The following is a 111799-nucleotide window of genomic DNA, read 5'->3' on the forward strand; positions in this document are numbered from 1 at the left end:
GCTCGCCCAGGGCTGGGGCCCCGACTCCGACGGGCACCCCGCCTGGTGGTGGGGGCACCTGCTGTTCTGGGTGGTCCCGCTCAGCGACCCGCCGTACGGGGCCGGCCTGCCCGGCATCCACCACCTCCTGGGCGAGAACTGGGGCGCCAACCTGGCCGAGCCGCTCTGGTACCTGCGCGCCTACCTGTGGTTCGTGCTGCTCTCGCCGCTGTTCCGGGTGCTCCTGCGGCGCCTGCCGTGGCTGACGATCCTCGCCCCGGTCGCGATCGCCGCGCTGATGGACGCCATGGACCTCGGGCTGCCCACCCGCGTCGACTCCGCGCTCACCGACTTCGCCACCTTCGGCGCCTGCTGGATCCTCGGCATGGCCCACCAGGCGGGCGTGCTGCGGAAGTTGCCCAACTACCTGGTGCCCTCGCTCGCCCCCATCGTGATGGCCCTCGGCTACTGGTGGGCGGTGCGCGGCGGCTACTCGATCACGGGCAGCACCGAGCTCGACTCGATCCCGCTCGCGCAGACCCTGTGGTCGCTCGGCGCCGTCCTCCTGCTGCTGCACATCAGTCCCTCGTGGCAGGTCTGGCCGGCCCCGCTGCGCCGCTGGGACCGGCTGATCACCCTGCTCAACTCGCGGGCCGTGACGGTCTACCTGTGGCACAACCTGTGCATCCTGGCCGCCGCCACGGTCTGGGACGACCTGTGGAGCATCGACGCGCTGGCCGGCGCGGGCAAGTTCCTCAACAGCTCCTGGCCGGTCCTCGCCGTGACCTGGGTGCTGATCGGCCTGTGCGTGGTGTGCTTCGGCTGGGTCGAGGACGTGGCGGCCAAACGCCGGCCCCGGATCTGGCCCGCCTGAGGCGTCCGGGCGGCGGACTCACCGCCGCCGCCCGGGTCCCGTGAAGACAAGGTTGCACCCCGGTCATCCGGCGGCACGCGGCCGAAACCCGCCCTCCCTACGGTCGCTGGCACGACAAGCGACGCGACCGTGGAGGCGACATGGCTGGCCGTTGGATCGAGCGGTGGGAGCCGGAGGACGACACCTTCTGGCGCGAGACGGGCAGGCGCGTCGCCCGCCGCAACCTCTTCCTGTCCGTGTTCTGCGAACACGTCGGCTTCTCCGTCTGGAGCCTGTGGTCGGTGATGGTGCTCTTCATGGGCCCGGCCTACGGAGTGGACCCGGCGGGCAAGTTCTTCCTGATCTCGGTGGCCACCCTCGTCGGCGCCCTGGTCCGCGTCCCGTACACCTTCGCCGTCGCCCGCTTCGGCGGCCGCAACTGGAGCGTCGTCAGCTCGCTGCTCCTGCTGGTCCCGGCGGCGGCCGCCTGGTTCGCCATGGAGCCGGGCACCTCGTACACCACGTTCCTCCTGGTCGCGGCCGTCGCCGGGGTCGGCGGGGGCAACTTCGCCTCCTCGATGACCAACATCAACGCCTTCTTCCCGCTCCGCGAGAAGGGCTGGGCGCTCGGGCTCAACGCGGGCGGCGGCAACATCGGGGTGCCGGTGGTGCAGCTCGTCGGGCTGCTCGTGATCGCGACCGCGGGCGCGGGCCATCCGCGCGTCCTGCTCGCCGTCTACCTGCCGCTCGTCGCCCTCGCCGGGCTGTGCGCGGCCCTGGGCATGGACAACCTGGCGCCCGTACGCAACGACACGGGCGCGGTCCGCGAGGCGCTGCGCGAGGGGCACACCTGGATCATGGCCCTCCTGTACGTCGGCACCTTCGGCTCCTTCATCGGCTACAGCTTCGCCTTCGGGCTCGTCCTGCAGACCCAGTTCGGGCGGACCCCGCTCCAGGCCGCCTCGCTCACCTTCATCGGCCCGCTGCTCGGCTCCCTGGTCCGGCCGGTCGGCGGCCGCCTCGCCGACCGCTTCGGCGGCGCCCGCATCACGCTGGGCACCTTCGCCGCGATGGCGGCGGCGACCGGTGTCGTCCTGTACGCCTCGGTGCACGAGTCGCTGCCCGTCTTCCTCACCGGGTTCATCGCCCTGTTCGTGCTCAGCGGGCTCGGCAACGGCTCCACGTACAAGATGATCCCCGCGATCTTCCAGGCCAGGGCGCTCGCCCGCGGGCTGCGGGGCGAGGACGCGGCGGCCTGCGGGCGGCGCCTCTCCGGGGCCGCCATGGGCCTGGTCGGGGCGGTCGGCGCGCTCGGCGGGCTCGCCATCAACCTCGCCTTCCGGCAGTCCTTCCGCACCGCGGGCAGCGGCACCGCCGCCTTCGTCGCCTTCCTGGCCTGTTACGCGGTGTGCTCCGCGGTGACCTGGGCGGTATACGTGCGCCGACCCGCGAAGGCGGCCGCCGCCACCGCGCCCGAGCCCGCCTGGGCGAAGGTGTGATCCTGACCGGCGGGCGGGACGTAACACCCGGGAAACCACGGTGAACCCCGCGCGTCACGCCCCGTTGGCAGGCTCGGACGTCACCGCACCACCTGGAGAGTCATGTCCGCAGAACCAGAGGCGGCCGCCCCGCACGGACCCCTCAGCGGGTTCACCGTCGGGGTCACCGCAGCCCGCCGGGCCGACGAGCTCGCGGCGCTGCTCACCCGCCGCGGTGCCGCGGTGCTGCACGCGCCCGCGCTGCGGATCGTCCCGCTCGCCGACGACAGCGAACTCCTCGCCGCCACGCAGGAGTTGATCTCCAAGACCCCCGACACGGTGGTGGCCACCACCGCCATCGGGTTCCGCGGCTGGGTCGAGGCCGCCGACGGCTGGGGGATAGGGGACGCCCTTCTCGCCACCCTCAAGGGCGTCGAGCTCCTCGCCCGCGGCCCCAAGGTCAAGGGCGCGGTCCGGGCCGCCGGGCTCACCGAGCGGTGGTCGCCCTCGTCCGAGTCGATGGCCGAGGTCCTGGAGCGGCTCCTCGCCGAGGGCGTGGCGGGCCGCCGCATCGCGATCCAGCTGCACGGCGAACCGCTGCCCGGCTTCGTCGAGGCGCTGCGCGCGGGCGGCGCGGAGGTCGTCGGCGTGCCCGTCTACCGCTGGCTGCCGCCGCAGGATCCGGCCCCGCTCGACCGGCTCCTGGACGCCACCGTCTCGCACGGCCTGGACGCGCTCACCTTCACCAGCGCCCCGGCCGCCGCCTCCCTGCTCGGCCGGGCCGAGGAGCGCGGCATGCTCGCCGAGCTGCTGCTCGCCCTCCACCACGACGTGCTGCCCGTCTGCGTCGGACCGGTCACCGCGCTGCCGCTCCAGGCCCGCGGGGTGACCACCCTCGCCCCCGAGCGCTTCCGCCTCGGCCCGCTCGTCCAGCTCCTGTGCACCGAACTCCCGTCCCGGGCGCGGTCGTTGCCGCTGGCCGGCCGGCGCGTGGAGATCCGCGGCCACGCCGTGCTCGTGGACGGCGAACTGCGCCCCGTGCCGCCCGCGGGCATGGCCCTGCTGCGCACCCTCGCACGGCGCCCCGGCTGGGTGGTGCCGCGCGCGGAACTGCTGCGGGCGCTGCCCGGCTCGGGCACCGACGAACACGCCGTGGAGACGGCGATGACCCGCCTGCGCACGGCACTCGGCGCACCCCGGATCATCCAGACGGTGGTCAAGCGCGGCTACCGCCTCGCGCTCGATCCGGCGGCCGACGCGAAGTACGCGGACGGCCGGTAGGAGGGGTTCCGGGGGCGGCCGCGGGCGGGCACTCTGGGGGGAGGCACTCACCGGTAACCCCTAGGCGGTGACAGGCGCATGGTGCGGTTCGACTCCGGGCGGATCTGTCTGGATCTGGTGGCGACCGGGGCGTACGAGAGCGAACAGCTCGACACAGCCGCACAGTTGGGCCAGTGGCTGCTTGGCACGGGCCTGGTCCCGCGCGGCACCCCGCTCGCCGGACTCGACGGAGACTGGCCCCCTCGTTTCGTCGAACTGCGCTGCTGCATAGGCCAGTTGATCGAAGCCGAGCTCGGTGGAGCGCCCGGCGGGGCGCCCGCCGCCCTCGACCGGGTCAACGCGCTCGCGGCCGCCCCGCCCCCGGCGGTACGGGCGATCCGGGGCGCCGACGGCGGACTCGTGCGCACCCTGAGCCGCGCCCCCGAATGCGGCGCGCTGCTCGCCGCCGTCGCCCGGGACGCCGTCGACCTGCTCACCGACCCCGAGGCCCGGGCCCGCCTGCGCCGGTGCGAGGGGGACAATTGCCGGCTGCTCTATCTCGACACCTCGCGCGGGCGACGGCGCCGCTGGTGCTCCAGCGAGGTGTGCGGCAACCGCGAGCGGGTAGCCCGGCACCGGCGCCGCGTCGCCGCCCTGTGACCCCCGGGGCCCCTGGGGCGACCGCCGCGCGAAGAAAGTCGCCGCGCGTTTGAATGGATCCCGACAACCGCCCGTATGGAGAGATGAACCGGCTCGCAGCCGCGCGCCGGGATGGTCTCGACCTGGAGGTGCCGGTTGCGCAAGGATGCCGCCGTGGCCGATGACCGTCCGCGCGGGGCCCGACACCGCTCCGTGCCCGACGAGGAGCTGATGCGGGCGCTGTACCGCGAGCACGCGGGGCCGCTGCTCGGGTACGTCATGCGCCTCGTCGCCGGCGACCGCCAGCGGGCCGAGGACGTGGTGCAGGAGACGCTCATCCGTGCCTGGAAGAACGCCGGTCAGCTCAACAGGGCCACCGGTTCGGTCCGCCCCTGGCTGGTGACGGTCGCGCGTCGCATCGTCATCGACGGCCACCGCAGCCGGCAGGCCCGGCCGCAGGAGGTCGATCCGTCGCCGCTGGAGGTCATGCCCGCGGAGGACGAGATCGACAAGGCGTTGTGGCTGATGACCCTCTCCGATGCGCTCGACGACCTCACCCCGGCCCACCGGGAGGCGCTCATCGAGACGTACTTCAAGGGACGTACGGTCAACGAGGCGGCCCAGGCGCTCGGTGTACCCAGCGGGACCGTACGGTCCCGGGTGTTCTACGCCCTGCGGTCCATGAAACTCGCACTGGAGGAACGGGGGGTGACGACATGACGACCGGCGACCACGCGGAAGGCTCGCCGCACGAGGCTGTCGGCGCGTACGCGCTCGGCGTCCTGGACGACGCCGAGGCCACCGCCTTCGAAGAGCACCTCGCGGGCTGCGAACTGTGCGCCGCCGAACTCGACGACCTGGCGGGCATGGCGCCGATGCTGGCCACCCTCAAGGAGTTCCCCGGCCCCGCCGCCCAGCCGCTGCGGCCGGCCCCGCCCGGCATGACCACGACCCTGATCAACGAGGTCGCGGCCCAGCGCGCCCGGCGCCGACGGCGCACCACGTACCTGGTGGCGGCCGCGGCCGCGCTGATCATCGGCGGTCCGGCGATCGCGGTGGTGGCGACCTCCGCCGACACCGGCACCCACCAGAGCGCCGAGGCGCACCCGACCAGCCCGGCCGAGGACGCCTTCTTCAACCACATGACCCAGAAGGTGTCGGCCACCGACCCCAAGACCCAGGTCACCGCGACCGTCGGCACCGAGGCCAAGGCCTGGGGCACCCACACCGTCCTGGAGCTGAAGAACGTCAAGGGCCCGCTGAAGTGCAGCCTGATCGCGGTCGGCAAGGACGGCGAGCGGGAGACGGTGACCAGCTGGGCGGTGCCGAACTGGGGCTACGGCCTGCCCGACAGCCCGCACGAGACCGCCCGCTACCCGCTGTACGTGCACGGCGGCACGGGCCTCGACCGCGCCCAGATCGACCACTTCGAGGTGCGGACCTCCGACGGGAAGGCGCTCGTGGACGTCCCGGCGTGAGCCGTGGGACGCGACGACCGTCCCGACATGCGGTTCGGCACCGAATTGTGGCCTGACATCGGGTCCCCCTTCGCGTACGGTTGACGGCTGCCCAATGCACGTCAGAAGGGGGCCTCGGTGGCCGCGCAGGATGCCGCTGTCGATTCCGCTGCCGGTACCTCCGAATCCGCTGTGGATTCGGTCCGGGAACGCGAAATCGCTGGGGAACAGGTACATCTCGACCAGGTGTACCGCCGCCTGGAGGAGAAGATCCACGAGGCGGAGTTCCTGATGAACGACGCCGCCAAGCGCGGTCAGGTCGGCACGCCCGGCGCCCTCGCCGAACGCGACGCCCAGGTCTTCCGGGCGGGGGTCCACCTGAACCGGCTCAACAACGAGTTCGAGGACTTCCTCTTCGGCCGGATCGACCTGCTGCTCGGCAAGGACGGCAAGAAGGGCCCGGACGGGGCGTACACCTCGGTCGAACCGGCCGAGGACGCCGTGCGCCCCGACCAGACGGCCGACATCGCCGAGACCCTGCACATCGGCCGCATCGGCGTCCTGGATGCCGACTACTCGCCGCTGGTCATCGACTGGCGGGCGCCCGCCGCGGCGCCCTTCTACCGCTCGACGCCGGTCGACCCGGGCCGGGTCGTACGCCGCCGGGTGATCCGCTCCAAGGGGCGCAAGGTGCTCGGCGTCGAGGACGACCTGATGCGTCCGGAGCTCAAGGCGACCCTGGACGGCGCCGAGCTGCCCGTCATCGGCGACGGCGCCCTGATGGCCGCGCTCGGCCAGGCCCGCAGCCACACCATGCGGGACATCGTGGCGTCCATCCAGGCCGAGCAGGACCTGGTCATCAGGGCCCCCGCCGCCTCGGTGACGTACGTCGAGGGCGGCCCCGGCACCGGCAAGACGGCGGTCGCGCTGCACCGCGCGGCCTACCTCCTCTACCAGGACCGCCGCCGTTACGCGGGCGGCATCCTGATCGTCTCGCCGACCCCGCTGCTCGTCGCGTACACCGAGGGCGTGCTGCCATCGCTCGGCGAGGAGGGCCAGGTCGCCATCCGCGCGGTCGGCAACCTCGTGGACGGCGCCGAGGCCACCGAGTACGACGACCCGGCGGTCGCCCGCGTCAAGGGCTCCTCGCGGATGCTGCACGTGCTGCGCCGGGCCGCCAGGGGTGCCCTCGAAGGGCCGGGGGAGCAGCCCAGACGCTCCCGGCGGCGCGGCGGGGAGCAGCTCGCCCTCGGCGAGGAGGCGCCCGCCCAGCAGCCCGCCCAGCGGCTCCGCGTCGTCGCCTTCGGCGCGCGGATCGAGCTGGAGGGCGAGGAGCTGAGGCGCATCCGCCAGACCGTGCTCGGCGGCACCGCCCCGGTCAACCTGCTGCGCCCGCGCGCCCGCAGGCTGCTCCTGGACGCGCTGTGGGTGAAGTCGGGCGCGAACGGCCGTCACACCGACCCCGAGCTCGCCGCCGAACTGCGCTCCTCCTTCGACGACGACATTGCCTCCGAGGACGCCTTCGTCGACTTCCTCGACGCCTGGTGGCCGGAGCTCACCCCGCGTGGTGTGCTCGCTGCGATGGCCGACGAGAAGCGCCTGTCGCGCTGGGCCCGGCGGGTCCTGAACCAGGGCGAGGTGCGCCGCCTGGCCCGCTCGCTGTCGCGCGCCGCCGACGGCGCCTTCTCGGTGCACGACGTGGCCCTGCTCGACGAGCTGGAGACGCTGCTCGGCGCCCCGGCCCGGCCGAAGAAGAAGCGCGAGTACGACCCGCTGGACGCGCTGACCGGCCTGGAGGAGCTGATGCCGCACCGGGAGGAGACCCAGCGCGAGCGCGCGGAGCGGCTCGCCCAGGAGCGCACCGAGTACGCGCACGTCATCGTCGACGAGGCGCAGGACCTCACGCCCATGCAGTGGCGGATGGTCGGCCGGCGCGGGCGCACCGCCACCTGGACGGTCGTGGGCGACCCCGCCCAGTCCTCCTGGTCCGACCCGGACGAGGCCGCCGAGGCCCGCGACGAGGCGCTGGGCAGCCGCCCGCGCCGCCGTTTCGAACTGACCGTCAACTACCGCAACCCGGCCGAGATCGCCGAACTGGCCGCCAAGGTGCTGGCGTTGGCGATGCCGGGCATGAAGTCGCCGGCCGCGGTCCGCTCGACGGGGGTGCGGCCGCGGTTCGCGGTGGTACGCGACGGCGACCTCGCCCGGTGCGTACGGGAGGAGGCGGCGCGGCTGCTCGACCAGGTCGACGGAACGGTCGGCGTGGTCGTCGCGATGCGGCGCCGCGAACAGGCCGCGCGCTGGCTCGCGGGGCTCGGCGACCGGGTGGTGGCGCTGGGCAGCCTGGAGGCCAAGGGCCTGGAGTACGACGCCACCGTGGTGGTGTCCCCGGCCGAGATCGCCGACGAGTCCCCGGCCGGACTGCGGGTGCTGTACGTGGCGTTGACCCGTGCGACGCAGCAGCTCACGGTCGTTTCGGGGGAGCGGGACGAGCCCGACGCGGACGGGGTGGCGGACCTGCTCCGCGATTAAATTCGGGGTCAACTCGCGATGCGGGGATCACTTGGCGGAGTGGTTTGTTAGCCTGGTTGTGGCACCGGCTCGATCCAAGCCCCCGGGCCCAACCTTAGTCGCTCAGAGCGACCACTTGCCGCGAGGCGAGCATGGCGGGTCGGTGTCATTAACGTGAGCGACAGGCCCACGTCATCTTCGGATGGCGTGGGCCTGTTGTCGTTGGTGCTCCGCCGCGGCTCCAGCGGCGGGTTGTAGCTTTCGGGGCTTCCGCCGGACCGGCAACTTCTCGTATGGTGGAAACCACTTTCCGAAAAGGGTTGCCCATTATCGGCTACCAGCCAGTAGGTGCGACCATCGGATGGCACCGCCGCGCCACAGCCGGGGCGGTGCTAGCAACGAAGCTAGGGAAAGCAGAGGAACACGGTCATGGCAACGGCGCCCAGCGTCTCGTACTCGATGACGGTCCGCCTTGAGGTGCCCGCCAGCGGCACGGCGGTCTCGCAGCTCACCACGGCCGTGGAGTCCTCCGGCGGGTCGGTGACCGGCCTCGACGTGACCGCCTCCGGCCACGAGAAGCTGCGGATCGACGTCACCATCGCGGCCACGTCCACTTCGCACGCCGACGAGATCGTCGAGAAGCTGCGCGGCATCGAGGGCGTCACCCTCGGCAAGGTCTCCGACCGTACGTTCCTGATGCACCTCGGCGGCAAGATCGAGATGGCGTCCAAGCACCCCATCCGCAACCGTGACGACCTCTCCATGGTCTACACCCCGGGCGTGGCCCGGGTGTGCATGGCGATCGCCGAGAACCCCGAGGACGCCCGGCGCCTCACCATCAAGCGCAACTCCGTCGCAGTTGTGACGGACGGCTCCGCGGTGCTCGGCCTCGGCAACATCGGCCCGATGGCCGCGCTGCCCGTCATGGAGGGCAAGGCGGCGCTCTTCAAGCGCTTCGCGGGCATCGACGCCTGGCCGATCTGCCTGGACACCCAGGACTCCGACGCGATCGTCGAGATCGTCAAGGCGATCGCCCCGGGCTTCGCGGGCATCAACCTGGAGGACATCTCCGCGCCGCGCTGCTTCGAGATCGAGGCCCGCCTGCGCGAGGCCCTCGACATCCCCGTCTTCCACGACGACCAGCACGGCACCGCGATCGTGGTGCTGGCCTCGCTGACCAACGCACTGCGCGTGGTGGGCAAGGGAATTGGCGACGTACGCGTCGTCATGTCCGGCGCCGGCGCGGCCGGTACCGCCATCCTCAAGCTGCTGCTCGCGGCCGGCGTCAAGAACGCGGTCGTCGCCGACATCCACGGCGTGGTCCACTCGGGCCGCGAGGACCTGGTCGACGCGAGCCCCGAGTCCGCGCTGCGCTGGATCGCCGACAACACCAACCCCGAGGGCCTGACCGGCACGCTCAAGGAGGCCGTGGTCGGCGCCGACGTCTTCATCGGCGTCTCCGCCCCCAACGTCCTGAACGGCGACGACGTGGCCGCGATGGCCGAAGGCGCGATCGTGTTCGCGCTCGCGAACCCCGACCCCGAGGTGGACCCCGCAATCGCCCGCCAGACCGCGGCAGTTGTGGCCACCGGGCGCTCGGACTTCCCGAACCAGATCAACAACGTGCTGGTCTTCCCCGGCGTCTTCCGTGGCCTGCTCGACGCGCAGTCCCGCACCGTCAACACAGAGATGATGCTGGCCGCGGCCGGCGCGCTCGCGGACGTCGTCGCCGAGGACGAGCTCAACGCGAACTACATCATCCCGTCGGTCTTCAACGACAAGGTGGCCGGAGCGGTCGCCGGAGCCGTCCGCAACGCCGCCAAGGCCGCCGGCGGCGCTGTGACGGCGCCCACGTCGGCCTGAGCTACGGCGCGTCGCGGGATGCGGGCCCAGTAACGCCCCCTTAGGGTGGCGGACCATGACCCGCTTGCACCGGCCCCGGCCCGGGAGTCCCCACCGTGTCGACGGAGCGTCACCTAGATGAGGCAGTGGCGCTTTTCGTGTGACTCGGTGTGACTCGGGAGGGTGCCGGATTGGCTTTCCCGCCGTAGGTGGGGGCAGGATGCTCCCCCAAGGACTTCGTCCAGGGGGAACCCCAGGACGCGAGGTCGTGCAAGCGGACCCGGGTCCGGGGACTGTCCGAGGGCCCTGGCAGCATCGGCTTCGCTGTACTCAACATGCGGCTTCCGCCGCGTGGCACGCCTCACAGGCAAGAAGAACACGGGAGTAAGAACATGAACCGCAGTGAGCTGGTGGCCGCGCTGGCCGACCGCGCCGAGGTGACCCGCAAGGACGCCGACGCCGTGCTGGCCGCTCTCGCCGAGACCGTCGGCGAGATCGTCGCCAAGGGCGACGAGAAGGTCACCATCCCCGGCTTCCTGACCTTCGAGCGCACCCACCGTGCCGCTCGTACCGCTCGTAACCCGCAGACCGGCGACCCGATCAACATCCCGGCCGGCTACAGCGTGAAGGTCTCCGCGGGCTCGAAGCTCAAGGAAGCCGCCAAGGGCAAGTAAGCGTCCCTGGCTTTGCAAGGCGCTTAGCAGCAACAAGAAGGGGGCCACCCACCAAGGGTGGCCCCCTTCCGCATCCCCTGGACTCCACCCCGGGCCCCCACTTCCCTTGGGCTCCGCCCTGGGACCCCCGCTTTGCTTGGGCTCCGCCCCGGCCTCCTTAACCAACCCTCAGGCTCCGCCCCGGCCCCGCCTTCGCTGGGCTTCGGCCCGCTCTCGCTCAGCAAGCACCAGAGCCTGCCCGGGACCGACTGCTCCCGCTGGGCTCCGCCTCGGGTCCCTTCCGCAACCCTCACGGTCCGCCCTGGGCTCCGTCCGCATCCCCGGGCTTCGCCCCGGGTCTTCCCGCATCTCCAGGCTCCGCCCCGGTTTCGCTGGGCTCCGTCCCGGCTCCGACGTGCATCCCTGCGCGGCTGCGGCGTCGTCTCAGCACAGCTCGGGGTTTCCCCGACGTTTTCCCGGCGTGCCCTTACCGGCCGCCCTGCGCGGCCCTCAGCGGTCCTCCTGAGCAGCACTCCTGGGGCTCCGCCCCAGACCCCGCTCCTCAAACGCCGGAGGGGCTGAGTTTGCGCCTCCCCCTGCAAGAGGCGGAGGCGGGATCGCGCGTACCGCGTTCCTGGACCGCCGGGGGGTTGGATGTCCCGTTCCGTCGCCCTCAATGACCGGGAGGGGGCGGATGCTGCCTCCCGTCCCCTCGATGGCCGGAGGGGTGGGGGATGGCGCCTTTCCCACCCCTCAAGCGATGTCGTGCTCTCCGCCCCTCCAACTGCCAGAGGGGCGGCTCTCTCCCCGCGGTCTTCAACTGCCGGAGGGCGGGCTTTGCCGTCCGCGTCTCTCAACTGCCGGAGGGCGGGCTTCGTGGTCCACTTCTCGCAACTGCCGGGCGGGCTGTTCGGTGTGGGTGCCGGGCTGTTGGCTGCCGGAGGGGCTGGGGCCGTGTCCGCGTCAGCTGCAACTGCCGGGCGGGGGCGGCGTTCCCTCCTCTGCCTGAACGGGTTCGTCAGGGCGTCAAAAAGCCGGGCGGGCTGGGGGATCCAGCCCGTCCGGCGTTTGAGGACGAGCGGCCGGAGGCCGTGGAGCACCCGGCCGGAGGCCGGGGCCGGTGACGGCCGGGGCCGTGCGGGGTGGCGGCGGAGGCCGCCGAGGGGGCCTGGGGCTTGGCCCCAGGGGGGTTACACCAGGGAACCGTTGGGGAGTTCCACCTTCGCTCCGAGGCTCTCCAGCTTCTCCATGAAGTTCTCGTAGCCCCGGTTGATCAGGTCGATGCCGTGCACCCGGGACGTGCCCTGGGCCGCCAGCGCCGCGATGAGGTACGAGAAGCCGCCCCGGAGGTCCGGGATGACCAGGTCGGCGCCCTGGAGCTTCGTGGGGCCGCTCACGACCGCGGAGTGCAGGAAGTTGCGCTGCCCGAAGCGGCAGTCCGAGCCGCCCAGGCACTCGCGGTAGAGCTGGATGTGCGCGCCCATCTGGTTCAGCGCCGAGGTGAAGCCGAGCCGGGACTCGTACACCGTCTCGTGGACGATGGACAGGCCGGTGGCCTGGGTCAGGGCGACGACGAGCGGCTGCTGCCAGTCCGTCTGGAAGCCGGGGTGCACGTCCGTTTCGAGGGCGATGGACTTGAGCGAGCCGCCGGGGTGCCAGAAGCGGATGCCCTCGTCGTCGATCTCGAAGGCGCCGCCGACCTTCCGGTAGGTGTTCAGGAACGTCATCATCGAGCGCTGCTGGGCGCCGCGGACGTAGATGTTGCCCTCGGTCGCCAGCGCGGCGGACGCCCAGGAGGCGGCCTCCAGACGGTCCGAGAGGGCCCGGTGGGTGTAGCCGCCGAGCTTGTCGACACCGGTGACCCGGATGGTCCGGTCGGTGTCCATCGCGATGATCGCGCCCATCTTCTGCAGCACGCAGATGAGGTCCTCGATCTCCGGCTCGACCGCGGCGTTGGAGAGCTCGGTCACGCCCTCCGCGAGCACCGCGGTCAGCAGGACCTGCTCGGTGGCGCCGACGGACGGGTAGGGCAGCCGGATCTTGCAGCCCCGAAGGCGCTGCGGTGCCTCCAGGTACTGGCCGTCCGCGCGCTTCTCGATGGTCGCGCCGAACTGCCGCAGCACCTCGAAGTGGAAGTCGATGGGACGGCCGCCGATGTCGCAGCCGCCGAGGCCCGGGATGAAGGCGTGGCCCAGGCGGTGCAGCAGCGGGCCGCAGAGCAGGATCGGGATCCGCGAGGAACCCGCGTGCGCGTCGATGTCGGCGACGTTCGCGGACTCGACGTGGGACGGGTCGAGGATCAGCTCACCGGGCTCGTCGCCGGGGCGGACGGTGACACCGTGCAGCTGCAGCAGGCCCCGTACGACGCGTACGTCGCGGATGTCGGGCACATTGCGCAGTCTGCTCGGGCCGCTGCCGAGGAGGGCGGCGACCATCGCCTTCGGCACGAGGTTCTTCGCGCCGCGGACGCGGATCTCGCCCTCGAGCGGGGTTCCGCCGTGGACAAGCAGTACATCGTCTGTGCCGGTCATGAATCTCGCGTTCCGGAGTGGTCGGGCAAGGGGCAGGGATAAAGGGTAAGGGGCTTTCACCCCTGCCCCATAAGGCCGAGGAGGGTTCAGAGACGTAATGAATTCGCTACAGCACGCTCCGCGCAGGAAGTCCTGCACAGCGTCACGGCCCCCGGGCGCCGCTTGCGGACACGCCCGGCGGGCCGGTGGAGCGGCGTGCGCCCCACTGCTGCCGTGCGCCCTCCCGTCACCCGACCGCCGCCCCCCGGCGTCGCTCTTCGCGCGGCGTCTTTCTTCCCGCGCCGCCCCGTTGTGCGGGATCATGTCGGCATGACCGAGGTGTCCTCGCTCACAGGGCGGCTGCTCGTGGCGACCCCCGCGCTCGCGGATCCGAACTTCGACCGCGCGGTGGTGCTGCTCCTCGACCACGACGAGGAGGGCACGCTCGGCGTGGTCCTGAACCGGCCGACACCGGTCGGCGTCGGCGACATCCTGGAGTCCTGGGCGGGACTCGCGGGCGATCCCGGCGTGGTCTTCCAGGGCGGCCCGGTCTCCCTCGACTCGGCCCTCGGGGTCGCCGTCATCCCCGGCGACGAGGGGCCGCTGGGCTGGCGGCGGGTGTACGGGGCGATCGGCCTGGTCGACCTGGAGACGCCGCCGGAACTGCTGGCCGCGGCCCTGGGCTCGCTGCGGATCTTCGCCGGGTACGCGGGCTGGGGGCCGGGCCAGCTGGAGGACGAGCTGAGCGACGGCGCCTGGTACGTGGTCGAGTCGGAGCCCGGTGACGTCTCGTCCCCCGAGCCCGAGAGCCTGTGGCGGGCGGTGCTGCGCCGCCAGCGCAGCGAGCTGGCGATGGTCGCCACCTATCCGGACGACCCCTCGCTCAATTGACGGTGTGGCGACGCCCTTCCGCTCCATCCGGTCGCCTTCAGTACCCTTGGTGGTTATGAGCACTCTTGAGCCCGAGCGCGGGGCAGGTACGGGGACCCTCGTAGAGCCGACACCCCAGGTGTCGAACGGCGACGGCGACCACGAGCGCTTCGCCCACTACGTCCAGAAGGACAAGATCATGGCGAGCGCGCTCGACGGTACGCCCGTCGTGGCGCTCTGCGGCAAGGTCTGGGTACCGGGGCGCGACCCGAAGAAGTACCCGGTCTGCCCGATGTGCAAGGAGATCTACGAGTCCATGGGCGCCGGTGGCGACAAGGACAAGGGCGGCAAGGACAAGAAGTAGCCCGCAGGGCGGTCCTTCCACCGAGGCGGCCCCCGGGGTGTGCGTGACGCACACCCCGGGGGCCGTTCTGTGTTTCCGGGTTGTCCAGACCTCTTGCCGACGGCTTTGCCTCCGCCATAACCTCCTCCCTGTTGTGCAGTATGCGAAACGCTCGTTGCGTATGTTGCAACACGATGGAGGGGATCCACGCCGTGAAGCTCTCTGCCCGAACTGCCCTGCCGCTGGCGGCACTTGCCCTCGCCGGCCTGACCGCCTGTGCCCCGCAGACCTCCGACAACAGCGCGAAGAGCGACGACAGGAGCGGCACGCTCCGGGTCTGGCTCTTCCAGGAGGTGAGCAACGGGCCCAAACAGCAGGTGGTGGACAAGGCGGTGGCCGCCTTCAAACAGGCCCACAAGGGGGCCGAGGTGCAGGTCGACTACATCCCCGTCGAGACCCGCGCCCAGAAGATCAAGGCCGCCTTCAACGACCCGGCGTCCGCCCCCGACCTGATCGAGTACGGCAACACCGACACGGCCGGCTACGTCAAGGACGGCGGGCTCGCCGACGTGAGCGCCGAGTTCGCGGCCTGGCCCGAGGCGAAGGACACCGATCCGACGGCGAAGCAGTCCGTCACCGTGGGCGGGAAGGTGTACGGGGCGCCGCTGTTCGTCGGCGTCCGCGCGCTGTACTACCGCACCGACGTCCTCAGGGACCTGAACGTCGCCGTGCCGAAGAGCCAGGACGAGCTGATCGCGGCGGCGAAGAAGATCCACCGGGCCAGGCCCGAGCTGTACGGGCTCGCCGTGGGCGGCGCCTACACCTACGGGGCGCTGCCGTTCCTCTGGGCCAATGGTGGCGAACTGGCCACCGAGAACGGCGGAAAATACACCTCGGCGATCGACAGCGCGGCCGCCCGCAAGGGCATCGAGGCCTACACCTCGCTCTTCGGCGACGACAACTGTCCTGCCGCCAAGTGCGCGCAGATGGGCGGCAACGCGACCGTCACCGCCTTCGCGAACGGCAAGGCGGCCATGGCGATCGGCGGCGACTTCAACCACGCCGCCGTCGAGGCGGGCACCGTCAAGGGCGAGTACGCGGTCGTGCCGCTGCCGGGCCCGACGCCGGGCTCGGTCGCCCCTGCCTTCGCGGGCGGCAACAACATCGGCGTACTGAAGAGCAGTTCGCACCGCACGCTCGCCGTCGGCCTCATGGAGCAGCTGGCCGGCAAGTCCACCCAGCGCGCGTTCTTCGACGCGATGGGCTTCCTGCCCACCTACACCGACGTGCGGGCGGACGTCGCGAAGAAGCAGCCGTTCGTCGAGCCGTTCGTCCGCACCCTGGCCTCCGGTGCCAAGTTCGTTCCCGCGTCGCCCGGTTGGGGCCAGATCGACTCCTCGCTCGTGCTGCCGACCATGTTCCAGGAGATCGTCAGCGGCAAGAAGGACGTCGCCAGGGCGTCGACGGACGCGGCGAAGAAGATGAACGACGTGTTCGGGGCGGCGGGTTGAGCCCCGCGACCGCCGAGCCGGTGACGGCCCCGTCGGCGGCCGTGGCGAAGCCGCCCGGGCGCCCGCGCGCCCGCTCGCACCGCCAGGCGGGCTCGACCCCCTGGCTGTATCTGGCCCCCGCCCTCGTCGTCCTCGCCGCGCTGCTCGTCTACCCGATCTACCAACTCGGCCTGATCTCCTTCCTGGAGTACACCCAGGCCCAGGTCAGCGGCGGCGAGCCGACCAGCTTCCAGGGCCTCGGGAACTACGCCACCCTGTTCTCGGACAGCCAGTTCTGGTCGGTGCTCCTTGCCACCGTCGTCTTCGCGGCGGCCTGCGTCCTGAGCACGCTCGCCGTGGGCTGCGCGCTGGCCGTGCTGCTCACACGGGTACGGGCGCTGCCCCGGCTCGCGCTGATGCTGGCGGCGCTCGGCGCGTGGGCGACACCGGCGATCACCGGCTCCACCGTGTGGATGTTCCTGTTCGACCCCGACTTCGGCCCGGTCGACCGGATCCTGGGTCTCGGCGACCACTCGTGGACGTACGGCCGCTACAGCGCGTTCGTGCTCGTCCTGCTCGAAGTGGTGTGGTGCTCGTTCCCGTTCGTGATGGTCACGGTGTACGCCGGGATCCGCGCGATCCCGGGCGAGGTCCTGGAGGCGGCCGCGCTGGACGGGGCCTCGCAGTGGCGGATCTGGCGGTCGGTGATGGTGCCGATGCTGCGCCCGATCCTGACCGTCGTCACGATCCAGTCCGTCATCTGGGACTTCAAGGTGTTCACGCAGATCTACGTCATGACCAACGGCGGCGGCATCGCGGGCCAGAACCTGGTCCTCAACGTGTACGCCTACCAGAAGGCGTTCGCGTCGTCGCAGTACAGCCTCGGCTCGGCGATCGGCGTGGTGATGCTGCTGATCCTGCTCGCGGCCACGCTGGTGTATCTGCGGCTGCTGCGCAGGCAGGGGGAGGAGCTGTGAGTTCCGTACGGATACGTCGTCCCGGGCGGCTCGCCGCCGAGGGGGTCGCGCTGGTGGTGGCGGGGGTCGTCGCCTTCCCCCTGTACTGGATGGTGCTCTCGGCCTTCAAACCGGCGGGGGAGGTGCAGTCGGCGCACCCCAGGCCCTGGACCCTCGCCCCCTCCCTCGACTCCTTCCGCCGGGTCTTCTCGCAGCAGGACTTCGGCCGCTACTTCCTCAACAGCCTGGTGGTCGCGGGGTCGGTGGTGCTGGCCTCGGCCCTCATCGCCTTCCTGGCGGCGACGGCGGTCACGCGCTTCCGGTTCCGGTTCCGCACCACGCTGCTGATCATGTTCCTGGTGGCGCAGATGGTGCCGGTCGAGGCGCTCACGATCCCGCTCTTCTTCCTGATGAGGGACCTGGGGCAGCTCAACACGCTGGGCTCGCTGATCCTGCCGCACCTCGCCTTCTCGCTGCCGTTCGCGATCTGGATGCTGCGCGGGTTCGTGAAGGGGGTGCCGGTCGCGCTGGAGGAGGCGGCGGCCCTCGACGGGGCGAGCCGCACGCGCTTCCTCTGGCAGATCCTGTTCCCCCTGGTCTTCCCGGGGCTGGTGGCGACGAGCGTCTTCTCCTTCATCTCGGCGTGGAACGACTTCCTGTTCGCGAAGTCGTTCATCATCAGCGACACGTCGCAGTCCACGCTGCCGATGGCCCTGCTGGTCTTCTTCAAGCCGGACGAGAACGACTGGGGCGGGATCATGGCGGCGTCGACGGTGATGACGCTGCCGGTCCTGGTCTTCTTCGTGCTGGTCCAGCGGCGGTTGGTGTCGGGGGTGGGGGGTGCGGTCAAGTGACCCGCGCGGCCGGGTTCCTGCGAGGGTGGGGCCCCTCGACCCCCTCCGGGGCTCGCCCCGTGGCGGGGCCGCCCACCCGCGAAGGGGGTTGTGGGTTCCGCCCCTGGGGGGTTTGCCCACCCGCCCGCCCGCGAAGGGGGTTGTGGGTTCCGCCCCTGGGGCTGCGCCCCGGCCCCCTGGGGGTTTCCCCAGGCCCCTGGGGCTCCGCCCCAGACCCCGGGGGGTTGCCCACCCGCCCACCCGTGAAGGGGGTTATGAGGACATTTCTGGGGCTGCGCCCCAGACCCCCGCGGGGGCTGCGCCCCCTGCACCCCTGCCGGGGCTGTGCCCCAGACTCAGCGGGGGCTGTGCCCCCTGCACCCCTGGGGGGGGGGCTTCGCCCCAGACCCCCGTGGGGGCTGCGCCCCAGACCCCCGTGGGGGCTGCGCCCCAGACCCCCGTGGGGGCTGCGCCCCAGACCCCCGCGCGGGCTGCGCCCCAGACTCAGCGGGGGCTTCGCTCCAGGCCCCGCGCGTGCTGTGCCCCCTGCACCCCTGCGGTCGCTCCAGGCCCCGCGCGTGCTGTGCCCCCTGCACCCCTGCGGGGGCTGTGCCCCAGACCCCTGCGGGGCTATGCCCCAGACTCAGCGGGGGTTGTGCCCCCTGCACCCCTGCGGGGGCTTCGCTCCAGGCCCCCCGCAGGGGCTGCGCCCCCTGCCCCTGCCGGGGCTGCGCCCCGAGACCCCCGCGGTGCACCCCTGGGGGGCTGCGGGGCTTCGCCCCCGTGTTTCTCACGGCGCGCACCGCTTCCACTGGCGGCCAGCCACCTTCGCCCCCCCGACCCCCCGATCCAGCCCCTCCGGCGTTTGAGGAGACGGGAGTCGGGATCGGCACTCGGCACCGGACCTTGGCCCGCTCGGTTCCCCCGGAGGGTCTCGGGAAGGGGCGGGGTGGGGAAAGAAGAAGCCGCGACCCAACTCACCACCCAGCACGAAAGGACCCCATGAACACCGACGGCAGCCACCCTCCGACCCCCGGCCCCCAGGGCACCAGCACCCCCGCCCTGATCCCCAGCCCGCACACCCTCCGCCCCACCGGCACCGACCGCCGCCCCCTGAGCCCCCGCACCACCCTCCACACCGCCCCCGGCACCGAAGCCCTCGCACCTCTCCTGCGGGGGACGGTCGGGGCCGCGACCGGGTTCGGGCTGCCCGACGGGGACGCCGGGCCGGACGCCGTCGTGCTGCGGATCAGCGCCGAAGTGGGCGAGCGGCACGGGCCGGAGGGGTACCGGCTCTCCACGGACGGCTCCGTGGAGGACGTCGCCGTACTCATCGAGGGCGGCACCGCGGCCGGCGTGTTCCGCGGCATGCAGACGCTCCGTCAGCTGCTCGGCCCCGACGCCTTCCGGCGCGCGCCGGTCGAGGCGGGGCGCACGTGGGACCTGCCGGAGGTCGTCGTCGAGGACCGGCCCCGGTTCGGCTGGCGCGGACTCATGCTCGACGTCTCACGGCACTTCATGTCGAAGGACGGCGTTCTGCGCTACCTCGATCTCATCGCCGCCCACAAGCTCAACGTCTTCCACTTCCACCTCACCGACGACCAGGGGTGGAGGATCGAGATCAAGCGGTACCCCCGCCTCACCGAGGTCGGCGCCTGGCGCGGCCGGACCAAGTGGGGACACCGCGCATCGCCCCTGTGGGACGAGAAGCCGCACGGGGGTTACTACACCCAGGACGACATCCGCGAGATCGTCGCGTACGCCGCCGAGCGGCATATCCGGGTCGTCCCCGAGATCGACATCCCGGGGCACTCGCAGGCCGCCATCGCCGCGTACCCCGAACTCGGCAACACCGACGTCATCGACACCGCCTCCCTCTCCGTCTGGGACACCTGGGGCGTCAATCCGAACGTACTCGCCCCCACCGACACCACCCTCCGCTTCTACGAGGGGGTGTTGGAGGAGGTGCTTGAGCTGTTCCCCGAGGCCACCTCGCCGTTCATCCACATCGGCGGCGACGAGTGCCCCAAGGAGCAGTGGCAGAAGTCGGACATCGCGCAGGCGCGGATCCGCGAGCTCGGGCTCGCCGGTGAGAACGAGCTCCAGTCCTGGCTCATCCGGCACTTCGACACCTGGCTCAGCGCCCGCGGCCGCCGGCTCATCGGCTGGGACGAGATCCTGGAGGGCGGCCTCGCCCCCGGCGCCGCCGTCTCGGCCTGGCGCGGCTACGGCGCCGGGGTCACCGCCGCCGAGGCCGGGCACGACGTCGTGATGTGCCCCGAGCAGTTCGTGTACCTGGACCACCGCCAGGCGGGCGGCGAGGACGAGCCCATGCCCATCGGCTACGTCCGCACCCTGGAGGACGTCTACCGCTTCGAGCCCGTCCCGCCCCGGCTCGCCCCCGAGGCCGCCGCCCATGTGCTCGGCACCCAGGCCAACGTGTGGACCGAGGTGATGGAGAACCAGTCCCGCGTCGACTACCAGGTGTTCCCCCGGCTCGCCGCCTTCGCCGAGGTCGCCTGGAGCGCCCTGCCCGCCCCCGCCGAGCGCGACTTCGCGGATTTCGAACGGCGAATGGCCGCCCATTACCGGCGCCTTGACGCGCTCGGCGTCGACTACCGGCCACCCTCGGGCCCGTTGCCGTGGCAGCAGCGCCCCGGCGTGCTCGGACGCCCGATCGAGGGGGCGCCCCCAAACAGGTGAGCCAGGGCGCAAGGTGGATGCCCGGCGGCCGTGTCCCTGGGAGCGTGACCCCAGGTCACGGCCGCCCCGGCCGCGACCGGCTGCGAGGAAGACCGCTGTGACGAACACCCGGCGTGCGGAACGAGGCGTACCGCATAAGTCGCACAAGTCGTGCAAGGCTTGCGAAACCGGAGCATTCCCCAGGTCGGGGACGGAAGCGCGCTTCGTGGACCCTGCCGTCGGCCGGTTCGGAAGATGTGCCAGAGTTGCCACGTCCGGGCTGTGAGCACGTACGGTACGGCCATCAGCAGGTGGCCACAGACGGCACAGTCGGTACGGCCGGGACACCGGGAAGGGGCAGCTGGGTTGACCACGCACGCACCGCAGGCGGCGCAGTCGGTGACGCTGCCTGCCTCACTGGACGAGGCCGTGGCGGCGCTCGCGGCCATGCCTGCCGCCGTGCCCGTCGCGGGCGGCACCGATCTGATGGCGGCGGTGAACCGGGGCCTGCTGCGCCCCGCGGGCCTCGTCGGACTCGGCCGGATCAACGAGATCCGCGGCTGGCAGTACCAGGACGGCCACGCCCTGCTCGGTGCCGGTCTGACGCACGCCCGCATGGGGCGCCCGGACTTCGCGGCGCTCATTCCGGCGCTCGCGGCGGCCGCGCGCGCCGCCGGGCCCCCGCAGATCCGCAACGCGGGCACCCTGGGCGGCAACATCGCCTCCGCCGCCCCGACCGGCGACGCGCTGCCCGTGCTCGCGGCCCTCGAAGCCACCCTGGTCATCGCGGGCCCCGACGGCGCCCGGCGGGAGATCCCGGTGTCGCACCTGCTGGCCGGCCGCGACATGCTCGCCCCGGCCGAGTTGATCGGATATGTCCGGGTGCCGCTGCTGCACGCGCCCCAAGTTTTCCTCAAGGCGACCGGCCGCACCGGCCCCGGCCGCGCCACCGCGTCGGTCGCGGTCGTCCTCGACCCGGCCCGGCGCGGGGTGCGCTGCGCGGTCGGCGCCATCGCGCCGATGCCGCTGCGCCCCCTGGAGGCCGAGCGCTGGATCGCCTCGCTCATCGACTGGGACGGCGAGCGCGCGGCTCTGGCCCCGGAGGCGCTCGGCGCGTTCGGCGAGTACGTGGCCGCGGCCTGCATCCCGGACCCGGAGCCACCCGCGGACGGCTCACCGCCCCCGCCCCTCTCGCCCGCCGTACTGCATCTGCGGCGTACCGTCGCCGCGTTGGCCCGACGAGCACTGGGGAGGGCGCTGTCGTGACCGACCAGAACAACGAGTACGAGTACGACCACGAGTCCGAGCGCGCACACGAGCACGGCTACGGCCAGGTGCCCCGGCACGGCGGCTGGGAGCCGGTCCCGCACGGCGGCGAGTACGAGCCGGACGCCACGGCGTTCGTCCAGCTGCCCCCGGACATGGACATGATGGGCGCCCCGCTGGCGGCGCCGGGCCACGGCTACGTACCGCCGATGATCGTGCCGCTCACCCCGGCCGCCGCGACCGACCCGGCCGCGACCGGGGTCTGGCGCATCCCGACCGAACTGACCGGACAGACGGCGCCCGACGCCGATTCCGCGCCCGGCGCGCAGACCGTGGTGTGGCCCGAGCCCGCCGCGCCCGCGCCCCGGCCCGCGACCCCGTCGGAGCCCGCCCACGACCCGACCGCCACGGCCCAGTGGAACTTCGCCGACGAGCCCTCCCTCGCGGGCACCGGGCAGTGGACCATCCCCGTGGCCGAGGGTGAACTCCCGGAGGAATCGGGCGAGTTCACCACCTCCTCGCTGATCGAGCAGTGGGGCTCCACCCCGCCCGCCACCCTCCCCGGCGGCGCGCCCGCTCCCTGGGCGCACCACCTGCCCGACCCCGAGCCCCAGGAGCCGACCGCCCACGCGGCCGACATTCCTGCCGTACGGGACGGATCGGAGCCCGCCGCTCCGGCGGACGCCGCCGCCCCCCAGCCGCACCCGCAGCAGCCGGAAGCCCTGCCGGAGCCGGCACCGCACCCGGCACCCGAAGCCGCGTCCGTCTCCGGGCCGCTGCCCCAGGACTCCACCCCCGAAGAGCCCGCCGCCGAACCCGCACCGGAAGCGCACGCCACGGCCGCAACGCCCGAAGCGGCTGAAGCGCGTGAAGTGCCCGAAGCGCGTGAAGTGCCCGAACCGGCCCAAACGGTTGGCCCGGTCGAGCCGGGTGAACCGGTTGAAGCAGTCGACGCCGTCGCGCTCCCCGAGCCGCGAACGGAAGCCGAGCCCGGAGCCCACGGCCAGACATCGGCACAGGTCCGCCCCGAAGCCGGGCCGGAGGCCGGGGAGCCCGTCTCGCAGACGCCGCCCGCCCCCGACCTGGAACACACCCGCGCCTCCTACGTGCTGCGCGTGAACGGCGCCGACCGGCCCGTCACCGAGGCCTGGGTCGGGGAGTCGCTGCTGTACGTGCTGCGGGAGCGGCTCGGGCTCGCCGGGGCCAAGGACGGCTGCTCGCAGGGGGAGTGCGGGGCCTGCAACGTCCAGGTGGACGGGCGGCTCGTCGCCTCCTGCCTGGTGCCCGCGGCCACCACCGCCGGGAGCGAGGTCCGCACGGTCGAGGGGCTCGCCACCGACGGTGAACCCTCCGACGTCCAGCGGGCGTTGGCCGCGAGCGGCGCCGTGCAGTGCGGCTTCTGCATCCCCGGCATGGCCATGACCGTGCACGACCTGCTCGAAGGCAACCACGCCCCCACCGAGCTGGAAACCCGCCAGGCGCTCTGCGGCAACCTGTGCCGCTGCTCCGGCTACCGTGGCGTCCTCGACGCCGTGAAGGACGTCGTGGCGGGCCGCGAGGCGGCCGCAACCCCGGCCGAAGAGGCCCGCATCCCGCACCAGGCACCCCCCGGGGCCGGCAGCGCCAAGCCCCCGCACACGCACGACGGAGGCATGGCGTGAGCAACGAGGCAGCCACCGCGACGGTCGAGGGCGCCCTCCCGGCCGCGGGGCCGGAGCAGCAGCCGCCCGCGCACGGGATCGGCGCCTCGCTCGCGCCCGTCGACGCGCTGGCCAAGACCGAGGGGACCTTCCCCTACGCGGCCGACCTGTGGGCCGAGGGCCTGCTGTGGGCGGCCGTGCTGCGCGCCCCGCACGCGTACGCCCGCATCGTCTCCATCGACACCTCGGCCGCCGTCGCCATGCCGGGCGTACGCGCCGTGGTGACCCACGCCGACGTGCCGGGCGACCCCGCCTTCGGCCGCCGCATCGCCGACCGGCCCGTCTTCGCCGCCGAGTTCGTGCGCCACCACGGCGAGCCCATCGCCGCCGTGGCCGCCGACCACCCGGACACCGCGCGCCTGGCCGCCGCCGCGATCGCCGTCGAGTACGAGGTCCTGGAGCCGGTCACCGACCCGGAGAAGGCGTTCGCCGCCGAGCCGCTGCACCCCGACGGCAACCTGATCCGGCACATCCCGCTCCAGTACGGCGACCCCGAGGTCACCGGCGAGGTCGTCGTCGAGGGCCTGTACCGGATCGGCCGCCAGGACCCGGCCCCTATCGGCGCCGAGGCGGGCCTCGCCGTGCCGCGTCCGGACGGCGGAGTCGAGCTCTACACCGCGTCCACCGACCCGCACAGCGACCGCGACCTGGCCGCCGCCTGCTTCGGCCTGGAGCCGGACCGCGTCAAGGTCGTGGTCACCGGCGTGCCCGGCGCGACCGGCGACCGCGAGGACCTCGGCTTCCAACTCCCGCTCGGACTCCTGGCGTTGAAGACCGGCTGCCCGGTCAAGCTGACCGCGACCCGCGAGGAGTCCTTCCTCGGCCACGCCCATCGCCACCCCACGCTGCTCCGCTACCGCCACCACGCGGACGGCGAGGGCCGCCTGGTCAAGGTCGAGGCGCAGATCCTGCTCGACGCGGGCGCCTACGCCGAGGCCTCCTCCGAGTCCCTGGCCGCCGCCGTCGCGTTCGCCTGCGGCCCCTACGTGGTGCCGCACGCCTTCGTCGAGGGCTGGGCGGTGCGCACCAACAACCCGCCGTCCGGCCACGTCCGGGGCGAGGGCGCGATGCAGGTGTGCGCCGCGTACGAGGGCCAGATGGACAAGCTGGCCGCGAAGCTGGGCCTCGACCCGGCCGAGCTGCGGATGCGCAACGTGCTCGCGACCGGCGACCTGCTGCCCACCGGCCAGACGGTGACCTGCCCGGCCCCGGTGGCCGAACTCCTCGCCGCCGTGCGGGACTTCCCGCTGCCCACCCTGCCCAAGGACGCGCCCGAGGACGACTGGCTGCTGCCGGGCGGCCCCGAGGGCGCGGGCGAGCCGGACGCGGTACGGCGCGGCGTCGGCTACGCCCTGGGCATGGTCCACATGCTCGGCGCCGAGGGCACCGACGAGGTCTCCACGGCCACGGTCAAGGTCCAGGACGGAGTCGCCACGGTCATCTGCGCGGCCGTCGAGACCGGCCAGGGCTTCACCACGCTGGCCCGCCAGATCGTCCAGGAGACCCTGGGCATCGACGAGGTCCACGTCGCTCCCGTCGACACCGACCAGCCCCCGGCGGGCCCGGCCACCCACGGCCGCCACACCTGGGTGTCCGGCGGTGCGGTGGAGCGCGCGGCCAAGATGGTCCGCACCCAGCTGCTCCAGCCCCTGGCGCACAAGTTCGGCATGTCCACCGAGCTGCTCCAGATCGCCGACGGCAAGATCACCTCGTACGACGGCGTGCTGTCCACCACGGTGACGGAGGCCATGGACGGCAAGGAACTCTGGGCCACCGCCCAGTGCCGTCCGCACCCCACCGAACCGCTCGACGAGACGGGCCAGGGTGACGCGTTCGTGGGTCTCGCGTTCTGCGCGATCCGCGCCGTCGTGGACGTCGACATCGAGCTCGGCTCCGTCCGCGTGGTCGAACTCGCCGTGGCGCAGGACGTCGGCCGGATCCTCAACCCCCGTCGGCTCGCGGCCCGGATCGAGGCCGGGGTGACGCAGGGCGTGGGCGCGGCCCTCACCGAGAACCTGCGTACGGTACGCGGCCAGATCCGCCACCCGGACCTCACGGGCTACGCGCTGCCCACCGCGCTCGACGCCCCCGACATCCGCATCGTGAAGCTGGTGGAGGAGCGGGACGTGGTGGCCCCGTTCGGTGCGAAGGCGGCCAGTGCGGTCCCGGTCGTCACCTCCCCGGCGGCCATCGCCTCCGCGGTCCGCGCCGCGACCGGTCGCCCGGTCAACCGCCTCCCGATCCGGCCCCAGGCGGCGGTCGTCCAGCAGGCGTAGCCGCGCGTCAGCGCACCAGCGGGTCGACCACGCCCGTCGGGTCCTCCGCGCCGCCCTCGGCCGGGCGGCGGCGCATCAACGCGCAGTGCGGGCCCATGAGTTCGGAGCTGGCGCCCCGCTGCTCGGCGGTGCTCAGGAAGGTCGGCACACCGGCCACCCGCATGCCGCGACGGGAGACGGCTCCCTCGGTGCAGTCGCCGCTCTTCAGCTGCCCGGCGTTCCGGCGCACCGCCGGGGCCATGGCGACCAGCCGGTCGGCGAGCGGCGGGGCCGATGTCCTCCTGGCGGATCGGGGCGAACGCGTGCGCCGCCCCGGCGAACATCCCGCCCGCGCGAGACGGAGGCGGGCGGCGTCGTGCGCAGGGTGTCGTACGAGGAGGTGCCGCCCCGCGTCGAGTACTCGCTGACCGGGGACGGCGTCCGCCTCGACACCGCGCTCCGGCGGCCTGGGGCAGGGAGCGGAGCCCCGCCCGGGGGCCGAGCCCCGGACCGGGTGACGTGGGGGACGTGAGTACGGGCGCGCATTCACCCCTGAGGGCCCGCCGACCCCGGATCATCGCGGCCGCCCTGCCGTACGCTACGGCAAAGATTCCGTAACGCACTGGTATGGAACGGGAGTTGGGGATGGCGTCAGGGGTGGCGGCGCGGGGGCCGGGCGGCGGGGACCTCGTCGCGCACGCCGATGACCTCGGGGTGGTCGGCGCGGACGCGTACAGGCTGTACGAGGCGTTCCGGCGCGACGGGGACCACGCGCGGGTGGCCACCTTCGAGGCGGCACGCGCGCTCGGCGCGGACAACTTCACCAGCGGCGCGGCCCTGATGAAGGTCCACGACACATGGCAGAGCCAGTACACGGCCCTCCGCGACGCCTGTGCGCAGATCTCCAACCACCTCGACCGCTCCGCCGCCCAGCACGCCAAGGACGACGCCCGCGTGCGAGGTTCCCTGACTGCCGTCTCGGTCCTCAGCGGCTACTTCAACTAGCGGACGGGGAACGGTAGTTGCTGACGTACGCGGACGTCGTGAACGCGCCGGTCGACAAGCTCGGGACGGCGGTGGACGACTGGTCGGACATGGCGCTCCGGCTGAAGAAGCTCGCCGACGAGGCCCACGACGGCCTGCGGGCGCACGCCGAGACCGCCCGCTGGGCCGGGGTGAACGCCGGGGTCACCCGCGACTTCATCCGCAAGACCGTGAAGGAGTTCGCGGACGCGAAGCGGGAGGCCGAGGGGGTGCACCGGCTCCTGCTCGACGCGTACACGGAGTTCAAGAAGGCCAAGGACGGTTTGCGGTCCATCGCCGACGGAGCCGGGCGCAGCGGCATCGCGATCGACGCCCGCGGCCGGGTCCTGCCCCGCCACCCGCTCGCCGACGACACCGCGGCGCGGCACGACCCCGAGTACGCCGGGCTCGCCCGGGACGTGCGGGCCGAGCAGGCCAATGTCGCCGCCTGGCAGCGCAAGGTCGACGCGCTGGTCGCCGCGTGCGACGCGGCGGACGAGTCCCTGCGCCTCGCCCTGCTGGCGAACGTCCCCCACGCGCACGACTTCACCGCGCCGCGGTACGCCTCCCTCGACGACGAGGAGGCCGCGCGCGCGGTCGACCTGGCCAGGCGCGTCACCGGCGAGGGCGGCACCGCCCGCAACGTCGAGGAACTGGCCAGGCTGCGGACCCTGCTGGACGCCCACGCCCACGACCCCGAGTTCTCCACCGCCTTCTACCGGCGCCTGGGCGCCCAGGGCACGCTGGACTTCTACGCCCGGCTCTCCCTCGACGCGACGGCCCTCGGCCCGGCGGGCCTCGACCGGGCCGCCATGGTCCACCGCATCCAGGACGACCTGGGCCCGATGCTGGGCCTCGCCACCGACCCGCACACCCCCGGCCACCTCGGCGGCTCCTGGACGACCGACCTCATGCGGGCGGGCCGCCGGCCGATCGACGTCAGCGGCTTCGCGGGGGCGGGCGCGCAGGTGTACGGCTACCAGGCGCTGGGCGCGCTGCTGCGGCACGGGGCGTACGACAGGGAGTTCCTGCTGCCCGTCGCCCGCGACCTGGTGGGCTTCGAGCACCAGAACCCCGGGATCTTCGAGCGGGGCGTACCGCAGGTCCCCGGCACGGCGCTCAGCCTCGACCCGTCGGGCGGCCGGGGTTTCGACCCCCTCACGGGGCTCATGTCGGCCATGGCCAACAACCCCGATTCCGCGGCCCAGTTCTTCAACGAGCCGGTCCGCGCGGACAGCGACGGCAACGGGCTGGTGACGGCGGGCGACGCGGCGGTCCTGGCCCCCTCGGGCGCGCCGCTCAGCATGGTCGACCACCTCCTGGACCGGCCCGCGACGGCCGACCTCTACGACGCCCTCCCCACCGCCCACACCCCCTACCAGTCCGCCCTGGGCAACGCCCTGGAAGCCGCCGTCACCGGCCGCAACCCCGCCGACCCGTCGGCCCACCCGGTGGAGCACACGGCGGCGATGGCGAGCGTGATGGAGAAGGTCGTGGCGAAGATCGGTGCGGATCCTTCTCTGATTCTGGGGGAGGGGGATGTGCCGGGGAGGTTGGGTGGGCTTTCTGGGCACTTCGGGAACATGGCGGCGGAGTATATGGCGGATATGCAGGCGACCGCTGAAAACGGGGCGGGCCAGGCGAAGCCGTTCGGGGTACTGGCCAAGTTCGCCGATACTGGCCAGTTGGCCCGCTTTCTGGGCGCCGTGGCCCAGGACCCGGATGCTTACGGCGCGATCACGAGCGCCCAGCAGGCATATACGACCCTGCTGGTCCGTGATGTATTCGCCCACCCGGAGAACCATGGGACGGACGTGGGTGAGGCCGTACGCAATGCGGTTTATCCGGGTGGCGAGATTGCGGGGATGATGACCGAGGCCCGCGTTCAGGCGATCTACCAAAAGCATTCGGCCGAGGACGCCGACTTCAACGAAGCCCTTCAAGACAAGGCTGATTGGACGAACCGGATCATCAGCGCAGTCGGTGCGAAGTATGTGGAGATGCTGCCAGTGGGTGGCGACGCGGTGGAATGGCTTCAGGAGGACATCACCAAGTCCATCGTCGACGGGGCCCAGAGGGACTCATTGAACGAGGCTGCCCAAGAGGCGGCGACGGCTTACTCAAAGGCCGAGACAGGGGTCAAGGAGTCCGCGAGGGCGGCGGTGGGCGACGCGGGCAGGAGCGCAGGTCTTTCGGACCGGGATATTCGGGAGTACCAGGGAGCCGCCTCCACTTCGGTGGCCGACGCGCACTCGACGGGGCGAGGTGCCGCCACCGCCCCGGGATACCCGGGTACCACGAAGTGAGGTGCCCGCTGGGGAGGTTCATTGCCGTACTGATGGGGGTCGTGGTTCTGAGCGCGTGTTCGGAGCGCGCGCAGGGGGCTCCACCCACTCTGCCGGCGAGCGTCTGCTGGGGAGCGCTCGCAGGCCCCGCTGTCGAGCCCCTGCTGCCTGAGGGCGAGCGAGCGGAGATCAAGGTTCAGCAGCCCTTCGAGATATTCGTCGGACGGTCCCAGACGTATTGCGGGCTGGACGTTGACGGGGAGGCCGGTCTCGCGGCGTGGGCGGACCGGAAGAGGAGTGGCAAGGGCAGCGATTGGAATCCCTTGAGGGGAGCCAGCACTCGTATTGACGTCGGTGATGAGGGCTTCGTCTCGCGGCGCGGTGTGGCTTCCACCTTCGTGTGCGAGCGCCCCGATCTGCCTCGCAACCAGCATTTGACCGCAGCCGACAAGCATGTCCAGCTGGTCCTGCTGGCTCACAAGGCGCCGGACGGCCAGAGAACCCGGGACACGCTCACAGCGCTGATGCAGCAGTACGTAAAGTTCGCCAAGCGGCAGCTCAAATGCCGGTAGGCGAGAGGAAATTGGAGGCCGTGACCGGAATCGAACCGGCGTAACTCGCTTTGCAGGCGAGCCCCTCAACCACTCGGGCACACGGCCGTGTGCTGGTGTGTTGGGAAGACCGTAGGCGGGTCGCGCCGGGCGGGGGAAGGGGGCGCGGGGGGCTGCAACGGGACTGCCATGGTGCGTTCACGTTGGTTCATGTTCGGGCGGGGGCCTACGACCATGGGTGTAGGCGTAGTCCCGTCCCTGGACAGGGGGCAACGCCCGGTACGGCTCTTACTCTGGGCGGATGAGCGCGCAGTCCGATACCGATGTCGCCGCCCCCGTCGAGTTCCCCGTGGAGGGCGACGCGGGCGGGATCCTCGGGCGGGAGCACCGCGCGCTGAGCTTCGGGATCATCGCCGTCGTGCTGCTCATCGCCTTCGAGGCGACCGCCGTGGGCACGGCCATGCCCGTCGCGGCGCGGGAGCTCGACGGAGTCTCGCTGTACGCCTTCGCCTTCTCCGCGTACTTCACCACCAGCCTGTTCGGCATGGTCGTCGCGGGGCAGTGGGCCGACCGGCGCGGACCGCTCGGGGCGCTCGCCGTCGGGATGTCGGCGTTCGCGGCCGGGCTGCTGCTGTCCGGGACCGCCCCCAACATGTGGACGTTCATCGCGGGCCGGGCCGTACAGGGGCTCGGCGGCGGGCTGGTGATCGTGGCGCTGTACGTGGTGATCGGACGGGCCTACCCCGCGCGGCTCCAGCCCACGATCATGGCGGCGTTCGCGGCGGGCTGGGTGGTGCCCTCGGTCGTGGGGCCGCTCCTGGCGGGTACGGCCACCGAACAGCTCGGCTGGCGCTGGGTGTTCATCGGGATTCCGGTGCTCGTGGTGTTCCCGCTGGCGCTCGCGCTGCCCGCGACGCGGCGGATGGCGTCCGGGCCCGCCGACCCATCGGCGTCCGTCGAGCCCTTCGACCGGCGCCGGATCAGGCTGGCCCTGGGCATCTCGGTCGGCGCCGGGCTCCTCCAGTACGCGGGGCAGGAGCTGAGGTGGCTGTCCCTCCTGCCCCTCGCGGCGGGTGCCGTCCTGCTCGCCCCGGCGGTCACGGGGCGGCGCGGGCTGCTGCCGCCCGGCACCTGGCGGGCGGCGCGCGGGCTGCCCGCGGTGGTGCTGCTGCGCGGCGTGGCGGCGGGGTCGTTCATCGCGGCGGAGTCGTTCGTGCCGCTCATGCTCGTCACCCAGCGCGGGCTGACCCCCACGATGGCCGGGCTCTCGCTCGCCGTCGGCGGGGCGACCTGGGCGCTGGGCTCGTACGTCCAGGCCCGGCCCCGGATGGAGGCGTACCGGGAGCGGCTGATGGTGGTCGGGATGGTGCTGGTGGCCCTCGCGATCGTGGCCGCGCCGAGCGTGCTGGTTGCGGCGGTGCCGGTGTGGGTGGTCGGGGTCGCCTGGGGCGTCGGCTGTTTCGGCATGGGCATGGTGATCGCCTCGACGAGCGTGCTGCTCCTGAAGCTCTCGGCGCCGCACGAGGCGGGGGCGAACTCCGCGGCGCTCCAGATCTCGGACGGGCTGTCCAATGTGCTGCTGCTCGCTGTGGGTGGGGCGGGGTTTGCCGCGCTGGGTGGGGGTGCGGTGTCGGGGGCCTCGGCTTCGCATCCGGGGGCGTTCCTGGTGGTGTTTCTGCCGATGGGGGTGGTGGCGTTGAGCGGGGCGGTTGTTGCTGGGCGGGTGGGTGCCCCCACCCCGCCCCTTCCCTAAACCCTCCGGGGGTGGGGCTTTCGGTGCGGGTCGTGTGTGGTTTTGCGCAGTTCCCCGCGCCCCTCGGTGCGCTTTCGTCCGGCGGCCGTGCGTGGCTCTTCGCGCAGTTCCCCGCGCCCCTGGGTCGCCTTCGGGTGCGGGCCGTGTGTGGCTGTTCGCGCAGTTCCTCGCGCCCCTGGAAACCCGTCTTCGTCCGCGGGCCGTGCGTGGCTGCTCGCGCCGTTCCTCGCGCCCCTGGGGCGGCTTGGGGTGCGGGCCGTGTGCGGTGGTCGCGCCGTTCCCCGCACCCCTGGCCAGGCCCTGGCACCCGCCCCTGGCCAGGCCCCGGCAGAGCCGCCCTGGCTAGGCCCCGGCAAGGGTGGGGCTGGGGTTGTGAGGACTGTCTCAGCCGTGGGTTGGGGCGCGGCGTTCCGGCGGGGTTCGGTGGGGGGCCCCGGTAAGGTGGCCCGGTTGTCGTACGTAAGAGCACCCGCCCCGACCACGCTCGGGCGCCTGCTCAGCAGCCACCCCGCCGGGCCCCGCGGCCCGGATGACCGTGCCCCCCGTACACCGAGAGACCCGAACCGGAGACCGTGACTACTACCGCCTCCCACCACCTCTCACCCGCCTTCCCGGGCCGCGCCCCCTGGGGCACCGCCAACAAGCTGCGCGCCTGGCAGCAGGGTGCCCTGGAGAGGTACGTCCAGGAGCAGCCGCGCGACTTCCTCGCCGTCGCGACGCCCGGCGCCGGGAAGACCACGTTCGCGCTGACGCTCGCGTCATGGCTGCTGCACCACCACGTGGTGCAGCAGATCACCGTGGTCGCGCCGACCGAGCACCTCAAGAAGCAGTGGGCGGACGCGGCCGCGCGCGTCGGCATCAAGCTCGACCCGGACTACAGCGCCGGGCCGTTGAGCAGGGAGTACCACGGGGTCGCCGTCACCTACGCCGGTGTCGGGGTGCGTCCGATGCTGCACCGCAACCGGTGCGAGCAGCGCAAGACCCTGGTGATCCTCGACGAGATCCACCACGCCGGTGACTCCAAGTCGTGGGGCGAGGCCTGTCTCGAAGCCTTCGATCCGGCCACCCGGCGGCTCGCGCTCACCGGCACCCCCTTCCGGTCCGACACCAACCCGATCCCGTTCGTCACGTACGAGGAGGGCAACGACGGCATCCGGCGGTCCTCCGCCGACTACACGTACGGCTACGGCAACGCGCTCGCCGACGGCGTCGTGCGGCCCGTCATATTCATGAGCTACAGCGGCAACATGCGCTGGCGCACCAAGGCCGGTGACGAGATCGCGGCCCGGCTCGGCGAGCCCATGACCAAGGACGCCATCTCGCAGGCATGGCGCACCGCGCTCGACCCGCGCGGCGACTGGATGCCCAATGTGCTGCGCGCCGCCGACCAGCGGCTGACCGAGGTCAGGAAGGCCATCCCGGACGCCGGCGCGCTCGTCATCGCCTCCGACCAGGACTCGGCCCGCGCCTACGCCAAGCTGATCCGCGAGATCACCGGCTCCAAGGCGACCGTCGTGCTGTCCGACGACACCGGCGCGTCCAAGCGGATCGACGAGTTCAGCGAAAGCGACGACCGGTGGATGGTCGCCGTCCGCATGGTGTCGGAGGGCGTCGACGTGCCGCGCCTGGCCGTCGGCGTGTACGCCACCACCATTTCCACCCCGCTGTTCTTCGCCCAGGCCGTCGGCCGTTTCGTGCGGTCCAGGCGGCGCGGCGAGACCGCCTCGGTATTCCTGCCCACCATTCCGATGCTTCTCGGCTTCGCCAACGAGATGGAGGTCGAGCGCGACCACGTGCTCGACAAGCCGAAGAAGGACGGCGAGGAAGAAGACCCGTACGCCGAGTCCGAACAGGAAATGGACGACGCGAACAAGCAGCAGGACGAGGACACCGGGGAGCAGGACATGCTCCCCTTCGAGGCCCTCGAATCCGATGCCGTCTTCGACCGGGTCATGTACAACGGCGCCGAATTCGGCATGCAGGCGCACCCGGGAAGCGAGGAGGAGCAGGACTATCTCGGCATTCCCGGGCTCCTCGAACCGGACCAGGTGCAGATGCTGCTCCAGAAGCGGCAGGCCCGGCAGATCGCGCACAGCCGCCAGAAGCCGGCCGAGCAGGCCGATCTGCTCGAAATGCCCGCCGAGCGGCGCCCCGTCGTGTCGCACAAGGAACTGCTGGAGCTGCGCAAGTCGCTCAACACGATGGTCGGCGCGTACGTCCACCAGAGCGGCAAGCCGCACGGCGTCATCCACACCGAGCTGCGCCGGGTGTGCGGCGGGCCGCCGAGCGCGGAGGCCACCGCGGGCCAGCTCCGCGAGCGCATCAAGAAGGTCCAGGAGTGGGCCACCCGCATGAAGTAGCGGGTGCGCACGGCGAACGGGGCCCGGCGTGCGTGGCCGGGCCCCGTTCGATCCCATGGGATGGGGATGTGTACGAGGGCCGGCCCCCACGGACGCCCCTCGAACGCCTGCCACAGTAATGTCCCGGCAAATCCATGCCGATCGCCCAAGGTCCCCGGTAAGACGGACTTAGGTCCCGAAGGGGATCGAACGGGATCAAATTCCGTCTCCCATGGCCATTGTTTGTCCATCTGTTGGGTTCGTTCCGCCCATTCCATGGGGCGTGAAATTCTGCGCGCGCCCGGATTCTGGACGAGGTCTTCCGCTGAGCGGTGTCCGCTCGCTACTGTCCCCGCCATGCAAACGCCCCGTGGCAGCGTCGCCTCGGAGCGCAGCCGGTGCCTTGGCCTCGCCGGCGGGCTCTGCGCGCGATGCCGATGGGACCGGTGCCGCGAACCACGGAGAGTGCCGCCGCGACTCACCACTTAAGGAGTGGGTGTCGTGACCGCGGAGACCTCCCAGACGCTCGACCGGGGACTACGCGTCCTCAAGCTGCTCGCCGACACCGACCACGGTCTGACGGTCACCGAGCTGTCCAACAAGCTCGGCGTCAACCGCACGGTCGTCTACCGCCTGCTCGCCACCCTGGAGCAGCACGCCCTCGTCCGCCGTGACCTGGGCGGCCGCGCCCGGGTCGGGCTCGGGGTGCTGCGCCTGGGCCGCCAGGTGCACCCGCTGGTCCGCGAGGCCGCGCTGCCCGCGCTGCGCTCGCTCGCCGAGGACATAGGCGCGACCGCCCACCTCACCCTCGTCGACGGTTCGGACGCGCTCGCCGTGGCCGTGGTCGAGCCGACCTGGACCGACTACCACGTGGCCTACCGGGCCGGGTTCCGCCACGCCCTGGACAAGGGCGCCGCGGGCCGGGCGATCCTCGCGGCCCGGCAGAACGGCGGCCTGGCCGAGCCCGGCTTCACGCTCACCCACGGCGAGCTGGAGGCCGGGGCGAGCGGGGCGGCCGCGCCACTGGTCGGGGTCACCGGGATAGAGGGGAGCGTCGGTGTGGTGATGCTCGCCGACGCCGTGCCCGAGCGGGTGGGGCCGCGCGTCGTGGACGCGGCCAGGGAAGTGGCCGACGCCCTGCGATGAGGGCGGGAGCGCGGGCCCGTGCCCGGGGCGGCCGGGTGCGTACGGCTAGATTGGAGCCGTGCTCACTCGTCACCCCCGCCTCCGCAACCTCGCCATCGGCGCCGCTCCGGTCGTCGCGCTGCTCGCCGTCGCCTGCTTCGCGCCGCTGCCGTTCGCGGTGGCCCAGCCGGGGCCGACCGCGAACGTGCTCGGTGACGACGGGGGCAAGCCGGTGATCACCATCTCCGGGGCGCCCACCCGCCCCACCAGCGGGCAGCTGCGGATGACCACCATCGTGGCGACCGGGCCCAACGCGGAGGTCGGCATCTCGGACGTGGTGGACGGCTGGTTCCGCACCGACCGCGCCGTGATGCCGCGCGACTCGGTCTATCCGAGCGGCGGCAGCGAGAAGGAGATCTCCGAGCACAACCAGGCGGAGATGAAGCAGTCGCAGGACGCCGCCTCCGTCGCGGCCCTCGGCTACCTCGGGCTGAGCCCCGACAAGGTCAAGGTCGATCTGCACCTCGCCGACGTGGGCGGCCCGAGCGCGGGCCTGCTGTTCACGCTCGGCATCATCGACAAGCTGAACGGCGACGGCTCCGGTGGCGACCTCACCGGCGGCCGGAGCATCGCCGGTACCGGGACGATCACCGGCGGCGGCGACGTCGGCGCGGTCGGCGGGGTCGCCCTCAAGACGCAGGCCGCCGCCCGGGACGGGGCCACCGTCTTCCTCGTACCGAAGGCGGAGTGCTCGGACGCCCGGTCCGAACTGCCCAAGGGGCTGCGCCTGATCCCCGTGACTACGCTGAAGGGTGCGGTGTCCGCACTCCAGGCGCTCCAGAAGGGCGGCCCGGTCCCGTCCTGCTGACGGCGCCCGGGTCCATGTCCTTCCAGGCCGGGAAGACCAGCGGGCTCAGCGTCGCGAGCAGGTAGACCCCGCCGACCGTGAGCAGCGCGCCGCGCACCCCGGCGGCCTCCACCAGGAAGCCCGCCGCGAGCCCGCCCAGCGGCATCGCCAGTTCGCAGCCCGCCGTGAGCACCCCGGCGACCCGGCTGCGCAGCGCGTCCGGCACCTTCTCGTAGATCAACGTCGTCAGGATCGGGTTGAGCGCCCCGCTCGCGAGCCCCGCGACCAGCATCGTGACGGCCAGCGGCATCGTGGTGCCGGTCAGCGCGGCCACCGCGTACCGGGGCGCCCCGCACAGCAGCACGCAGACGCTGAAGACCGCACGGCGCGAGAAGCGGTGGCCGAACACGCCGTACAGGAGCGCGCCCGCCAGGCCGCCCGCCCCGAACAGGGCTGCCAGCAGGCCGAGTTGGGAGGCGCCGCCCAGGTCCTGCTCGGCGTGGACCGGCAGCAGGACGGCGGTCCAGCCCTGGTCGGTGCCGTTCATCAGCATCACGGTCGTGACCACCGCGAGCAGCAGCCGGGTGCGCGCCAAGTAGGCGTATCCCTCGCGCAGTTCGGCCTTGTAGGTGCGCAGCGACACGGGCGGTGCGTCCCGCAGGGGCCGCGCCTCGCGGACGCCGCGCAGGCCCGCCGCCACGAGCACGGCCGAGACGGCGAAGGTCGCGCCGTCGACGAGCAGGACGTTCCCGGCGCCGGTCAGCGCGATGAGCACCCCGGCCAGGGCCGCGCCGGTCATGCGGGCGCCGCGCGAGACGGCGTCGTACACGCTGGCGGCGCGCGCCAGGGTGGTGCCGGACTGCCGGGCGAGGTCCGGCAGGAGGACGTAGCGGGCGGTGACGCCCGGGGTGTGGGCGAGGCCGCCCACTGCCATCAGGGCGCAGAGCATCCAGAATTCGAGGAGCCCGGCGCGGTGCAGGAGCGGGATCGCGGCGACCGCGAGCCCGCAGACGACGTCCGAGCCGACCGAGACCCGGCGGCGGCCGGCGCGGTCGATGACCGGGCCGCCGATGAGCGCCGAGACCACGATCGGCAGCGTCGCGCAGAAGGCGACGATCCCGGCCCGGCCGGCGCTCCCGGTGGTCTGGAGCACGAACCACGGCACGCCGATCAGGGTGAGTGAACTGCCGCAGGCCGAAACGGCGTTGGCGGTCAGTACGGCCGCGAGCGGCCTTCTGTCGCGGTGTCCCCCCGGCCCGCTCATGCGAGGCGGGCCTGCCGGTGCGGCGCCTGCTGGGTCAGCCGGAGACCCAACTCGACCAGTATCCAGCCCAGTTGTGTCCGCAGGTTCCGGCTCTCGCGGGGGAGTGCTGCGCGGGCCCGGGTCTCCAGCTCGGCGGCGCGCAGGTGGTGCAGCAGGAGGTGGGTGTCGCTGTGCATGGCGGCGGTCCTTTCAGCGGGGCGGGTTGGAGCGCGGGAAGGAGTGCAGATGGAGCCGGACCTGGGCGGCGTCGCCGGTCTCGGCGGGGGCGGCGGTGCGGTACGTCTCGACGACCGCGTGCAGCTTCTCGTTGAGCTCGTACAGCTGGGCCGCGGTGAGGTTCAGCGTGAAGTCGCTCAGGTCGCCGCTGGTGGACCAGGGCTCCGGCCAGTCGTGCCGGGTGCCGAGCCAGGTCGAGAGCTCCTGGGTGTGGATGCTGGCGATCTCGTGCAGGAACAGGTCGGCGGCGCCCCGCACCTCCGGGTCGGCGCTGGTGTGCAGGTCCTCCGCGAAGGAGGTGCCGTTGTGCAGCGCCTTCCACCAGCGCTCCCGTCCCTTGCCGCGGCCCGGGTCGTCCTCGACGAAGCCGTGGGCGGCGAGCTGGCGCAGGTGGTAGCTGGTGGCGCCGCTGGACTCGCCGAGCCGCTCGGCGAGCTGGGAGGCGGTGGCCGGTCCGTCGTGGCGCAGCGACTTCAGGAGCCGGATCCGCAGGGGGTGGGCGAGGCCGCGCAGGGCGCGCGCGTCCAGGATGCGCTCCCCGGCCGCGTTCTGGGGGTGTTGGGGCTTGTTGCTCTCGGGCATGGTCCAAAGGTAGCTATGCAAAGAGCATGTTGCAACGCTTTCTTTGCATGAACTCCTTTGCATCGAGTTCTTTGCGAGCAGGGCTCCGGCGCGGGCGGCTCACCCCTTCTTGATGAACCCCTCCCGCACCAGCCAGTCGAGCGCCACGTCGTGCGGGTCCCGTCCTTCCACGTCGACCTGGGCGTTGAGCTCCCGGGCGACCTGCGTGGTGAGCTTCGCGCTGAGCGGGTCCAACAGGCCCTTGACCGCCGGGTACTTGGCGTACGTCCCGCTGTGCAGCTCGGGCGCCGCGTTGTAGTTGGGGAAGAAGTGCCGGTCGTCCTGGAGGGTGGCGAGGTTCATGGCCTTGATGCGGCCGTCGGTGGTGAACACCTCGCCGAGCAGGCAGGAGCTGGACTTGGACACCTGGGTATAGATGATCCCGGCGTCCATCTTCTGGATGTTGGAGGCCGGGATGGACATCCCGTACGCCTTCTCCATGCCGGGCAGCCCGTCCTCGCGGGAGGCGAACTCGTTCTCCACGCAGATCGTCACCGCCGAGGGGTCCTTCTTCGCCAGGGCGGCCACGTCGGACATCGTCCTGAGGTGGTACTTGGCGTTGTTGGCCTGGCTGATGCCGAGCGAATAGGTGTTGTTGAGGGTCGACTGGGGCAGCCAGGTCACCCCGTTCCCCAGGTCGGCGTCGTGCACCGCCTGCCACTGGGCCTGGGGATCGGTGATCGGCTTGCTGTTGCCCTGGTAGGTGATCCACGCCGTGCCGGTGTACTCGTACATCGCGTCCGCGTCGCCCTTGACGATCGCCTCGCGGGCGCTGATCGACCCGGGCAGGTTGGTCCGGTCGAGGACCTCGGCCCCGGCCGCCTTGAAGACCAGGCCGACCATCTGGCCCAGGATGATGTTCTCGCTGAAGTTCTTCGACGTGACCGTCAGGGAGGCCCCCTTGAGGGGCAGGCCCTTGCCGACCGAGCCCGGCACCACGTCGTCCACCATCGGCGAACCGGACTTGAGACCGCAGCCGGACACCACCGAGAGCAGCGCCAGGGCGCCCCCGGCGGCGGCCAGTGCCGTACGCAGCCGACGCATCACCCCACCTCCAGTCCGCGCGGGGTCAGCGCCACCTCGGCCAGCGAGGCCAGCCAGTCCACCACCAAGGCGAGCGCGACCGTCAGGATCGAGCCGAGCACCAGGACCGGCATGCGCTGGGTCTGGATGCCCGAGGTGATCAGGTCGCCCAGGCCGCCACCGCCGCCGAAGGTGGCGAGCGTGGCGGTGCCCACGTTCAGGACGAGCGCGGTGCGCACGCCCGCGAGGATCAGCGGCACCGCCAGCGGCAGTTCGACCTTGCCCAGGGTGCCGAGCGCCGACATGCCGATGCCCCGGGACGCCTCGATGAGCTGGGGGTCGATCGCCTTCAGACCGGCCACCGTGTTGGAGAGGACCGGGAGCACCGCGTAGATCACCATGCCGATGACCGCCGTGCCGGGCCCGATGCCGAGCCAGATCACCAGGAGCGCCAGCAGGCCGATGGCCGGGGTGGCCTGGCCGATGTTGGCGAGGGCGGTGACCGGCGGGGCCGCCCGGCTCACCCCGCGCCGGGTCAGCGCGATGCCCAGCGGGATCGCGATGATCAGCACCCAGAACGTGGAGATCGCCGTCAGCTTCACGTGCTGCCACAGCCGCAGCTGGACGTTGCCGTTGTCGAGGGAGTTCTTCGCGATCGAGTCCAGGTGGGCGTTGGTGATCCAGAAGTACGTGATCACGAGGACCACCGCGATGACGAGCGGCAGGAAGACCAGCTTCTGCCAGGTGATCCGGCGGGCCGGCCGGCCCGGGGCCGGGCCCGCCTCCTCGGGCTCGGCGAGCGCGTCGTCCAGCTCGTCGCGGAAGGCGTGGCCCTTGACCTCGTGCTCGCCCGGCGGGCGCTCGGCGGGGGCGGGTCTCCTGGGCGTCATGACTCCTTCGCACCGCCCTCCAGCTCCTGTTCGGTCTGGTGGTGGCGGAGCTCTTCGAGGTCGTGCTGGTGCTCGATGGCGGCGAGCCGGTCGGCCTCCAGGAGTTCGTGCACGGAGTTCATCAGCGTCTCCATGTCGACGACGCCGATGTACTCGCCGCGCCGCCCGGTCACCGCGACCCGGCCGCCGGAGTCGATGAGCACCGCCTCCAGGGCGTCGTGCAGCGTCGCGTCCCGGGTCACCGTGTCGTGCACCATCTGCCCGGCCCGGGCGAGCGAGCCCTTGGCGCGCATCAGGTCGCCGCGCCGCAGCCACTTGTAGGGCCGGTTCCTGCGGTCCAGCATGAGCAGCTCGTTGTGCGGGCCGCTGCGCAGTTTGTTGAAGATCGACTGGAGCGGGTCGTCGACGGTGACCGTGGGGAACTCCGCCATCTCCACGTCCCGTACGCGGGTGAGGTTGAGCCGCTTGAGGGCCGCGCCCGCGCCCACGAACCCGGAGACGAAGTCGTCGGCCGGGTTGGTGAGGATGGCCTCGGGGGTGTCGAACTGGGCGATGTGCGAGCGCTCGCGGAGCACCGCGATCCGGTCGCCCAGCTTGATCGCCTCGTCGAAGTCGTGGGTGACGAAGACGATCGTCTTGTGCAGCTCGTGCTGGAGGCGGATCAGCTCGTCCTGGAGGTGGTCGCGGGTGATCGGGTCGACCGCGCCGAACGGCTCGTCCATCAGGAGCACCGGCGGGTCGGCTGCCAACGCCCGTGCCACGCCCACCCGTTGCTGCTGGCCGCCGGAGAGCTGGCGCGGATAGCGGCCGTGGAACTCGCGCGGGTCGAGCCCGACCAGGTCGAGCATCTCCTCGACCCGGTCCTTCACCCTCGTCTTGGACCAGCCGACCATCTTCGGTACGAGCGCGATGTTCTCGGCCACCGTCATGTGCGGGAAGAGCCCGGAGGACTGGATGGCGTACCCGACCTTGCGGCGCAGCTTCACCGGGTCGATGTCGGTGACGTCCTCGTCGTTGATCCGGATGCGGCCGGACGTCGGCTCGATCAGCCGGTTGATCATCTTGAGGGTGGTGGACTTCCCGCAGCCCGAGGGGCCCACGAAGACGACGGTCTCGCCCGCCTTGATCTCCATGGTGACGCTGTCCACGGACGGGTCGGGGTTGCCCGGGTACCGCTTGGTGAGGTTCTCCAGCTGGATGGAGGCCCCCGACGTCCTGGCGCCGTCCGGCGCGGACGCGGTGCCCGCGGGCTCGGGCCGCTCGGACACGGATCGTTCAGACACGGATCCCCCTCGGGATGGTGAGACGGCCGATCAGTACGTACGCCGCGTCGAAGAGCAGGGCGAGCACCACGATGCCGAGGGTGCCCGCGAGCACCTGGTTGATCGCGTTGGCGCTGCCCAGCGAGGCGATCCCGCGGAAGATCTCGTTGCCGAGCCCCGGGCCCGAGGCGTACGCCGCGATCGCCGCGATGCCCATCAGCATCTGCGTGGAGACCCGGATGCCGGTGAGGATCGGCGGCCAGGCCAGCGGGAGTTCGACCCGCAGCAGGCGGGCGGCGCGCGACATCCCGATGCCCTTGGCCGCGTCCACCAGCGCGGGGTCGACCCCGCGCAGGCCCACGATCGAGTTCCGCACGATCGGCAGCAGCCCGTACAGGGTCAGGGTCACGACGGTCGGCGCGACGCCCAGGCCCACCAGCGGGATCAGCAGACCGATCATGGCCAGCGAGGGGATCGTGAGGACCGTCGAGGTGGACGTGACGGCCAGGCCGGCCGCCCAGCCGCTGCGGTAGGTCACCACCCCGATGACGATGCCGAGCACGGTGGCGATCACCATGCACTGGAACACCGCGCTCGCGTGCTGGAGGGCGTCGGTGAGCAGCTGCTGGTGCCGGCCGGCCAGGTAGTCCCAGAAGCCCACGCCCGCTCACCCCTGTCCGGTCTCGGGTCAGGCACCGCCGGGGACGGAGTCCTGAGCCGCCTGCTCCACCAGCGGGATGATCCGCAGCGGGACCGGGTTCTCCATGACGATCGCCGTGGAGGCCCGGACGATGCCATCAAAACCGACAACCCGGTCGATCACACGTTGGAGATCGGCGTTGGAGCGGGCCACCAGACGGCACAGCATGTCGCCGTGACCGGTGGTGGTGTGCAGTTCGAGGACCTCGGGCACACCCGCCAAGTGGGCCCGTACGTCGGCCCCCTGGCCCTGTTTGATCTCCAGCGTGGCGAAGGCGGTGACCGGGTAGCCGAGCGCCGCCGGGTCCACGTCGGGACCGAAGCCGCGGATGACTCCATTCGACTGAAGGCGGTCGAGCCGCGCCTGGACCGTTCCGCGCGCGACCCCTAGCCGCCGGGAGGCCTCCAGGACCCCGATCCGGGGCTCGCGCGCGAGCAGCACGATCAGGCGCCCGTCCAGATGATCGATCGACATGGCGGCCTCCGGATGGTCATCGTGTACAGAACGCCTCCCCATCCTGGCCGTTCGCTGTACGGATTGACCAGTGAATGCGCGAACTATTGCGCAGCTTGCCTCCTGGGGCGACCCTCCCTCTATGACTGAGACCATCGATCACACCCCCGGAACCGCGCGGCAGGCCGACCCCTTCCCGGTGAAGGGCATGGACGCGGTCGTCTTCGCCGTGGGCAACGCCAAGCAGGCCGCGCACTTCTACTCGACGGCCTTCGGCATGAAGCTGGTCGCCTACTCCGGACCGGAGAACGGCAGCCGTGAGACCGCCAGCTACGTGCTGACCAGCGGCGCCGCCCGCTTCGTGTTCACCTCCGTCATCAAGCCCGCCACCGAGCGCGGCCGCTTCCTCGCCGACCACGTGGCCGAGCACGGCGACGGCGTGGTGGACCTCGCCATCGAGGTGCCCGACGCGCGCGCCGCGTACCGGTACGCCACCGAGCACGGCGCCACCGGCCTGAAGGAGCCGCACGAGGTCAAGGACGAGCACGGCACCGTCGTCCTCGCCGCGATCGCCACGTACGGCAAGACCCGGCACACCCTGGTCGAGCGCTCCGGCTACACCGGCCCCTACCTGCCGGGCTTCGTCGCCGCCGCGCCGATGGTGGAGACGCCCAAGCGCTTCTTCCAGGCCATCGACCACTGCGTCGGCAACGTCGAGCTCGGCAAGATGAACGAGTGGGTGGCGTTCTACAACAACGTCATGGGCTTCACCAACATGAAGGAGTTCGTGGGCGACGACATCGCCACCGAGTACTCCGCGCTCATGTCGAAGGTTGTCGCCGACGGCACCCTCAAGGTGAAGTTCCCGCTCAACGAGCCGGCCATCGCCAAGAAGAAGTCGCAGATCGACGAGTACCTGGAGTTCTACGGCGGCCCCGGCGTCCAGCACATCGCGCTCGCCACCAACGACATCGTCGCCTCGGTGAAGGCCATGCGGGCGGCGGGCGTGCAGTTCCTCGACACCCCCGACTCGTACTACGACACCCTCGGCGAGTGGGCCGGCGAGACCCGGGTGCCGGTCGAGACGCTGCGCGAGCTGAAGATCCTGGTCGACCGCGACGAGGACGGCTACCTGCTCCAGATCTTCACCAAGCCGGTGCAGGACCGCCCGACCGTCTTCTTCGAGATGATCGAGCGGCACGGTTCGATGGGCTTCGGCAAGGGCAACTTCAAGGCCCTCTTCGAGGCGATCGAGCGCGAGCAGGAGAAGCGCGGCAACCTCTGACCTGCAACTGCTCACACCTGCACGGTAATTGAGTTACCGTCATCAGTCTGCGGCCCCACGGACCTGACCCGTGGGGCCGCGACTCCTTCACCCAGCCGCGCGCCTCAGCCGCGCCGCTTGGAAGGCCGGGGCTTGGCGGGGCGCCTCGATCCCGAACTCGATGACGAACCCGTCGAACCCGATGAACTCGACGAACCGGACGCCGCGGAGCCCGAGTTCGACGACGCGGACCCGGCCGCCGCCTCCGCCCGGGCCGCCGCCACATAGCCGTACATGTCGCGGGGGCCGCCGTCCGCCGGCTCGCCGAGCGCCGCCAGCGCCTCCTTCGCCCGCGGCGCGAGCAGCGGCGAGAAGTACGGGTTGGTGCGCAGCGCGTCCTGATAGTGGCGCCGGGCCGCGCCCGACTGGCCGAGCTCCCGCTCGATGGTGGCCTGGTGGTAGGAGAACAGGGCGTCGCGCATCCCGGAGTCGGTCGCCTTGCGGGCGTGGACCAGCGCCTCCTCCGGCTCGCCCGCCCGGTACATCGCCCAGGCGAGCGCGTCCTCGGCGGCCGGGCTCGGATGCGCCTTCCACTCCGCTTCGAGCCGGTCCACCGCGGTGTGCGCCGCCCCGTGGTCGGCCTCGAACCGGCCCAGCACCAAGGCGTCGTCCACACCGTTGGAGCCGTCCCGCGCGGCCAGCTCGCGCAGCTTGTCGAACCAGGTCCGCGCATCGCCGTCCAGACCCTGGGCCTCGTACAACTCGCCCAGTTCCAGGAGGTATTCGGGGCGCGGCAGCACCGCGACCGCCGCCAGGTAGTCGCGCTGGGCGTCCGCCCGGCGGCCGAGCGCCGCCTCGGCCCTGGCCCGGCCCGCGAGCGCCGCGTGCGCGCCCGGATCGGCGCGCAGGGCCGCGTCGTCATGAGCCACCGCCTTCTCCGGCTCGCCCCGCTCCCACGCCAGCTCGCCCACCGCGACCAGCGCGTCCGCCTTCTGCACCGGCGAAGCGGCGTGCCCGACCGCCTCGTCGAGGGCCGCCGAGGCGTCCTCGCGCCAGCCGTGCTGCCGGTACACCTCGGCCGCCTGCGTCAACGCGGCCGAGCCGCCGCGCAGTTCGAGAACCTGCTCCACCGCCTTCGCGGCGGCCTTCGCGTCACCGAGCCCGTTGTACGCCTCGATCAGGACGGGGTAGAGCGTCCACCGGTCCGCCCGGCGGGCGCGCACCGACTCGGCCAGGGAGCGCGCCGCGACGTAGTCGTGCCGGGCGTTGGCCAGGGCCGCGAGCCCGATCTCGGCGTCCAGGCTCTCCTTGCCGCCCTTGGGCCGCACCTGGAGCGAGTGCCGCAGCGCCTCCTCGGCGCGCGGGTAGAACGAGGAGTCGGCGCCGCGCACGCCGCGTTCCAGATAGGCCGAGCCGAGCACCGCCCACTGCGCCTCGTCCGTGGGGTGGCCGCGCAGCCAGGCGGTCCGATCGCTGATGAGCGCGTTCAGGTCGCCCACGGCCGCGGGCGCTCCCGAGGTCACCGCGGTCAGGGCCCGCGCGGCCGGACCCGGCGCGGGCGGCGGCGCCTGCGGCCCCTCGGCGTCCGGCATGAGCAGCAGGACGCCCCCGACCAGCACGCTCGCCGCAAGGGCCACCAGCGCGGCGCGCTTCAGAGCGGGCGGCGGCCCGGACCGCGGCGAGGTCCGCTGGGCCGCGGCCGAGGCCGACACCCAGGCCGCCCGCCGCGCCGCGTCCGCATCCTGTTCGGTCTTCGCGATCTCCATGGCGCTCACTGTGCGTCAATAGGAAGAGCCCACCCGGCCCAGCCCGACCGACCGGGGAAAGGGTTCACACCGATGGCCCCGGGTGCCAGGCTGAAGACATGGACGATCTTCTCGAACGGCTGCGCGAGCACCTCCCGGCGGACGCCGTCATCACCGACCCCGACATCACCGCCTCCTACGCCCACGACATGGCGAGCTTCTGCGCGGCGGGCAGTCCGGCCGTGGTCGTGCTGCCGCGCACCGTCGAAGAGGTCCAGCACGTGATGCGCACCGCGACGGCGCTGCGCGTGCCCGTCGTGCCGCAGGGCGCGCGCACCGGCCTGTCCGGCGCGGCCAACGCGAGCGACGGCTGCATCGTCCTGTCCCTGGTCAAGATGGACCGGGTCCTGGAGATCAACCCGGTCGACCGGGTCGCGGTCGTCGAACCCGGCGTCGTCAACGCCGTCCTGTCGCGCCGGGTCCACGAGCACGGGCTCTACTACCCACCGGATCCCTCCAGTTGGGAGATGTGCACCATCGGCGGGAACATCGGCACCGCGTCCGGCGGCCTGTGCTGTGTGAAGTACGGGGTGACCGCGGAGTACGTCCTCGGCCTGGAGGTCGTGCTCGCCGACGGGCGGCTCATGAGCACCGGCCGGCGCACCGCCAAGGGCGTCGCCGGATACGACCTGACCCGGCTGTTCGTCGGCTCCGAGGGCAGCCTCGGCATCGTCGTGAAGGCGGTGCTCGCCCTGCGCCCCGCGCCGCCGCCCCAGCTCGCGCTCGCCGCCGAGTTCGGCTCGGCGGCGGACGCCTGCGAGGCGGTCGTACGGATCATGGAGCGCGGCCACACCCCGTCGCTGCTCGAACTCATGGACCGTACGACCGTCCAGGCCGTCAACCGCCTGGCGAACATGGGTCTGCCCGACAGCACCGAGGCCCTGCTGCTCGCCGCCTTCGACACCCCGGACCCGGCCGCCGACCTCGCGGCCGTGGGCGAGCTGTGCACCGCCGCCGGAGCGACCCAGGTGGTCCCGGCCGAGGACGCGGCCGAGTCCGAACTCCTGCTCCAGGCGCGGCGGTTGTCGCTCACGGCGCTCGAAACGATCAAATCGGCCACGATGATCGACGACGTGTGCGTGCCGCGGTCGAAGCTCGCCGCGATGATCGAGGGAACGTCGGCGATCGCCGCCAAGTACGGTCTGACCATCGGCGTCTGCGCCCACGCGGGCGACGGCAACACCCACCCGGTGGTCTGCTTCGACGCCTCCGACGAGGACGAGTCCCGGCGCGCCCGCGAGTCGTTCGACGAGATCATGGCCCTCGGTCTGGAGCTCGGCGGCACCATCACCGGCGAACACGGCGTGGGCGTGCTCAAGAAGGAGTGGCTGGCCCGCGAGCTCGGCCCGGTGGGTATCGAGATGCAGCGCGCGGTGAAGCAGGCCTTCGACCCGCTGGGCCTGCTGAATCCGGGCAAGCTGTTCTGAACCGGGCCCCTCACGCACCCTCCTCCGGACGGGACTCGTCGGACGGCCACGGGTCGCGCAGCCACAGCTCGTCCACCCCGCGGCCGGTGGCCGGCGCGAGCAGCTCGGCGAGGCCGTCGTCGATGCCGAGCTGCTCGGTCTCGGACCCCGGCGGCACCGCCCGCAGCGTCCGCTCCAGCCACGCCGAGACCTGCGGGGCGGGCGCTTCGAGCAGCGCGTCGCCGTCCGGCGAACTGAGCGCCATCAACACCACGCTGCGGCCCTCGACCTTGGTCGGCCAGATCCGCACGTCCCCGTGGCCGCACGGCCGGAACACGCCCTCGACCAGGAGCTCGCGCGCGAACGTCCAGTTGACGGGGGTCTCGGAGCCGATGTGGAAGGTGATGTGCACGGCGTAGGGGTCGTCCGTGCGGTAGCTGAGCCGGGCCGGCACGGGGATGCTGCGCTCGGGAGACAGCACCAGTTTGAGTTCGAGTTCGCGTTCCACCACGGTGTGCATGAGGGTCTCTCTTCCCTTTCCCGGTACGGGCTCACGATCGGGCCCGCACGTGCGTACGCGGCCCAGGAGCGGGCCGTCCAGGGTGAGAGCGCGTTCCCCCGCGGCCATTACGCGACTTCGGCAAGATTTTTCCGGCGGACTTCTCCCGGCGCCGGGCCACGGCGGTGGGAACCCGTGCCGGTGGCCCTCCCCGCGCGCCTCACGGCGGCCCCGAACCGTTGATCCAGCCCGCCCCGTACACCGCCGACCCCACGGCGAGGACCGCGACCACCGGCACCGCGCGGGCCGCCCGCGTCCGCGACAGCGCGAGCGCCACCGGCGCGAGCAGCGGGAAGGCGGGCAGCAGCAGCCGGGGCTTGGAACCGAAGTAGCCCGACGAGCACAGCGCCAGGGCCAGCACGATGCCGGTGTAGACGAGCAGCGCAAGCGGCTGGCGCCCGCGCACACAGGCTCCGTACGCCCAGAGGGCCAGCGCGGTGCCCGCGATCAGGCCGATCCCGGCGAGCACCACGGGCCAGCCGCCGAGGTGGTCCACGATGAACTCCCCGTACGCCAGCCCGCCGTCGAAGCCGTTGCCCCACTCCGCCTGGACGTCCAGATAGCCGAGCGGGCCGCCCCGGCGGAGGCCGACCCACAGGACGTAGCCCGCCGCGCCGAGCGGGGCGAGCACCGCACCGGTCAGCATCCGCGCCCCGACGTGCCGGGTGCGCCGCGCCTCGACGGCGGCCCCCGCCCACAGCGCGGCGGCGACCGCGAGCCCCACCGGGCGGGTCAGCCCCGCGAGGGAGGCGAGGATCCCGGCCTCCACCCAGCGGCGCCGCAGGATCGCGTACAGCGCCCAGGCGGCCAGCGCGACGAACAGCGCCTCGCTGTACGCCATCGACTGGATGATCCCCACCGGGACCGCCGCCCACAGCGTCACCAGGAGGAGCCCCGCCCGGTGGCCCCAGAGGTGATGGCCCATCAGATACATGCCCCAGGCGGCCGCCAGGCCCGCGAGCCCGCTGATCAGCAGGCCCGCGTCACCGGCGCCGAGCGGGCTCACCGCGGCGACCGCCTGCTCCAGCCAGGGCAGCAGCGGGAAGAACGCGAGGTCGGACAGGACCCGGCCGTCGGGGGCGGTCAGCGTGAAGTCGTAGCCCGACTCGGCGACGCGTGCGTACCAGAGCGAGTCCCAGCGCGCGGACAGCAGTTCGTGGGTGTCGTTGCCACTGGCGCGCGACCACAGGTCGAGGACCAGCAGGCCGAGCGCGCGGACCGCCGCGAAGGCCGCGACGGCCGACCAGGCCCGCCGCGGCGCGGAGACCGGCTCCGGGGGGCCGACGGCCGGTTCGTCGTGACCAGTTCGGCCGGGCCCCACACGCATTGCTCACTCGCTTTCCCCGCCCGGCCCAGCCGGGTGCACCAGTTCGACGCGCCACGACTGTACGCACTGGTGGGACCCCGCCGCGCCGCCCCGCCCCCGGCCGGGGCCCGTCGCCCGTACGCGGGCTTCCTCCCCGGCTTCTTCCTACGCGCCCGGGGTTCTTCGTTACTGTCCTCCTGGGACAAGCGGAAGCGCCCGGCCGGTGCCAGGGCCGGGCGGCGTGCCGCGGCAGAGATCAAGTGTGCTGGATCGGAACGGAGTTGGAGACATGGCGACGGTTCCTCCTGACAGCGGCGGGAGCGTAGCCCGGGAAGGGTATTACCCGGACCCCTCCATTCCCGGATATGTCCGGTACTGGAACGGGGTCTCCTGGGTGCCCGGCACCAGTCGGCCCGCCCCCGCCCCGGGTGAGGCGCAGCCCGCGGTGCCGGCGGGCGCCGCCCCCGCGCCCGCCCCCGCCCTCGCCTCCGCGCCGCCCCTTCCGGTGCCGCCCGCCGAGGAGACCGGCCCGGTCTTCCTCGACGAGCCCGACCCCTCGCCCGCCTCCAGCGCGCGGGGCCAGGGCGCGCCGCAGCCCGCCTGGCACGCGGACGCCGTCCACCAGTCGGGCTTCGGCGGCGACCAGGACCGCCGCGTCTCGTGGGGCCAGCCGGTCGATCCGCGCGGCCTGCCCGAAGCGGCCGACCCGCGCCGCCTCCCCGACCCCCGCCGCCCCGACCCCGCGGCGCCCGCGCAACCGGCCGCCCCCGCGTGGCCCGGCGGCTCGGTGCCGCACCAGCAGCAGCCCGCACGGGCGGCGGGTGCGGTGCCGCCCGCCGCCGTCGAGCCGCCGCCCGCGCGCGCCCAACTGCCCGCCCCCGCCGACCCGGTCCACCCGGCGCCCGTCCACCCGGCCCCGGCCGAGCGCGCGGCCGGTCCGTACGCCACGCCCGCCCAGGCCCCCGCACCCGCGCGGCCGCAACCGCAGGCCGCTCCCGCGCAGGCCGCTCCCGTCGTGCCCGGTTCGCCGATGACGGCGGGGCCCGGGGGAGGCGCCACCTCCTGGGCCCAGCAGGTGCACCAACTCGCCCAGCCCGACCCGCAGGAATTGGTCGTGCCGTGGAAGCCCCCCGTCGCCGACCCTTTCCTCCAGGCCGCCCAGGCCCAGGCCTCGGCCAGGCCCGCCGGGCTCGGCAGGCGCCTGGTCGCGCGGCTCGTCGACAGCGCGCTGCTCGGCGCCCTCGTCGGCGGTCTCGCCGTACCCCTGGTCGTGCAGGCGGCCGACCACATCCAGCAGAAGATCGACGCGGCGAAGCTGTCGGGGCAGACCGTCACCGTCTACCTCCTCGACGGCACGACCGCGGGCTTCCTCGGCATCGTGCTCGGCGCCTTCCTCGTCCTCGGGCTGCTGTACGAGGCGCTGCCCACCGCCAAGTGGGGCCGCACGCTCGGCAAGAAGCTGTGCGGGGTGCAGGTGCGCGGCATCGAGTCGTACGAGCCGCCGACCTTCGGCCAGGCGGTCCGCCGCTGGCTGGTCTACGGGGTGCTCGGGCTGCTCGCCGTCGGCGTGGTCAACGTGGCGTGGTGCCTGTTCGACCGGCCGTGGCGCCAGTGCTGGCACGACAAGGCGGCCCGCACGTTCGTCGCGCAGGGCTAGCCGGCCAGGGGCGTCGGGGCCGTTGGCGCGATCGCGGCGGGTCGTACCCCGAACGGCGTCCGTACCGTTGCGCGCGCCTCGCGCGCGCGATGCACTACCGCCATGAGCACCGATCAGCCGCCGCCCGGTCAGCCGCCCGAGGACGACCCCTTCCACAAGAAGCCGTCAGAGCCTCCGCCGAGCGGCTCGCCCTACGGCGGTGCGCAGCCGCCCCCGGGGCCGCCGCCCGGTGACTCGCCCTACGGTTCGGGCCCGCCGCCCGGCGGCGCGGGCCCCTACGGCGCTCCGCCGCCCCCGGCCGGTGGCGGCGGCGGCCCGTACGGCGGGCCGCCTCCCCCCGGTGGAGGCTCGCCGTACGGCAGCGCCCCGCCACCGCCCTCCGACCCCTACGGGGGCCAGTACGGCGGTGTCGACCCGCTGGCCGGGATGCCGCCGCTCGCCGAGTTCGGCAAGCGGTTCCTGGCCCGCTTCATCGACTTCCTCATCATCGCGGTGCCGCTCGGCCTGATCGAGTGGGCGACCAGCAACCGCGTCGTCATCGCGACGGACAACGGCGACTCCGGCACCGAGGTGATCAGCAAGGCGTACTCCGGCAGTGGCCTGCTGTGGCTGCTGATCTCGCTCGCCGCCTACATCGGCTACGACACCCTGATGGTGTCCAAGTCCGGCCAGACGCTGGGCAAGAAGTGGCTGGGGCTGCGGGTCGCGATGCTCAACGACGGCAGCGTCCCCACCACCAACGCGGCGCTCGCGCGGGCCGCCGTGCTGTGGGCGCCGTTCGTGATCTGCTGCTACTGCCTGTGGGACATCGTCCTGATCATCACGATCGTGGCGGACAAGCCGTACCGGCAGGGCTGGCACGACAAGGCCGGCAAGACGGTGGTGGTCTCAGCCGCGCAGTGAGTGCTCGCGCGCCGGCCGCTGTTCGCGGGGGGCCGGAACGCGCAGGACGGCGGAGGTCTCGACGACGGCCGCACGGTTCACCGGTGCCGCACCAGCGGCCGGGGCCGTGCGGTCGTTCGCGTCCGCCCGCGAGCGGCGGGGCAGCGGCATGGGGACCGTCACCGCGACGAGCAGGCCGAGCAGGAGCGCGGCGAGCACGATGACCGCGACCCCGACGCCGGACTCGGTGCGGGAGAGCAGCAGCATGGCGACGGTCGAGAAGACGACGGTGGCCGAACCGTAGGAGAGCTGTGCGGCTGTGGGACGCGGCATGGCGTTATCCGTCCTCATGGTTCGGATAGGGGTGGGCCTCTCAACCGTTCTCAACCGGCAGTCGTGCCAGCCGGATCGCACTGTCAAGCGACTCTACGTCGGTCCATGCCCGAGCGGAACTGTTGGTAAGCGTGACCTAACCCACGGTGCCGGTGCACGGGGGGCGCACGGAGTCATTCGCCGAGGCGGCTCCGTCCGGATGCCGAGACGTGCGCACCGGATGTCCCGGTCTGTTAGCACAGTCTTTACGTTCGGATAGCGGAACTGGCCTTCTGCATAATGTACTTGGCACGAACAAGTCAAGATCTGTCTTTTCTTTGGTAACTCCGGTCCAATGTGGTCACTTGAGACGCGTGTCGAGCACCGGAACCAGCCCCTCACCCCCCGGTTCCTGCCGGCCGCGGGGGAGGACATCATCAAGTGACCAGCAGCAGGAAGGCGGCAAGAGCCGCCGCCGTGCTCGTGGCTCTCGCCACGGCCGGCGCCACGGGCTCGGCATACGCCACGGCCCAGGCGGACTCGAAGGCTCCGGTGGCCGTCGTCCGTCAGGACCCGTCCACGGCCAAGGGCCAGGAGCACAACCTCAAGGGCCCGTTCAGCGACCAGCAGGCGCAGCAGCGCCAGGCGGCGCTGGAAGGGGTCATCTCCGGGAAGAACAAGGTCGAGAAGCGCAACGGCTCCGACGTCGTGAAGCTCGACGACAAGAAGTACGTCGAGCTGGGCCGGCAGAAGACCGACAAGATCTTCACGATCCTGGTGGAGTTCGGCGACCAGGTCGACAACACCACGATGTACGACCCGGACGGCCCCGACGGCCCCAAGCCGCCGCAGCCCAAGTACGGGGGGACACCCGGTCCCGCGCACAACCAGATAGCCAAGCCCGACCGGGCGAAGGACAACTCCACGGCCTGGCAGGCCGATTACAACCAGAAGCACTACCAGGACCTGTACTTCGGTTCCGGTCAGGGCGCCAACTCGCTGAAGACGTACTACGAGAAGACCTCCTCGGGTCGCTACTCGGTCGACGGCCAGGTCACCGACTGGGTCAAGATCCCCTACAACGAGGCCCGCTACGGCTCCAACTACTGCGGCCAGACCAACTGCGCCAACGTGTGGGACACCGTCCGCGACGGCGTCAACGCCTGGGTCGCCGACCAGAAGGCCAAGGGCCAGACGGACGCGGAGATCAAGGCGACCCTGAGTCAGTACGACCAGTGGGACCGCAACGACTACAACAACAACGGCAACTTCAACGAGCCCGACGGCTACATCGACCACTTCCAGATCGTCCACGCGGGCGAGGACGAGTCGGCGGGCGGCGGCGCCCAGGGCACCAACGCCCTGTGGGCGCACCGCTGGTACGCGTACGGCACGGACGCCGGCAAGACCGGCCCCTCGTACAACAAGGCCGGTGGCACGCAGATCGGCGACACCGGTATGTGGGTCGGCGACTACACGATGCAGCCGGAGAACGGCGGCCTCGGCGTCTTCGCGCACGAGTACGGCCACGACCTCGGTCTGCCGGACCTCTACGACACCACCAACACCGCCGAGAACTCGGTCGGTTTCTGGTCCCTGATGTCGGCCGGCTCCTGGCTCGGCACCGGCAAGGACTCCATCGGCGACCTGCCCGGCGACATGACCGCCTGGGACAAGCTGCAGCTCGGCTGGCTCAACGCCGAGACGGTGAAGGCCGGTACGGACAAGACGGTCAAGCTGGGCGTCTCGGAGTACAACACCAACGACAAGCAGGCGCTGGTCGTGGAGTTGCCCAAGAAGGAAGTCACCACCACCGTCGTGAAGCCCGCCGAGGGCTCCAAGCAGTGGTGGAGCGGCATGGGTGACAACCTCAACAACACCCTGACCCGCTCGGTCGACCTCACCGGCAGGTCCAAGGCGTCCCTGGACCTCTCGGGCTGGTGGGACATCGAGAAGGACTACGACTTCCTGTACACCGAGGTCTCCACGGACAACGGCGCCACCTGGAACGCCATCGACGGCACCGCCGACGGCAAGGCCATCACGCGCGACTCCAGCAACAAGCCGGCCCTGACCGACGCCTCGGGCGCGTACAAGAAGCTGTCCTTCCCGCTCGACCAGTACGCGGGCCAGAAGATCCAGCTCCGCTTCCGCTACCAGACGGACGGCGGCGCGGGCGGCAAGGGCTTCACGGCCGACGCGATCACCGTGACGGCGGACGGCACGGCCCTCGTCACCGACGGCGCCGAGGGCGACGACAACGGCTGGACGGCGAAGAACTTCTCCCGCATCGGCGAGTCCTTCACCAACGACTACCCGCAGTACTACATCGCGGAGAACCGCCAGTACGTCTCGTTCGACCAGACCCTCAAGACCGGCCCGTACAACTTCGGCTTCTCCAAGACCCGGCCGGGCTGGGTCGAGCACTACCCGTACCAGAAGGGTCTGCTCATCTGGCTCTGGGACACCTCCCAGAAGGACAACAACGTCTCGGCCCACCCGGGCCAGGGCCTGATCCTGCCGATCGACGCGCACGCCAAGCCGCTCAAGTGGGCCGACGGCACGCTGCTCCGCAACAAGGTCCAGCCCTTCGACGCGCCCTTCAGCTGGTACCCGACGGACAGCTTCACGCTGCACAAGGCGGACGTCGCCACGAAGATCAACTCCCAGATGGGCGTCCCGATCTTCGACGACCACCACGGCACCTACTGGTACGCCGAGAACCCGACCGGGAGCGTCAAGGTTCCTGACACCAAGACCCGCATCTCGATCGTCAACCAGCCGCTGGACGGCTCGACGATCACCGTGAAGGTCGGCTCCTCGATCAAGTAATTCTCAAAACCGCAGGTCAAACCATGATCGGCCGTCGCCCTCTAGCGGGGCGGCGGCCGGTCGTGTTTAGGTGCGTCCTACGAGTCCTTATTGACAGCGAGTCCAACGCATCGTCTTACAGGGGGAGTGGTCCGGCATGCCCGGCGGAGGTTTCTGCAAGCTGCCAGGCGGCAGCGTGGTCGTCGCGCTCACGCTGCCGAACCCGGCCGCGCCCGGCACCGACGTGCGCGTCCTGGTGCACGCCGTCAACCGGGCCCGCGCCCTGACCAGGCTGCGGAACCTGGGGCTGCGGGCGGTGTACCTGCGCGGCCAGACCCAGCCGCCGACCCTGGACGAGATCACGGCCGTCCTGCACCATCCGGACGGCCTGCTGTGGCGCACGGCCCCGGAGGCGACGGAAGAGCTCTGGCACCCGATACGCGCCCTGCTGAAGTAGCCGGGCGGCTACACCACGGGCTTGCCCGACAGCTCGACGCCCGCCGCCCGCATCTCCTCCAGGGCCGCCGACGTGGTGTGCTCGGCCACCCCCGCCGTGAGGTCGAGCAGCACATGTGTGGCGAACCCGGCCCGCACCGCGTCGAGGGCGGTCGCCCGCACACAGTGGTCGGTCGCGATGCCCACCACGTCGACCTCGTCGACCTGCCGGGCCCGCAGCCAGTCCGCGAGCGAGACGCCGTTCTCGTCGAGCCCCTCGAAACCGCTGTAGGCGGCCGCGTACGCGCCCTTGTCGAAGACCGCGTCGATCGCGCCGCAGGCGACCGCCGGCGCGAAGTTGGGGTGGAAGCCCACGCCCTCCGTGCCGGCGACGCAGTGCACGGGCCAGGAGTGCTCGAAGTCGGGGGCGTCGGAGAAGTGCCCGCCCGGGTCGATGTGGTGGTCGCGCGTGGCCACCACGTGGCGGTAGGCGGACCCGGCCGCCTGGCCCACCAGGTCGGTGATCGCGGCGGCGACGTCCGAGCCGCCCGCGACCGCGAGGGAGCCGCCCTCACAGAAGTCGTTCTGGACGTCCACGACGATCAAGGCGCGGTGCATGTCGGCTGTCCTTCGGTCTGCGGGCCCGGGATCTGGGGCTGTTCCTTGAGCGTAGAGACTCCGATCGGCGCGCGGCAGGGGGCAAACGGGGGCGGAAACCCTGCCGCGCGGCCCGGAGGCGGGGCTCAGACGTACTCGGTCGGGATGACCGGCTCGCCGCGCGAGAGCTGGCTCGCCGACATCGGCAGCGCGGCCAGCGCCTCGATGTGCCGCGCGCGGGCGCTGTCCAGCGGCTCGCGGGCCACCACCGCGCCGCCCTTGACCAGCTCGACCAGGAGCTGGCGGTCGGCGAGCGCGGTCGGCACCGCGCCGGTCCCGATGACCTCGGCCTCCGCGATGCCGTACGCGTCCGAGCGGCGCGCGGCCCACTTGCGGCCGCCCATCGACGACTTCGCGCCGAGCGACTTCTTGGCGACGGGGTGCAGCGGGGCCTTCGGGTCGGCGGACTGGGCACGGGCGACCAGCTTGTAGACCATGGAGCAGGTCGGGTGCCCGGAGCCGGTGACCAGCTGGGTGCCGACGCCGTACGCGTCCACGGGCGCGGCGGCGAGCGAGGCGATGGCGTACTCGTCGAGGTCGGAGGTGACCACGATCTTGGTGTTGGTGGCGCCGAGCTTGTCGAGCTGCTGGCGCACCCGGTGGGCGACCAGGAGCAGGTCGCCGGAGTCGATGCGGACCGCGCCGAGCTCGGGCCCGGCGATCTCGACGGCGGTGCGCACGGCCTCGGCGACGTCGTAGGTGTCCACCAGGAGGGTCGTGCCGCGGCCCAGCGAGTCGACCTGGGCCCGGAAGGCGTCGCGTTCGCTGTCGTGGAGCAGGGTGAAGGCGTGGGCGCTGGTGCCGACGGTCGGGATGCCGTAGCGGAAGCCGGCCGCGAGGTCCGAGGTCGAGCTGAAGCCGCCCACGTAGGCGGCGCGCGAGGAGGCGACCGCGGACAGCTCGTGCGTGCGGCGCGCGCCCATCTCGATCAGCGCGCGCCCGCCGGCCGCGGCCGACATCCGGGACGCGGCCGCCGCGATGGCGGAGTCGTGGTTGAGGATCGAGAGGATCACGGTCTCGAGCAGCACGCACTCGGCGAAGGAGCCCTCGACCCGCAGGATCGGCGACCCCGGGAAGTAGACCTCGCCCTCGGGGTAGCCCCAGATGTCGCCGCTGAACCGGTAGGAGGCGAGCCAGCGCAGGGTGGGCTCGTCCACGATGCCGTGGTCGCGCAGGAAGCCGAGCACGCCCGCGTCGAAGCGGAAGTTCTCGACGGCGTCCAGGACGCGCCCGGTGCCGCCCACCACGCCGTAGCGGCGGCCCTCGGGCAGGCGGCGGGTGAAGACCTCGAAGACCGAGCGCCGCTCGGCCGTGCCCGCCTTGAGGGCGGCCTGGAGCATTGTGAACTCGTACTGGTCGGTGAAGAGCGCGGTCGACGGCACGTCCACCGGCAGCCCAAGGTCCGCGGCATTCACAGCGAGCCACCTCGCACTTTCGTCCGGGCCGAGCACGGCTCGGCCGGGGTTTTGGGGATCGCCCCGAAAGAAGGGGCATGTGGGGGATGCTACCCCGAATACTCGTCACTCTGACGATTTCTAGGGGCCCGTTTGTGCGATGAGCCGTTCCGGGTGGCAGCATGGAGGCCGTGGCTGTGATTTCCGGGGGTGCCCTCCGGGCCCCCGGCAGAAGAGACGAAGGTCGCCCAGCGCTGTGAGTGTTGCTCCCGTAGAGATCGAACGCCCGGAGTCGGCGGAGTCGAGCCGGCCCGTGGCCGAGCCCGATGTGCCGTGGGTGACGCTCGTGCACAACGACCCCGTCAACCTCATGAGTTACGTGCAGTACGTCTTCCAGACCTACTTCGGCTACTCGAAGGACAAGGCCCACAAGCTGATGCTCGACGTGCACCACAAGGGACGGGCCGTGGTCTCCAGCGGCAGCCGCGAGGAGATGGAGCGGGACGTGCAGGCGATGCACGGCTACGGGCTGTGGGCCACGCTGACCCAGGACCGCGGCTGATGGCCGGGCATTTCGAAGCCCTGCCGCGCGGTGGCGCGGCCGTCGCGCTCGACGAGGTCGAGATCGCCATCCTGCGCTCGCTCGCGGTCCAGCTGCTCGAACTCATCGGCCCGGGCGACGAACCGGCAGACGACGAGGACCCGCTCGCCGCGCTCTTCGCCGAGGGACCGAGCGAGCCGCCCGCCGACCCGGCGCTCGCCCGCCTCTTCCCGGAGGCGTACGCGAGCGAGGAGAGCGACGAACTGCGCGCCAAATCAAGCGAGTTCAGGCGCTTCACCGAGAACGACCTGCGGGCGCGCAAGCGGGGCGACGCCCTCGCCGTCGTGCACGGCCTCGACGCGCTGAGCCCCCGGGGCGACGGCGGCGCCGTCCTGAAGCTGACCGCCGAGGACTCGCGGCACTGGCTGGGCGCGCTCAACGACCTGCGCCTGACCATCGCCACCCGCCTCGACATCACCGACGAGGACGAGAGCGGCGAGCTCTACCGGCTGCCGGACGACGATCCGCGCAAACCGATGGTGATGGCCTATCTGTGGCTGGGTGTGCTCCAGGAAACACTCGTCGAGACGCTCATGCCCTGATCCGGCGACCGGGAGATGACCGTTCGCTCAGCGGACGCTCAAATCCGTATAACGATCCCATCACCGCATCGACCTGCTTTGTCATGTCGAGGGACTTTTGTCCGCTTCTTCCTGTGGGGTGCGCCACAGTGACCGGTGGGGATCACCCATAAGGCCGTGATAAATCTTCACGACCACCCGGGGACGCCACCCATGTCCCCGGGGGCGCTTTAACCGGCTGACCGCCGGTGGCACTCCATCCACATCCGGGGGGATCAGGACCTGATCCGTCGCTTCGTGACCGAGGCGGACGGGTCAGCATGGAGAAAGGCGCACCACCATGACCTCAGCGCAGGTCGACAAGCACGACGACCGTCCTGCCGGCAATGAGGCCGCGGGGACCGCCCACGGTTCTGGCGAGGGCGAGGGTTACCAGCGGGGCCTCGGCGCCCGGCAGATCCAGATGATCGCGATCGGCGGTGCCATCGGCACCGGCCTCTTCCTCGGCGCGGGCAAGGCCATCTCGAAGGCCGGCCCCAGCCTCATCCTGGCCTACGCCATCGCCGGCCTGGTCATCTTCTTCATCATGCGCGCGCTCGGCGAGCTGCTCATGTACCGCCCGGTGTCGGGCTCCTTCTCGGAGTACGCCCGTGAGTTCGTCGGCCCGTTCTGGGGCTTCGTGACCGGCTGGACGTACTGGCTCTTCTGGGTCGTCACCGGCATCACCGAAGTCACCGCGGCCGCCCAGTACATGTCCTTCTGGACCCACGGCAGCATTCCGCAGTGGGCCTACGCGCTGATCTTCACGCTCATCCTGTACGCCGTGAACCTCATCTCCGTGAAGCTCTTCGGCGAGCTGGAGTTCTGGTTCTCCATGGTCAAGGTGACCGCCATCGTCGGCATGATCCTGATCTGCGCCGGCATCCTGACCGTCGGCTTCTCGGACGCCGCGGACACCGCCACCGTCGCCAACCTCTGGAACGACGGCGGGTTCTTCCCCAAGGGCATCGGCGGCACGCTGATGACGCTCCAGATCGTCATGTTCGCCTTCCTCGCCGTCGAGCTGGTCGGTGTGACCGCGGGCGAGTCCAAGGACCCCGAGAAGACCCTGCCCAAGGCCATCAACACCGTGCCGTGGCGCATCGCCGTCTTCTACATCGGCGCCCTGATCATGATCCTCTCGGTCGTCCCGTGGCACGAGTTCCAGCCGGGCGTGAGCCCCTTCGTCGCGGCCTTCCAGAAGATGGGCCTCGGCATCGGCGCGGGCATCGTCAACTTCGTCGTGCTGACCGCCGCGCTGTCCTCCTGCAACTCGGGCATGTACTCCACCGGCCGCATGCTGCGCGACCTCGCGCTCAACGGCCAGGGCCCCAAGGTCTTCACCAAGCTGACCAGGAGCGGCACTCCGCTGGTGGGCACCTCGGTCTCCGCCGGGCTCATGCTGGTCGGCGTGTGGATCAACTACGTGGCGCCCGGCAAGGCCTTCGACTACGTGGTCTCCTTCGCCACCATCTCCGGCATGTGGGCCTGGATCATGATCCTGGTCTGCCAGATCCGCTACCGCCGCCTGGCGAACACCGGGGCCCTGCCGCAGTCGAGCTTCCGCGCCCCCGGCGCCCCGTACACCAGCTGGTTCGCGCTGCTCTTCATCTTCATGGTCATCGTGATGATGGGCATCGACAAGGACTCCCGCGTCTCGCTGTACTGCGCGCCGCTGTGGGCCCTGATCCTCGGCGTCTCCTACCTGGTCCTCAAGGCCAAGAACCCGGAGAACAAGGCGTTCGCGAAGCGCACGTGAGTCTCTGACCTGGTAGTTCTCAGCATTCGGGCCGCTTTGTATCGACACTCGATACGGGGCGGCCCGTCTGCTTATCCTTGCCGACATGCTGACCATCACCCAGGCCCTGTACGACCAGCTCGTGGCGCACGCCCGCGCCGACCACCCCGACGAGGCGTGCGGTGTGGTCGCGGGCCCGGCGGGCACTGGCCGCGCCGAGCGCTTCATCCCTATGCTGAACGCGGCCCGCTCGCCCACGTTCTACGAGTTCGACTCGCAGGACCTGCTCAAGCTGTACCGGGAGATGGACGACCGCGACGAGGAGCCGGTGATCGTCTACCACTCCCACACCGCGACCGAGGCCTACCCCTCGCGCACGGACGTGACGTACGCGAACGAGCCGGGCGCGCACTACGTCCTGGTGTCGACGGCGGACGCGGACGGCGCGGGAGAGTTCCAGTTCCGCTCGTACCGCATCGTGGACGGCGTGATCACGGAGGAAGACGTAAGGGTCGTAGAGGCGTACTGACGGATACTCGCGCATACTGTCCGTACGCAATCTCGATCATGGGGCGGCAGGACCCAGGAAGCCGGTGCGAATCCGGCACGGTCCCGCCACTGTGACCGGCGCCCCCGCGGGCGCCGGAAGCCAGGAACTGACCTGCCGCCTTCTCCCGACGACAGGGGACGTGGAAATCCCCTTGGAGGAGCTCCGTCATGCTCTGGCGCCGCGCGGCACTCGCCGCCGCCCTGCTGTTCCCGCTCGCCGCCTGCACCACCCAGGCGAAGCCCGAAGCCGCCGGGAGCGCCGCCCCCGGCTTCCCGTACACGGTCACCAACTGCGGCGTGACCACCACCTTCACCGCGCCCCCGAAGCGCGCGGTGACGATGAACCAGCACGCCACCGAGGTGATGCTGGAGCTCGGCCTCGCCAAGTCCCTCGCGGGGACGGCCTACTTGGACGACCAGGTGCTGCCGAAGTACGCGGCGGACTACCGCTCGGCTCCGGTCCTGGCCGCCGAGTACCCCTCGTACGAGAAGCTCCTCTCGGCCAACCCGGACTACGTGTACGGCGGCTACGCCTCCGCCTTCGCGGCGAACGAGGGGCGCGGGCGCGAGGCCCTGGCCAAGAGCGGCATCAAGTCCCGCCTCAACGTCGAGAACTGCCCCAAGGGCCCCACGACCACGATGGACGACGTGTACCAGGAGGTCCGCGAGGTCGGCCGGACCTTCGGGGTGGCCGACCGCGCCGAGGCCTGGGTCCGCGCGGCCGAGGCCACGAACGCGCGGACGCGGAAGGAGCGCGAGGGCGCCGCACCGGTCTCCGTCTTCGTCTACGACAGCGGCGACAAGACGGCGTTCACGGTGGGCGGCAAGGGCATCGGCAACGACATCGTCACCCGGGCCGGCGGCCGCAACATCGTGGCCGGTGACCTCAAGGACAAATCCTTCGGCGACGCGAGCTGGGAGAACGTGGTGGCCCGCGCGCCCGAGGTCATCCTGATCCTCGACTACGGCGGCACGAGCGTGGAGGCCAAGAAGAAGCGCCTGCGTGACGACCCGGCCCTCGCCTCCGTCCCCGCCGTCAAGAACGGCCGCTTCGCCGTCCTGCCCCTCTCCGACATGGTGACCGGCGTCCGGGCGCCGGACGCGGTGGCCAAGCTGGCCGCGCAGCTGCGCGCCGGGGCGGCCCGGTGAGGACGCCCGCACCCGAAGACCCGGGGCGCCGCCCCCGGAGCGGGCGCACGGCCTCGCGGTGGCGCCGCGCCACGCTCGTCGGCGTGCTCACCCTCGTGCTGCTGGCCGCCGCCGTGGCCGGGCTCGCGCTCGGGTCGGTGCGGATCCCCGCCGCCCAGGTGCTGGGGATCGTCACCGGGACCGCGGAGCCCGGCCCGTACCGGACCATCGTGCTCGACGTGCGGCTGCCCCGCGTCGTGCTCGGCGCCGTCACCGGCGCGGGCCTCGCCGTCATCGGCACCGTGCTCCAGGCCCTCGTACGCAACCCGCTCGCCGACCCCTTCCTGCTCGGCGTCTCCAGCGGGGCCTCCGCCGGGGCCGTCGCCGTGATCGTCCTCGGGGTGGGCGCGGGCGTCGCCACCACCGTCGCGCTGCCCGCCGCCGCCTTCGCCGGGGCGCTCGCCGCGCTGGTCCTCGTGTACGCACTCGCCGGACGCGGCGGCGCCATGACCGGCGGCCGCCTCGTGCTCGCCGGGGTCGCCGTCTCCTACGTCCTGTCCGCGCTCACCAGCCTGATCCTGGTCACCTCGGCGAGCGCCGAACACGTCCAGGAGGTCATGCACTGGACGCTCGGGGGGCTCGGCGGCGCCCGCTGGGACATGCTCGCCCTGCCCGCCGCCGCCCTCACCCTGGGCACCCTCGTCCTGATCGCGCTGGCCCGCCCGCTCGACCTGCTGCTCGTAGGCGAGGAGGGCGCCACCGTGCTCGGCCTGGACACCGGCCGCTTCCGCGCGGGCGTCTTCGTGCTCGCCTCGCTGCTCACCGGCGTCCTCGTCGCCCACACCGGCGCGATCGGCTTCGTCGGCCTGATGGTCCCGCACGCCGCCCGCATGGCCGTCGGCGCCGCCCACCGCACCCTGCTCCCCGTCGCGGCCCTCGGCGGCGCCGCCTTCCTCGTCCTCGCCGACCTCGCGGCCCGCACCGTCGCCGCCCCGCAGGACATCCCCGTCGGCGTGCTCACCGCGCTCACCGGCGGGCCGTTCTTCCTCTGGATGCTGCGCGGCCGCCGGGCCCGCGCGGAAGGCAGCCCCGCATGACGACCCTGCGCATCGAGTCCCTCGGCCACACCACGCCCCAGGGCCGCACCCTGCTCCACGACATCACCCTGGAGGCCGCCGACGGCGAGACCGTGGGCCTGGTCGGCCCCAACGGCAGCGGCAAGACGACCCTGCTGCGCTGCGTCCACGGCACCCTGCGCCCCACCGCCGGGCGCGTCCTGCTCGACGGCGGCGACCTGCACGCCCTGCCGGTCAAGGCGCGCGCCCGGCGCATCGCGACCGTCCCGCAGGACTTCGGCGCCGGAGCCGTCGAGCTGACCGTCCGCGAGATCGTCGCCATGGGCCGCTCCCCGCACCACCGCTTCTGGGAGGCGGACACCGCCGCCGACGACGCCCTCGTGCGCGAGGCGCTCGCCCGGGTCGGGATCGCCGGGCTCGCCGACCGCTCCTTCCCGTCCCTGTCCGGCGGCGAACGCCAGCGCGCCCTGGTCGCCCGGGCCCTCGTGCAGCAGCCGGACGTCGTCGTCCTGGACGAGCCGACCAACCACCTCGACATCCGCTACCAGCTCGAAGTCCTTTCTCTGGTAAGGGAGTTGGGCACCCTCAACCTGCTCGCCCTGCACGACCTGAACCTCGCCGCGTACTACTGCGACCGGATCTGCGTCCTGGCGGGCGGCCGCGTCGTCGCCTCGGGCCCGCCCGCCGAGGTCCTGACCCCGGACCTCCTGCGCGAGGTGTACGGGGTGAACGCCGAGGTGGGCGTCCACCCGGCCACCGGAGCGCCGACCGTCGTCTACCTGCCCCCGCCCCGGGCCGCACGGGCGCCCACGGCGGCCAAGGCCACATCCTGAGCGGTATCCGTCCAGGATGCGAGATCACATTCCGGGAAGCGGACCGGGAATCTATACGATGACCCCATGGTTTCGAACGACGTGAGCGACAAGACGCCGAGCAGCGGCCCCGCCCTGCTGCTCGTGGCGCGGCTGCACGTCGACCTGTGCCGTCTCGCCAGCGCGATCTGTACGGCCCGCGCAGCCGCCGTCTGACGCCGCGCGCGACCCGCACCAACGCACCACCGCACGCCCCGGGCGTGCGGCGCGCGGACCCGAGCCCAACCCGCGCCCACCTGCCTCTTCCTTCCGATCAGGAGCCCACGCCATGGCCATCGAGGTCCGCATCCCGACCATCCTCCGCACCTACACCGACGGCGCCAAGGCCGTCGAGGGCAGCGGCGCCACCCTCGCCGACCTCTTCAACGACCTCGACGCCCGGCACACCGGCATCCGGGAGCGCCTCGTCGACGCGGCGAACGGCGACAACCTGCGCCGCTTCGTGAACGTGTACCTCAACGACGAGGACGTCCGCTTCCTGGACGGCATCAACACCAAGCTGGCCGACGGCGACAACGTCACGATCCTGCCCGCCGTCGCAGGAGGATCCGCCGCGGCGCAGCCGCGTCCGGCCGGGTGGCGGGCCGGGGCCGTCTGACATGCGCTACGACTCCCCGCTCGCCGCGGTCGGCAACACCCCGCTGGTCCGCCTCCCGCGCCTGTCCCCCGCGGACGACGTACGGATCTGGGCCAAGCTGGAGGACCGCAACCCGACCGGTTCGATCAAGGACCGGCCGGCCCTCCACATGGTCGAACAGGCCGAGAAGGACGGCCGGTTGACGCCGGGCTGCACCATCCTGGAGCCCACCAGCGGCAACACCGGCATCTCGCTCGCGATGGCCGCGAAGCTCAAGGGCTACCGCATCGTGTGCGTGATGCCGGAGAACACCTCCCAGGAGCGCCGCGACCTGCTCGCGATGTGGGGCGCCGAGATCGTCTCCTCCCCGGCGGCGGGCGGCTCCAACACGGCCGTACGGGTCGCCAAGGAGCTGGCCGGGCAGAACCCGTCCTGGGTGATGCTCTACCAGTACGGAAACCCGGACAACGCGGGCGCCCACTACGCCACGACGGGCCCGGAGATCCTCACCGACCTGCCCTCCATCACCCACTTCGTGGCGGGCCTCGGCACCACCGGAACGCTGATGGGCGTCGGCCGCTACCTGCGCGAGAACGTCCCCGGCATCCAGATCGTCGCGGCCGAACCGCGCTACGACGACCTCGTCTACGGCCTGCGCAACCTCGACGAGGGCTTCGTGCCCGAGCTGTACGACGCCTCCGTGCTGACCACCCGCTTCTCGGTCGGCTCGGCCGACGCGGTGACCCGCACCCGCGAGCTGCTGCAACAGGAGGGCATCTTCGCGGGCGTCTCCACGGGTGCCGCCCTGCACGCGGCGATCGGGGTCGGCAGGAAGGCCGTCAAGGCGGGCACCCCCGCCGACATCGTCTTCGTCGTCGCCGACGGAGGCTGGAAGTACCTGTCGACCGGCGTCTACACCGCGCCCACCACCGAGGCCGCGATCGAGACCCTGCACGGCCAGCTCTGGGCCTGAGCGCTGCGGTGCGCCTTCCGGGAGGGGCCGGGCCGCGTCACCCCGCCAGGTGGCGGACCTGGTCCCACAGGGTCGGGTCCACCACCCCCACCCGGCGGCGGAACGCCCACGCCCCCACCTCGCGCAGCTCGTCGGTCTCCAGGAAGCTCGGCCGTCCGTGCGCGTCGGCCACCGTGCCGGGCGGCAGCGGAATGACCCCGGCCCGCTCGTCGTGGTACTTGCTGGTGATCTTCGCGACGGTCACCGCCTCGCCCCGCACCCGCAGCACCAGACACGGCCGGTCCTTGCCGCCCGGGACATCCTCGTAGGGCACCTCCGCCCACCAGATCTCCCCGGCCTTCGGCAGCCGCCCGGGCGTCCGCTCCGGCCCGGCCGGACGGCCCGGCGGACGCGCCCGCCCACCCGGCCGGCGCCGCGAACGCCCGCGCCCGTCCATCAGAGCCGCGACGGCCGCGAGGGCCACCACGGCCCCCAGCGCCAGCCACCACGACGTGTCCATATCCCAGACGTTACCGGCGCACCACCCAGCGCGCGCGCTCCATGGCAACACCATCCGAACCGGTGACAGCGCAGGTGAGTTCCCCCACAACGGCCCGCTCCAAAGGAGCGAGAGGCCTTGTGGCGCCTTACGCTCAACCCACCGCAGCCCTTCCCCGCGGCCGCCCCGCCCGCCCTCCCACCACCCCTCAACGACAGGCTTCGCCTGGCCCCTGCCTTCCGGAGGTTCGCGCTCCATGAAGCTCACCGTCGTCGGCTGCTCCGGGTCGTTCCCCTCCGCGGAATCGGCCTGCTCCAGCTACCTCGTCGAGGCAGACGGCTTCCGGCTGCTCCTCGACATGGGCAACGGGGCCCTCGGCGAGCTGCAGCGCCACATCGGCCTGTACGACCTGGACGCGATCTTCCTTTCGCACCTGCACGCCGACCACTGCATCGACATGTGCGGCTACTTCGTCGCCCGCTACTACCGCCACGAGGGCGGCCGCTGCGCGCCAATGCCGGTGTACGCGCCGGAGGGCGCCGAGCAGCGCCTGACCACGGCGTACGCCGACACCCCCTCCGCGTCCTCGATGAGCGAGGTCTTCGACTTCCACACCCTGAAGCCGGGCTCGTTCGACATCGGCCCCTTCTCGGTGCGGACGGAGCGGGTCTGCCACCCCGTCGAGGCCTACGCCCTCCGGGTCGAGCACGCCGGGCGCGTGCTCACCTACTCCGGGGACACCGGGCCCTGCGCCGCCCTCGACGAACTGGCCGAGGGCGCCGACCTGTTCCTGTGCGAGGCCTCCTTCACGTACGGCAAGGAGGACATCCCGGAGCTGCACCTCAACGGCCGCGAGGCCGGCGAGCACGCCGCCCGCGCGGGCGCCGGGCGCCTGGTCCTCACGCACATCCCGCCGTGGACGGACGGCGAGGCCAACCTCGCGGACGCCCGCGCGGTCTACTCCGGCCCGACGGACCTGGCCGCGCCGGGGGCGGTGTACGAGGTCTGAGCCCGCGCCCCCTTTGGTTTTCGCCATACGAAAGGCCCCCGGAACCTCGCGGTTCCGGGGGCCTTCGTCAAGGCGCCGAGGGCTTACGCCTTCGTGAGGTCCTCGACCTCTTCCTCGGGCTCACGGCCCGGGGTGGTGAGGTTGAACTTGGTGATCACGAAGCGGAAGACCACGTAGTAGATCACTCCGAAGACCAGGCCGACGGGGATGATGATCCAAGGCTTGGTCGCCAGGTTCCAGTTCAGCAGGTAGTCGATGGCGCCTGCCGAGAAGGTGAAGCCTGCGTGCACACCGAGCGCCCAGGTCACGACCATGGAGACGGCGGTCAGGACCGCGTGGAGCGCGTACAGCAGCGGCGCGATGAACATGAACGAGAACTCGATCGGCTCGGTCACGCCGGTGACGAACGAGGTCAGCGCCAGCGACATCATCATGCCCATCACGGCCTTGCGGCGCTCGGGGCGGGCGGAGTGCGCGATGGCGAGCGCGGCGGCCGGAAGGCCGAACATCATGATCGGGAAGAAGCCCGACATGAACTGTCCGGCGGTCGGGTCACCGGCGAAGAAGCGGGTCAGGTCACCGTGGACGATGGAGCCGTCGGGCTTGGTGAAGTCACCGATCTGGAACCACGAGACGGTGTTGACGAACTGGTGCATGCCGATGGGCAGCAGACCGCGGTTGATCAGACCGAAGACGCCGGCGCCTGCAGCGCCCAGGCCGGTGATCCACTCGCCGAAGCTGGTGATGACGTTGCCGATCGGCTCCCAGCCGATGGCCACGAGGATGCCGAGCGCCGTGCCGACGAAGGCCATGATGATCGGGACGAGACGGCGGCCGTTGAAGAAGCCGAGCCAGTCAACGAGCTTGGTGCGGTGGAACTTCTGCCACAGCACCGCGGTCAGCAGGCCGAGGATGATGCCACCCAGTACACCCGGGTTCTGGAAGGTGGCCGCGGTGACCTGGCCGTCCTTCAGGTAGGCACCGCCGAACAGGCCGGTACTGGTGAACTTGGCGCCGTCCACGGGGATCGGGAACTGGTGGATCACGGCGAAGTAGGTGAGGAAGCCGACGACCGCCGCGAGTGCGGTGGAACCGTCCGCCTTCTTGGCGAAGCCGATGGCGACACCGATGCAGAACAGCAGGGGCAGGCCGAACGAGGCGTCGAGCAGGGCGCCACCGGCACCCCCGAAGACCTTGGCGACCTTGTCCCAGCCGAGACCGTCGGCACCGAACACGTCGGGCTGGCCGAGCCGGAGCAGAATGCCCGCGGCGGGCAGGACGGCGATCGGCAGCTGCAAGCTGCGGCCGACCTTCTGCAGACCCTGGAACAGACCGGAGCCCCGCTTCTTCGCGGGCGCCGCCGTAGCGGTGGCCGTACTCATCAACATCCTCCAGTAGGCAAGGCGCCGCCCGGGGGCATGGGAAAATACGGGGGGACGGCGGCGTCTCGGGGGGAACGCGGTCAAGCCCGCGTGGTCTACACCAATGAGTGGTGTAGACCAGTTGTAGCACGGTGAGGGATAGATAAGGAACCTTCGTTTTTTGTGGTGTGGGCCATACCCGGCAATACGGGCAACACCGACACCGCGCCGTGACCTCGCCGTAGCCGCACCGAGGCGTGACGACGCGCCGAGGCCCCCGGGCCGAAAGGGGTCCGAGGGCCTCGCGGGACCGGACCGAAAGGCCCGGCGTGCAACGCGACTCCGAGGCCGAAAGGCCCGGCGCGCGACGGGGGAGGGCTACGCCTTGACGTTCTCCTTCTCCAGCTCGTCCTCGTCCGGCTCCCGCCCCGGCGTCGGCAGGTTGAACTTGGTGATCGCGAAGCGGAACACCGCGTAGTAGACGACGGCGAAGCACAACCCGACCGGGATGATCAGCCAGGGTTTGGTCGCCAGGCTCCAGTTGATGACGTAGTCGATCAGACCGGCCGAGAAACTGAAGCCGTCCTTGATGCCGAGCCCCCAACTCACCGCCATGGAAACGCCGGTGAGCACCGCGTGGATCGCGTACAGCAGCGGGGCGATGAAGACGAAGGAGTACTCGATCGGCTCGGTGATGCCCGTGACGAACGAGGTCAGGCCGACCGAGAGCATCATGCCGCCGACCTCCTTGCGGCGGTGCGGCTTGGCGCAGTGCGCGATCGCCAGGGCCGCCGCGGGCAGCGCGAACATCATGATGGGGAAGAAGCCGGTCTGGAACTGGCCCGCCGTCGGGTCGCCCGCCAGGAAGCGCGGGATGTCACCGTGCACGACCGTGCCGTCGGCCTTGGTGAAGTCGCCGAACTGGAACCAGATGAAGGTGTTCAGGAACTGGTGCATGCCGATCACCAGGAGCGCGCGGTTGGCCACGCCGAAGATGCCGGAACCGGCCGCGCCCAGGTCGACGAGCCACTTGCTGAAGCTGGTCAGCGCGTCGCCGACCGGCGGCCACACCCACAGGCACAGCACCGAGAACACGATCGCGATTCCGGCCATGATGATCGGCACGAGTCGGCGCCCGTTGAAGAAGCCGAGCCAGTCGACCAGCTTCGTACGGTGGAAGCGCTGCCAGAAGTACGCGGTCAGCAGGCCCATCACGATGCCGCCGAAGACGCCCGGGTTCTGGTAGGTGGCCAGCACCGCCGTGCCGTCCTTGGCGACGCACGCGCCCGCCGCCAGCGTGGCCCCGGCGGCGCAGTCCTTGGGGAACTGCTGGAGCACGCCGTAGTAGACGAGGAATCCGGCCACCGCGGCCAGCGCGGTCGAACCGTCCGCCTTCTTCGCCATGCCGATCGCGACGCCCACGCAGAACAGCAGGGGCAGCCCGAGCGAACCGTTGAGCAGGGCGCCGCCCGCGCCCGCGAACACCTTGGCCACGTCGTTCCAGCCGAGCCCGGTCTTGCCGAACACGTCGTCCTGGCCGAGCCGGTTGAGGATGCCCGCCGCGGGCAGCACGGCGATCGGCAACTGGAGGCTGCGGCCCATCTTCTGCAGACCCTGGAACAGCCCGTTCCACCACTTGGGCTGCGGTACTGCGGCCGCACTGCTGGCGCTCATCGGCAACCTCCTGGCTTGCGGAACAAGCCGGCTCGGACGGTCGTTGCACACTGGTGTAGACCAGTTGCGGTATCGTCCGGAGGGGCCCTCGCGAGGGCATGGCTCCGGTGATCGCCATCCTTGGCCAGGCAGAATGCGCCCGCGCGCATAGCTGGGCCAAACGTGGGTTACCGTGACAAAGCGGACCTACCGTGGGCCGACACAGCGTTCTTCACGAACCAGGAGAGACACATGGCCAGCAAGGCTGAGAAGATCGTCGCCGGCCTCGGCGGTATCGAGAACATCGAAGAGGTCGAAGGCTGCATCACGCGCCTGCGCACCGAGGTCATCGACCCGAGCAAGGTCGACGAGGCCGCCCTCAAGGCCGCCGGCGCCCACGGTGTCGTCAAGATGGGCACCGCGGTCCAGGTCGTCATCGGCACCGACGCCGACCCGATCGCCGCGGACATCGAAGACATGATGTGAGCGACCCGCTCAGCGAAAGGCCCCCTCCCCGACCAGGAGGGGGCCTTTCGCGTCTTCCGGGAACGCGGCCCCGCCCGGACCAACGACCCACCACCGAACGGGTGCCCGGGCGCGGCCCCGGAGCCCGCGCCGCCACGGGCTAGGCTCAAGGGCATGTCTCGAATCGACGGCCGCACCCCCGAACAGCTCCGCCCCGTCACCATCGAACGCGGATGGAGCAAGCACGCCGAGGGCTCCGTCCTCATCTCCTTCGGTGACACCAAGGTCTTCTGCACCGCCTCCGTCACCGAAGGCGTCCCCCGCTGGCGCAAGGGCAGCGGCGAAGGCTGGGTCACCGCCGAGTACTCGATGCTGCCCCGCTCCACCAACACCCGCGGCGACCGCGAATCCGTGCGCGGCAAGATCGGCGGCCGCACCCACGAGATCTCCCGCCTCATCGGCCGCTCCCTGCGCGCCGTCATCGACTACAAGGCGCTCGGCGAGAACACCATCGTCCTGGACTGCGACGTCCTCCAGGCCGACGGCGGCACCCGCACCGCCGCCATCACCGGCGCCTACGTCGCCCTCGCCGACGCCATCACCTGGGCCCAGGGCAAGAAGCTCGTCAAGCACGGCCGCAAGCCGCTGACCGGCACCGTCTCCGCCGTCTCCGTCGGCATCGTCGACGGCGCCCCCCTGCTCGACCTCTGCTACGAGGAGGACGTCCGCGCCGAGACCGACATGAACGTCGTCTGCACCGGCGACGGCCGCTTCGTCGAGGTCCAGGGCACCGCCGAGGCCGAGCCCTTCGACCGCAAGGAACTGAACGCCCTCCTCGACCTCGCCACCGGCGGCTGCGCCGACCTCGCCGCCCTCCAACTCCGCGCCCTGGCCGCGGTGTCGGGAGAGTAAGGAAGCAACCAAGGGGAACGCTCCCCGCGTCACCACGAGTACGGGCGCCCGGGCCGACCGCGCGCCCGTCCGTCGCTTCCGGAGCCCTTTCCGGAGCACCTGGGGGAGGACCCGACCGATGCGCCGAACCGTGCTCGCCGTCGCCACCGCGGCCCTGGCCGTCACCGTCACCGCGGGCTGCGGGGCCGTCGACAAGGCCATGGACTGCGTCAAGACCGCGGACGCCATCGGCAGCAGCGTCGACAACCTCGGCAAGGCCGTCGGCAACGCCACCGACGATCCCACCCGGGCCGACCGGGCGCTCGACGACATCGACAAAGAGCTGTCGTCCCTGAAGAACAAGACGGGCGACGCCGACCTGTCCAAGGCCGTCGACGACCTCAACAAGGCCGTCGGCAACGTCCGTACGGCCATCAGGAACGGCGACCACACCCCCGACATCAGCGGCGTCAGCGACGCGGCCAAGGAGGTCGGCAAGGTCTGCACGCCGTGAGGCCCGGGGCGGTGCGCACCCTCGCTCCCCCGATACTGGGACCATGACGCGCCTGATCCTCGCCACCCGCAACGCCGGCAAAATCACCGAACTCCACGCCATCCTGGCCGCGGCCGGGCTGCCGCACGAACTCGTGGGCGCCGACGCGTACCCCGAGGTCCCCGACGTCAAGGAGACCGGCGTCACCTTCGCCGAGAACGCCCTCCTCAAGGCGCACGCGCTGGCCCGGGCCACCGGCCTGCCCGCCGTCGCCGACGACTCCGGCCTCTGCGTGGACGTCCTCAACGGCGCCCCCGGCATCTTCTCGGCCCGCTGGTCCGGCACCCACGGCGACGACCGGGCCAACCTGGACCTCCTGCTCGCCCAGCTCTCCGACATCGCCGACGAACACCGCGCCGCCCACTTCGCCTGCGCGGCGGCCCTCGCCCTGCCCGACGGCACCGAGCGCGTGGTGGAGGGCCGCCTCCTGGGCACCCTGCGCCACGCCCCGGCCGGAGCGGGCGGCTTCGGCTACGACCCGATCCTCCAGCCGGAGGGCGAGACGCGCACGTGCGCGGAACTGACGCCGGACGAGAAGAACGCGATCAGCCACCGCGGCCAGGCCTTCCGCGCGCTGGTACCGGTGGTGCGGGAGCTGTTGGGCTGAGACGCGCGAAAGGGCGCCCCGGTGTCCGGGGCGCCCTTTCGTCGTGGTGCGGCCGATGGGATTCGAACCCACATGGGCGAAACGCCCAGAGGCACCTAAAACCTCCGCTTATACCATTCAGCAACGGCCGCCAGCCGCCTGCCATGGTACTGGCAAGCAGCCGATCCGGCGCAGGAGTTCTCGCCTCGGGCGCTCAGCCGGACCGTACTGCCGGGGCGGGTGCTCAGATGCCCAGGTCCTTGATGATCTTGGCCACGTGGCCGGTCGCCTTCACGTTGTACAGGGCGCGCTCCACCTTCCCCGCTTCGTCCACGACGACCGTGGAGCGGATGACCCCGGTGACCGTCTTGCCGTACAGCTTCTTCTCGCCGTACGCCCCGTACGCCTCCAGGACCTCCTTCGAGGGGTCGCCCACCAGCGTGACCTTGAGGGACTCCTTCTCGCGGAACTTCGCCAGCTTCTCCGGCTTGTCCGGGGAGACGCCGATGACGTCGTAACCGGCGCCCGCGAGCAGCTCCAGGTTGTCCGTGAAGTCGCACGCCTGCTTGGTGCAGCCGGGGGTCAGGGCGGCCGGGTAGAAGTAGACGATGACCTTGCGGCCCTTGTGTGCGGCGAGCGAGACCTCGTTGCCGTCGGCGTCGGGCAGGGTGAAGGCGGGGGCGGTGTCGCCGGGCTGAAGTCGCTCGCTCATGGGAATTCCTCCGGAAGGCCGAGGGTGGGGCGTACACCGACAGAGCCTAATGGGGGCCTGTGACAGTGCGGGGGCGGCAGAGCTGACAGACTGTGGATGACGGATGACCCCATACGACCACCGGAGGCGGCGCAGTGTCGGATGCCAGGACCCCTGCGCAGATCGAGGCGGACATCAGGAGCCGGCGGGACCAGCTCGCGGTGACCCTCGACGAGATCGGGGTGCGGCTGCACCCGTCCACGATCGTCGGCGATGCCAAGGCCAGGTTCGCCTCGGCCGTGGACCACACGGCGGGCCGGGCCTATGTCGCGGTGAACCGCACGGTGAGCGACGTGAAGGCGCAGTTCGTGTCCGAGGACGGGGCGCCCCGCGTGGAGCGGATCGTGCCGGTCGCGCTCGTCGCGGTCGGCCTGGTGGGGCTGCTCGCGCTGTCGGCGAGGAAACGGCGGGCCTGACCCTTCGGCGTACGTCCGGCGCCGGGCCGGGTAGGTTCGACCCGTGAGCGAGAACACCCACGACAAGCTGCCCATCCGGATGCTGCACGACCGTGTGCTGGTCCGGTCAGACACCCCCGAGGGCGAGCGGCGTTCGGGCGGCGGCATCCTCATTCCGGCCACCGCCGCCGTCGGTAAACGGCTGGCCTGGGCGGAGGTGGTCGCGGTGGGCCAGAACGTGCGCACCGTGGAGCCGGGCGACCGGGTCCTGTACGACCCCGAGGACCGGGCCGAGGTGGAGGTGCGGGGCGTCGCGTACGTGCTGATGCGCGAGCGCGACCTGCACGCCGTGGCCTCCGAGCGGGTGTCGGTGGACGCCACCGGCCTGTACCTGTAACCCCGCCGCACATAGGGCTGGTGACCACGGTCACCAGCCCTTTCGCATGCCCTTTGCTACCGTGGTGGGACCCCGACGAGACGCGTCGTACCGGGTCAGGACAAGACGACGCACCCCGTATGTGTTCGCGTCTTTCGGAGGTGCCGTCATGGCATGGGTCCTGCTCGTCGTCGCCGGTCTGCTCGAAGTGGGCTGGTCGATCGGGATGAAGTACACCGACGGTTTCACCCGGCTCGTGCCCAGTGTGCTCACGGGCGCCGGGATCGTCGCTTCGATGCTGCTGCTCTCGCAGGCCGCCAAGACGCTGCCGATCGGCACCGCGTACGGCGTGTGGGTCGGGATCGGCGCGGCCGGTGCGGCGGTGCTCGGCATGGTGGTGCTCGGCGAGCCGGCCACCGCCGCCCGGATCTTCTTCGTCTGCCTGCTCCTGGTCGCGGTCGTCGGCCTGAAGGCGACGAGCGGGCACTGAGCGGGGCGCGGGAAGCGCCGTAAGGGGAGCGCGGCGCGGAGCCGGGACTTACGGGCTTCTCGGGCCGCGGGGGCGGTCGGCGAGGCCCGTGGTGGTGCCGCCCGTTCCGGCGGTCGTGCCGGTGTTGGTGGCGCCGCCGTTGTCGGTGCCCCCGGTGTTGGTGCCTCCGTCGGTGGCGCCGCCCTGGGTCTGGCCCTGCGTCTGGCCTTGATTGAGGCCGGCGTTGGTGCTGCCGCCGTTGTCGGCGCCGCCCTGCGTCTGCCCCTGGGTGGGGCCCTGGGTCTGGCCCTGCGTCTGCCCCTGGTTGCGCCCGCCGGTCTGGCCCTGGTTCTGGCCTTGGGTCTGGCCCTGGTTGCGGCCGCCGGTCCGGCCCTGGTCCTGGCCCTGCGTCTGTCCTTGGTTCTGCCCCTGGGTCTGTCCCTGGTCGCGGCCGGGTGTCTGCGACTGGAACGGGTTCGGGGCGGGGGGCTCGACGGGGACGTTCGCGCCGTCCTGGAGTTCCAGGTCGAAGTCCTTGGCGTCGCTGCCCCGGAGGGCGCCCTTGGTGTACTGGGCCCAGATCTGCGCGGGCGGTCCGCCGCCGTTCATGCGGGGGAAGCCGAGGGCCCCGTACAGCGGCTGCTGCACCGCCGTGTCGGGGTCGGCGCCCATCAGCGCGACCACGGTGGCCAGGTCGGGGGTGTAGCCCGCGAACCAGGCGGCCTTGTCCTGTTCGGCGGTGCCGGTCTTGCCCGCGGCGGGCCGCCCCGCGGCCTGCGCGGCGGTGCCGGTGCCGCCCTCGACGACGCTCTGGAGCATGGACGTCGTGGTGTCGGCGGCCTCGCGGCTGACGGCCTGCTTGTCGTCCTGCGAGGGCAGTTCGGTCTTCTCGCCGTCCTTGGTGACCGATTCTACCATCGTGTACGTGCCGTGGCGGCCGTGGCCCGCGAGCGTCGCGTACGCCTGGGTCATGTCGAGCACGCTCGCCGTGGCCGGGCCGAGCGCGATCGAGGGGGAGGCGGTGAGGTCGGGGGTGTCGGCGGGGATGCCGAGGTCGACGGCGGTCTGCTTGACCTTGGAGGGGCCGACGTCGACGGCCATCTGCGCGTACACGGCGTTGACGGACTTGTCGGTGGCGGTGCGCACGGTGATCTGCCCGTAGGAGGCGTCGTCCTCGTTGGCGGGCGCGTAGCTGCCGCCGTCCCAGCCCTGGACGGGGCGCTTGTTGGTGCCGTCGTAGACGGTGTTGGGGGTGATGGTGCGGCCGTCCTGGGTCTTGGAGCCGTTGACGACCGCGGAGGTGAAGACGAACGGCTTGAAGGTGGAGCCCACTTGGAAGTCGCGCCGGGTGGCGTTGTTGACGTACTGCTTGGTGTAGTCGCTGCCGCCGTACATCGCGAGGACCTTGCCGGTCGCCGGGTCGATGGAAGCGCCGCCCACGCGGACGTTGCGGTCGGCCTTGCGGTCGGTGCTCAGCTTGGAGTTGACCGTGTCGTCGACGGCCTTCACGAAGGCGTCCTGCTTGTCCTTCTGGAGGGTGGTGGTGATGCGGTAGCCGCCGGTCGCGAGGGTGTTCTCCTCGATGATCTTGTTGCTGGTGAGGTAGTCCTTGACGGCCTCCACGAGATAGCCGCGCTGGCCCGCGAGACCGGCCCGCGGCTTGACCTTTCCGGGGACGGGGAAGGTGGTCGCGGCCCGCTCGGAGGGGCCGAGCCACTTCTTCTTGACCATGCCGTCGAGCACGTAGTTCCAGCGCGCGAGGGCCCTCGGCTTGTTCTCCGGGTGGGCGATCACGTCGTACGCGCTGGGGGAGTTGAGCAGGGAGGCGAGGTAGGCGCCCTCGGCGGTGGTGAGCTTCTCGACGTCCTTGCTGTAGTACGCCTGGGAGGCGGCCTGGATGCCGTAGGCGTTGCGGCCGAAGTAGCTGGTGTTCAGATATCCGGCCAGGATGTCCTCCTTGGTCTCCTCGCGATTGAGTTTGATCGCGATGAAGAACTCCTTCACCTTGCGGGTGACGGTCTGTTCCTGGCCCAGGTAGTAGTTCTTGACGTACTGCTGGGTGATGGTGGAGCCGCCCTGGGTGCCCTTGCCGGTGAGCGTGTTCCAGGCGGCGCGGACCATGGCCTTGGGGTCGACGGCGCGCTCGGAGTAGAAGTCCCGGTCCTCGGCGGCCAGTACGGCGCGCTGCACGGTGAGCGGGACCTGGGAGAGCTGGACGTTCTCGCGGTTGATCTCCCCGTCGGAGGCGAGCTGGGTGCCGTCGGCGTACAGGAAGACGTTGGACTGGGCGGTGGCCCCGGCGTTGGCGGCCGGGATCGACACGAGCGTGTAGCCGGCGATGAATCCGCCGATGAGCAGCAGGGCGCAGAGCAGGAAGAGGCCGAGCACCACGCGCCAGCGGGGCACGAAGCGGCGCCATCCGGTCCGCCGGGGCCGCTTGCCGTCGCCCGGGGGCGGCCCGCCGGGCGACGCGCCGTCCTGGCCGCCGTCCGCCGCGTCGGCGGCCCGCGGTGCGGGCCCTTCGGCGGCGGGGTCCCGGGGCGCCCACTTCTGCGGCGCCTCGTGTCCGGGTTGCGCGGGCTCCGGCTGCTCGTCGTCGCTCATGTCTCTCCGGCCGTGCTTCTCGCGTCGTGTGCGGTGGGTGATATGAGGTGATTCGTTCTGTAAGGACATCTTGCATGCCGCGCGGCGGAAATTCCGTCGCGAAGGGCCGTGGGGCTGGGCTAGGCTCCTGCGCTTTGGTGTCCATGGCGGGGAGGGGGCGTGCGTGCGGCTGTACGGAGTCGTGGCCGCGGGTGGGTTCCGGCGCTATACGACGTACCGGGTCGCCACCGCGGCAGGGGTGTTCACCAACACTGTCTTCGGTGTGATCGTGGCCTACACCTATATAGCCCTGTGGGACCAGCGCCCCAACCTCGGCGGCTACGACCAGTCCCAGGCGCTCACCTATGTGTGGATCAGCCAGGCCATGCTGATGACGGTCAACATGTTCGGCGGAGGCTTCGCGGACGAACTGATGGAACGCATCCGTACGGGTGACATCGCGATCGACCTCTACCGTCCCGCCGACCTCCAGCTGTGGTGGCTCTCGGCCGATCTGGGCCGGGCGCTGTTCCACTTCCTCGGGCGCGGGGTGGCCCCGCTCGCCTTCGGCGCCCTGCTCTTCGACCTCGCGCTGCCCACCGAGCCGCTGACCTGGCTCGCCTTCCTCCTCGCGGTCCTGCTCGGCGTGGTGGTGAGCTTCGCGCTCCGCTTCCTGGTGGCGCTCACGGCGTTCTGGCTGCTCGACGGGACCGGCGTCGCGGCCCTCGTCTCGATCGCGGGCCTGTTCTTCTCCGGGATGATGCTGCCCCTCAACGCCTTTCCCGGCCTGCTCGGCGAGGTGGCCCGGGCGCTGCCGTGGTCCTCGCTGCTCCAGATTCCGGCGGACATCCTGATGGGCCGGCACCGGGGCTGGGACCTGCTCGGCGCGTACGGCTTCCAGCTCGGCTGGGCGGCGGCGCTGCTCGGGGCGGGCCGGGTGCTCCAGTCCGCGGCGGTGCGCAGGGTGGTGGTGCAGGGTGGCTGACCCGATGACCGAACGGCGGCCCGCGCCGGGTGTGTGGGCGACGTACCGGATGATCGCCGGAATGTGGATCCGCTCCACACTCACCTACCGGGCGTCGTTCGCGATGATGCTGGTCGGGAACTTCCTGGTGACCGCGTTCGACTTCGTCGTGATCGCGCTGATGTTCTCGCAGGTCCGCTCCCTCGGCGGCTACTCCTTCGCCGAAGTGGCGTTCCTGTACGGGACGTCGACGACGGCGTTCGGCCTCGCCAACGCGGTGCTCGGCTCGATCGACAAGCTCGGCGCGCGGGTGCGCGACGGCACGCTGGACACGCTGCTCGTGCGCCCCGCGCCGGTGCTCGCCCAGGTGGCCGCCGACCGCTTCGGCCTCCAGCGCCTGGGCCGCCTGTTGCAGGGCCTCATGGTCCTGATCGGCGCGGTGATCGCCCTGGACGTGCACTGGACGGTGCTGAAGGTGCTGCTCGTGCCGGTGATGCTGCTCAGCGGCACCGCGATCTTCTGCGCGGTGTTCGTGGTGGGGGCGGCCTTCCAGTTCTGGGCGCAGGACGCGGCCGAGGTGCAGAGCGCGTTCACCTACGGCGGCCAGACGCTGCTCCAGTACCCGCCGACGGTGTTCGCCAAGGACATGGTGCGCGGCGTCACCTTCATCCTGCCGCTGGCCTTCGTGAACTGGCTGCCCGCGCTGTACGTCCTGGGCCGCCCCTACCCGCTGGCCCTGCCGCAGTGGCTCGCCTTCACGCCCCCGCTGGTCGCGGCCGCCTGCCTCGCACTGTCGGGCCTCGCCTGGCGCCGCGGCATCCGCGCCTACCGCAGCACGGGAAGTTGAACCATGCCCTCATCTCGCCCGCCAGGAAAGGGAGTTGACCCGATGAACCACACGACCCCGGACAGGGACGGCGGTACGGACATGGACCTGATCGAGCTCGACGGCGTGGAGAAGGTCTTCGACGTACGCCGCAAGGTGGGTCGGCTGCGCCGGGAGAAGCGGCAGGTCAGGGCGGTCGACGGGATCAGCTTCCGGGTGCCGCGGGGCGAGATGGTCGGCTACATCGGTCCCAACGGCGCCGGGAAGTCCACCACCATCAAGATGCTGACCGGCATCCTGACGCCGAGCGGCGGCCGCCTCAGGGTCGCGGGACTCGACCCCTCCCGCGAGCGCACCAGGCTCGCCCAGCGCATCGGCGTCGTCTTCGGCCAGCGCACCACCCTGTGGTGGGACCTGCCGCTGTACGACTCCTACCGCCTCGCCCACCGGATGTACCGCATCCCCGACGCCCGCTTCCGCGAGAACCTCGACCGCTGCGTGGAACTCCTGGACCTGGCAAGCCTGTTGGACGTCCCCGTACGCCAGCTCTCGCTCGGCCAGCGGATGCGCGGCGACATCGCGGCGGCCCTGCTCCACGACCCGGAGGTCCTCTACCTCGACGAGCCGACGATCGGGCTCGACGTCATCAGCAAGGCGAAGGTCCGGCAGTTCCTGCGCGACCTGAACGCCGAACGCGCCACCACGATCCTGCTCACCACCCACGACCTGACCGACATCGAGCAGCTCTGCAAGCGCGTGATGGTCATCGACCACGGGCGCCTGATGTACGACGGCGCTCTCGCCGGGCTGCACGAGGCGGGCGAGAGCGAGCGCACCCTGGTGGTCGACCTGGAGCGCGAACTTCCGCCGGTGGAGGCCGAGGGTGCCCGCGTGGTGAAGGTCGAGGGCCCCCGCCAGTGGCTCGCCTTCCCGGCCTCGGCGTCGGCGGCGCCGCTGGTCGCGCACATCGCGCAGGCCTACCCGCTGGTGGACCTGTCGGTCCGGGAGCCCGACATCGAATCGGTGATCGCCCGCATGCTGTCCTCGATGGAGACCGTCCCCCAGGCCCCCAATGACCGGGCCCTTCACTAGGCTTCGCGGTATGACGAGTGAACCAACGGGTGGGCTGCCGGAGATGCGTGCCTCGGACGCCGAGCGGGAGCGGGTCGCCGAGTCGCTGAGGGACGCGGTGGCCGAGGGACGCCTCGACATGGAGGAGTTCGAGCAGCGCCTGGAGGCCGCCTACAAGGCGCGTACGCACGGGGAGTTGGAGCCGCTCGTCCGTGACCTTCCGGCGCCCGGCACGGTGGCCCCGGTGGCCCCCGCCCCCCGCCGCACCGAGGACGAGACCGAGGTCCACTGGCCGTCCCGCATCGGCCACCCGCCGACCTCCAAGGGAGGCTTCGCCCTCTGGAGCGGCTTCTCCCGCAAGGGCACCTGGACGGTGGCGCGGAAGTTCACCGCGTTCGCCATGTGGGGCGGCGGCAACATCGACCTGCGCGAGGCCCGCTTCGAGGACCGCGAGACCGTACTGCGGCTCTTCACGATCATGGGCGGCATCGGCGTGACCGTACCGCCCGAACTGACCGTCCGCGTCAAGGGCTTCGGCATCATGGGCGGCGTCGATGGCACCAAGGCCAGCGGCGACGGCACCCCCGGCTCCCCGAACGTCACGATCGTGGCGTTCGCCCTGATGGGCGGCATCGGAGTGGACCGCAAGCTGCGCAAGGCGCAGAAGGAGAAGCTGCGGCTGGAGAAGCGGGAGGACAAGGGGCGCAAGGAGCTGGGGTGAGGGGGCTTTGGGGGTCTGGGCCCGGGGCGGTGGCCCGAGGTGCTGCCCGCCTTCAACTCCCCTGAGCGCCCGGCCGGTTGATGGCGAACGGCGACCTACCCGCCCAGGGCGTGCGACACGGTGTAGATCAACAGGCCCGCCAGCGCGCCGACCACCGTGCCGTTGATGCGGATGAACTGGAGGTCGCGGCCGATGTTCGCCTCGATCTTGCGCGAGGTGTCGTTCGCGTCCCACGAGGCGACCGTGTCCGTGATCAGGGACGTGATCTCGGCGCGGTACGTCGACACCACGTACGCCGCCGCGTCCTCCAGCCAGCCGTCCAGCTTGGACTGGAGGCGGGGGTCGGTGGACAGGCGGGTGCCCAGGGAGAGCAGTGACGCCCTCGCGCGCAGGCGCAGTTCGCTGTGGTCGTCCTCCGCGGCCGCGATGATCATCGACCGTACGGAGGACCACGCCGAGGCGATGATGTCCTGCACCTCGGGGCGGGCCAGTATCTCGGACTTGAAACGCTCCACCCTGGTGCGGGTCTCGGTGTCCGACTGGAGGTCGGCCGCGAAGTCGGCCAGGAAGCGGTCGAGGGCGCCGCGCGCCGGGTGGCCCGGCATGTCGCGCATCTCCGTCACGAAACGCAGCAGCTCCTTGTAGACGCGCTCGCCCACCTTGCGGTCCACGAAACGGGGGGTCCAGCCCGGAGCGCCGCCCTGCACCGCGTCCATCACCGAGTCGCCGTGCAGCACCAGCCAGTCGTGGGCCCGTACGCAGACGAGGTCAACGGCCTTGCGGTGGCTGCCGTCGGCGACGACCTTCTCCAGCGCCTTGCCGAGGCCCGGCGCGATCTCCGCGGCGTCCGCCCGGCGCGTGATGGCCTCGCCCACCACGGCCTGCACGTCGGAGTCCCGGAGCACGGTGAGCGCGCCGCGCAGGGCCGTGGCCAGCTCCGACGTGACCCGGTCCGCGTGCGCGGGCTCGGCGAGCCAGGTGCCCAGGCGGCGGCCGATGCCGAGGGCCTGGAGGCGGGCGCGGACGACGGCCGCCGACAGGAAGTTCTCGCCGACGAAGGTGCCGAGCGAGGCGCCGAACTGGTCCTTCTTGTTCTGGATGATCGCCGTGTGCGGGATGGGCAGACCCAGCGGACGGCGGAAGAGGGCCGTCACCGCGAACCAGTCGGCCAGGGCGCCCACCATGCCCGCCTCGGCCGCCGCCGCGACGTACCCCGCCCAGGCGCCCGCGCCCGAGCGGTCCGCCCAGGTGGCGAGGCCGAAGACGACCGCGACCAGGAGCAGCAGGCCGGTGGCGGTGGCCTTCATGCGGCGCACGCCCCGGCGCTTCTCCTCGTCCGCCGCCGTGTAGGCGAAGGGCGACGAGCGGAGCGGGCGCGCGGCCTGGTCCACCGCGCCGGCCGCCTCGGCGTCGGGCCCCGTTCTCGTACGTTCCATTCGCTCCACCTGTCCGCGCCTACCCACGCCCTGACCGTCCCCGTCTCCGTCCGCGTACGGCCCGGTCGTTCGCGTACCCACCCCCCGGCCGTTCACGTCCCCGTACGGACCGGGTGCTCGGGCCCACCACGACCCATTCCGTCCGGCCACTGTCCGTACGACGTCTACAGGAAGTACTCACGGGGCGCACATTCAGTTCCCGTGCATCCGTACGACCACTCGTTCGCGTGGCCCCGCGGGCCTCCGCTCCGTACATTCGGATCATGTCCATGCGGACGCTGAGGACGCACGCCGAGCGTGTGGTCCTGCTCGTGCTCCTGGTGGCGGTGTTGCTCGCCGCCGCCCTCTACGCCGTGATCGCGCCTGCCCGGGCCGGAGCTGGCGGAGGCGGAGGCGCGGGCGAGGACCGGGGTGGCGCGTGGGCGGGTACGTGGTACGCGGCGCCCGTCGGGGCCGAGCCTGCCGGGACCGCGGCGGGGGCCGCGCGCGGGGGTGGCCCGCAGTGGACCGTACGCAATGTCGTGCACACCTCGCTGGGCGGCAGCAGGGCGCGCGTCACCGTCTCCAACCTGTTCGGCAGCGCCCCGCTCGACCTGCGCCACGCCACGCTCGCCACGGTGGCCGACCCGGGCCGGACCATGCGGACGCTCACCTTCCGCGGGCTCGCGCGGACCTCCGTACCGGCCGGGGGTCAGGCGGTCAGCGACCCGCTCGCCTTCGAGGTGCCGGCGCTGGCCGACCTGTACGTCTCCGTGTACGCGGCGGGGCCCGTCACCTGGCACCCCGGCGCGCAGCAGACCTCCTCCATCGCGCCGGGCGCGACCGACCGGGCCGCCGACCCCGGCGTGTTCGCCCGGATCACCGGGGCCTGGCGGTATGTCACCGCCGTCGACGTCCAGGGGGCCGGGGCCGCGGGCGGCAGCGTCGTGGTGTTCGGCGACTCGATAACCGAAGGGGTCGGTTCCACCCCGGGGGCCGATCACCGCTGGACGGACGTCCTGGCCAACCGCCTGAGCGGCCAGCACGCCGCCCTGGCCGCCGACGCCGCACCCCGGGCCGTCCTCAACGCCGGGATCGGCGGGAACGCTCTGCTCGGCCGGCTCGCGGGACCGAGCGGGCTCGAACGCTTCCAGCGGGACGCGCTGGCGAGATCCGGGGTGCGCACGGTGGTGGTCGAGCTGGGCATCAACGACCTGCTCGGCGGCAGACAGCGGGACCCGGCCACGCTGCTCGCGGGCATGCGGGAACTGGTGCGGCTGGGCCACGCGCGCGGGGTGCGCGTCCTGGGCACGACACTGTCGCCCTGCGGCGGGCTGCGCGCCTGCACGGGGGGCGTCCACGAGGTGCGCGAGCGCGTCAACTCGGCGATCCGCGAGGGCGGGGTCTACGACGCGGTCGTCGACATAGACCGCGTACTCCGAGACCGCTACAAGCCGCTCGCCCTGTGGGGCCCGTACGACTCCGGCGACCGGCTGCATCCCGGCGACGCGGGGTATCTGGCGATGGGGAGGGGAGTGGACCTGGGGGTGCTGTGAGGCGAGGGGGAGCGAGGCGGCTTTGGGGCGTGGCCTCTCCGGCGCGCCCCGCAGTCCTCCCCGCCGGACGCGCTCCCTACGGGGTGCTCTCCCCACCGGGTGCTCTCCCCACCGGGTGCTCTCCCCGCCGGGCGCACGACCGACGGCGCCTGTCCGTCCCTGCCGTACGGTCATGCACCCGACCACCATGGGGAGTTGCCCCTATGTACGGATCGGGCGCGGAGTGTGTTCAGCGGGAGGCGAAGATTCTTCGGCGGGGTTCGATGGGCCGGTCGCCCGGCCGGGCGGGCCTCCGGGGCGGCGGCGCGGCGGGCTTGCGGCACGGAGGGGAGGGCGGCTTGCCGAGCCGGGTACGGCGGGCTCGCGGCAGTGAGGGGAGGGCGGCCTGTCGGGCCCCGCGGGCTCGCAGCATGCAGAGCCTCGATTGCCGAGCCCGACGGGTGGCGTCTTAGCGAGCCCGGCGCGTGACGGCCCAGGAGGCGACGGCGACGGCTCCGGCCACGCCGAACACGGAGGGCCAGGCGCCGACCTTCTTGGCCAGGGGGTGCGACCCGGCGAAGGCGGCGACGTAGGCGGTGGTCAGCCCGACGGCCGCCTTGGTCCCGGCCGCCTGCTGCCACTGCCGAGCCGCGAGGGCCCCGGCCCCCGCGAGCGCCACCCCACCGAGCGGCCGCTTCCTGGTCCACCGGGCCACCCCATACCCCCCGATGAGTCCGCCGGCCGCGATCGCAGTTGCGGGAACCTTCGCCATGGTCTGCCTCCTGAAGTGCGGTTTCTTTGAGGCTAACGCGGGGGGGATTTTGGGGGGTTAGGGGGGCCTGGGGTGCGGGGTGCTCCGGGCACAGGGGGGCGGGCCGGCCAGAGGCCAGGGCCTAACAGGGGGTCGCCGTGTGGCCCTTGGGTTGATCCGCTACTCGTCTACTCCTCGTCTGCAAGGGGCTCGGGCGACGTGCGAGCTGTCCTAAGACCGGCCTGTGCTGCGACGACGGCCCTTGCCGCTGTGACCGCCTGTGCAACGGCTGCCGGACTCTCGTGTTCCCAGAACCGCAATACGGTCCACCCGGCGGCCCGCAGATGCTCCGTCGTCTCCCGGTCCCGGGCCATGTTCTTTTCCAGCTTCGCCCGCCACCACTCCGCGTTCGCCTTCGGCCGGGTGGCGTGTTGGGGGCAGCCGTGCCAGAAGCAGCCGTCCATGAAGACGGCGATCTTGGCTCGGCCGAAGACGATGTCGATGGTGCGGCGGGGCATGCCGGGGACCGGGACGTTCACGCGGTAGCGCAGGCCCGCCGCGTGGAGCAGTTTGCGTACGGCCAGCTCCGGTGTGGTGTCGCGGGAGCCCTGGCGGCTCATGCGGGCCGAGACGGCAGCGGATGACGGGAGGGCATCGGACATGGCGGGCATTCTGTCAGGGGTGGTCAGAGCTCAAGCCACCCCGTGACAGTCCCCATAGTTGATCCCCGAGCCGCACCAGCAGTCCGCGCCCCGGCCGGGGGGCCAGGCTGTGGCTCGGCCTCGGGCGGCCAGGGTTGTGGCGTATTGGGGGAGGAGGTCCGCGTTGGCGGGGGAGGAGGATTCTGAGGCGGCGAAGGCTTCGTAGGAGGGGACCGTCGCTGTCACGATGCCCAGGTTGGGGGTGCCTGCCGTCGCCAGTTCGCGCAGGGACGCCTCGATGTCCAGCAAGTGGGCGGCGTGGGTGGGGTATTCGGACTGGAGCTCCGGGTACGCCGTGAGGAGTTCGTCCAGTTCCGGTTCCGGCCAGTGCAGGACCGCCACCGGGAACGGGCGGGACAGGGCCGCGCGGTAGCTGCCCAACTCGGCACGCAGACGGGCCAGTTCGGCCTGGAGCTCGGCCGGGTCCTCGGAGCCGAGGGACCACAGGCGCTTCGGGTCGTGGAGTTCGTCCAGGGAGATCGGCGCCGTGTGCAGCTCGTCGGCCAGGGTGTCCCACGTGTCGTGGGCCAGGGCGAGGAGGCGGCGTACCCGGTGGCGCGTGGTCAGGAGGGACTGGGTGCTGTAGGGGATCGCCGTCGGGTCGACGGCCGCCTCGGCAACTCCCAGGAGGGTGAGGGCGGTTGTCAGGGAGGCGTGGGCCAGGTCCAGCTCGTCGTGGGCCTCCAGCGTCTCGGCGACGATCTCCCAGGCGGCCGGGTCCAGCGGGGCCGCCGTGCGGATGCCCTCGATGATGGCGCGGGCCTCCGGCTCGTGGCCGTACTCCCACAGGTTCGCCGCCTTGAACGCCTTCACGAGGTGGGGGTGGTCCACCTTCGAGGCCAGCAGGCGGTCGTAGAGCGTGGTGGCCCGGGGGCGGTCGCCGGCGAGCTCCAGATGGGCCGCGGCCTGCAGGAGCAGGGGCTCGTGGTCCTCCGGGTACTGCGCCGCGGTGCGCAGCAGACGCTCGGCTTCGGCAGTGTGATCGGCAGGCGTGTCGGGGCGCATGAGGGACACCGTACTGCCGTACGGCGGCCCGGCGGAGGGGGCTTCCGGTCCTGGTGGGTCGAGGCGGTTCGGTTGCGGGCCTGGTGAGTTGTGGTCCCGGCACCTACCCTGCGCCCGTGCGCACAGGGATACCGGTGATGGTGCAGGGCGGGCGCGGGCGGCGGGTCTGGGCGGCCCGGGGGCTGTGGACCGGCGCCGAGCTCGCCGTGACGCTCGGGCTCCTGGTCCTGCTGCTCGTCGTGCACCAGCTGTGGTGGACCAACCGGGAGGCCCGGGCCGAGGCCGGGCACACCGTCCGGTCGCTGGAGCAGGAGTGGGGCAGAGCTCCTCGCCCCGCTCCCTCCGCCACCACGGCGCCCGACGAGCAGGTGGCCGTGGGGGACGGTCCCGCGAGTGACGGCCCCCAGCCCTCCGGGGGCAGGGCCGCCCCGGCGACGCACAGCACCCCGCGGGGTGACCAGGCGTACGCCGTGATCCGGATTCCCCGGATCGGGGTCACCGCGCCCGTCGCGCAGGGGATCAGCAAGGCAGGCGTCCTCGACAAGGGATACGTCGGGCACTACGTGCAGAGCGCGCAGCCGGGGCAGGCCGGGAACTTCGCGCTCGCCGGGCACCGGAACACCCATGGGGAGCCGTTCCGCCACATCAATGAGCTCAGGGCCGGTGACCAGGTGATCGTCGAGACCCGGGACAGCGTCTTCACGTACGTGGTCGATTCCACGCTGCCGCAGACCTCCTCCCGTGACGGCGGGACCATAGCCGCCATCCCCCGGAGCGATGTCAAGCCCGCGTACGGGTACCGCGAACCCGGGCACTACATCACGCTCACCACCTGCACCCCCGAGTTCACCTCCACCTACCGGCTGGTCGTGTGGGGCAAGTTGGTGGCGAGCCGTCCGCGCTAGCGTTCGGGGATGCGTCGTCGTCGATCTCATGTGCTCTGGCTGGGGGTGCCCTACCTCCTGTACCTCGGGGCGCTGCCCTTCGTGAACAAGGTGCGGCCCGTGGTCCTCGGGCTTCCCTTCCTCTTCTTCTGGCTGCTGATCGCGACGCTGGCCACGCCGCTCGCCATCTGGCTCACCTGGCGGGGAGACAAGCGGGGCAGGAGCGAGGGCGCCCGGGCCGGGACGCGGGGAGGCGTGCGATGAGCGGTGCCGTTGTCGCCACCACCATCTTCGGCGCCTTCATGGTGGGCACCGTCGCGCTCGGGCTCTTCGCCGTACGCGGGCGCGGGGGCGGAGGTGGCGGGCTCACGGAGTGGTCCGTGGGCGGGCGGAGCCTGGGCACGGGATTCATCTGGCTGCTGATGGCGGGCGAGAGCTACACCAGTTTCAGCTATCTGGGTGCCGCGGGCTGGGGATACAACTACGGCGCCCCCGTGCTGTATGTGGTCGCCTACCTGTCCTGCGGCTACGCGGTGGGCTATGTCGTCGGCCCCATGTTGTGGGCGTACGCGAAGAGGCACGGGCTTGTGGGGATCACCGACATGGTGGCCCACCGGTACGGGCGGCCGTGGGTCGGGGCGCTCGTTGCGCTGCTCGCGACCGTCTTCCTGCTGCCCTACATCCAGCTCCAGATCACCGGCATGGGCGTGGTCGTCTCGACGATCTCCTACGGTGCCGTCTCGCTCAACTGGGCTTATTTCATCGCCTTCGTCGTGACCACCGGGTTCGTGGTCGTCAGCGGGCTGCGCGGCAGTGCCTGGGTGTCGGTGCTCAAGGACGTCCTCGTGATCGCCACCCTGGCCTTCCTCGCGATCTATGTGCCGCTGCACTACTTCGGCGGGTACGGCGACTTCCTGGACCGGGTCGTCAGCGAGAAGAGCGACTGGCTCACGTTGCCGGGACACGGCGGAGCCTTCGGACAGGCGTGGTTCGCCACCACTTCCGTCCTCAACTCCCTCACCGTGGTCATCTTCCCGACGACCGTGGCCGGGTACCTCGGCGCGCGCAACGCCGATGCCCTGCGGCGCAACGCCATGCTGCTGCCTGCCTACAACGTGCTGCTCTTCGTGCCGATGCTGCTCGGGATGGCGGCGATCTTCGTGGTCCCCGGACTCGCCGGCGCCGACTCGAACCTCGCGCTGTTCAAGCTGGTGGTCGACTCGCTGCCCGCCTGGACCGTCGGGCTCGTCGGGGTGGCCGCGGCCCTGTCGTCCATCGTGCCGATGGCCGTGTTCATGCTGGTCATCGGCACGATGTGGGGCCGCAGCGTGCTCTCGCTCGTGCCCCGGCTGCGGGAGCGGCAGAAGGCGGCGTCGCAGGTCGTGGTGGTGGTCGCGGGGGCGCTCGCCCTGCTCATGACCTACACCGTCCCCAACACCCTCGTACGGCTCTCGCTCATCTCGTACGAGGGGATGGCCCAGCTTCTGCCGATGCTGCTGCTGGGGCTGGTGTGGCGGAGGCTGACGCTGGTGGGCGGGCTCGCGGGGCTCGCGGTGGGGGTGGGGACGGTCTGCGGCTTCGTGTTCACCGACCGCGACCCGGTGTGGGGAGTCAACGCCGGGATCGTCGCGCTCGGCCTCAACCTCCTTGTGGCGCTTGCCCTTTCGTACCTCGGGCCGAAGGGGGAACCGGTGGGTGACGAGGTGCTGGCCCGGGATCCGATCCATGAGGAGCAGGACGCGGACTTCCCGCGGGTCTGAGCACCACCCAGGATCGCGAGGGCCCGCGCCCGGCCGCGAGCGCTGCCCGCTGTCCTCAGCGGCGGGTGCGCAGGGCCGTCGTCAGGGCGGCGGCCACCGCCGCCAGGCCCGCGGACACCACGATCACCGTGTCCGGGCCCGCCGGGGCCACGGCGATCGTCAGGGCGACGCCCGCCGACGAACCGATGTAGCGGGCCGTGTTGTTGGCGCCGGAGCCCATCGCCGCGCGTTCGGCCGGGACCGACTCGACGGCGAGGCGGGGGAGTGCGGCGTTCAGCAGGCCGCTGCCGATGCCCGCGACCAGGAGGCCGGGGAGCAGGCGGGGCAGCGGGCCCGCTGCGAGGGCGCCGAGCATCGCGAGGACCCCGGCCGCGTGCAGGAGGAAGCCGATGGCGAGCTGATGCCGGGCTGCGACGCGGCCGGCCAAGCGCCGGGCCTGGAGCGCCACCACGAACGCGGTGCCCGACCACAGGACGAACAGCCAGGCCGCGTTCATCGGCGAGGTGCCGAGCGACTGGGCGAGCAGCGCGGGCAGATAGCTGAAGAAGCCGATCACCGCGAGACCGGTGAACAGGGCGCCCGCCGATGAGGCCAGGAATTCCGCGCGCCGGAAGAGCGCCAGGTCGATCATGGGGGTCGCGGCCCGGCGCTCCACGTGGACGAACGCGGCTGTCAGGACGGCGGCGGCGAGCAGCAGGGCGAGCACGCCGGGGCGCAGCCAGCCGTCGCGGCCGAGGGTCAGCGCGCCGATGAGGGAGGTGAAGGCGAGGCCGAGGGTGACGGCGGCCGCGACGTCCGGGCGGCCGCCGCGCGGGGCCCGGGACTCGGCCAGGGCGCGCACCGCGAACCCGGCGGTCGCCAGCGCGGGGACGGCCAGGACCGCGTACACCAGGCGCCAGTCGAGGGAGGCCAGGCTGCCCGCGAGGAGCGGGCCGAGGGCGATGCCGCCGCTGACGAAGGCGCCCCACACGCCGGTGGCGCGGATGCGGGCGGCTCCCGCGGGGAAGGCGGCGACCAGGAGGCCGAGGCTGCTCGCGAGGACGGCCGCCGATGCCATGCCCTGGGCGACGCGGGCGAGCGTGAAGGTCAGGGTGGTGGGGGCGAGGGCACCCAGCGCCATGGTGATGCCGAGGGCGAGGGTGCCGGCGAGGAAGACCCGGCGGCGGCCGTGGTCGTCGGCGAGGCTGCCCGCGATCAGGAGCAGCGCGGCGAGACCGAGCGGGGCGCCGTTGAGGAGCCAGGCCTGGGCGGAGAGCGCGGTGTGGAACGACGCGGTCATGCCGGGCAGCGTCAGCATCGGGGCGGTGTAGTTCATCAGCGCGACCGCGGTGGCCGCGCTGGTGACGGCGAGCGTGGCGCCGGGGCGACCGTCGGCCCCGGGGGCCCGGGCGGGCCGCTTCGTGGTGGTGCGTACTGCCTGCGTCATGGCATCCCTCATGGCTGGCCCCGGGGCGGCCCCGTGTGGGCGGGTTCCGGGCGTACGGGTCACGGAATCGGGCGGGGCTCCAGCGGGAGGCCTCCGTGCGGGACCGGCAGCCCCCGCTGAAAGCGCCCCCACTGGGAGGGCCCCATCAGGAAGGCCCCATCAGGAAGGACACCGTCAGTAGGTGTCCTCACCCGTAGACGTGGCGTTGGTGGGTTCGGTGACTGAACCTTCCCTCTGTGGCCGACCCTAGCACTGAAGGTTCGTTCAGTGAACCCACCCCGGTAGACTCGGGCGCATGGCTCTCGGCAAGGACTACGACTACGCGGCGCAGGAGTGCTCCATCGCCCGCGCGCTGGAGATCGTCGGCGAGCGCTGGACGCTGCTCGTCGTGCGCGACGCGCTCTACGGGGTGCGCCGCTACAACGACTTCCTGGTCCATCTCAAGATCCCGCGGGCCGTGCTCGCCGCACGGCTCGCCTCGCTCACCGAGGCCGGGGTGCTGGAGAAGCGCCGGTACCAGGAGTCGCCGCCGCGGGACGAGTACGTGCCGACCGAGCTCGGGCGGGCGCTGTGGCCCGCCCTGAGGGCGCTCGGGCTCTGGGGGCGGGCCTTCAATCCGGATGCTCGGCCGATGCGGACCTTCCACCACGCCGAGTGCGGGACCGAGCTCGGGGCGTACGGGGAGTGCCCGGCCTGCGGGCGGGCGGTGGCCCCCGAAGACGTCGAGATGCGGCCCGGGCCCGGACTCGGCCCGGCCGAGGACACGGTGAGCCGCGCGCTGCGCGCACCCCGGCGGCTGTTGCAGCCACTTGAGCTTCAGGCGCTGTGACGTCGGGGACTTTGCGTGCCGCGACGCTTCCGAAGCTTGGCCGCTGGCCGCTGGCCTTTGAGCGCCGGGTGCCGGGCGTCGGATGCCGGACGCTGAATGCCGGACGCCGGACGCCGGACGCTGTGACGTCACCGGACTCCGGCGGTGCCGTGGGCGTTCGCTCTGCCGGCGATCGTTGTTCGAGCATCGTGTATAACGGCTGGAGGGAAAGAGGCGGCGCCTGAGCGACGGGCGCGCGAGGACTGAGGGAGGGCGGCATGGGCGGCGTACTCACGCGGTGTACCCGGCTCGCCCGACCGTTGTTCGGTCTCTTCCTCTTCCTGCTCGCCCAGGCCGTCCTCGTCGAAGGCGGCATGCTGTCGGCCGCCGTCGCGCTCGCCGCGACCGCCGCCGCGGGCTCCGCGCTCGCCGTGTGCGCGTCGCTCGCCTCGCGGGCGGTGCCGAAGGTGGCCCGGACGCGGGTGCGGACCGCGATCCGCGACCGCGAACGGCGCACCGCCTTCCTGCCCCAGCGCGACCCCGACGCCTCCGGTCGGCCCCGCCCCCGAGCGCCCGGGGCCCTCGTCCCGACGGCCGCGTAGGGGCACTCTCGTACCACCTCCGCTCCTCGCGGCTCGTCATGCCGGTATCCGTGTGCCTTCTGCGCACGCCCGTGTCACTCCCTGACGAGACGCCCCGGAGGGCTTCCTCATGTTCACGTCCCTTTTCAGTGCTTTCGCGAGCCTCACCGAACACCTCGCCGGGCTGCTCGACCCGGTCTTCCACGGTGCTTCGACGGCTGCCGCGATCGTGCTTTTCACCGCTTTTGTACGTCTCGCTGTGCACCCACTGTCGCGGCAGGCAGCGCGGGGTCAGAAGGCGCAGGCCCGGTTGCGGCCGCAGCTGGCGGCGCTGCGCGAGAAGCACGGCAAGGACAGCAAGGCACTCCAGAAGGCGGTCATGGAGCTGCATGCCGCGGAGAAGGTGTCGCCGCTGTCGGGCTGCCTGCCCAGCCTGCTCCAGATGCCCGCGTTCTTCCTGCTCTACCACCTGTTCTCCAGCACGACGATCGGCGGGAAGGCGAACGCCCTGCTCGATCACACGCTCTTCCGGGCGCCGCTCGGCGGACGCTGGAGCGACGCGCTCGCGCACGGCGGGGTGTTCGGGGCGCAGGGGCTGGTGTACGCCGCGCTGTTCGCGGTCGTCGCGGTCGTGGCCACCTTCAACTACCGGCGGATGAAGCGGCAGATGGCGGCCACGCCCATGGTGGCGCCGGGCGGGCAGGACGCGGTGCCCGGCATGGCGGCCATGGGCAAATTCATGCCGCTGCTGTCCTTCGCCACGCTGTTCACGGTCGCCGTGGTGCCGCTCGCCGCGGCGCTGTACGTGGTGACCAGCACCACCTGGAGCGCCGTCGAGCGGGCCGTCCTCTACAAGGACATGGTGCCCGCGCCCGCCGCGCTGGCGACCGCCGCATAGCAGGCCGGACCGTGGTTACGGTCCAGTTTGTGAACGGGGTCTTGCGGAGTGGACGCCTTCCTTGGAGGATCGGACGATCCTCCGATGGCCGCTACCCATCGGCCGGGCCCGGCTCGACCAAGGGAGACTGACCATGAAGCTGCTGCGCGTAGGCAACGTCGGCGAAGAGCGCCCTGCGCTGCTCGACGCCAACGGGACCCTGCGGGACCTGTCCGGCCTGGTGACGGACATCGACGGCGAGCTGCTCGCCGACGAGTTCGCCCTGGACCGGATACGGGCCGCGGCCGACACCGGCGTGCTGCCCGCGCTCGCCGACTCCGGAGCGCGCATCGGGCCGCCGGTCGCGCGGATCGGCAAGGTCGTGTGCATAGGGCTGAACTACCACGACCACGCCGAGGAGACCGGCGCCGCGATTCCGGCCGAGCCGGTCGTCTTCTTCAAGGCGGCGGACACGGTGGTGGGGCCGAACGACACGGTGCTCGTGCCGCGTCGCTCGGTGAAGACGGACTGGGAGGTCGAGCTCGCCATCGTCATCGGGCGCACCGCGCGGTACGTGGCCGACGACGAGGACCCGCTGGCGTACGTCGCGGGGTACGCCGTCTCGCACGACGTGTCCGAGCGGGAGTTCCAGATCGAGCGCGGCGGCACGTGGGACAAGGGCAAGAACTGCGAGACGTTCAACCCGCTCGGGCCGTGGCTGGTCACCCGGGACGAGGTCCCCGACCCGCAGGCCCTCTCGCTCAGGCTCTGGGTCAACGGGGAGCTCAAGCAGGACGGGTCGACCTCGCAGCAGATCTTCCCCGTGGCGGAGGTCGTCCGGTACGTCAGCCAGTTCATGACGCTGTACCCGGGGGACGTCATCAACACCGGTACGCCCGCGGGGGTGGCCATGGGGCAGCCCGAGCCGAAGCCGTATCTGCGGGCGGGGGACGTCGTGGAGCTGGAGGTTTCCGGGCTGGGGCGGCAGAGGCAGGGGCTCAAGGACGCGTGAGCCCTCCGGGGGTGGGGGGGTGGGGGGCTTGGGCCCTGCGGCCCTCGCCCTTTCCCACCCGCCCGCCCGTTCGGCCCGCTCGCGAGGGTGAGGGACCTGTGGGTGGTCACCGCGTGGTGGCGGCCGTCCGTTGGTGGTCGTGACACCCGCCTGCGGCGGGTCTCTTTTCCCACCCGTCCGCCCGTTCGGCGGCGTGGGATGGCTGGGGGACCTGTGGGTGGTCACCGCTTCGTGGCGGCCGCCTGCCGGTGGTCGTGACACCCGCCTGCGGCGGGCCTCACGTCCAGCCGCGCCCCCCATGCTCGGCCGCGCCCCCTCGCCCGCCGCGGAGTCCCAACGGCGGCTCATCCCGGCCCCCGGTGTCCCCGCGGTCAGTGGGGCTGCGCCGGATGGGGTTCACGCTGTGCGTGTCTCAGGGCTGCCGAGTGGACGGGTTCGCATATTGCGTATATGCGAAATACGCCAGGAATGCGGAAAAGGGCGGCCACCGCCTCCGCCGTCGTCGTCGGGGCGGCCGTCGTGGTCGGGGTGCTCGCCTCGTTCGGGTTCGCCGATCCGCTGCCCGACGGACTCGGGCCCTGCAAGGGGAGCAACTGCCCGGTCGACCCGTATCCGGAGCCCCACAACGGTTCGCTCGCCGGACGCGACAACAACATCAACGTCTTCGTCGGCGGCGACTTCCTCGTGCGGCAGGCCGCCGCCGAGGCCGAGGGCAAGGTCGTCGTGCTCGGCGGCTTCGACCAGCACAAGGCGACCGGCGTCTCCCAGGTCTACAACGTGGGCGTCGCCGGTGTCGGCTCCCGCGTACCGCCGGACAACGGCACCGACTTCCTCACCGCCGGCCAGGACGTCACCGTCGCCCCCGGCCAGCGCCTCCTCGCCGAGGAGGGCTCGGTCTCCGGCGTCGTCCGCTACGGCGGCGCCCTCAGCGGCACCGTCCTGCCGAGGGCCGTCCACGACCCCGGCGCGGCCGCCCCGTACGCCCGGCTCAGGCCCAACCTCGCTGCCGCCAGCCAGTGCTACGCCTACGTCGGCGGCAAGCCCCGGACCGCCACCGGCACCGCCCGCAACAACGGCAGCGAGACGGTGTTCACCGGGGACGGGACCTCCGCGATCCAGGTGTTCAACGTCGACTTCGACCTCGCGAGCCCCAGCGGCGGGGCCCAGGGGTTCCGGTTCACCGGGATTCCCTCCGGGGCCACCGTGCTGGTCAACCTCACCGGGGACGTACGCGAGATCAACACCTACATGGGCATGCTTCCGGCCGCCCTGCGCGACCGGCTCCTGTGGAACTTCCCCGACGCCGACACCGTCCGGCTGCGGGGCAGCGGGCAGTTCTCCGGCAGCGTCCTGGTCGGCCAGACCGACAGCACGACCACCGTCACCCTGCCCGGGCTCAACGGGCGCTTCTTCACGGTCGGTTCGCTGATCCACACCTCCGTCGTGGGAGGTGGTGGCGGGCAGGAGATCCACGCCTACCCCTTCAACGGCGATCTCCCCGCCTGCGGCGGCGAGGAGCCCACGCCCTCTCCGACACCGCCCACCCCCACCCCGACCCCGGAGCCCCCGACCCCCACCCCGACACCCGAACCCCCGTCCCCGAGCCCCACGGACGACGGCGGGACCACGAACGGAGGGACCACCGGCGGGGACACGGGTGGAGACACGGGCGGAACGTCCGGAGGGACCACGGGAGGTAACACGGGCGGTACCTCCGGAGGAAACTCCGGCGGGGTCAGTGGTGGCACCTCGGGAGGCACCAGCGGTGGGCACACCAGTGGTGGGACCTCCGGTGGGCACACCACCGGCGGCACCACCGGTGGAGGTGACTCCGGCGGGTACGGGACCGACGGCGGTGGCGGGGAACTGCCCGACACCGGAACGCCCTCCGAGACGATGATCATCGTCGGCGGGCTCGCGGTGACCCTCGTCGCGGCAGGCGGCATCACGCTCGCCGTGACCCGCAAGCCCAAGGGCGTGAGCTGAGCCTCAGCCCCCGTGGTGGCCGGGGCGCCCGACGAGTCGGGTCAGCGCCTCGGCCACCAGCGCGTGGTCCTCGGCCTGCGGCAGGCCGGAGACCGTCGCGGTCCCCACGACCCCGACCCCCGCGACCGTCACGGGATACGAACCCCCGTGCGCGGCAAAGGAGTCGGGGTCCAGGCGCGAGGACTCCTCGAACGTCGTGCCCTTGGCGCGGAAGCGGGCGCCGACCAGGAACGACGGCGCCGCATAGCGTTCGGCGACCCGGCGCTTGCGGTCGATCCAGGCGTCGTTGTCGGCGCTGGACCCGGGCAGCGCGCAGCGGAACACCTGACGCGCCCCGTGCCGTACGTCGATGACGACGGGAGCCCCGCGCTCGACGGCCAGCGAGCGCAGCAGCATCCCGAGCTCCCAGGCATCCTCGTAACCGAACCGGTCGAGCACCAGCCGCCGCTGTTCGGCCTCCAGGGCGGCCACGCCGTCGACGGCCGGGCTCCCTCCCGCCGTCGCCCCCGGCGTCTCGGAATGCGTGGCCGTGTCCCGGGCCCTCACAGCGCGAGCTCCACCGTCACGCCCTCGCGGGCCGAGCGGCGGGCCGCCTCCAGGACGTCGAGCGCGGCCGCGGCCTCGTGCGCGGTGACCGGGGGCTCGCCGCCCTCGCGCAGGGCCTTGGCGACGGCCGCGTAGTACGCCGGGTAGTCGCCCGGCACCGTCTCCAGCGGGCGGCCGCCGCCGGTCAGCGGGGACTCGCCCGATCCGACCCGGCCCCACATCGACTCGGGCTCCACGCCCCAGGCTTCGCCCGTGGAAGGCCGCCTGCCGTCCCGCAGCGCCGCCTCCTGCGGGTCGAGGCCGTACTTCACATAGCCCGCGGACGACCCCAACACCCGGAAGCGCGGGCCCAGTTGAGCGGCCGTCGCGCTGACGTGGAGGTGCGAGCGGACGCCGCTCGCGTGCGTGATCGCGATGAAGGTGTCGTCGTCGGCCTGGGCGCCCGGGCGGCGCACGTCGGCCTCCGCGTAGACGCGCAGGGCCGGGCCGAACAGGACGAGCGCCTGGTCGACGACGTGGCTGCCGAGGTCGTACAGCAGGCCGCCGATCTCCGCCGGGTCGCCCGACTCGCGCCAGCCGCCCTTGGGCTGCGGGCGCCACCGCTCGAAGCGCGACTCGAAGCGCTGGACCGCGCCGAGCTCGCCGTCCGCGAGGAGCCTGCGCAGGGTCAGGAAGTCGTTGTCCCAGCGGCGGTTCTGGAAGACCGAGAGCAGCAGGCCGCGCTCCTGCGCGAGCGCGGCGAGACCGCGCGCCTCGGCGGCCGTGCCCGCCAGCGGCTTGTCCACGACGACCGGCAGACCGGCCTGGAGCGCGTCGGTGGCGATCGGGACGTGGGTCTTGTTCGGCGAGGCGATCACGACCAGGTCGAGGCCCGCGTCGAACAGCTCCCGGGGGGTCTCCACGACGCGCAGGCCGTCGCCGTACTCGGCACGGGCCTGCGCCTGGCGCTCGGGGCTGGAGGTGACGACCGTGTCGAGCACCAGGCCCTCGGTCGCGGAGATCAGCGGGGCGTGGAAGACGGAGCCCGCGAGGCCGAACCCCACGAGTCCCACGCGGAGGGCGGCGGTCTGGTCAGCGTTCAGGGGATCCTTCATGGCATCCACTTAAGCAACGCTGTTGCCAAAGTGCAAGCAAGAGGGACAATGGGTCGGTGAACAGGAGCAATACGGGTGCGAACCTGCCGGCGCTGCGCAACCACAACGCCGCGCTGGTCCTCGACCTGCTGCGGGCCGCGGGCGAGGCGGGCATCAGCCGTCTGGAGCTCGCCGAGCGCACCGGGCTCACTCCGCAGGCGGTCAGCAAGATCACCGGACGGCTGCGCGTCGAGGGCACGGCCACCGAGGCGGGCCGCCGCGCCTCCACCGGCGGCAAGCCGCGCACCGTGCTCAAGCTGGTGCCGTCCGCCGCGCACGCCATCGGCCTGCACCTGGACCGCGACGAACTGACCGCGGTCCTCGTCGACCTCGCGGGCACCCTGGTGGGCGCCAGGACCGTGCCGCTGGACCTCGGCGCGGAGCCGGCGGCCGTGGTGGAGACGGCGGCCGCCGAGGCCGAGGCGCTGACCGGCGGGCGGCGGGTGCTCGGCGTCGGCGTCGCCATGCCGGGCCCGCTCGACCACGACAGCGGGGTGCTGCACCGCGTCACCGGCTTCCCGCACTGGAACGGCTTCCCGCTGCGCGACGCGCTCGCCGACCGGCTCGGCCGGAAGGTGTTCCTGGACAAGGACACCAACGCCGCCGCCCTGGGCCTGGCCCTGCGCGGCGCCGGCCGGGCGGGCTCCTTCGCGTACCTCCACCTCGGCAGTGGTCTGGGCGCGGGGCTCGTGCTCGGTGGATCCCTGCACCGCGGCTCTCGTACGGGGGCGGGCGAGTTCGGCCACCAGACGATCCTGCTCGGCGGGCCCGTGTGCGGCTGCGGCGGGCGCGGCTGCATCGAGGCGCTCTGCCTGGCGGCCGTCGCCCGGGGGGACATCGCGGCCGCGGCCCGCTTCCTCGGGGTGGGCGCGGCCAACCTGGTGGGGCTGCTCGACATCGACGAGGTCCTGCTCGGCGGCCGCACGGTCGGCGCCGACCAGGACACCTTCGTACGGGGCGTGACCGCGGTGGTCGAGGAACGCGCCCGGCGCGGCGGCTCCCCCGAGGTGCCGGTGCGCCCGGCAGCGGGCGGCCCGCACGCGGTGGCGGAAGGCGCGGCCCAGCTCGTCCTCGTCCCCGTCTTCGGCCGGGCGGACGTGGCCTACCCGCAGCCGTAGCGCCGCGCTCCGAGGCCAGGGGTCCGTCCGGAGCGCTGATACGAAGGCCCGATATTGGGCTGATAGGGCGGTCTTCGGCGGCCGGTCCGGGCATCGCGGGCGGGGCGTGCCCGGTGGGCGGCCCGGGGCGTGGCAGGCTCGCGGGCCACGACCGGGTCCGACCGGGAGGCGCCGACTCCGGACGGGCAGCGGTCCCGAGCCCCGAACGCCGCGAGCAGCAAAGGCCCCTCATGCGACTGCGCACTGCCCTCGTCACCGCGGTGGCGGCCGCCACGATCACCGCGCTCGCGGGGGTGGCCGCGGCCGACGACGGTGGACTTCCCCCCGGCCGCCACGACCTGGCGCCGCGCAAGCCGGTGGTCGCGGTGCCCGTCGACCCGCCGCTCCAGGTGAAGCTGCCCGTCTGCGCCAACCGCACCGGCTCCGCGTTCCCGCTCGACACGAAGATCCACGGCGGGCCCGCCGAGTACGTGCCCGGCGGCGGCAGCCGGGCCTGGTCCCTGGACCTCACCAACACCTCGGGCGAGAGCTGCGACAGCATCCACCCCGTCCTCGTCCTCGTCGACCGGGACCGCACCCTTAAGAACTCCCAGCTCACGATGGAGTTCGACGACCCGGCGACCGGCCGCAGCCACCCCGTGACGTTCCTCAGGACCGACGAGGACGAGCACATCGGCGTCTTCGACGACGGCTTCCCCGGGTTCGTCATCGGCCCCGGCAAGACCGTGACCGTGCCGGTGCGGCTCGGCTTCACCGACGACACCGTGCCCGGGCAGATCACCGCCAACGCCGCGATCGTGCAGCGCCGGGGCACCAACGGCCAGTGGGTGGGGGAGTCCGGCGACTACCGCTTCGACGTGGTGGCCGAGGGCGATCTGCTGCACGCGCTGGACACCGAGCTCGCCGCGACCGGCCGGGGCAGCGCCCTCGCCCGCCTCGGCCTCACCGCGGGCGTCCTCCTCCTGGCGGGCGCCGCCCTGCTGACCGCCTCCCGCAGACTCCGCACACCCCGCCGCTGAGACCGACCGGCTCCGCACGCCGGCCGCCTGCGACTGGCTTCGCGTGTGCCGGTCCGCATGTGCCGGTCGCCTGCGACTGGCTCGGCGTGCGCCGGTCCGCCTGTACCGGTCGCCCACGACCGACTCCGCGCGCCAGTCGCCTACGACCGGCCCCGCCCGACCGGTCCCGTGCGAACCGGTCCGTCCGACCGGTCCCGTGCGAACCGGTCCGTCCGACCGGCCTCCGTGCGAACCGGTCCGTCTGACCGGCCTCCGTGCGAACCGCCCCGCCCGACCGGTCCCGTGCGAACCGCCCCGCGTGACCGGCCCCCGGAGTACCCCGGCTGTTCACGTGCCCGTGCGAGCATCGGGCCCGTGGAAAACCCGAACGACTCCCTGAGCGGCACCTCGAACAGCGCCCCGGGCGGCACCCCGTACGACTCCCTGGCCGACACCCCGTACGACTCCCTGACCGGCTACCCGGAGAACCAAGCGCCCGGCGCCCCCATCCGCTCCGGCATCCCGGAGCACGGACGCATCCCCAAGTACTACGCCGTCAAGGCCCGAGTGGCCCTGCTCATCGACGAGTTGGGGGAGGGGGACCTGCTGCCGACCGAGCGCGATCTGGCCCTGCGCTACGAGGTCGCCCGGGAGACGGTCCGCCAGGCGCTGCGGGAGCTGCTGCTCGAAGGGAGGCTGCGCCGCCAGGGGCGCGGCACCGTGGTGGCCGGGGCCAAACTGGAGCAGCCTCTCTCGCTGGCCAGCTACACCGAGGGCGTGCGCCGCCAGGGCCGTACGCCGGGACGTCACCTCATCACCCTCGAACGCTTTCCCTGCCCGCCCGCGCTCGCCGCCGAGACCGGGCTCGGGCGGGGCGAGCCCGTCTGGCACATGGAGCGGGTGCTGCTCGCCGACGACGAGCGCATGGGTCTTGAGAGCACGTACGCGGCGGTGGCCCGGATGCCCGACCTGGACAAGGAGTTCAGGCCGGACTCCTCCTTCTACGCCTACCTGCGCGACCGGCTCGGCGTCACCCTCGGGGACGTCGACGAGCGCATCGAGACGGTGCTGGCCACGCCTCGCGAGGCGCTGCTCATCGGTACGCCGCCCGCGTTGCCGATGCTGCTCATTCATCGGGTTTCGCGGGATGCGGCGGGGTTGCCGCTTGAGCGGGTGCGGACGCTCTATCGGGGGGACCGGTTCTCCTTTACCACCCACCTTGGTGGGTAGCCCCGCCTCGACCGCGGGCGCCGGGGCCGTCTGCGCAGTTCCCCGCGCCCCTTGAAACCCCCTTTCGTCCGCGGGCCGTGCCTGCTTCTCGCGCAGTTCCCCGCGCCCCTAACCCCGTTCGACGTGCGGACCGTGCGTGGTTGCTCGCGCCGTTCCCCGCGCCCCTTGAAACCCGTTTTCGTCCGCCCGCCGTGCCCGCTTCTCGCGCAGTTCCCCGCGCCCCTTAGCGGCATGGTGCTGGTCAGCATCAGCATCTTTAGCCCGTCCGGCGTTTGAGGACGAGCGCCCTTTAGGCGCGATCGGGGGTCTGGGGGCGGAGCCCCCAGGAACGCCCTTCAACCCCCGGAGGGTTTAGGGAAGGGGCGGGGTGGGGCGAGATCACGGATGCATAACGGGTCTAGGCCAAGTTTGGGCGGTCGTTCACCGGCTCGTTGCTGGGTGGACCGGTGCGGGACACCGGTGCCGAGGAGCGTGACCGGCGTGAGAGTCATCGTCGTTGGAGCCGGCGTGGTGGGAACCATGCACGCCTGGCACGCAGTGGACCGCGGCCACGAGGTCGTACACATCGAGCGAGAGAGCGAGGCGCGCGGGGCATCGCTCCGCAACTTCGGCCAGATCTGGGTCAGCGGCCGGGCCGGGGGCGAGGAGCTGGACACCGCGCTGCGGGCCCGCGAGCTGTGGGAGGGGATCGGCGCACGCGTCCCCGGTCTCGGCTTCCGCCCCAACGGTTCGCTGACCCCGCTGCGCACCGGCCTCGAACTCGCCGTGGCCGAGGCCGCGTTGGCGCGGCCGGACGCCGCCGCCCGGGGCTACAAGCTGCTGACCGCCGACGAGGCCCGCGCCCTCAACCCCGCCCTGCGCGGCGACTTCGCGGCCGCCCTGTGGTGCGAGCGGGACGCCGCCGTCGAGCCCCGTACCGCTCAACTCGCCTTGAAGCAGGCCCTGTTGGCGTCCGGGCGGTACACCTTCCTGGGCGGGCGAGAGGTCCGCGACGTCGTCGGCGCCGGAGCCGTCCGTGACGACCACGGTGACGTGCACACCGGCGACGTCGTCGTGCTGTGCACGGGGGCGTGGCTCGGCGGGCTCGTCCGCGAGCTCGTGCCCGACCTGCCCGTGCGCCGCGTACGCCTCCAGATGATGCAGACCGCGCCGCTCGGCGAGCCCCTGACCACGTCCATCGCCGACGCCGACAGCTTCCGCTACTACCCGGCGTACGCGAGCGAGGCGCTCGACGCGCTCAACGCCGGGCAGGCGCAGGACCCGACCGCCGCCGCCCACAAGATGCAGCTCCTGATGGTGCAGCGCGCCGACGGCGGGCTGACCATCGGCGACACCCACGAGTACGAGCACCCCTTCGCCTTCGACGTCCTGGAGGAGCCGTACGAACACCTCGTCCGGGTCGTCGAGTCGTTCCTCGGGCGGCCCCTGCCCAAGATCCAGCGGCGCTGGGCCGGGGTCTACGCCCAGTGCACCGACACCTCGCGCGTCGTGCACCGCCAGCGGGTGCGGGACGGGGTGTGGCTGGTGACCGGGCCGGGCGGGCGCGGCATGACCTGCTCCCCGGCCATCGCCGAGAAGACCGCGAACGAGCTGGGCTGGTGAGGGAGTTGACCACGATGAACGCGTACAACCTGGTGGTGCTCGACATGGCGGGCACCACGGTCGCCGACGGCGGGCTCGTCGAGCGGGCCTTCGCGAGCGCCGCCGGGCGGCTCGGCGTCGAGCCGGGCTCCGCCGAGCACGCCACCATGCTCGACTACGTCCGCGCCACCATGGGCGAGTCCAAGATCTCCGTCTTCCGTCACCTCTTCGGCGACGAGGCCAGGGCGCGGACCGCGAACACCGCGTTCGAGGAGGCGTACGGCACGCTCGTCGACGGCGGGCTCATCGCCCCGGTGCCGGGCGCCCGCGAGGCCGTCGAGCGGCTGAAGGCCGAGGGCCGGACCGTCGTCCTGTCCACCGGCTTCGCCCGCGTCACCCAGGACGCCATCCTCGCCGCACTGGGCTGGCAGGACCTCGTCCCGCTCACGCTGTGCCCGGCCGACGCGGGCGGCCGCGGCCGCCCCTACCCCGACATGGTGCTCAGTGCCTTCCTGCGCACGGGTGCGGTGGACTCGGTGCGCGACATCGCGGTGGCCGGTGACACCTCGTACGACATGCTCAGCGGGGTGCGGTCCGGCGCGGGCGTCGTCGCGGGCGTGCTGACCGGCGCCCACGGCAAGGAGGCACTCGCCGGGGCGGGCGCCACGCACGTCGTCGGCTCTGTCGCCGAACTCCCCGATCTGATAGCAGAGTTGGAGGGCGGGAGGTGACCGGGGCCGCCCCGCGCAGCGGCATCCGCTTCGACGGCGTCAGCGTCGCCTACCACGGCAACGTGGTCCTCGACTCGCTCGACCTCACCGTCGAGCCCGGCGAGGTCATGGCCCTGCTCGGCCCGTCGGGGTCGGGCAAGACCACCGCGCTGCGGGCCGTCGCCGGTTTCGTCCAGCCGGCCCGGGGCCGGGTGTTCATCGGCGACCGCGACGTGACCCACCTGCCGCCCCACCAGCGCGGCATCGGCATGGTCGTCCAGCAGTACGCGCTCTTCCCGCACATGCGGGTCGAGGACAACGTGGCGTTCGGCCTCAAGGCGCGGAAGGTCCCCAAGGGGCAGATCCCCGGCCGGGTCGCCGAGGCCCTCGCCATGACCGGCATGGACGCGTACGCCAAGCGCTACCCGCGCGAGCTCTCCGGCGGCCAGCAGCAGCGCGTCGCCATCGCCCGCGCGCTCGCCATCCGCCCCGACGTCCTCCTCCTCGACGAGCCGCTCTCCGCGCTCGACGCGCAGCTGCGCTCCGGCATGCTGACCGAACTCGCCCGTCTGCACCGCGAGTTGCCCGACGTCTCCCTCCTGTACGTCACCCACGATCAGGTCGAGGCGCTCACCCTGGCCGACCGCATCGCCGTCATGGACAAGGCCCGCCTCCAGGACTGCGGAACCCCGCAGGACCTCTACCGGCGGCCGCGCACGGAGTTCACGGCGTCGTTCGTCGGCAACGCGAACCTCCTGCCCGTGCGGGTCGGGGCCGGGTCCGTGCTGTTCGGGGACACCGAGCTGTCCGTCGCCACCGACGAGGCCGCCTGGGGCGCGATGGCCACGCTGTGCGTGCGGCCGCACCTGGTCGGGCTCGGGGCGGGGCCCAACGCGCTGCGCGGGAGGATCGCGGAGGTTCAGTGGCGGGGGGCCACGCACCGGCTGTACGTAGAGGTCGCCGGGCACCGTGTGAAGGCGGACGTCCGCGAGCTCCGGGTCACCCCGGCCCTGGGCGACGAGGTCACCCTGCACTTCGCCCGCGAGGACGCGGTGCTGCTGACCGCGGGGGTGTCGGATGGCTAGGCGCGGCCCGGCGGTACTGGGCAGCGCCCCCGCGCCGGGGGCGGCACCCAGCGGCCCCGCCCCGCGGAACGACACGCCGCGGCAGGGCGGAATGCGTCAACTTCCCACCTATGCATGGGCGTTGCCGCCGGTGGCCGTGCTCGCCGCCGTCTTCCTCTACCCGCTCGTCCTCGTCGTCCAGCAGTCCCTCTCCCCGGACTCGGGGGGAACCTCCCTCCAGCCGTACGCCGACGTCTTCGGCTCCGCCGCGTTCCGGGACGCGCTCGCCACCACCGTCTGGCTCGCGGTCGGCGCGACCGCCGGGTGCCTCGTGCTCGGGTTCGTGCTCGCGCTCGTCATCGCGTTCGTGCCGTTCCCCGGCGGGAAGGCCGTCGCGAAGTTCATCGACGTCTTCCTCTCCTTCCCGTCCTTCCTGATCACGCTGGCCCTGCTGTTCATCTACGGCACGGTCGGCATGGCCAACGGGCTGTGGACGGACGCGACCGGCGCGCACAGCGGGCCCTTCCAGTTCCTGACCACCCCCTGGGGCGTGCTGCTCGCGGAGATCACGTACTTCACGCCCTTCGTGATGCGCCCGCTGCTCGCCGCGTTCTCCCAACTCGACACCGCCCAGCTGGAGGTGGCGTCCTCACTCGGCGCGCGGCCCGCCAGGATCGTCCGGCGGGTGATCCTGCCCGAGGCGCTGCCCGCCCTCGCGGCCGGCGGCTCGCTCGTCCTGGTGATGTGCCTCAACGAGTTCGGCATCGTGCTGTTCACCGGCGCCAAGGGGGTCACCACGCTCCCCATGCTCGTCTACAGCAAGGCGATCCTGGAGTCGGACTACCCGGCCGCCTGTGTCGTCGCCGTCGTCAACATCGCGATTTCCGTGGGCCTCTACGGCCTCTACCGGGTGGTGAGCCGTCGTGTTGGTGCATAGCCGGGGCGGCCGCTGGGCCACCTGGACCGTCTTCTTCGTGCTGTTCCTGCCGGTCTTCGCGCTGCCGCTGCTCGTCATCGTGGCCGCGTCGTTCGCGACCAGCTGGTCGAGCGCCTTTACCTCCGGGTTCACCACCGGCCACTACGCGGCCGCCACCAGCGGCGACTCGCTCCAGGCGCTCACCACGAGCCTGGTGACGGCCCTCGCGGCGAGCGTCCTCGCGCTGACGGTGGGCTCGTGGGCCGCCCTCGCCGCGGCCGCGCTCAAGAAGGGCGGGCGACGGTTCATGGACGCCCTGTTCGTGCTGCCGGTCGCCGTGCCGTCGGTGGTCGTCGGCCTCGCGGTGCTCGTCGCGTTCTCCAAGCCGCCGGTGCTGCTCAACGGGACGCGCTGGATCGTGATCCTGGCGCACACCATCTTGGTGATGGCGTTCGCCTACCAGTCGGTCTCGGCCGCCATCGTGCGTCTCGACCCGATGTACGAACAGGCCGCCGCCAGCCTGGGCGCCCGGCCGCACGTGGTGCTGTGGCGCGTGAGGCTGCCGCTCCTGCTGCCGTCCCTGACCGCGGCCGCCGGGCTCTGCCTCGCCCTGTCCATGGGCGAGTTGAGCGCCACCATGATGCTCTACCCGCCGGACTGGACCCCGCTGCCGGTGCAGATCTTCGCGGCCACCGACCGCGGCTCCCTCTTCACCGGAGCGGCCGTCGCCGTGGTGCTGATGGGCACCACGCTGCTCGTCCTGCTCGCCGTCTCCCGCATCCGCACCAGAGCCTCCTTCCGCTGACCCGGAACGCCACCGGCCAGCAACCCCGCAGACCCAGCCGAGCCCTGCCGACCCGAGAACCTCAGGAGCCCCGAACGTCATGCCCAGAAACACCCTCACCGCACTCAAGCCGATCGCCGCCGTCACCGGCAGCCTCGCCCTCGCCGCCACCCTCTCCGGCTGCGGCGGCGACTCCTCCGCCGACTCCGGCGCGAAGACCGTCACCGTCTACAGCGCCGACGGCCTCAAGGGCGAGAAGGGCGACGGCTGGTACGACAAGGTCTTCAAGGACTTCGAGGCGAAGACCGGCATCAAGGTCAAGTACGTGGAGGGCGGCTCCGGCGAGATGGTGCAGCGCGCCGTCCGCGAGAAGTCCAACACCCAGGCGGACCTCCTCATCACCCTGCCGCCGTTCATCCAGCAGGCGCAGGGCAAGGGGCTGCTCCAGAAGTACGTGCCGGCCGGCGCCGACAAGGTCGACGGCGGCGCCAAGTCGCCCGATGGCATGTGGACTTCGGTCGTCAACAACTACTTCGGGTTCATCTACAACAAGAAGGAACTGAAGGACGCGCCCAAGAACTGGGACGACCTCCTGGAGACCAAGTACAAGAACAGGATCCAGTACTCCACGCCGGGCGTCGCGGGCGACGGCACCGCCCTGGTCATCAAGGCCATGCACGACTTCGGCGGCAAGGAAGCCGCCATGGAGTACCTGCACAGGCTCCAGGCCAACAACGTGGGGCCGTCCGCCTCCACCGGCAAGCTCGCGCCCAAGGTCGACAAGGGCGAGCTGCTCGCCGCCAACGGCGACGTGCAGATGAACTACGCCCAGGCCAAGACCATGCCCAACCTCGGCATCTGGTTCCCGGGCACCGCGAGCGGCACCAAGCCGTCCTCCTTCGGACTGCCGTACGCGGCCGGCCTGGTCAGCAAGGCCCCGCACAGCGCGAACGGCAAGAAGCTCCTCGACTACATGCTGAGCGAGGACGCCCAGAAGGAGGTCAGCGCGATCGGCGGTGGCTTCGCGGCGCGCACCGACATCAGGGCCACCGACGCCAACGCGGTCGCGCTCGGAAAGCTGATGCAGGGCGTCGACGTCTTCCAGCCCGACTGGATGGACATCGCCAAGAACCTCCCCGAGTACGTGGACGCGTGGAAGAGCGCCACCGCGAGCTGACCGGTCCCGATCGGTGATCGACCGGGCCGGGATCGACGGATCCTGACTAGGCTGGGGGCGCCGGCAACGCACAGCGCGGTGCGCCGGCGCCCCCAGCTCATCGCTCAGCAGCGCGAAGACCGCGCCGAACGCAGGAGTCCGCACCCATGGCAGAGCGCAAGCCGATCGAATCCTGGCTCACCGACATGGACGGTGTCCTCATCCACGAGGGCACCCCCATCCCCGGTGCGGACGCCTTCCTGAAGGGCCTCAAGGAGTCCGGGAAGCCGTTCCTGGTGCTCACCAACAACTCCATCTACACCCCGCGCGACCTCCAGGCTCGCCTCTCGCGCATGGGGCTGCAGGTGCCGGTCGAGAACATCTGGACCTCGGCGCTCGCCACCGCGAAGTTCCTCGACGACCAGCGCCCCGGCGGCACCGCCTACGTCATCGGCGAGGCGGGCCTGACCACCGCGCTGCACGACATCGGGTACGTCCTGACCGACCACGAGCCCGACTACGTCGTCCTGGGCGAGACCCGTACGTACAGCTTCGAGGCGCTCACCAAGGCGATCCGGCTCATCAACGGCGGGGCCCGGTTCATCTGCACCAACCCGGACGAGACCGGACCGAGCCAGGAGGGCCCGCTGCCCGCCACCGGCGCCGTCGCCGCCCTGATCACCAAGGCGACCGGCAAGAAGCCCTACTTCGCGGGCAAGCCCAACCCGCTGATGATGCGCACCGGCCTGAACGCGATCGGCGCGCACTCCGAGACCAGCGCCATGATCGGCGACCGGATGGACACGGACGTGCTCGCGGGCCTGGAGGCGGGCATGCAGACCTTCCTGGTCCTGACGGGGCTGACCCGGCCGGACGACGTGGAGCGGTACCCGTTCCGGCCGTCCAAGATCGTCGACTCGATCGCGGACCTGGTGAAGCTGATCTGACCTCCGGCCCGGGCGGGCCGTTGGTCCGTCCGGCCGAGCCGCCACGCCCTCGGGATGCGGAATGCGGCGCCACGCGTGAATCTCGGTTACAGGAGGTTCACGATGCGCATCCGTCCCATCACATTGTGTGCGGCCGTGGCGGCCGCCGCCCTGACCGTGCTGCCCGCGTCCCCCGCGGTGGCAGAGTCCGAGCCGCACGGATCGGTGCGGGTGACCCCGAGCACCACGGCCCCCGGCGGGGAGGTGGACCTGCGGGTCAGCGTGTGCAGCGGCCGCGAGGCGACCGGCACCTCCGACGCCTTCGTGTCGGAGGCCCGTTTCACGCCCGCGGCCGACGGCGGCCTCTTCGCGCAGGCCCGCATCCGCTCGGACGCGCAGGACCGCGACTACGACATCTGGGTCAACTGCAAGGACAGCTCCGGCAAGGCGAGCGGCCGGCTCACCGTGGTCCACGGCGACTCGCACCGCGACGGGGACCACGACCGCGACCACTCCCGGCCCACCCCGTTCCGGCCCGTGCACGCGGGCGGCGGAGGTGCGGCGAACCTCGCCGCGGACGGCGCCAAGGAGCAGGGCCCGGGCGTGCGGCACGAGGTGATCGGTCTCGCGCTCGCGGCCGTCGCGGCGGTGGCCGTGGCCTCGCGCAGCGTACGGCGCCGACGCGGCGGCGGCGACTGAGATGTCCTCGGCACGGGGCAGTGGGCGGCTGGTCACCGGCCTCGCCTGGGCCGTGCTGCTGCTCGGCCTGTGGCTGTGGGGCCGGGACGTCTCGGGCGGTTCGGGCAGTACGTCCGGGCCCATCACGGGCGACATCGCGGCCGTCGGCCGGCCGCTCGGCGCTCCGCTGCCGCCCGCGCACGACCCTTTGCGGGGTGCGGCGCCGCGGCGCGTGGAGATCCCCTCCATAGGCATCGCCGCGCCGGTCGTGCCGCGCGGCCTCGACGCCGAGGGCGCGGTGGACCCGCCGCCCTACGACCGGCCCGGCACCGTCGGCTGGTTCGACGGCGGGGCCCGGCCCGGCGAGGCGGGCGCGGCCCTGCTGGTCGGCCACGTCGACACCGAGAGCAAACCGGCCGTCTTCTACGGCCTGAGCGCGGCCCGCGCCGGTCAGCGGGTCAAGGTGACCGCCGCCGACGGCACGGTCGCCGAGTTCACCATCGACGACGTCCAGGTCTTTCCCCGCAGCCACTTCGACGCGGCCAAGGTGTACGGGCCCCGGCAGCGGGGCCGCGCCGAGCTGCGCCTGATCACCTGCGGCGGAACGTACGACCGCAGGACGAAGGCCTACACCGCCAACGTGGTGGTCTCGGCCTATCTGACCGACGCGAGGGAAGCGGCCCCTTCGAAGCCGCCGAAGCCCTGAACGCGCGGCGCGGGTGGCCGAAACCGGGCTCCGGACGGCCGCCGGGCACCTGGCCCGGCCGACGGCCCGCTCCCCCCGGAGCCGCCGGCCGGGCTGGTCCTCGACCGCGCGGGCACGGGCTGCGGGAGAAGCCCGGCACTACCGCGGGAGGTTCAGTGGGGTCGAGAGGTCGTGGGGCGAACGGGGCTGCGGCCGACACCCCCACTCTAGAACCGATGCGCGTCCCGGGCCTAGGTATGGATAACGCCAAGTCGCCTTGTGGCTGCGCTGTGTTGAGGGTCGGGTGCGGTGACGACCCCGGCCGGGGCGCGCCTCATCGCTCCAACCTCCGTGCTGTGTATGCCGGTTGGGCGCTGATCGCGGCCCTATCGCTGTCGGCCACGGGCTGCGGGGGCGCCGGTGAGGGGGCGACGCCCGCCGCGAGCCCGACCCCCTCCGGAGCGGTCCAACAGGCCGATGAGGCGAGCCCGTTCTGGGTGAACCCCCACACCAACGCGGCGCGCCAGCTGGCCGCGTACACGCGGGCCGGTGACGGCGCGAAGGCCGCGCTCATCAAGAAGATCGCCGAACAACCGGTGGGCGAGTGGATCGCCGGGAACGACCCCGAAGCGGCCGTGCGCGGCTTCACCGAGGCGGCGGCGAGGCAGGGCCGCACGGCGCTGCTCGTCCTCTACAACATCCCGCACCGCGACTGCGGCCAGTTCTCCAAGGGCGGCGCCCCCGACAGCGAGGCCTACCGGAACTGGGTCGACCAGGTCGCCCGGGGTATCGGACAGCGTCCCACCATGGTGGTCCTGGAGCCGGACGCCGTCCTGCACCTGGTGGACGGCTGCACCCCGGCCGCCTTCCACGAGGCGCGGTACGCCCTGCTGAAGGGCGCCGTCGAGCGGCTCAAGCGCCAGCCCACCACCAAGGTGTACGTGGACGCGGGCAACGCCGGGTGGCGCTCGCCGGGGGCCCTGGACGAGCCGCTGCGGCGGGCCGGGATCGAGAGGGCTGACGGGTTCGCGGTCAACGTGTCCAACTTCCAGACGACCGGGGCGAGCCGGGAGTTCGGCGAGCGCCTCTCGGAGAAGGTCGGCGGCAAGCACTTCGTGATCGACACCAGCCGCAACGGCAACGGCCCCTACACCGGGGGCGACCCGGGCGAGAACTGGTGCAACCCGCCGGGCCGGGCGCTGGGCGAGCGGCCGACGAGGCGGACGGGGGGCGGCGCGGTCGACGCCTATGTGTGGGCGAAGCGGCCCGGCGAGTCGGACGGCCCGTGCAAGGGCGGGCCCCCGGCGGGCGCCTGGTGGCCGGAATACGCCCTGGCGCTCGCGGCCAACTCGCGCTGAGCGATCCCGCCGGGCGGGAACGACCGAGGCCCCCTCGCGCTGGGCGAGGGGGCCTCGGTGGTGCGTGCGCCGCCAGGGACTCGAACCCCGGACCCGCTGATTAAGAGTCAGCTGCTCTAACCAACTGAGCTAGCGGCGCCTGCTGACCTGGAAAACATTACCGGACTCCAGAGGGTGGTTTTGACCAGCGCCACGCTGTCAGATGTTCGTTTTATCCCTTTCGTTCCGTCAAAATGCGACGAGTTAGGACAACCGGGGCGCCGCTCTCCGTGCGGCAGCCCGTAAAAGATCTTCGAAGTCTCCGAGAACGGAACGAACGGGAGGGGATGCGGATGAAGGCCAGTACGCCCGGGCCGGTGTTCGAGGACTACGAGCCCACGGGGGAGTGCGGCTGCCCCGGCTGCGCCGACCGCAGGCGGTCGCGGCTGCTCCCGGTGCGCGACGGCGGCCTTCCCGCGGCGAACGGCGGCGCGCGCCGGGCGCTGGTGGCGGCCACCGCGGCCTCGATGGTGCTCGGCGGCGGCACGGTGGCCGCGGCCGCGCCCGCCCCGCTGCCCGAGGGAACCGGCGCCAACACCGCCGCCGACCCCGGCCCGCCCACCGAACAGGGCGCCCGGACCGGACTGCACGGAGCACCCGGCCAGGCCGCGGTCGCGCCCACCAGGCTGCGGCCCATCACCCGGGCCGAGATCATCAACCGGGCCAAGGTCTGGGTGGCCGCGTCCGTCCCGTACAACATGGAGGCGTACTGGACGGACGGGTACCGGCAGGACTGCTCGGGCTATGTGTCCATGGCCTGGGACCTCGGCACCAACGAGTGGACGGGGAGCCTGGACCGGTTCGCGGTGCGGGTGACCCGCGACGAGCTCCAGCCCGGCGACATCCTGCTCTTCCACAACCCGACCAACCCCACCAAGGGCTCGCACGTCGTGATCTTCGGCGGCTGGACCGACTACACGCACACCTACTACACCGCCTACGAGCAGACCCCGCCCGGCACCCGCAAGCAGGCCACCCCGTACGCGTACTGGAAGAACTCGGCGAGCTACCTGCCCTACCGGTACAAGGGGCTCGCCACCGGCAGCGGGGGCGGGGAGCCGGGCACCGACAGCGAGGGGAACGAGTTCCCGGGCGCTGACAAGTTCGGGCCCGGCGCCGACAACAGCTACGTCACCCGTCTCGGCCAGATGCTGATGCGGCGCGGCGGAAGCCGCTTCTACACCGAGGGCCCGGGGCCCCGCTGGGGCTCGGCCGACCTCAACGCGACCCGCGCCTTCCAGCAGGCCCAGGGCTGGACCGGCGCGGACGCCGACGGCATCCCGGGCGCGCGCACCTGGGCGCTGCTCGTGCAGGGAACCGGCAAGGACATCGCCCCCGCCACGCCCGCGCCGCCCCCGGCCCCGGGCGGACCCGGGCCCGCGCGGCCCGCCTACCCCGGCCTGAGCCACTTCCGGCCGGGCCAGGACAACCCGTACGTCACCCAACTCGGCCGGCAGCTCGTGAAGAAGGGCTTCGGCACGTACTACACCTCGGGCCCCGGGCCGCGCTGGGGCGAGGCGGACCGGCGCAACGTCGAGGCGTTCCAGCGGGCCCAGGGCTGGTCGGGCGCGGAGGCCGACGGCTACCCGGGCCCCGAGACCTGGCGGCGGCTCTTCGCATGACGGAGGCAAGGACGAGCATGCAGACCCCCATCGAAGGCGCCGACGCGCCCCGTGACCCCGCGTTCGGCGGGGACGCCGGGCGCAGGGTGGCCGTGATCCGCAGCGAGAACACCGCCGAGATCCCGGTCCACCTGCTGTTCCGCGACGACACCGGCCCCAACCCGGTCGTCCCCGCCGTCGCCCCGGCAGCAACCCCGCGCCCCGGGCCGAGGCCGCCCCGGCAGGCCGGGACCCGCCCGGTCGTCAAGCCCCCGGCCAGACCCGCGACCCCGGTCGACCCGCACATCGCGGAACGGCCCGGCCCGGTGCTGCCAGGCCGCGCGGCCCTCGCCGCCGGGGTCCTCGCGCTCGCCGGATGCGGGGCCGTCCTGTGGTGGGCGGGCGTCCTGCCCCGGCGGGTCACCGCGCCGCTGCGGCTGCCCGCGTACCCGTACCACGGGATCGCCCTCGAACAGTGGGGGCTGCTCGCCCTCGGGCTGAGCGGGGCGGTCCTCGCCTTCGGCGGGCTCTGCCGCGGTCACGTCGGCCACGCCTGGGTGCTTTCGCTGTTCGGCGACTACCGCGGCAGCGTGCGCCGCACCGGTCTGGTGTGGATGAGCCCGCTGCTGCTGCGCCGCAGCGTCGACCTGCGCCTGCGGCACTGGCGCAGCGAACCGATGGACGCGGTCGACGCGAACGGCACCGCGCTGCGGGTCGTGGTCCTGGTGGTGTGGCGGATCCGGGACACCGCGCGGGCCACGCTCGCCGTCGCCGACCACGAGACGTATCTGCGCCAGCAGGTCGAGGCGGCGATGGCCCGGGTCCTCTCGCAGCTCCCGGCCGACGCCTTCCACGAGGACGCGCCCACCCTGCGCGACGCGGAGGCCGTCGG

105 protein-coding genes, 3 tRNA genes, 1 pseudogene and 2 riboswitches (2 of these 111 only partly in view) are annotated in these 111799 nt (G+C 72.1%); of the genes and pseudogenes, 78 read left to right on the forward strand and 31 right to left on the reverse strand.

The genetic code is table 11. The annotated features are described in order from the left end of the window. From AC07F3_RS05260 to AC07F3_RS05300, 9 genes are all read left to right on the forward strand, one after another. A protein-coding gene (locus AC07F3_RS05260; RefSeq protein ID WP_479110701.1) for an acyltransferase family protein crosses the window boundary here: on the forward strand, positions 1-853 show its 3' portion. 305 nt of this gene lie to the left of the window's left edge; the window shows 853 of its 1158 coding nt (coding positions 306-1158); its start codon lies off the left edge, out of view; the stop codon is at positions 851-853. Positions 854-993: 140 nt separating this feature from the next. Next, on the forward strand, positions 994-2331 hold the full coding sequence (locus AC07F3_RS05265; protein WP_479110703.1) for a nitrate/nitrite transporter: 1338 nt from the start codon (positions 994-996) through the stop codon (positions 2329-2331). A 102-nt stretch (positions 2332-2433) separates the two neighbouring features. After that, positions 2434-3591: a uroporphyrinogen-III synthase gene (locus AC07F3_RS05270; RefSeq protein WP_479110705.1), complete on the forward strand. Its 1158-nt coding sequence runs from the start codon at positions 2434-2436 to the stop codon at positions 3589-3591. A gap of 78 nt (positions 3592-3669) precedes the next feature. Next, positions 3670-4230, forward strand: a complete 561-nt coding sequence (locus AC07F3_RS05275) for a CGNR zinc finger domain-containing protein (protein ID WP_479110707.1) — start codon at positions 3670-3672, stop codon at positions 4228-4230. Positions 4231-4341: 111 nt separating this feature from the next. Continuing rightward, the gene (locus tag AC07F3_RS05280; protein WP_114036601.1) at positions 4342-4929 is read left to right on the forward strand and encodes a sigma-70 family RNA polymerase sigma factor; all 588 of its coding nucleotides are present in this window, start codon (positions 4342-4344) and stop codon (positions 4927-4929) included. After that, positions 4926-5687 carry an anti-sigma factor family protein gene (locus AC07F3_RS05285; protein ID WP_479110709.1) on the forward strand — a complete coding sequence of 254 codons (762 nt, stop codon included), beginning with the start codon at positions 4926-4928 and terminating at the stop codon, positions 5685-5687. Before AC07F3_RS05280 ends, AC07F3_RS05285 begins: the two co-directional genes overlap by 4 nt. Positions 5688-5804: 117 nt before the next feature. Beyond that, the gene (locus tag AC07F3_RS05290) at positions 5805-8198 is read left to right on the forward strand and encodes a HelD family protein (RefSeq protein ID WP_479110710.1); all 2394 of its coding nucleotides are present in this window, start codon (positions 5805-5807) and stop codon (positions 8196-8198) included. Positions 8199-8606: 408 nt separating this feature from the next. Continuing rightward, on the forward strand, positions 8607-10040 hold the full coding sequence (locus tag AC07F3_RS05295) for an NAD-dependent malic enzyme (RefSeq protein WP_479110712.1): 1434 nt from the start codon (positions 8607-8609) through the stop codon (positions 10038-10040). Between the two features lie 371 nt (positions 10041-10411). Beyond that, on the forward strand, positions 10412-10693 hold the full coding sequence (locus AC07F3_RS05300; RefSeq protein WP_003968811.1) for an HU family DNA-binding protein: 282 nt from the start codon (positions 10412-10414) through the stop codon (positions 10691-10693). A 1169-nt stretch (positions 10694-11862) separates the two neighbouring features. Here AC07F3_RS05300 and murA read toward each other — a convergent pair. After that, on the reverse strand, positions 11863-13203 hold the full coding sequence (gene murA / locus AC07F3_RS05305) for a UDP-N-acetylglucosamine 1-carboxyvinyltransferase (protein ID WP_114036605.1): 1341 nt from the start codon (positions 13201-13203) through the stop codon (positions 11863-11865). 309 nt (positions 13204-13512) lie between these two features. Here murA and AC07F3_RS05310 point away from each other — a divergent pair, with 309 nt between their 5' ends. The 9 genes from AC07F3_RS05310 (at position 13513) to AC07F3_RS05350 (ending at position 25598) form a co-directional block, all read left to right on the forward strand. Then, positions 13513-14073: a YqgE/AlgH family protein gene (locus AC07F3_RS05310; RefSeq protein ID WP_479110714.1), complete on the forward strand. Its 561-nt coding sequence runs from the start codon at positions 13513-13515 to the stop codon at positions 14071-14073. Between the two features lie 55 nt (positions 14074-14128). Beyond that, a complete protein-coding gene (locus AC07F3_RS05315; protein ID WP_078966510.1) occupies positions 14129-14416 on the forward strand; it encodes a DUF3039 domain-containing protein in 288 nt (95 codons plus the stop codon). Positions 14417-14607: 191 nt separating this feature from the next. Then, complete coding sequence (locus AC07F3_RS05320) at positions 14608-15906, forward strand: extracellular solute-binding protein (RefSeq protein WP_479110717.1); 1299 nt, start codon at positions 14608-14610, stop codon at positions 15904-15906. Next, positions 15903-16862: a carbohydrate ABC transporter permease gene (locus tag AC07F3_RS05325; protein WP_479110719.1), complete on the forward strand. Its 960-nt coding sequence runs from the start codon at positions 15903-15905 to the stop codon at positions 16860-16862. The genes AC07F3_RS05320 and AC07F3_RS05325 overlap by 4 nt, the downstream gene beginning before the upstream one ends. Then, complete coding sequence (locus AC07F3_RS05330; RefSeq protein WP_479110721.1) at positions 16859-17695, forward strand: carbohydrate ABC transporter permease; 837 nt, start codon at positions 16859-16861, stop codon at positions 17693-17695. Before AC07F3_RS05325 ends, AC07F3_RS05330 begins: the two co-directional genes overlap by 4 nt. A 981-nt stretch (positions 17696-18676) precedes the next feature. After that, positions 18677-20377 carry a beta-N-acetylhexosaminidase gene (locus AC07F3_RS05335; RefSeq protein ID WP_479110722.1) on the forward strand — a complete coding sequence of 567 codons (1701 nt, stop codon included), beginning with the start codon at positions 18677-18679 and terminating at the stop codon, positions 20375-20377. Between the two features lie 345 nt (positions 20378-20722). Further along, a complete protein-coding gene (locus AC07F3_RS05340) occupies positions 20723-21622 on the forward strand; it encodes an FAD binding domain-containing protein (RefSeq protein ID WP_388789390.1) in 900 nt (299 codons plus the stop codon). Continuing rightward, positions 21619-23283, forward strand: a complete 1665-nt coding sequence (locus AC07F3_RS05345; protein ID WP_479110724.1) for a (2Fe-2S)-binding protein — start codon at positions 21619-21621, stop codon at positions 23281-23283. Before AC07F3_RS05340 ends, AC07F3_RS05345 begins: the two co-directional genes overlap by 4 nt. Beyond that, positions 23280-25598 (forward strand): xanthine dehydrogenase family protein molybdopterin-binding subunit, encoded by a 2319-nt coding sequence (locus AC07F3_RS05350; RefSeq protein WP_479110726.1) that lies wholly within the window; start codon positions 23280-23282, stop codon positions 25596-25598. Before AC07F3_RS05345 ends, AC07F3_RS05350 begins: the two co-directional genes overlap by 4 nt. Before the next feature lie 7 nt (positions 25599-25605). On the opposite strand, the gene AC07F3_RS05355 is transcribed toward AC07F3_RS05350, so the two are convergent. Beyond that, a complete protein-coding gene (locus AC07F3_RS05355; RefSeq protein WP_479110728.1) occupies positions 25606-25839 on the reverse strand; it encodes a hypothetical protein in 234 nt (77 codons plus the stop codon). A 123-nt stretch (positions 25840-25962) separates the two neighbouring features. Here AC07F3_RS05355 and AC07F3_RS05360 point away from each other — a divergent pair, with 123 nt between their 5' ends. The 4 genes from AC07F3_RS05360 (at position 25963) to AC07F3_RS05375 (ending at position 29457) form a co-directional block, all read left to right on the forward strand. Continuing rightward, a complete protein-coding gene (locus AC07F3_RS05360; RefSeq protein ID WP_479111878.1) occupies positions 25963-26109 on the forward strand; it encodes a hypothetical protein in 147 nt (48 codons plus the stop codon). A gap of 113 nt (positions 26110-26222) precedes the next feature. After that, complete coding sequence (locus AC07F3_RS05365) at positions 26223-26582, forward strand: hypothetical protein (RefSeq protein WP_479110730.1); 360 nt, start codon at positions 26223-26225, stop codon at positions 26580-26582. A gap of 17 nt (positions 26583-26599) precedes the next feature. Beyond that, the gene (locus tag AC07F3_RS05370; protein WP_479110732.1) at positions 26600-28906 is read left to right on the forward strand and encodes a DUF6571 family protein; all 2307 of its coding nucleotides are present in this window, start codon (positions 26600-26602) and stop codon (positions 28904-28906) included. A 41-nt stretch (positions 28907-28947) separates the two neighbouring features. Beyond that, entirely contained in the window at positions 28948-29457 is a 510-nt protein-coding gene (locus tag AC07F3_RS05375; protein WP_479110734.1) for a hypothetical protein, read from the forward strand. Between the two features lie 12 nt (positions 29458-29469). Here the strand turns inward: AC07F3_RS05375 and AC07F3_RS05380 are convergent. After that, a tRNA-Cys gene (locus AC07F3_RS05380) sits at positions 29470-29544 on the reverse strand. Positions 29545-29737: 193 nt separating this feature from the next. On the opposite strand from AC07F3_RS05380, the gene AC07F3_RS05385 reads away from it, so the two are divergent. The 4 genes from AC07F3_RS05385 (at position 29738) to AC07F3_RS05400 (ending at position 35521) form a co-directional block, all read left to right on the forward strand. Beyond that, positions 29738-31189, forward strand: coding sequence for an MFS transporter (locus tag AC07F3_RS05385; protein ID WP_479110736.1), 1452 nt, complete (start codon positions 29738-29740; stop codon positions 31187-31189). 572 nt (positions 31190-31761) lie between these two features. Continuing rightward, the gene (locus AC07F3_RS05390; RefSeq protein ID WP_469838781.1) at positions 31762-33549 is read left to right on the forward strand and encodes a DEAD/DEAH box helicase; all 1788 of its coding nucleotides are present in this window, start codon (positions 31762-31764) and stop codon (positions 33547-33549) included. A 480-nt stretch (positions 33550-34029) separates the two neighbouring features. Then, positions 34030-34674: an IclR family transcriptional regulator gene (locus AC07F3_RS05395; RefSeq protein WP_469838780.1), complete on the forward strand. Its 645-nt coding sequence runs from the start codon at positions 34030-34032 to the stop codon at positions 34672-34674. 58 nt (positions 34675-34732) lie between these two features. Next, positions 34733-35521, forward strand: a complete 789-nt coding sequence (locus tag AC07F3_RS05400; RefSeq protein WP_479110738.1) for a S16 family serine protease — start codon at positions 34733-34735, stop codon at positions 35519-35521. Here AC07F3_RS05400 and AC07F3_RS05405 read toward each other — a convergent pair. The 8 genes from AC07F3_RS05405 to AC07F3_RS05440 form a co-directional block, all read right to left on the reverse strand. After that, positions 35454-36764, reverse strand: coding sequence for an MFS transporter (locus AC07F3_RS05405; RefSeq protein WP_479110740.1), 1311 nt, complete (start codon positions 36762-36764; stop codon positions 35454-35456). The genes AC07F3_RS05400 and AC07F3_RS05405 overlap by 68 nt on opposite strands. Further along, positions 36761-36940 (reverse strand): hypothetical protein, encoded by a 180-nt coding sequence (locus tag AC07F3_RS05410; RefSeq protein WP_479110742.1) that lies wholly within the window; start codon positions 36938-36940, stop codon positions 36761-36763. Before AC07F3_RS05410 ends, AC07F3_RS05405 begins: the two co-directional genes overlap by 4 nt. Positions 36941-36953: 13 nt before the next feature. Continuing rightward, positions 36954-37562 carry an ArsR/SmtB family transcription factor gene (locus tag AC07F3_RS05415; RefSeq protein ID WP_479110744.1) on the reverse strand — a complete coding sequence of 203 codons (609 nt, stop codon included), beginning with the start codon at positions 37560-37562 and terminating at the stop codon, positions 36954-36956. A 99-nt stretch (positions 37563-37661) separates the two neighbouring features. Continuing rightward, positions 37662-38645 carry a glycine betaine ABC transporter substrate-binding protein gene (locus AC07F3_RS05420; protein WP_479110746.1) on the reverse strand — a complete coding sequence of 328 codons (984 nt, stop codon included), beginning with the start codon at positions 38643-38645 and terminating at the stop codon, positions 37662-37664. Beyond that, on the reverse strand, positions 38645-39514 hold the full coding sequence (locus tag AC07F3_RS05425) for an ABC transporter permease (protein ID WP_479110747.1): 870 nt from the start codon (positions 39512-39514) through the stop codon (positions 38645-38647). Before AC07F3_RS05425 ends, AC07F3_RS05420 begins: the two co-directional genes overlap by 1 nt. Then, the gene (locus AC07F3_RS05430; RefSeq protein WP_479111879.1) at positions 39511-40782 is read right to left on the reverse strand and encodes an ABC transporter ATP-binding protein; all 1272 of its coding nucleotides are present in this window, start codon (positions 40780-40782) and stop codon (positions 39511-39513) included. Before AC07F3_RS05430 ends, AC07F3_RS05425 begins: the two co-directional genes overlap by 4 nt. Positions 40783-40789: 7 nt before the next feature. Beyond that, entirely contained in the window at positions 40790-41437 is a 648-nt protein-coding gene (locus tag AC07F3_RS05435; RefSeq protein WP_479110749.1) for an ABC transporter permease, read from the reverse strand. A 27-nt stretch (positions 41438-41464) separates the two neighbouring features. After that, on the reverse strand, positions 41465-41950 hold the full coding sequence (locus AC07F3_RS05440) for an Lrp/AsnC family transcriptional regulator (RefSeq protein ID WP_114036625.1): 486 nt from the start codon (positions 41948-41950) through the stop codon (positions 41465-41467). Between the two features lie 121 nt (positions 41951-42071). Here AC07F3_RS05440 and hppD point away from each other — a divergent pair, with 121 nt between their 5' ends. Continuing rightward, positions 42072-43214 (forward strand): 4-hydroxyphenylpyruvate dioxygenase, encoded by a 1143-nt coding sequence (gene hppD / locus AC07F3_RS05445; RefSeq protein ID WP_479110751.1) that lies wholly within the window; start codon positions 42072-42074, stop codon positions 43212-43214. A 104-nt stretch (positions 43215-43318) separates the two neighbouring features. Here the strand turns inward: hppD and AC07F3_RS05450 are convergent, their stop codons facing one another. Further along, positions 43319-44959 carry a tetratricopeptide repeat protein gene (locus tag AC07F3_RS05450; RefSeq protein ID WP_479110752.1) on the reverse strand — a complete coding sequence of 547 codons (1641 nt, stop codon included), beginning with the start codon at positions 44957-44959 and terminating at the stop codon, positions 43319-43321. Positions 44960-45057: 98 nt separating this feature from the next. On the opposite strand from AC07F3_RS05450, the gene AC07F3_RS05455 reads away from it, so the two are divergent. Beyond that, positions 45058-46425: an FAD-binding oxidoreductase gene (locus AC07F3_RS05455; protein WP_479110754.1), complete on the forward strand. Its 1368-nt coding sequence runs from the start codon at positions 45058-45060 to the stop codon at positions 46423-46425. A gap of 10 nt (positions 46426-46435) precedes the next feature. Here the strand turns inward: AC07F3_RS05455 and AC07F3_RS05460 are convergent, their stop codons facing one another. Both AC07F3_RS05460 and AC07F3_RS05465 read right to left on the reverse strand, forming a co-directional pair. After that, a complete protein-coding gene (locus AC07F3_RS05460) occupies positions 46436-46924 on the reverse strand; it encodes an SsgA family sporulation/cell division regulator (RefSeq protein ID WP_479110756.1) in 489 nt (162 codons plus the stop codon). A gap of 199 nt (positions 46925-47123) precedes the next feature. Further along, positions 47124-48290 carry a hypothetical protein gene (locus AC07F3_RS05465; RefSeq protein WP_479110758.1) on the reverse strand — a complete coding sequence of 389 codons (1167 nt, stop codon included), beginning with the start codon at positions 48288-48290 and terminating at the stop codon, positions 47124-47126. Between the two features lie 268 nt (positions 48291-48558). Here AC07F3_RS05465 and AC07F3_RS05470 point away from each other — a divergent pair, with 268 nt between their 5' ends. Both AC07F3_RS05470 and AC07F3_RS05475 read left to right on the forward strand, forming a co-directional pair. After that, the gene (locus AC07F3_RS05470) at positions 48559-49926 is read left to right on the forward strand and encodes an RDD family protein (protein ID WP_479110760.1); all 1368 of its coding nucleotides are present in this window, start codon (positions 48559-48561) and stop codon (positions 49924-49926) included. 102 nt (positions 49927-50028) lie between these two features. Further along, positions 50029-50829, forward strand: a complete 801-nt coding sequence (locus AC07F3_RS05475) for an RDD family protein (RefSeq protein WP_479110761.1) — start codon at positions 50029-50031, stop codon at positions 50827-50829. Here the strand turns inward: AC07F3_RS05475 and AC07F3_RS05480 are convergent. Continuing rightward, positions 50815-51141 carry a hypothetical protein gene (locus AC07F3_RS05480; protein WP_479110763.1) on the reverse strand — a complete coding sequence of 109 codons (327 nt, stop codon included), beginning with the start codon at positions 51139-51141 and terminating at the stop codon, positions 50815-50817. The two genes, AC07F3_RS05475 and AC07F3_RS05480, sit on opposite strands and share 15 nt — an antisense overlap. Positions 51142-51561: 420 nt before the next feature. Between AC07F3_RS05480 and AC07F3_RS05485 the strand changes: the two genes are divergently transcribed. Both AC07F3_RS05485 and AC07F3_RS05490 read left to right on the forward strand, forming a co-directional pair. Next, entirely contained in the window at positions 51562-53952 is a 2391-nt protein-coding gene (locus AC07F3_RS05485) for an immune inhibitor A domain-containing protein (RefSeq protein ID WP_479110765.1), read from the forward strand. Between the two features lie 136 nt (positions 53953-54088). Further along, positions 54089-54388, forward strand: coding sequence for a hypothetical protein (locus AC07F3_RS05490; protein WP_479110766.1), 300 nt, complete (start codon positions 54089-54091; stop codon positions 54386-54388). Positions 54389-54396: 8 nt separating this feature from the next. Here the strand turns inward: AC07F3_RS05490 and AC07F3_RS05495 are convergent, their stop codons facing one another. After that, entirely contained in the window at positions 54397-54984 is a 588-nt protein-coding gene (locus AC07F3_RS05495; RefSeq protein ID WP_479110767.1) for an isochorismatase family protein, read from the reverse strand. A gap of 125 nt (positions 54985-55109) precedes the next feature. Next, positions 55110-56438 (reverse strand): nicotinate phosphoribosyltransferase, encoded by a 1329-nt coding sequence (locus tag AC07F3_RS05500; protein WP_479110768.1) that lies wholly within the window; start codon positions 56436-56438, stop codon positions 55110-55112. Between the two features lie 235 nt (positions 56439-56673). Between AC07F3_RS05500 and clpS the strand changes: the two genes are divergently transcribed. From clpS to AC07F3_RS05550, 10 genes are all read left to right on the forward strand, one after another. Further along, a complete protein-coding gene (gene clpS, locus AC07F3_RS05505) occupies positions 56674-56979 on the forward strand; it encodes an ATP-dependent Clp protease adapter ClpS (protein ID WP_114036636.1) in 306 nt (101 codons plus the stop codon). After that, on the forward strand, positions 56979-57560 hold the full coding sequence (locus AC07F3_RS05510; RefSeq protein ID WP_479110769.1) for a DUF2017 domain-containing protein: 582 nt from the start codon (positions 56979-56981) through the stop codon (positions 57558-57560). Before clpS ends, AC07F3_RS05510 begins: the two co-directional genes overlap by 1 nt. A gap of 319 nt (positions 57561-57879) precedes the next feature. Continuing rightward, entirely contained in the window at positions 57880-59337 is a 1458-nt protein-coding gene (locus AC07F3_RS05515; protein ID WP_479110770.1) for an amino acid permease, read from the forward strand. An 85-nt stretch (positions 59338-59422) separates the two neighbouring features. Then, positions 59423-59845: a M67 family metallopeptidase gene (locus tag AC07F3_RS05520; RefSeq protein ID WP_479110771.1), complete on the forward strand. Its 423-nt coding sequence runs from the start codon at positions 59423-59425 to the stop codon at positions 59843-59845. 31 nt (positions 59846-59876) lie between these two features. Beyond that, positions 59877-59995: riboswitch (cobalamin riboswitch) on the forward strand. 38 nt (positions 59996-60033) lie between these two features. After that, on the forward strand, positions 60034-61014 hold the full coding sequence (locus tag AC07F3_RS05525) for an ABC transporter substrate-binding protein (protein WP_479110773.1): 981 nt from the start codon (positions 60034-60036) through the stop codon (positions 61012-61014). A gap of 83 nt (positions 61015-61097) precedes the next feature. Next, positions 61098-62090 (forward strand): FecCD family ABC transporter permease, encoded by a 993-nt coding sequence (locus AC07F3_RS05530; RefSeq protein ID WP_479110775.1) that lies wholly within the window; start codon positions 61098-61100, stop codon positions 62088-62090. Then, on the forward strand, positions 62087-62902 hold the full coding sequence (locus AC07F3_RS05535; protein WP_479110777.1) for an ABC transporter ATP-binding protein: 816 nt from the start codon (positions 62087-62089) through the stop codon (positions 62900-62902). Before AC07F3_RS05530 ends, AC07F3_RS05535 begins: the two co-directional genes overlap by 4 nt. 66 nt (positions 62903-62968) lie before the next feature. Then, positions 62969-63097, forward strand: a complete 129-nt coding sequence (locus AC07F3_RS05540; RefSeq protein ID WP_264198279.1) for a putative leader peptide — start codon at positions 62969-62971, stop codon at positions 63095-63097. A gap of 112 nt (positions 63098-63209) precedes the next feature. Further along, a complete protein-coding gene (locus tag AC07F3_RS05545) occupies positions 63210-63539 on the forward strand; it encodes a MoaD/ThiS family protein (protein ID WP_479110779.1) in 330 nt (109 codons plus the stop codon). Position 63540: 1 nt separating this feature from the next. After that, positions 63541-64491 (forward strand): PLP-dependent cysteine synthase family protein, encoded by a 951-nt coding sequence (locus AC07F3_RS05550; protein WP_479110781.1) that lies wholly within the window; start codon positions 63541-63543, stop codon positions 64489-64491. A 37-nt stretch (positions 64492-64528) separates the two neighbouring features. Here AC07F3_RS05550 and AC07F3_RS05555 read toward each other — a convergent pair whose 3' ends face one another. After that, the gene (locus AC07F3_RS05555) at positions 64529-64990 is read right to left on the reverse strand and encodes a type II toxin-antitoxin system PemK/MazF family toxin (protein ID WP_479110783.1); all 462 of its coding nucleotides are present in this window, start codon (positions 64988-64990) and stop codon (positions 64529-64531) included. Between the two features lie 235 nt (positions 64991-65225). Here AC07F3_RS05555 and AC07F3_RS05560 point away from each other — a divergent pair, with 235 nt between their 5' ends. After that, positions 65226-65978, forward strand: a complete 753-nt coding sequence (locus AC07F3_RS05560) for an MBL fold metallo-hydrolase (RefSeq protein ID WP_479110785.1) — start codon at positions 65226-65228, stop codon at positions 65976-65978. Positions 65979-66061: 83 nt separating this feature from the next. Here the strand turns inward: AC07F3_RS05560 and AC07F3_RS05565 are convergent, their stop codons facing one another. Beyond that, entirely contained in the window at positions 66062-67360 is a 1299-nt protein-coding gene (locus tag AC07F3_RS05565; RefSeq protein WP_479110787.1) for a PTS transporter subunit EIIC, read from the reverse strand. A gap of 357 nt (positions 67361-67717) precedes the next feature. After that, positions 67718-69013 (reverse strand): PTS transporter subunit EIIC, encoded by a 1296-nt coding sequence (locus tag AC07F3_RS05570; protein ID WP_479110789.1) that lies wholly within the window; start codon positions 69011-69013, stop codon positions 67718-67720. A 231-nt stretch (positions 69014-69244) separates the two neighbouring features. On the opposite strand from AC07F3_RS05570, the gene AC07F3_RS05575 reads away from it, so the two are divergent. From AC07F3_RS05575 to rdgB, 4 genes are all read left to right on the forward strand, one after another. Next, entirely contained in the window at positions 69245-69478 is a 234-nt protein-coding gene (locus AC07F3_RS05575) for a PTS sugar transporter subunit IIB (RefSeq protein ID WP_053729485.1), read from the forward strand. A 153-nt stretch (positions 69479-69631) separates the two neighbouring features. After that, positions 69632-70369, forward strand: a complete 738-nt coding sequence (rph, locus tag AC07F3_RS05580) for a ribonuclease PH (protein WP_479110792.1) — start codon at positions 69632-69634, stop codon at positions 70367-70369. 118 nt (positions 70370-70487) lie between these two features. Beyond that, on the forward strand, positions 70488-70862 hold the full coding sequence (locus tag AC07F3_RS05585) for a hypothetical protein (protein WP_479110794.1): 375 nt from the start codon (positions 70488-70490) through the stop codon (positions 70860-70862). A gap of 43 nt (positions 70863-70905) precedes the next feature. Continuing rightward, entirely contained in the window at positions 70906-71508 is a 603-nt protein-coding gene (rdgB, locus tag AC07F3_RS05590) for an RdgB/HAM1 family non-canonical purine NTP pyrophosphatase (protein WP_479110796.1), read from the forward strand. 44 nt (positions 71509-71552) lie between these two features. On the opposite strand, the gene AC07F3_RS05595 is transcribed toward rdgB, so the two are convergent. Both AC07F3_RS05595 and bcp read right to left on the reverse strand, forming a co-directional pair. Beyond that, positions 71553-71639, reverse strand: a tRNA-Leu gene (locus AC07F3_RS05595). 92 nt (positions 71640-71731) lie between these two features. Further along, entirely contained in the window at positions 71732-72199 is a 468-nt protein-coding gene (gene bcp / locus AC07F3_RS05600) for a thioredoxin-dependent thiol peroxidase (RefSeq protein ID WP_189966275.1), read from the reverse strand. 134 nt (positions 72200-72333) lie between these two features. Here bcp and AC07F3_RS05605 point away from each other — a divergent pair, with 134 nt between their 5' ends. The 3 genes from AC07F3_RS05605 to AC07F3_RS05615 all read left to right on the forward strand — a co-directional run bounded on the left by AC07F3_RS05605 (position 72334) and on the right by AC07F3_RS05615 (position 73499). Further along, complete coding sequence (locus AC07F3_RS05605; protein ID WP_114036653.1) at positions 72334-72654, forward strand: DUF3618 domain-containing protein; 321 nt, start codon at positions 72334-72336, stop codon at positions 72652-72654. 43 nt (positions 72655-72697) lie between these two features. Further along, complete coding sequence (locus AC07F3_RS05610; RefSeq protein WP_114036654.1) at positions 72698-73030, forward strand: GroES family chaperonin; 333 nt, start codon at positions 72698-72700, stop codon at positions 73028-73030. Positions 73031-73074: 44 nt separating this feature from the next. After that, a riboswitch (guanidine-III (ykkC-III) riboswitch) is annotated at positions 73075-73145 on the forward strand. A gap of 33 nt (positions 73146-73178) precedes the next feature. Next, positions 73179-73499 (forward strand): DMT family transporter, encoded by a 321-nt coding sequence (locus tag AC07F3_RS05615; protein ID WP_053729493.1) that lies wholly within the window; start codon positions 73179-73181, stop codon positions 73497-73499. Between the two features lie 48 nt (positions 73500-73547). Here the strand turns inward: AC07F3_RS05615 and AC07F3_RS05620 are convergent, their stop codons facing one another. Further along, on the reverse strand, positions 73548-76082 hold the full coding sequence (locus AC07F3_RS05620; RefSeq protein WP_479110799.1) for a transglycosylase domain-containing protein: 2535 nt from the start codon (positions 76080-76082) through the stop codon (positions 73548-73550). A 163-nt stretch (positions 76083-76245) separates the two neighbouring features. Here AC07F3_RS05620 and AC07F3_RS05625 point away from each other — a divergent pair, with 163 nt between their 5' ends. Genes AC07F3_RS05625 through AC07F3_RS05640 form a run of 4 tightly spaced genes read left to right on the forward strand, consistent with a single transcriptional unit; the run spans position 76246 to position 79643 of the window. Continuing rightward, positions 76246-77046, forward strand: coding sequence for an ABC transporter permease (locus AC07F3_RS05625; protein WP_479110801.1), 801 nt, complete (start codon positions 76246-76248; stop codon positions 77044-77046). A gap of 4 nt (positions 77047-77050) precedes the next feature. Beyond that, complete coding sequence (locus tag AC07F3_RS05630; RefSeq protein WP_479110803.1) at positions 77051-77872, forward strand: ABC transporter permease; 822 nt, start codon at positions 77051-77053, stop codon at positions 77870-77872. A gap of 42 nt (positions 77873-77914) precedes the next feature. Continuing rightward, a complete protein-coding gene (locus AC07F3_RS05635) occupies positions 77915-78943 on the forward strand; it encodes an ABC transporter ATP-binding protein (RefSeq protein ID WP_479110805.1) in 1029 nt (342 codons plus the stop codon). Between the two features lie 43 nt (positions 78944-78986). After that, on the forward strand, positions 78987-79643 hold the full coding sequence (locus AC07F3_RS05640) for a DUF1707 SHOCT-like domain-containing protein (RefSeq protein WP_479111881.1): 657 nt from the start codon (positions 78987-78989) through the stop codon (positions 79641-79643). 95 nt (positions 79644-79738) lie between these two features. On the opposite strand, the gene AC07F3_RS05645 is transcribed toward AC07F3_RS05640, so the two are convergent. Continuing rightward, on the reverse strand, positions 79739-81079 hold the full coding sequence (locus tag AC07F3_RS05645) for a DUF445 domain-containing protein (RefSeq protein ID WP_479110807.1): 1341 nt from the start codon (positions 81077-81079) through the stop codon (positions 79739-79741). A 263-nt stretch (positions 81080-81342) separates the two neighbouring features. On the opposite strand from AC07F3_RS05645, the gene AC07F3_RS05650 reads away from it, so the two are divergent. Continuing rightward, complete coding sequence (locus AC07F3_RS05650) at positions 81343-82614, forward strand: GDSL-type esterase/lipase family protein (protein ID WP_479110809.1); 1272 nt, start codon at positions 81343-81345, stop codon at positions 82612-82614. A gap of 448 nt (positions 82615-83062) precedes the next feature. On the opposite strand, the gene AC07F3_RS05655 is transcribed toward AC07F3_RS05650, so the two are convergent. The 3 genes from AC07F3_RS05655 to AC07F3_RS05665 form a co-directional block, all read right to left on the reverse strand. Then, entirely contained in the window at positions 83063-83365 is a 303-nt protein-coding gene (locus AC07F3_RS05655) for a hypothetical protein (RefSeq protein WP_479110811.1), read from the reverse strand. Positions 83366-83532: 167 nt separating this feature from the next. After that, entirely contained in the window at positions 83533-84006 is a 474-nt protein-coding gene (locus AC07F3_RS05660; RefSeq protein WP_479110813.1) for a very short patch repair endonuclease, read from the reverse strand. A 30-nt stretch (positions 84007-84036) separates the two neighbouring features. After that, entirely contained in the window at positions 84037-85050 is a 1014-nt protein-coding gene (locus tag AC07F3_RS05665; protein WP_479110815.1) for an SEC-C metal-binding domain-containing protein, read from the reverse strand. A gap of 137 nt (positions 85051-85187) precedes the next feature. On the opposite strand from AC07F3_RS05665, the gene AC07F3_RS05670 reads away from it, so the two are divergent. From AC07F3_RS05670 to AC07F3_RS05680, 3 genes are read left to right on the forward strand one after another with little or no spacing between them, the layout of a single operon-like run. After that, on the forward strand, positions 85188-85955 hold the full coding sequence (locus AC07F3_RS05670; RefSeq protein WP_479111883.1) for a class E sortase: 768 nt from the start codon (positions 85188-85190) through the stop codon (positions 85953-85955). A gap of 9 nt (positions 85956-85964) precedes the next feature. Continuing rightward, complete coding sequence (locus AC07F3_RS05675; RefSeq protein WP_479110817.1) at positions 85965-86198, forward strand: DUF3311 domain-containing protein; 234 nt, start codon at positions 85965-85967, stop codon at positions 86196-86198. After that, on the forward strand, positions 86195-87694 hold the full coding sequence (locus AC07F3_RS05680; protein WP_479110819.1) for a sodium:solute symporter family protein: 1500 nt from the start codon (positions 86195-86197) through the stop codon (positions 87692-87694). Before AC07F3_RS05675 ends, AC07F3_RS05680 begins: the two co-directional genes overlap by 4 nt. Positions 87695-87749: 55 nt before the next feature. Here AC07F3_RS05680 and AC07F3_RS05685 read toward each other — a convergent pair whose 3' ends face one another. Next, positions 87750-89120: an MFS transporter gene (locus AC07F3_RS05685; protein WP_479110821.1), complete on the reverse strand. Its 1371-nt coding sequence runs from the start codon at positions 89118-89120 to the stop codon at positions 87750-87752. Positions 89121-89415: 295 nt separating this feature from the next. Between AC07F3_RS05685 and AC07F3_RS05690 the strand changes: the two genes are divergently transcribed. The 5 genes from AC07F3_RS05690 (at position 89416) to AC07F3_RS05710 (ending at position 94384) form a co-directional block, all read left to right on the forward strand. Continuing rightward, positions 89416-89949: a winged helix-turn-helix transcriptional regulator gene (locus tag AC07F3_RS05690; RefSeq protein ID WP_479110823.1), complete on the forward strand. Its 534-nt coding sequence runs from the start codon at positions 89416-89418 to the stop codon at positions 89947-89949. Between the two features lie 257 nt (positions 89950-90206). Further along, positions 90207-90530: a DUF6412 domain-containing protein gene (locus AC07F3_RS05695; RefSeq protein WP_479110825.1), complete on the forward strand. Its 324-nt coding sequence runs from the start codon at positions 90207-90209 to the stop codon at positions 90528-90530. 109 nt (positions 90531-90639) lie between these two features. Further along, positions 90640-91407: a YidC/Oxa1 family membrane protein insertase gene (locus AC07F3_RS05700; RefSeq protein WP_479110827.1), complete on the forward strand. Its 768-nt coding sequence runs from the start codon at positions 90640-90642 to the stop codon at positions 91405-91407. 133 nt (positions 91408-91540) lie between these two features. After that, positions 91541-92398, forward strand: coding sequence for a fumarylacetoacetate hydrolase family protein (locus AC07F3_RS05705; RefSeq protein WP_479110829.1), 858 nt, complete (start codon positions 91541-91543; stop codon positions 92396-92398). A 450-nt stretch (positions 92399-92848) separates the two neighbouring features. Further along, entirely contained in the window at positions 92849-94384 is a 1536-nt protein-coding gene (locus AC07F3_RS05710) for a choice-of-anchor A family protein (RefSeq protein WP_479110831.1), read from the forward strand. A 3-nt stretch (positions 94385-94387) separates the two neighbouring features. Here the strand turns inward: AC07F3_RS05710 and AC07F3_RS05715 are convergent, their stop codons facing one another. Further along, positions 94388-94855: a heme-degrading domain-containing protein gene (locus AC07F3_RS05715; RefSeq protein WP_479111884.1), complete on the reverse strand. Its 468-nt coding sequence runs from the start codon at positions 94853-94855 to the stop codon at positions 94388-94390. 71 nt (positions 94856-94926) lie between these two features. Then, a complete protein-coding gene (locus AC07F3_RS05720) occupies positions 94927-96024 on the reverse strand; it encodes a Gfo/Idh/MocA family oxidoreductase (protein WP_479110833.1) in 1098 nt (365 codons plus the stop codon). 56 nt (positions 96025-96080) lie between these two features. Here AC07F3_RS05720 and AC07F3_RS05725 point away from each other — a divergent pair, with 56 nt between their 5' ends. From AC07F3_RS05725 to AC07F3_RS05785, 13 genes are all read left to right on the forward strand, one after another. Then, a complete protein-coding gene (locus AC07F3_RS05725) occupies positions 96081-97181 on the forward strand; it encodes an ROK family transcriptional regulator (RefSeq protein WP_479110835.1) in 1101 nt (366 codons plus the stop codon). Positions 97182-97411: 230 nt separating this feature from the next. Continuing rightward, a complete protein-coding gene (locus AC07F3_RS05730; RefSeq protein ID WP_479110837.1) occupies positions 97412-98200 on the forward strand; it encodes a hypothetical protein in 789 nt (262 codons plus the stop codon). Positions 98201-98647: 447 nt separating this feature from the next. Further along, positions 98648-99409 (forward strand): GntR family transcriptional regulator, encoded by a 762-nt coding sequence (locus AC07F3_RS05735; RefSeq protein WP_479111886.1) that lies wholly within the window; start codon positions 98648-98650, stop codon positions 99407-99409. 480 nt (positions 99410-99889) lie between these two features. Continuing rightward, the gene (locus AC07F3_RS05740) at positions 99890-101011 is read left to right on the forward strand and encodes a TIGR03364 family FAD-dependent oxidoreductase (protein WP_479111888.1); all 1122 of its coding nucleotides are present in this window, start codon (positions 99890-99892) and stop codon (positions 101009-101011) included. Between the two features lie 14 nt (positions 101012-101025). Beyond that, a complete protein-coding gene (locus AC07F3_RS05745) occupies positions 101026-101721 on the forward strand; it encodes an HAD family hydrolase (protein WP_479110839.1) in 696 nt (231 codons plus the stop codon). Continuing rightward, positions 101718-102785, forward strand: a complete 1068-nt coding sequence (locus tag AC07F3_RS05750; RefSeq protein ID WP_479110841.1) for an ABC transporter ATP-binding protein — start codon at positions 101718-101720, stop codon at positions 102783-102785. The genes AC07F3_RS05745 and AC07F3_RS05750 overlap by 4 nt, the downstream gene beginning before the upstream one ends. A 91-nt stretch (positions 102786-102876) precedes the next feature. Continuing rightward, on the forward strand, positions 102877-103701 hold the full coding sequence (locus tag AC07F3_RS05755) for a 2-aminoethylphosphonate ABC transporter permease subunit (protein ID WP_479110843.1): 825 nt from the start codon (positions 102877-102879) through the stop codon (positions 103699-103701). Continuing rightward, positions 103688-104485 carry an ABC transporter permease gene (locus tag AC07F3_RS05760; RefSeq protein WP_479110845.1) on the forward strand — a complete coding sequence of 266 codons (798 nt, stop codon included), beginning with the start codon at positions 103688-103690 and terminating at the stop codon, positions 104483-104485. Before AC07F3_RS05755 ends, AC07F3_RS05760 begins: the two co-directional genes overlap by 14 nt. Before the next feature lie 79 nt (positions 104486-104564). Further along, on the forward strand, positions 104565-105641 hold the full coding sequence (locus AC07F3_RS05765) for a 2-aminoethylphosphonate ABC transporter substrate-binding protein (RefSeq protein ID WP_479110847.1): 1077 nt from the start codon (positions 104565-104567) through the stop codon (positions 105639-105641). A gap of 146 nt (positions 105642-105787) precedes the next feature. After that, positions 105788-106567: an HAD-IIA family hydrolase gene (locus AC07F3_RS05770; protein ID WP_114036685.1), complete on the forward strand. Its 780-nt coding sequence runs from the start codon at positions 105788-105790 to the stop codon at positions 106565-106567. A 102-nt stretch (positions 106568-106669) separates the two neighbouring features. Next, a complete protein-coding gene (locus tag AC07F3_RS05775; RefSeq protein WP_479110849.1) occupies positions 106670-107245 on the forward strand; it encodes a hypothetical protein in 576 nt (191 codons plus the stop codon). A gap of 1 nt (position 107246) precedes the next feature. Next, positions 107247-107930 carry a class F sortase gene (locus AC07F3_RS05780; protein ID WP_479110850.1) on the forward strand — a complete coding sequence of 228 codons (684 nt, stop codon included), beginning with the start codon at positions 107247-107249 and terminating at the stop codon, positions 107928-107930. 236 nt (positions 107931-108166) lie between these two features. Beyond that, entirely contained in the window at positions 108167-109267 is a 1101-nt protein-coding gene (locus tag AC07F3_RS05785) for a glycoside hydrolase family 6 protein (protein WP_479110852.1), read from the forward strand. 65 nt (positions 109268-109332) lie between these two features. Here AC07F3_RS05785 and AC07F3_RS05790 read toward each other — a convergent pair. Further along, positions 109333-109406: transfer RNA gene (locus AC07F3_RS05790), tRNA-Lys, on the reverse strand. A gap of 193 nt (positions 109407-109599) precedes the next feature. Here AC07F3_RS05790 and AC07F3_RS05795 point away from each other — a divergent pair. Together AC07F3_RS05795 and AC07F3_RS05800 are read left to right on the forward strand one after the other, a co-directional pair. Beyond that, on the forward strand, positions 109600-110928 hold the full coding sequence (locus AC07F3_RS05795) for a peptidoglycan-binding protein (protein ID WP_479110855.1): 1329 nt from the start codon (positions 109600-109602) through the stop codon (positions 110926-110928). Further along, positions 110856-111799 (forward strand): annotated as a pseudogene (locus AC07F3_RS05800) (SPFH domain-containing protein) (its annotated part continues 307 nt past the right edge of the window); the annotation flags it as partial. The gene AC07F3_RS05795 and the pseudogene AC07F3_RS05800, both read left to right, overlap by 73 nt.

The organism is Streptomyces sp. NPDC045846, assembly GCF_056431605.1.

What these genes read in the sequence shown, in the direction of transcription:
- AC07F3_RS05265 (WP_479110703.1), top strand. Translation starts at nt 994, where the DNA reads ATGGCTGGCCGTTGGATCGAGCGGTGGGAGCCGGAGGACGACACCTTC.
- AC07F3_RS05270 (WP_479110705.1), top strand. Translation starts at nt 2,434, where the DNA reads ATGTCCGCAGAACCAGAGGCGGCCGCCCCGCACGGACCCCTCAGCGGG.
- AC07F3_RS05275 (WP_479110707.1), top strand. Translation starts at nt 3,670, where the DNA reads ATGGTGCGGTTCGACTCCGGGCGGATCTGTCTGGATCTGGTGGCGACC.
- AC07F3_RS05280 (WP_114036601.1), top strand. Translation starts at nt 4,342, where the DNA reads ATGGTCTCGACCTGGAGGTGCCGGTTGCGCAAGGATGCCGCCGTGGCC.
- AC07F3_RS05285 (WP_479110709.1), top strand. Translation starts at nt 4,926, where the DNA reads ATGACGACCGGCGACCACGCGGAAGGCTCGCCGCACGAGGCTGTCGGC.
- AC07F3_RS05295 (WP_479110712.1), top strand. Translation starts at nt 8,607, where the DNA reads ATGGCAACGGCGCCCAGCGTCTCGTACTCGATGACGGTCCGCCTTGAG.
- AC07F3_RS05300 (WP_003968811.1), top strand. Translation starts at nt 10,412, where the DNA reads ATGAACCGCAGTGAGCTGGTGGCCGCGCTGGCCGACCGCGCCGAGGTG.
- murA (WP_114036605.1), bottom strand. Translation starts at nt 13,203, where the DNA reads ATGACCGGCACAGACGATGTACTGCTTGTCCACGGCGGAACCCCGCTC.
- AC07F3_RS05310 (WP_479110714.1), top strand. Translation starts at nt 13,513, where the DNA reads ATGACCGAGGTGTCCTCGCTCACAGGGCGGCTGCTCGTGGCGACCCCC.
- AC07F3_RS05315 (WP_078966510.1), top strand. Translation starts at nt 14,129, where the DNA reads ATGAGCACTCTTGAGCCCGAGCGCGGGGCAGGTACGGGGACCCTCGTA.
- AC07F3_RS05335 (WP_479110722.1), top strand. Translation starts at nt 18,677, where the DNA reads ATGAACACCGACGGCAGCCACCCTCCGACCCCCGGCCCCCAGGGCACC.
- AC07F3_RS05355 (WP_479110728.1), bottom strand. Translation starts at nt 25,839, where the DNA reads ATGGCCCCGGCGGTGCGCCGGAACGCCGGGCAGCTGAAGAGCGGCGAC.
- AC07F3_RS05365 (WP_479110730.1), top strand. Translation starts at nt 26,223, where the DNA reads ATGGCGTCAGGGGTGGCGGCGCGGGGGCCGGGCGGCGGGGACCTCGTC.
- AC07F3_RS05385 (WP_479110736.1), top strand. Translation starts at nt 29,738, where the DNA reads ATGAGCGCGCAGTCCGATACCGATGTCGCCGCCCCCGTCGAGTTCCCC.
- AC07F3_RS05405 (WP_479110740.1), bottom strand. Translation starts at nt 36,764, where the DNA reads ATGAGCGGGCCGGGGGGACACCGCGACAGAAGGCCGCTCGCGGCCGTA.
- AC07F3_RS05410 (WP_479110742.1), bottom strand. Translation starts at nt 36,940, where the DNA reads ATGCACAGCGACACCCACCTCCTGCTGCACCACCTGCGCGCCGCCGAG.
- AC07F3_RS05415 (WP_479110744.1), bottom strand. Translation starts at nt 37,562, where the DNA reads ATGCCCGAGAGCAACAAGCCCCAACACCCCCAGAACGCGGCCGGGGAG.
- AC07F3_RS05420 (WP_479110746.1), bottom strand. Translation starts at nt 38,645, where the DNA reads ATGCGTCGGCTGCGTACGGCACTGGCCGCCGCCGGGGGCGCCCTGGCG.
- AC07F3_RS05425 (WP_479110747.1), bottom strand. Translation starts at nt 39,514, where the DNA reads ATGACGCCCAGGAGACCCGCCCCCGCCGAGCGCCCGCCGGGCGAGCAC.
- AC07F3_RS05440 (WP_114036625.1), bottom strand. Translation starts at nt 41,950, where the DNA reads ATGTCGATCGATCATCTGGACGGGCGCCTGATCGTGCTGCTCGCGCGC.
- hppD (WP_479110751.1), top strand. Translation starts at nt 42,072, where the DNA reads ATGACTGAGACCATCGATCACACCCCCGGAACCGCGCGGCAGGCCGAC.
- AC07F3_RS05450 (WP_479110752.1), bottom strand. Translation starts at nt 44,959, where the DNA reads ATGGAGATCGCGAAGACCGAACAGGATGCGGACGCGGCGCGGCGGGCG.
- AC07F3_RS05455 (WP_479110754.1), top strand. Translation starts at nt 45,058, where the DNA reads ATGGACGATCTTCTCGAACGGCTGCGCGAGCACCTCCCGGCGGACGCC.
- AC07F3_RS05460 (WP_479110756.1), bottom strand. Translation starts at nt 46,924, where the DNA reads ATGCACACCGTGGTGGAACGCGAACTCGAACTCAAACTGGTGCTGTCT.
- AC07F3_RS05465 (WP_479110758.1), bottom strand. Translation starts at nt 48,290, where the DNA reads ATGCGTGTGGGGCCCGGCCGAACTGGTCACGACGAACCGGCCGTCGGC.
- AC07F3_RS05470 (WP_479110760.1), top strand. Translation starts at nt 48,559, where the DNA reads ATGGCGACGGTTCCTCCTGACAGCGGCGGGAGCGTAGCCCGGGAAGGG.
- AC07F3_RS05475 (WP_479110761.1), top strand. Translation starts at nt 50,029, where the DNA reads ATGAGCACCGATCAGCCGCCGCCCGGTCAGCCGCCCGAGGACGACCCC.
- AC07F3_RS05480 (WP_479110763.1), bottom strand. Translation starts at nt 51,141, where the DNA reads ATGCCGCGTCCCACAGCCGCACAGCTCTCCTACGGTTCGGCCACCGTC.
- AC07F3_RS05490 (WP_479110766.1), top strand. Translation starts at nt 54,089, where the DNA reads ATGCCCGGCGGAGGTTTCTGCAAGCTGCCAGGCGGCAGCGTGGTCGTC.
- AC07F3_RS05495 (WP_479110767.1), bottom strand. Translation starts at nt 54,984, where the DNA reads ATGCACCGCGCCTTGATCGTCGTGGACGTCCAGAACGACTTCTGTGAG.
- AC07F3_RS05510 (WP_479110769.1), top strand. Translation starts at nt 56,979, where the DNA reads ATGGCCGGGCATTTCGAAGCCCTGCCGCGCGGTGGCGCGGCCGTCGCG.
- AC07F3_RS05515 (WP_479110770.1), top strand. Translation starts at nt 57,880, where the DNA reads ATGACCTCAGCGCAGGTCGACAAGCACGACGACCGTCCTGCCGGCAAT.
- AC07F3_RS05520 (WP_479110771.1), top strand. Translation starts at nt 59,423, where the DNA reads ATGCTGACCATCACCCAGGCCCTGTACGACCAGCTCGTGGCGCACGCC.
- AC07F3_RS05525 (WP_479110773.1), top strand. Translation starts at nt 60,034, where the DNA reads ATGCTCTGGCGCCGCGCGGCACTCGCCGCCGCCCTGCTGTTCCCGCTC.
- AC07F3_RS05535 (WP_479110777.1), top strand. Translation starts at nt 62,087, where the DNA reads ATGACGACCCTGCGCATCGAGTCCCTCGGCCACACCACGCCCCAGGGC.
- AC07F3_RS05540 (WP_264198279.1), top strand. Translation starts at nt 62,969, where the DNA reads ATGGTTTCGAACGACGTGAGCGACAAGACGCCGAGCAGCGGCCCCGCC.
- AC07F3_RS05545 (WP_479110779.1), top strand. Translation starts at nt 63,210, where the DNA reads ATGGCCATCGAGGTCCGCATCCCGACCATCCTCCGCACCTACACCGAC.
- AC07F3_RS05550 (WP_479110781.1), top strand. Translation starts at nt 63,541, where the DNA reads ATGCGCTACGACTCCCCGCTCGCCGCGGTCGGCAACACCCCGCTGGTC.
- AC07F3_RS05555 (WP_479110783.1), bottom strand. Translation starts at nt 64,990, where the DNA reads ATGGACACGTCGTGGTGGCTGGCGCTGGGGGCCGTGGTGGCCCTCGCG.
- AC07F3_RS05560 (WP_479110785.1), top strand. Translation starts at nt 65,226, where the DNA reads ATGAAGCTCACCGTCGTCGGCTGCTCCGGGTCGTTCCCCTCCGCGGAA.
- AC07F3_RS05565 (WP_479110787.1), bottom strand. Translation starts at nt 67,360, where the DNA reads ATGAGTACGGCCACCGCTACGGCGGCGCCCGCGAAGAAGCGGGGCTCC.
- AC07F3_RS05570 (WP_479110789.1), bottom strand. Translation starts at nt 69,013, where the DNA reads ATGAGCGCCAGCAGTGCGGCCGCAGTACCGCAGCCCAAGTGGTGGAAC.
- AC07F3_RS05575 (WP_053729485.1), top strand. Translation starts at nt 69,245, where the DNA reads ATGGCCAGCAAGGCTGAGAAGATCGTCGCCGGCCTCGGCGGTATCGAG.
- rph (WP_479110792.1), top strand. Translation starts at nt 69,632, where the DNA reads ATGTCTCGAATCGACGGCCGCACCCCCGAACAGCTCCGCCCCGTCACC.
- AC07F3_RS05585 (WP_479110794.1), top strand. Translation starts at nt 70,488, where the DNA reads ATGCGCCGAACCGTGCTCGCCGTCGCCACCGCGGCCCTGGCCGTCACC.
- rdgB (WP_479110796.1), top strand. Translation starts at nt 70,906, where the DNA reads ATGACGCGCCTGATCCTCGCCACCCGCAACGCCGGCAAAATCACCGAA.
- bcp (WP_189966275.1), bottom strand. Translation starts at nt 72,199, where the DNA reads ATGAGCGAGCGACTTCAGCCCGGCGACACCGCCCCCGCCTTCACCCTG.
- AC07F3_RS05615 (WP_053729493.1), top strand. Translation starts at nt 73,179, where the DNA reads ATGGCATGGGTCCTGCTCGTCGTCGCCGGTCTGCTCGAAGTGGGCTGG.
- AC07F3_RS05620 (WP_479110799.1), bottom strand. Translation starts at nt 76,082, where the DNA reads ATGAGCGACGACGAGCAGCCGGAGCCCGCGCAACCCGGACACGAGGCG.
- AC07F3_RS05630 (WP_479110803.1), top strand. Translation starts at nt 77,051, where the DNA reads ATGACCGAACGGCGGCCCGCGCCGGGTGTGTGGGCGACGTACCGGATG.
- AC07F3_RS05635 (WP_479110805.1), top strand. Translation starts at nt 77,915, where the DNA reads ATGAACCACACGACCCCGGACAGGGACGGCGGTACGGACATGGACCTG.
- AC07F3_RS05640 (WP_479111881.1), top strand. Translation starts at nt 78,987, where the DNA reads ATGCGTGCCTCGGACGCCGAGCGGGAGCGGGTCGCCGAGTCGCTGAGG.
- AC07F3_RS05645 (WP_479110807.1), bottom strand. Translation starts at nt 81,079, where the DNA reads ATGGAACGTACGAGAACGGGGCCCGACGCCGAGGCGGCCGGCGCGGTG.
- AC07F3_RS05650 (WP_479110809.1), top strand. Translation starts at nt 81,343, where the DNA reads ATGTCCATGCGGACGCTGAGGACGCACGCCGAGCGTGTGGTCCTGCTC.
- AC07F3_RS05655 (WP_479110811.1), bottom strand. Translation starts at nt 83,365, where the DNA reads ATGGCGAAGGTTCCCGCAACTGCGATCGCGGCCGGCGGACTCATCGGG.
- AC07F3_RS05660 (WP_479110813.1), bottom strand. Translation starts at nt 84,006, where the DNA reads ATGTCCGATGCCCTCCCGTCATCCGCTGCCGTCTCGGCCCGCATGAGC.
- AC07F3_RS05665 (WP_479110815.1), bottom strand. Translation starts at nt 85,050, where the DNA reads ATGCGCCCCGACACGCCTGCCGATCACACTGCCGAAGCCGAGCGTCTG.
- AC07F3_RS05670 (WP_479111883.1), top strand. Translation starts at nt 85,188, where the DNA reads ATGGTGCAGGGCGGGCGCGGGCGGCGGGTCTGGGCGGCCCGGGGGCTG.
- AC07F3_RS05675 (WP_479110817.1), top strand. Translation starts at nt 85,965, where the DNA reads ATGCGTCGTCGTCGATCTCATGTGCTCTGGCTGGGGGTGCCCTACCTC.
- AC07F3_RS05680 (WP_479110819.1), top strand. Translation starts at nt 86,195, where the DNA reads ATGAGCGGTGCCGTTGTCGCCACCACCATCTTCGGCGCCTTCATGGTG.
- AC07F3_RS05685 (WP_479110821.1), bottom strand. Translation starts at nt 89,120, where the DNA reads ATGACGCAGGCAGTACGCACCACCACGAAGCGGCCCGCCCGGGCCCCC.
- AC07F3_RS05690 (WP_479110823.1), top strand. Translation starts at nt 89,416, where the DNA reads ATGGCTCTCGGCAAGGACTACGACTACGCGGCGCAGGAGTGCTCCATC.
- AC07F3_RS05695 (WP_479110825.1), top strand. Translation starts at nt 90,207, where the DNA reads ATGGGCGGCGTACTCACGCGGTGTACCCGGCTCGCCCGACCGTTGTTC.
- AC07F3_RS05700 (WP_479110827.1), top strand. Translation starts at nt 90,640, where the DNA reads ATGTTCACGTCCCTTTTCAGTGCTTTCGCGAGCCTCACCGAACACCTC.
- AC07F3_RS05705 (WP_479110829.1), top strand. Translation starts at nt 91,541, where the DNA reads ATGAAGCTGCTGCGCGTAGGCAACGTCGGCGAAGAGCGCCCTGCGCTG.
- AC07F3_RS05710 (WP_479110831.1), top strand. Translation starts at nt 92,849, where the DNA reads ATGCGAAATACGCCAGGAATGCGGAAAAGGGCGGCCACCGCCTCCGCC.
- AC07F3_RS05720 (WP_479110833.1), bottom strand. Translation starts at nt 96,024, where the DNA reads ATGAAGGATCCCCTGAACGCTGACCAGACCGCCGCCCTCCGCGTGGGA.
- AC07F3_RS05730 (WP_479110837.1), top strand. Translation starts at nt 97,412, where the DNA reads ATGCGACTGCGCACTGCCCTCGTCACCGCGGTGGCGGCCGCCACGATC.
- AC07F3_RS05745 (WP_479110839.1), top strand. Translation starts at nt 101,026, where the DNA reads ATGAACGCGTACAACCTGGTGGTGCTCGACATGGCGGGCACCACGGTC.
- AC07F3_RS05755 (WP_479110843.1), top strand. Translation starts at nt 102,877, where the DNA reads ATGCGTCAACTTCCCACCTATGCATGGGCGTTGCCGCCGGTGGCCGTG.
- AC07F3_RS05765 (WP_479110847.1), top strand. Translation starts at nt 104,565, where the DNA reads ATGCCCAGAAACACCCTCACCGCACTCAAGCCGATCGCCGCCGTCACC.
- AC07F3_RS05770 (WP_114036685.1), top strand. Translation starts at nt 105,788, where the DNA reads ATGGCAGAGCGCAAGCCGATCGAATCCTGGCTCACCGACATGGACGGT.
- AC07F3_RS05775 (WP_479110849.1), top strand. Translation starts at nt 106,670, where the DNA reads ATGCGCATCCGTCCCATCACATTGTGTGCGGCCGTGGCGGCCGCCGCC.
- AC07F3_RS05780 (WP_479110850.1), top strand. Translation starts at nt 107,247, where the DNA reads ATGTCCTCGGCACGGGGCAGTGGGCGGCTGGTCACCGGCCTCGCCTGG.
- AC07F3_RS05785 (WP_479110852.1), top strand. Translation starts at nt 108,167, where the DNA reads ATGGATAACGCCAAGTCGCCTTGTGGCTGCGCTGTGTTGAGGGTCGGG.
- AC07F3_RS05795 (WP_479110855.1), top strand. Translation starts at nt 109,600, where the DNA reads ATGAAGGCCAGTACGCCCGGGCCGGTGTTCGAGGACTACGAGCCCACG.